Origin of the sequence: Sporosarcina sp. GW1-11, from assembly GCF_033088395.1 — a bacterium.
Lineage (GTDB): Bacteria > Bacillota > Bacilli > Bacillales_A > Planococcaceae > Sporosarcina.
In genome coordinates, this window is sequence record NZ_JAPMIW010000011.1 from 1 (window position 1) to 94332 (window position 94332).

The following is a 94332-nucleotide window of genomic DNA, read 5'->3' on the forward strand; positions in this document are numbered from 1 at the left end:
AACAAGTGCTATAGGTTAATCCTTTTCCTGTCTTTTTATAGGCATCATTCCATTTAGATAGAAAATGATTAAATACAAAGCGGCTGCATCCAATGGTTTTGGCAATTAAAACTTCTTGTTCTTTGTTTGGATAGATCCGAAACTTATAGGCCTTGTTGACCAACATTGCTTTCACCTCATTTCATACGGGAATGTATGTTCCCATTCTATCATTACAGAAACTGCTTTGTCTACAGACAACCGATATTCATCTCCCTCTTATCATTGGGCTCTGCCCTTCACATGATTGAAGAGGGAGTCTTCTGTCAGAAAATGATAAATGTATAAAGCAAACACTTCGTGGAATTTTTCAAGGAGTGTTTGCTTTTCTGCGTTTGAAAATGTAAGTATATTAGACTCTTCGGAAGCGGACGCCTATGTGCATAGTTTTTTCATATATTCTTGCTATACTATCCTTGAAAACACAATAGTAAAGGGGATATTAAGATGAGCATACAAATGAAGGCCACTGCCTTTTTAATGAGTATTCTAGTAATCAGTGGTTGCAGTAACGACGCACAGCCCGCTGATGAGATGAATCATTCTATGATGAATCATGACAGCGAGGAAATGGATCATTCTATGATGGACGGTTCATCAATGAACAATGGACATATGAGTCATGATAATGTAGTGAGATTGAATGATTCTACAGGTGAAAATGAAGTAAATATACCACCTTTGTTAGCAAGTGATACAGAAAAAGGAAGGAATTATACGATTAAGGCGCAAAAAGGGGAAGTCGAAATATTTGATGGGATAAAGACAGCAACACTCGGATACAATGGTGATTTTTTAGGACCTGTTCTTCGATTTAAAAAAGGGGAAACGGTAACAATCAAAACGATTAATGAACTGGATGAGATGACAACATTTCATTGGCATGGGTTGGAAGTGTCAGGTGAAGCAGATGGTGGACCGCATAAAACGCTTAGTCCAGGTGAAGAAGAGACAATAACATTTGAAGTTACACAAGAAGCGGCTACTTTATGGTTCCATCCACACCCAGAGGGAAAGACATCTGAACAAGTGTACAAAGGTCTTGCAGGACTGATATACATTGAAGATAATAATTCAACTGAATTGGAGCTTCCTAATGAGTATGGGAAAACCGACATTCCTTTGATTTTTCAAGATCGGACCTTCAATGATCAGAAGCAATTAGATTATAAAGCAGTCATGAATGACGACGGGACCATCGGTGATACGCTATTAATCAATGGTACGATAAATCCTAAGTTGAAAGTTACTAAAGAAAAAGTACGACTGCGTTTGGTTAATGGATCGAATGCAAGAAATTACACATTTAAATTAAATACAGGAGATTCATTTGTTCAAATTGCAACGGATGGTGGTTTTTTGAATGAACCCGTTACATTGAATGAAGTAACGTTGACTCCGTCTGAACGAGCAGAAATAGTAGTTGATTTTGCGCAGCTTAACACATCAAATGACTTAGCGCTAATAAATGAAGATGGGTCCACTCTTTTACCTTTTGAATTGGTAAGTCAACAAGAAAAAGTCACTAAATTAACAGAAGAACTAAATGACTTTTCAGTAACTGAAGAAGAAAGAAATATGCAAGTTACTAAACATATTGAGCTTTTTGGCATGATGGATCATGTGGAGATCAATGGAAAGAAATTTGACCCTGAAAGAATTGATTTCACCCAGAAACAAGGAGTTACCGAAGTATGGGAAATTTACAATAAGAAAGATATGATGGGCGGCATGATTCATCCATTCCACATTCACGGTACACAATTTAAGATCATCTCAAGAGATGGAGTAGAACCTGCAGCTAATGAAAAAGGTTGGAAAGACAGTATAGCTGTTCATCCGGGTGAGAAAGTGAGACTCGCAGTACAGTTTAAGCATAAAGGCGTATATATGTTCCATTGTCACATTTTAGAACATGAGGACAACGGAATGATGGGGCAAATAGAAGTAAAATAATGTGGAGTATAAAACAGTCAGTGCATCGTCTTGCGCACTGGCTGTTTTACACTTCCAATGAATAGAGGGGTTGTACAAAGTGAACTTTCTAGAATAGAATAAGTTAAAAAAGCGTCTGCTTCCTGTCATAGAAGTAGACGTTTTTCAGATATTATAACTTAAATCGCTGTATGAGTACGTTTAATTCTTCTGCTAAATTAGCTAAATCTCTTGAGTTATTAGCAACTTCCTCCATAGCACTGCTTGCTTGTTCAGAGGAAGCCGATGTTTCTTCAACGCCAGCAGCGGATTGGTGTGTAATGTCTGCGATTTCTTCGACTGCCTTATTCATCTCTTGGCTGTTTTCGGATAGAGCACGTAAATCATCTGATACAGCCCGGATCCTATCGACCATTTCGGTTACCGCGACACTGATTGTATCGAATGTTTCGCCAGTACGTTCAATTTGGTTCGTTCCTTCTTCTACTTCTTTATAACCTTCTCGCAAAGAAGTGGCTACAAAGCTGGATTCAGTTTGGATTTGCTTAACGATTTCTGTGATATTGGTTACAGAAACAGCGGACTGTTCTGCAAGGGTTCTTACTTCATCTGCCACTACAGCGAAGCCTTTACCGTGTTCTCCTGCGCGTGCTGCTTCGATTGCAGCATTTAATGCCAATAAATTCGTTTGACTCGCGATATCCTGAATGACAGAAACGAGTTCGGAAATTTGCTGTGTATGCTTGTCCAGTCCTTCTACTTTAACGACTGCATCTTGAACAATTTTATCAATCACGGTCATTTGTTCGGATGAGGAAGTCATTAGCTTGCTTCCTGTATTCGTCATTTCAAGTACTTCGTTTGACGAGCGATGAATATAATCGCCGTTTTCATTGGCGAGCATTACCTTTGAAGCGAATGTTTCCATGGCAGACGATAGAGTACTAGCGTTCATTGCTTGGGATTCTGTACCGTGGGCGAGATCTTCCATAGTAATCGTGATCTGAGCTGTTCCGGCTTTGACTTCATTTGCTGATTGAGTCAATTCTTCACTTTGTGCCGAAACTGTTTCAGCTACTTTATTAATTTCATCCAATAAATCATGCATGCTCTGGCCCATTTCATTAGTAGAACCAATTAATTGGCCGATTTCATCTCGTAACTTCGTTTCTAAAGGAGGGTTGCTTAAATCCCGACCTGCAATTTGTTTCATCCGTTCCATGACGGTACGGAGCGGTTTGGAGATAGAATTCGCAGTGAATAATGCTACCGCGACGCTTAACAGAATGACGAGAATTATGATACTAGATACGAAGATCAATGTAGAGTTACCAGTCGCTAGTAAGTTTTCTTCTATATCAATAATTTTTTTTTCCCGGTCTAGGGCTGTTTTTTCATAAGCAGCCATTAGATAGCGTGCATCGTCGTTCGATGCCAAAAGATTACGGTGCGCCACCTCTTCGTTACCCCGCTCATATTCGGCAAACACATTTTCGGTGATGTATTCTCTCCACTGAACCGTTCTCTTAATTAAATGCAATGATTCTTGTGTAGTTCCTATTCTTTTGATAGTCGCTTGATGTTTTTCACTATCTTCTATGTGTTGATTGAATAGTTCCCTATAGCTCTCTTCACCTGTCAGGATAAAACCGCGGGATGTAGCGATTAGATTGGCCATATGAAATGATAGCTGTTCATCTGCAATGAGAAGAGGTAATTCTTTTTCTAATATACCTTCAGTTGCTTCATTACTATTTTGTAAAGTAGTGAATATAAAAGCCCCTAGTAGAATAATTAGTAGTAAAACTACAGAGAATCCGGTTAATAGTTTACTACGGATACTTTTAAATCTACTTAACATTCATCACAACTCCTAGTCAAATTAATATGTATATTATAACCGCATTATACCTTTCTCCTAGTTAATAGTCTATAAGTAGTTATAAAGTCTTTGTGTTATTTAAGTAAATTTTTGTGATAAAAGTTTAAATTGATTCTTTGGAAATTATGATGAAAAGTTTAGATATATCATTATAAAAAACTAACAGAGAAGCATAGGTAAGGTAAAAGAATTTGTACTATTTTGATTATTTACCGTGAAGTTATACAAAGTAATTAAATAGTATGATACATTGGTAGTAATTGTATAATATAGTAAGTAGTATTAACTAATTTGGAGGTGCGAACAATGTTGATCGCTCATATTCGTGAAACAGATCATGTAGAACAATCCGTTCAACAACATCTAGAAGAAGTAGCAGAACTTGCTCGTTCTTATGGAGAAATTGTTGGATTAGGGGCACATGCTGAATTGTCAGGTTTTTTGCATGATATGGGGAAATTCACGTGGCATTTTACTACATATTTAAAAAATGCCGTGCTTGAAAATAAAATTGCAAGTGAAAAAATAGATCACTCTTCAGCTGGAGCAAAGTATTTGTATGAGCAGTATGGAGGAAAAGATCCCTTACAAGATTTTGTTATAGAGACAGTAGGGATGGCTGTTTTATCTCATCATTCAGGTATGCAAAACTTTATTCAACCAGATTTAAAACCATCCGACTATATTAGACGTGTAACGAATGAAGAGTTGCCCTTTTACGAAGAAGTCGTATCGAATTTTGAAAGTATTTCTGGAAATGTAGAAAAAGTGGAACAACTCATCATGGAAGCGAAAGAAGAGATGAAAAACTTTGTTCAATTAGTAACACCACTTGGGAACAATCGCCCAATCTATTTAACTCTAATGCAAAAATTAGTTTTTAGCTGCCTGATAGATGCTGATCGGACGAATACGAGGTGTTTTGAAGAAAATAGTAGTGAATCTTCAATGAGCAATCGAGAGGTATTTGAAAAAGGCTATGAGCATTTGATGGAGACAGTAACAGAGTGGCAGAAAAATAGAGAGAGAATCAATGTGCTGCGCAATGATATGTCTGAAAGCTGCGACAAAATGGCTGAGTTACCATCCGCTATTTACACACTTACTGTTCCAACGGGTGGTGGAAAAACATATGCCAGTCTTCGTTATGCGTTGAAACATGCAAAACAGTATAACAAGTCTCGAATTATTTATGTAGTCCCTTATACGACGATTCTGGAACAAAACGCAAATGAAGTAAGAAAAATCATAAAACAACCAGAAGCTGTACTCGAGCATCATGCCAATGTCATAGATGATACCGATTTAGACAATGAGACGGACTACTATGATCATCCCCACCATAAAAGTATGCAACTCGGCCGGGATAACTGGGATTATCCCATCATTTTTACTACGATGGTGCAATATTTGGATGCTTTTTATCAAAAAGGAACGAGAAAGAGCCGCCGTCTACATAATCTGACGGATGCCATTATTATTTTTGATGAAGTTCAATCTGTCCCTTATCAACATAAAGAATTATTTCATGCATCAGTAAATTTCCTTCATGCAATCGGCAATAGCAGCATTGTACTCTGTACGGCTACACAACCTGCTAATCATGCTGCGAGTAAACAAATAGAAGTTCCGCTTCTCCTGGCGAAAGAGCCAGAAATGATACCGCGTCTTGATGAAGTAGTAGATGCGTTTAAACGTGTGAATATTACCTCGAAAGTAGAACTTGAAGGTTGGGATGCGGAACGGATAGCGAAATTTACTAAAACCCTTTTGGCGGATCGTGATTCGGTATTAATCATCTTGAATACGAAGATTGCCGCAAAGAAATTGTATCAAGCGTTGGACATACTCGAAGATACTCATATTTTTCACTTGAGTACATCTATGTGTCCTATGCATCGCAAGGAAGTGCTAGAAGAGGTGAAGAGTAGGTTAGGAAAAGAGAAAGTGGTTTGTGTTAGTACACAGCTAATTGAAGCAGGTGTCGACATAAGCTTCGAATCGGTTGTTAGATCGTTAGCAGGACTAGATTCAATCGCACAAGCAGCGGGAAGATGTAATCGACATGCGGAAAGAGAACTTGGGGATGTATTTGTTATTCGTGCAAAAGATGAAAACTTATCTAGACTACCTGAAATTCGTATTGGTGCTGAAGTAACGGACAACTACATTTTAGCAAATCCCGAATTAGTAGATCGCTTACTTCACCCAAAGACAATTGAAACTTATTTTACTCACTTTCTAGCACAGGCAAAACGTGAAGTTTTAATCACTCCAGCTGGATTGGATTATGATTTACTCACATTGTTGAAAGGAACTCTTGCAGCACAACGGCCAAAGGAAACTAAGTCATCGGGGATGCTTAAAACGATTGAAAAGCACTTCGAAGCAATTCATTCGCCTACGACTGCTGTTTTGGTACCGTATGGGGATGCGGGAAAAGAGTTAATCGCTAGTTTAAACGAACAGATTCATGATTTTAAGAAATTCAACATGTTAATCAAGAAGGCACAGCAATATAGTGTGAATCTTTACTCGCACGAATTACGGATATTGAGCAATGAAGGATTGATCGAATCTTTATACGAGGACTCAATTTTTTGTTTAAAGGAGAATGCGTATGATCAAGAGTACGGTGTGGCGTTAGAAGGGCAAGCGAAATTTGGAGATTACAATTTTTGAGGAGGTGAATGACATGAGAAATCAAATCGAATTTGTTGTACATGCAAAATATGGACTATTCACAGACCCGTTGACTCGCATAGGAGGAGAAAAATTTACTTATCAAGTCCCAACCTATCAAGCATTAAAAGGAATTACAGAGTCGATCTATTGGAAACCGACCATTACATGGTATATCGACGAAGTCCGGGTGATGAATCCGATCCAGACTGAAGTAAAAGCGATGCGTCCCATTAAGTATCAAAGTGAAGCGAATGACTTAATGTATTACACCTATTTGCGTAATCCGATGTATCAAGTTCGTGCACATTTCGAATTTAACGAAAATAGACCCGATTTAGCCTACGATCGTAATGAGAACAAGCATCACAATATCGCCAAACGTTCTGTCGAAAGAGGTGGCAGGCGTGATATTTATTTAGGCACAAGAGAATGCCAAGGGTATGTCGAAGCTTGTACGTTCGGTGAAGGAATAGGGTTCTATGACAAGTATGGAGAAATCAGTTTCGGACAAATGTTTCATGGATTTACTTATCCCGATGAAGGAGACGGAAAGTCGTTTCAAGCGCGTTTGAGTCCAACGGTAATGAAAGACGGAGTTATTCACTTTAAACGGCCCGAAGAGTGTGAAGTTACACGTACAATCCACGAAGAACCGATGAAATCATTTGAAAAAGGCGTGAACTTTACTTCGGTAGAAGAAGAGTACGAGATGATCTTTGAGGAGGTGGACAGATGAGCTGGATGAAAAAACTGGCTGAAGTGTATGATTACAACGATCATCAAGTGGGCGAGTTTGAGGAACGGAGAAAGCAACGGATGACGCTATTGCCGGTGTCACATGTTATGCAAAGTGCGCAAATTGCAGTGTTATTGACGCAAGATGGTGAATTTCATAGCGCCAAGGTGATTGATAAGGAAAATGCCCGTACGATAGTTCCGGCTACACCTAACTCTGCAAATCGAAGTAATTCTAGTGCACCGCATTTCATACATGACAAGTTGGTCTATGTGGCGGGAGACTATGTGCACTACGGCGGAGATGTAAAATTTGCAGAACATCATCAGCACTATAAAAAGCAAATGAAAGAATGGTCTGAATCAGAAGCAGTCTCCAGCAAGATCCAATCTGTTTATCAGTATATATCTAAAGGACATTTGATTAAGGATTTGGTCGATGCGAAAATCCTATATCTAGATAATGGAGGAAAGTTGTTGAATAAGTGGCCAGCGACAGCTGAAGGAGAAAAGCCGGAAATTTATAAAGTAGCTCCTTCAGAAGCGTCGGCAGCATTTGTTCGTTTCGATGTTCTGCATGAAACTGCCGATGATTCAGTGATTTGGGAAGATAAGGACCTATTTGAGAACTTTATCGTTTTTTTGAATGCAACGAACGAGATGGAGAATGGCATATGTTATATCACGGGTGAGCAAACAAACTTAACAACACAGCATGGTTCACGTATTCGAAATGCAGGTGATATGTCTAAATTGATTTCCGCCAATGATGATGCTGGCTTTACTTACCGTGGACGTTTTGCCAAGCCGACCGAAGCCGTGCAAATCGGTTACGAAATATCTCAAAAAGCACATCATGCATTAAGGTGGCTAATCCAACGGCAAGGTACATATGTGGATTCTCGCTACTTTATAACATTTGGAAAAGAGCAAACAGAAATTCTTAGCCAATTCGACGGGACTAAGGAACTCTATGCTAGTTGTGGGGAAGATTTTGTAGATATCTTTGCGGAAGATATTGAAGAACAGGGTAAGCAACTTGCGGATACGGAAGAATTAGTGGCGGCGGAATTGAACAAGGCAATACAAGGGTTGCGTCACACACTAAGTAAAGAGGATCTAGAGAACGTTATCGTTATGGCACTTGATGCGGCTACCAAAGGCCGTCTTGCGATTGTTTATTATCAAGAGTTGAGCATAGATTTGTTTTTAGATGCAATTCTTCATTGGCATAATACATGCAAGTGGCTACAAACAACTAAAGATCCAGCTACAAATAAGATGAAAACTTTTATAGGCACACCATCTACTTATAGATTAGCAGAAGCGGTTTATGGGAGTAAGGGAGATAGTAGGATAAAAAAAGATTTTTACACAAGAATGCTTCCTTGCATTGTTGAAAGAAAACCGTTGCCGAATGATATTGTATCACTGATTTTCAATCGAGTGAAAAATCCATTCAGTTTTAAAAATACAATGGAGTCATGGGAAGCTACGTTACAAATTGCCTGTGCACTCATCAATAAACAATATGAAAGTGAGGGATATACGGTGGCTATTCAGGAAGAAAATAATTCAAGAGACTATTTATTTGGTCGTTTACTAGGAGTTGCTGAAGTCATGGAAAGAAGTGTGTTGAAAGAACGTGATGAGAACAGGGCGACAAATGCGACAAGATATTTCAATGCATTTTCACAGCATCCAGCCCGTACATGGATGGTCATTCGAAAACAGCTATCACCATATTTCCAACGACCTGGAAGTAGCACAGGTTATTATGCGATGCTTATGCAAAAGATTGAAGATCAATTAGCAGTGGATCAAATGACCGATGCGCCGCTGGGACCGGTATTCTTACTGGGATACAGTAGTCAGATTCAAGAGATGTATACAAAAAAGGGGGAAAAAGAACATGTCAGCATTGAAAAATAAAATTGATTTTGCAGTAGTATTTACGGTAGATAAAGCCAATCCAAATGGTGATCCACTTAACGGCAATCGCCCAAGGCAAGATTTTTATGGACATGGAGAAGTGTCGGATGTGGCAATCAAACGTAAATTAAGAAATCGTCTACAAGATGAAGGGTTACCAATCTTAGTACAGTCTGATGAAAGACGTTCGGATGAGTATCGTAGTATCAAAGACCGTGTGGAATCGGTGGAAGAGTTAAAGAAGCTGTTATCTAAAGCGAAAGCAACAGGAACTGACGAGCAAACAGCGGAAATGCTTGCATCTGAAAATTGGTATGATGTGCGTGCATTTGGACAAGTATTCGCATTTAAAGGTACAAAGATGTCTATTGGAATTCGTGGTCCAGTGTCAATCCATACAGCTACGAGTATTGAGCCTGTCGATGTAACAAGTATGCAAATCACGAAAAGTGTGAACTCGACAACTAACGAAAAAGATCCGGGCCAAAAAACATCTGACACAATGGGTATGAAGCACCGAGTAGACTTTGGTGTTTATGTGTTTTATGGCAGTATCAATCCTCAGCTTGCGGAGCGTACAGGCTTCACTTATGAAGATGCTGAAAGTTTAAAAGAAGCATTAAAGACATTATTTGCGAATGATGCTTCTTCAGCAAGGCCTGACGGAAGTATGGAAGTGAATAAAGTGTTTTGGTGGGAGCATAATTCGAAATTAGGACAATATTCTTCTGCAGCTGTGCATCGTACAGTTAAAGTGGAAAAAATGAGTGATGCTGTGAAACCAACTATAGAAAATTATCGAATTACAGCAACACCGCTAGAAGGGCTTTCCGTAGAAGAGTATGCTGGGCTATAACGAAGAAGATTATTTAATGTTGTCGGGCCTTCAACATTTTGCCTTTTGCAGACGGCAATGGGCTCTCATTCATATTGAGCAGGAGTGGGAAGAAAATGTACTGACGATTGAAGGGAATTATCTTCATGAAACAGTAGATAATCCTTATACTAGGGAAAAACGTGGGGATACATTGTATGTCAGAGCTTTACCGGTTCATTCACAGTATTTAGGGATAAGTGGTATATGCGATATGGTGGAGTTTATTCAAGATGATGAGGGGGTTCCGCTCGATAAAGAAAAAGGTTTATATCGGGCGAAACCTATTGAATATAAACGTGGAAAGCCAAAAAGTCATGATGCGGATATTCTCCAATTGACCGCACAAACGATTTGTCTGGAAGAAATGCTTAGTACGAGCATTGAAGAAGCTGCACTTTATTATCACGAGATCAAGCGTAGAGAACCTGTGATTATTACGGAAGAAATAAAGATGCGTGTGAAAGACTTAACGAAAGAAATGCATCATTATTATAAGAGACGACATACACCACGCGTAAAAACAGGGAAGCATTGTTTGCAATGTTCGCTTCGTCATCGCTGTCTTCCAGAACTAATGGAACGCGAAAAGGTATCGACTTATATGAATAGGATGTTGGCGGAATGAAACAATTGTTGAATACAGTGTATGTATCAGATCCCGAAGTCTATCTTGCGCTAAAAGGTAAAAATCTAAACTTGCTTAAAGAAAATGAATCATTGGCGCGCATCCCGTTACACAATATAGAAGCTGTTTGTACATTTGGACATCAAGGTGCAAGCCCGGCTTTGATGAAAGAGTGTATGGATCAGAATATTAGCCTAACCTTCTTTTCTAGTAGTGGTCGATTCCGTGGGCGTGTTACAGGTGAGCTAAATGGAAATGTAACACTTCGTAGAGCGCAGTATCGACTAGCGGACGATGAAGAAGAATGCGCCCGTATTGCTGGTAATATGATTATCGGAAAAATATTTAATTGCGAGCAGTTGCTGAAACGCACAATAAGAGATCATGCATTACGAGTAAATAGGGATCGTATGACAAAGGTGATTGAGCGTTTACAAGATTCTAGGAAAGCGGTAAGTGAATGTAATGATTTGGAAGCATTACGTGGAATAGAAGGTAATGCAGCAAGCGCCTACTATAGCATTTTTGAAGAATCCATCCTACAACAGAAAGATGTCTTCTTTTTCAAAGGACGTAACCGGAGGCCGCCACTTGATCCAGTCAACGCATTGTTGTCTTTTGCCTATTCCTTACTAGCAGCAGAAACAGCCTCAGCTCTTGAAGGTGTTGGACTGGATTCGTATGTTGGATTTTTACATCGTGATAGACCGGGTAGAAACTCACTAGCGTTAGACTTGATGGAAGAATTACGACCATTAATTGCAGATCGTTTCGTACTGAAAGTAATTAATCGACAACAACTACAAAGAGATGATTTTACCTTCAAAGAAAATGGCGCGGTTATTTTAACTGATGATGCAAGAAGAAACTTTTTGCAACTTTGGCAAAAAGAAAAACAACAGACAATCACTCATCCGTTTTTAAAGGAAAAAGTATCTTGGGGATTGATTCCGCATGTGCAAGCATTATTATTAGCGCGTCACTTACGCGGTGATCTTGATGCTTATCCTCCCATTTTAATAAGGTAGGTGGTGTAGAGTGCTCGTATTAGTAACTTATGACGTACAGACTCTCACAGATGGTGGTAAAAAACGTTTACGTAGAATTGCGAAAAAGTGTGAAGAGTATGGCGTGCGTGTCCAGAACTCAGTGTTTGAATGTATCGTAGACAGTACTCAATTGAGACAATTGGAAATTGAATTGGAAGAGATTATGGATCCTAAAGTAGATAGCTTACGTTATTATCGTCTGGGTAATAATCATGATTCAAAAGTGAGACATGTTGGTGCGAAACAAGCTCTTAAAGTAGAGGATCCTTTAATTTTCTAATGTGCGAACCTCAAGTTCACATGAAAACCCAGGGAGGTTCGCGCATGATTTGAACTGAATTTTATGTAATTAGGCAAAAAAATATTTGTTAAAGTGATGTATTAGAATAGAAAATACAAGATATAGACTTCAACTTTCTTTTTTATCTATATCTTGCGGTCGCTCCCTGTATAGGGGGCGTGGATTGAAATATTTCAATCATCCTTTTCTAGTTTTTAGTGTTAGTCGCTCCCTGTATAGGGGGCGTGGATTGAAATTAAATCTGCAATACGTTGCGAGTGACTAGCCACCGTCGCTCCCTGTATAGGGGGCGTGGATTGAAATGCGGATAAAAAACTCATCTATATGCAGGCGTTTGTCGCTCCCTGTATAGGGGGCGTGGATTGAAATGGTAGGTTGCCCAATATCAAAATCTCACATTTATAGTCGCTCCCTGTATAGGGGGCGTGGATTGAAATATACTTGCAGATCCAACGCATGATTGAAGATGGCGTCGCTCCCTGTATAGGGGGCGTGGATTGAAATGCCATACGCAAATAATCCCGCTCTAACCTCGTAGTGTCGCTCCCTGTATAGGGGGCGTGGATTGAAATTCCGTAATAGCCGTCTGCGACTACGTCATAACCCGTCGCTCCCTGTATAGGGGGCGTGGATTGAAATGGTGGTGGTATAGGTAACCAAATACTAGAGGGCGGTCGCTCCCTGTATAGGGGGCGTGGATTGAAATACCTCCAGGAGTTCGGGGTTAGCGTGGATATTACCGTCGCTCCCTGTATAGGGGGCGTGGATTGAAATAATTTAAAGACGCAGAAAGAATCAAAACTGAAAGTCGCTCCCTGTATAGGGGGCGTGGATTGAAATCTCTGTATCAAATTCAATTTCATCATCATAGTTGTCGCTCCCTGTATAGGGGGCGTGGATTGAAATATACGCTAAATCACCAATAAAAGAAGAAATATCACGTCGCTCCCTGTATAGGGGGCGTGGATTGAAATGTCCAACTTCAATGATTCATCTACACTGATAGGAACGTCGCTCCCTGTATAGGGGGCGTGGATTGAAATCGTATGCGAAAAACTCTACTTGGTCAGTCAATCGGGTCGCTCCCTGTATAGGGGGCGTGGATTGAAATTTTTCTCTGCCAAATCTAACGGATCGCCCTCATCGTCGCTCCCTGTATAGGGGGCGTGGATTGAAATTGTCCTCGTCCAAGAATCAACAGTAACCTCTTTACCGTCGCTCCCTGTATAGGGGGCGTGGATTGAAATCATTACTGGAGAAAGATCACTAGCATCAACTAGAGTCGCTCCCTGTATAGGGGGCGTGGATTGAAATTCCACTTAATGCTGCACTAACAACCGTAGCACCTGTCGCTCCCTGTATAGGGGGCGTGGATTGAAATTAATTCCGACAAAGATACATAAAAATTACCGTCAGTGTCGCTCCCTGTATAGGGGGCGTGGATTGAAATGTTTTATTAAAGAGTGTAAATCGGTTGACGAATGTCGCTCCCTGTATAGGGGGCGTGGATTGAAATTGTTGAGTGGTCTACCATTTTAGATGACACAAACGCGTCGCTCCCTGTATAGGGGGCGTGGATTGAAATTATTTTAAAAGAGCCGTATCTAATTAAAGAAACCGTCGCTCCCTGTATAGGGGGCGTGGATTGAAATAGTTTATGTAGGTGACGAATTGCAAATCATCGGTGTCGCTCCCTGTATAGGGGGCGTGGATTGAAATTTGGCTTTCTATCTTTCAGGTGACTCTATTTGCGTCGCTCCCTGTATAGGGGGCGTGGATTGAAATTCATGAGGACTACTAAAGCTAATATAAAACGCCGGTCGCTCCCTGTATAGGGGGCGTGGATTGAAATACAATTTAATAACGTCATTTACATGCCAGATAAAGTCGCTCCCTGTATAGGGGGCGTGGATTGAAATAAGAATCTGCTCTTTTGTAATACCTTTGTTGTAGTCGCTCCCTGTATAGGGGGCGTGGATTGAAATTTTGATGTGATGCACGTTTTCTAACTTGTGATACCGTGTCGCTCCCTGTATAGGGGGCGTGGATTGAAATATTTTCTGTATTACGATTTATGGATATTTGTATTGTCGCTCCCTGTATAGGGGGCGTGGATTGAAATGTCTAAATCTTCTATTTTAGAAAACATTATTTCAGTCGCTCCCTGTATAGGGGGCGTGGATTGAAATATTTCTTTTCCTGCTAGTCTAGTAAACGTGAGGGCGTCGCTCCCTGTATAGGGGGCGTGGATTGAAATGAAGAAAATACACAGCAAGGAGAAACACTATGAATGTCGCTCCCTGTATAGGGGGCGTGGATTGAAATCAATTGATTGTTTTTATTATGGCTTTAATTTCGTCGTCGCTCCCTGTATAGGGGGCGTGAATTGAAAGTAGTTATCCAAGATGTGAATAAAAATGTATTCGTTGCGGTATATGATGTAGCAGAAATTAGTCGGGGGACTTTGGTTGGGGTAGTCACTTTAGTAGCATGTTGTAAAATAAAAGCCGGACGAAAAAACATTACTCTTGATCATCCAGCTTAGATGTAGCACGTTCGTCTAAATACCTATACAATGTAGACTTGCTTATTCCAGTTTCTTCTTTAATCTCATAAAGTGAATAATGTTTACTATCATACATAGTAAATGCGCGTTGAAGATTATCATCAGAGATTCGTGGGCGACCGATCAACTTGCCTTGCTGTTTAGCAGCTTGGAGAGAAAAAGTTGAAGAATGACTAAAAAAAGTAGATTGTAATTCAGTGAAATACTCTACATTTTTCAAAAGTGTAGATGATAGAATAGTTTTGTTCGTTAGCTGTTCGTCGATAAAATGTATCGTCATTTGATCGCGCTCTGCTAAGCGTAAAATATCTAATAACTGTTGCAAAGAATCAGCTAACACTTCAATATTTTGGATGAATAGTTCATCGCCTGGCTGAGCAATCATAAGCAAGTTTTCTAGTTCAATTCTTTTTTTAGCTAGTCCATGTGTCTCTCTATAAATCTTGTCTACCTCACTTGTAAGCAATTGCTTTTTGCTTTGCTGGTCTTCTACAGTTGGCCGAATATATCCATACTTCATTATTTTGCCTCCTCTTTCCCAAAACTATTCACTTATGGGACGATAAATGATAAGCTATTGACATTCTAACATTAGGTTGAGTGATTTAACATCATGAGAGGGGAACTATATGCATACTTTACAACAGCAATGGTTCGGTAATGTGCGGGCGGATTTATTGGCGGGTATTGTCGTTGGTCTAGCGCTTATTCCAGAAGCACTAGCATTTGCGTTTATCGTCGGTGTAGACCCGCGTGTGGCGCTTTATGCTTCATTTACCATTGCGGTCATTACTTCATTTGTAGGCGGGCGACCTGGGCTGATATCTGCTGCGACGGGCGCAATGGCTTTAGTGCTTGTTAGTCTGATGGCGGATCATGGCTTACAATACGTGCTCGCTGCTACCGTTTTAACCGGTATTATTCAATTCATTTTAGGTGGATTTGGAGTCGCAAATTTAATGCGATTTATCCCGAATTCGGTCATGCTAGGGTTCGTTAATGCACTTGGAATTATGATCTTTATGACGCAACTGCCGTATTTGGTTGGCTCTGGCGTGATGACGTATATATTTGCAGGGGCTACATTAGTCTTAGTGTATGCGGTTCCGCGGTTTTTCACTGCGATTCCCGCACCGTTGATTGCTATTGTTGTGATGACGACGATTGCTTTATTTAGCGGGGTGAAGTTGCAGTCGATTGGTGATTTAGGTACGATGCCGAATTCATTGCCGACGTTTTTCTTACCGGATATTCCATTGAATTTCGAGACGTTGAAAATCATTTTACCGTATTCATTAGCGCTGGCGATTGTTGGTTTATTGGAGTCGTTGCTAACTTCGCAAGTATTGGATGATATGACGGATACATCGAGTAATAAAAATCGGGAAGCGCGTGGACAAGGGATTGCCAACTTCATCACGGGATTTTTCGGTGGAATGGCAGGTTGTGCGTTGATCGGTCAATCGGTGATTAATATCAAATCAGGCGGGCGGGGACGATTGTCTACATTGACAGCTGGTGTGTTCTTAATGTTTTTGATCATTGTTTTGGGCGATGTAGTTGTCAAAATCCCGATGCCGGTTCTAGCAGGTGTTATGGTTATGGTAGCGATGACGACTTTTAACTGGGGATCATTTAAGTTTTTAAAGTCTGCACCACGGTCGGAATCTGTAGTTATGTTGATTACCGTTGCCATTATTTTATATACACATAACTTAGCAATTGGTGTCGTCATTGGTGTTATTTTAAGTGCGCTATTCTTCGTTGCGAAAATTTCACGTGTCAACGTTACAAATGAAGCAGGAGTTTATAAAATAAAAGGACCTTTATTTTTTGCTTCCACGACAAAATTTATTCAATCATTTGATCAAGTAACTGGCAGAGAAGTTATAATCGATTTCGAGGATAGTCAGCTATGGGACGAGTCTGCAGTAGGGGCGATACTCAAAGTAAAGCAAAAGCTTGAGGAAAAGGGTGTGGACGTAACCATATGCGGACTTAATTCTTCAAGTGAACAATTATATGAAAAGTTACTGTGAGGGAGTGAATGGTATGAAGATTGCTGTTGCGATAGATGGATCAGAAAACGCCTTGCGTGCTGCCAAACATGCAATCATGCTGGCGGAATATTTGCCGAAAGCACAATTGGAAATTATTTATGTGCAGGATTACAGTAAAGCGAAAGACGAACGACTATTGACGCAGAGTCCTGAAAGTTTGTCGCTAAAACGTGAGCAGAAGATGCATCCAATTTTGGCTTTGGCGCGTGAATCGGCAGTCGATGCAAAAGTTGTCACGCTTAAAGGCAACCCGAGCCAGGAAATTATCAAGTATGTAAACGATAAGAAAATTGATAAACTTGTCATCGGTAGTCGTGGTCTGAATACGTTTCAGGAAATGGTTCTTGGTAGTGTCAGCCATAAAGTGATGAAGCATGTGAATTGTCCTGTGACAGTTGTAAAATAACAAAAGGTATCTGCACAATAGCTGTGCAGATACCTTTTTGCTAGGATGCTCACTCATCACGATCTTAAGTCGATAGTTCTTCGATGCGTTGCTATTTATCAGTTGATAAATTAGAAAATGTTTGCTTCGGTATAGCAAACCCTCCACTCGATATAGTGATTGACACATTATTATATATAATAGAAATGATATAGAAATCTAGTAAGAATTGAGGAGTCCGTAGCATGTTGAAAATTCTAAAAAACTTATCGGTTTATAAATGGCTAATCGCTATTATATTCGCTCTCGTCTTCCTCCAATCGATGTCAGAATTATTTTTGCCTACGTTGATGGCAGATATTATTGATAATGGTGTAGTCGTCGGAAACATTCCGTACATATGGAAAATTGGTGGCGTGATGCTCGGCGTTTCCTTACTAAGTGCGTTAGCGTCCGTTGGGGTAAGTTATTATTCATCGAAAGCAGCGATGGGGCTCGGTCGGGATATTCGTAGAAAAGTCTTTACCCATGTCGAAAACTTTTCATTGCAAGACTTTGACAAAGTAGGAACAGCATCACTTATTACGCGCACGACGAACGATATTACGCAAATTCAACAAGTCGTCATTATGATGTTACGAATGGTGCTTAGTGCGCCGATTATGTTTGTTGGTGGATTGATCATGGCGTTATCAAAAGACCTCAAATTATCACTCGTCATCATAGCTGCGATGCCGGTGCTAGTCGGTTTAATCTTCTTCGTTTTCAAGAAGGGGATGCCGCTCTTCAAAGCGGTGCAGAAAAAGATCGACCGTTTAAACTTAGTGCTTCGTGAAAATGTAACAGGCATTCGCGTCGTTCGTGCGTTTAATCGCGAGAAAGAAGAGCAAGTTCGTTTGCGTCAAGCGAGTGAAGAGTTAAAAGATGTCTCGATTAAAGTGAATAAGATTATGGCGTTTTTAATGCCTGTCATGATGTTAGTAATGAATTTAACAGTTGTCGGCATTATTTGGTTTGGTGGCATGCGTATTGATAGTGGCGCAATGCAAATAGGAGATCTTATGGCCTATATTCAGTATGTCATGCTTATTATGTTCTCTCTTTTGATGGCTTCGGTAATGTTCATCATGATTCCACGTGCATCTGTGTCAGCGAATCGTATTAATGAAGTACTAGAAATGCAACCGACGTTCTTAGATGAAGGAACGCAAAAAGCTGATAAGGAACGCGGTACACTAGCATTTGAAAATGTCTCGTTCAGTTATCCAGGTGCGGAAGAGCAAGCACTAACGGATATTAGTTTTACAGCAACAATTGGCCAAACGACTGCAATTATCGGCGGTACAGGGTCGGGCAAAACGACATTGATTAATTTAATTCCCCGACTGTATGAAGCAAATGAAGGTGTGATTCGCATCAACGGGGTGGATAGTAAACAGTCTTCACAAGAAGAAATTCGTTCGAAAATCGGCTTCGTTCCGCAGAAAGCGCTGTTGTTTTCTGGGACGATTACAGAAAATATTCGCTACGGCTTACCAGATGCGACGCAAAGTGAAGTAGAACATGCGGCTAAGGTTGCACAGGCAGCAAGCTTTATCGAGAAGATGGAAAATGGTTATGAATCCACTATTACACAAGGTGGTTCGAATTTATCGGGCGGACAGAAACAACGTCTATCGATTGCGCGTGCGCTCGTAAGAAAACCGGATATTTATGTTTTTGACGATAGTTTTTCTGCTCTTGATTATAAAACCGATGCCCAACTGCGCGCCGCTTTACAGGAAGAAACACAGGATGCAGCGGTCATTATCGTGGCGCAGCGTGTAGCTTCTGTCATGGATGCGGATCAAATCATTGTCCTCGAAGATGGCCGCATTGTTGGGATTGGAAGACACGAAGAACTTCTCGAGACGAATGCAGTGTACCAAGAAATCGTCGAATCACAGCTTTCAGAGGAGGATATCGCATGAGTGAAGACAAAAATCGTCCTTCTCCAAGTGGAGGTCACGGCGGCCACGGACCAGGTGGCGGAAATATGATGATGGCGGGTCAAAAAGCGAAGGATTTTAAAGGAACTTTCCGCAGACTTCTTGGTTATTTGAAACCCCATCGCGCGAAGTTGGTTGCAGTCTTCATTGCTGCTATATTAAGTACAGTTTTCATGGTACTTGGCCCTAAAATTATGGGGAATGCGATTACTGAATTGTTTGAAGGGGCGTATGGTAAATTCAACGGCGTTCCGGATGCAGCGATGTCATTGCAAAGCTTTTATTACTGCTTGGTGGTTTGTATATCGTCAGCAGTCTTTTCAGTTATGTACAGCAATTTATTATGGCGAGCGTGTCCCAACAGACAGTCTTTGATTTGCGTGAAGCCGTCAATTATAAGCTGGAGAAGTTGCCACTGAAATATTATGACGGCCATCCAGTTGGGGATATGCTCAGTCGCATGACCAATGATATCGATACGATTGGGAGTACGTTACAGCAAACGATTACCCAATTCATCACATCTGTCGTAACGATTATCGGTATTCTTGCGATGATGTTGTGGATAAGCCCGGTGCTGACAATTATTGCGCTCGTGACGTTGCCGTTATCTATTTTTGTTATCCGTCCATTTTTGAAACGTTCTCAAAAACATTTTGCGGCGCAACAACGAACGCTTGGAAATTTGAATGGTCACATTGAAGAGATGTACACTGGCCATCAAGTTGTGAAAGTGTTTGGTCATGAGAAAAAGGCGATTGCTGAATTTGAAGAAGTCAATGAACAGCTATATGATGCAGGGCGTCGTGCACAATTTATTTCGGGAATTATTATGCCGATGATGATGTTGATTGGGAATTTAAGTTATGTATTGATTTGTGTAATTGGAGGTATTTTGGTTACACAACGTGCGATTTCAATCGGAGATATTCAAGCGTTTATTACGTATATGAAACAATTTACTCAGCCGATATCTCAAACGGCGAATATCGCAAATATTATTCAGTCTACAATAGCGGCAGCAGAACGTGTCTTTGAGTTGCTGGATGAGGAAGAAGAAATTAAAGAAGTGACAACTGTTAGTTTGAAACAAGCGAAAGGTGAAGTTGTTTTCGAACATGTAGACTTCGGTTATGGCGAAGATTTATTAATCAAAGATATGAATGTTCACGTAGAACCAGGTCAGACAGTTGCGATTGTTGGGCCAACGGGAGCAGGGAAGACGACGATTATCAACTTGCTTATGCGTTTCTATGAGCTCAATGGCGGCACGATTACAATCGATGGTCTTGACACGCGTAAGATGTCGCGTGAAGATTTGCGGACTACTTTCGGTATGGTACTTCAAGATACATGGCTATTCAATGGTACGATCAAAGACAATATTGCTTATGGCAACAAGAATGCGACAGATGAGCAAATCATCGAAGCTGCGCAAGTTACGCGCGCAGACCAATTCATTCGCACACTGCCAGAAGGCTATGATACCGTCTTAAACGAAGATGCATCGAACGTTTCGCAAGGTCAGAAACAGCTGATTACAATCGCTCGTGCAGTAATTGCCAATCCATCCATTATGATTTTGGATGAAGCAACATCGAGTGTCGATACACGTACAGAATTGCTAATCCAGCAAGCGATGAATCATTTGATGAAAGGCAGAACTAGCTTCGTCATTGCCCACCGTCTATCGACCATCCAAGGTGCGGACTTGATATTGGTGATGGATCAAGGGGAAGTTATTGAGCAAGGTACACATGAAGAATTGCTTGAGCAGGAAGGTTTCTATGCAGATTTGTATTATAGCCAGTTGTCCGAAAAGCCGGCTATGTAATTTAATTGCGGTAGCTCCCTTTAATAGGGCTACCGCTTTTTGCGCTCATAGAACGTGTCCCCGCGCTCATAGAAAGTAGCCCCTCGCTCATAGAACGTGTCCCCGCGCTCATAGAACGTGTCCCCGCGCTCATAAAATATGGCTTCGCGCTCATAAAACGTGTCCCCGCGCTCATAGAATATGGCTTCGCGCTCATAAAACGTGTCCCCGCGCTCATAGAACGTGTCCCCGCGCTCATAGAATATGGCTTCGCGCTCATAGAACGTGCCCCCGCGCTCATAGAATACCCCCCATGCTCATAGAATACCCCCCACGCTCATAGAACATGCCCTCGCACTTTCATTCCATGACATATTCCAATTCAGCCGAATGCATTCCCACCACCGCCTCTCTACTACTCTAACGAAGCTTAAATGGAAATAGTTTTTAAATGATAGAAATAAAAAAACATGAGAGGGAAATGATTCCCCATCATGTTTTCAAAAACCTTTAGTTAACCACTTGGTCTTCTAAATTCTTCCACAGGTGATGCGCTTCTCTTGCAATGTGTTCAAGTAAATCAGGTGGAGCAGTTGTAACCGCTGCACAGTTTTTAATCAGTTCACTTAACTCCAGTTTAAACGCTTCAAGCGCCTTCGTTTCTTTTATGACCATTTGATTGTACGTATTTAAAATGGGTGAGACTTCATTACGTGGTCTACGAATCATCGTCTTTAGTGATTGAGCTTGCAGTAAAAGATTCTCAAATTTCCTAGTCATCGCCCGTACTTGGTCATGCAGTTCATAGTTGGATGCGTCTACATAATGGGTAATGAAAATCAAATGATCGACCATTTGACGCAACCAGAAATTACTTTCGTGGATTGTAGCATCAGCAGGCGTAATATACGCATTGGATTCGATTAATTTAAAGACCTTTTGTGATTCCTCTGCTTCACGTATCATATGGTCAAGAAGAGAAGTCGGTGTAGAGATAATGACATCACAACGCAATGCTCGGTCCATCGTATGGATTAGTAAATCCTTAAATTCTTCTGTAGCCTTATCCGCTTCATCGATGATTAACCCGATATCACCTGTTTTAGACTCCGTCTTCTTAAAAATCTTGCCCATGCGATCGACCATCTGCTGATTGGCGCGTGCCAATGCTAGTTCATGGTGACTGATCTCACGGTCAAAAAACTCACCATGTTCAAAGTTATTACGTATCCAAAAGTCGATAATGCCGTACGTATCACGTTCATAGTTATCTGTATAACCAGCCATCCTAGCATTCCCCCTATGTTTTGCTCTTTTCACTCAATACCATAGTATTCAATTATGGTATTGTTTATGTACAAACAGGGTACTTAAATAGAAAGCCAACGATTTCTTGGAACCGTATATAATGAAGAAAGAGGTGTTATGAAATGAAAATCGGGATCATTGGAACGGGCAATATTGCGCAATATGTATTGGAAAGTATTAATGCGAATAAACGGATAGAAGGAGAAGTTACTTCGATATTTGGTCGCAATCAAGAAGTAGGACTACGTCTAGAATCACAATATAAAGCGAAATTCTATACGGATTTTGAAGAATTTCTTAATTCTCCTATCGATATTGTAGTAGAGGCGGCGACGATTGGTGTTGCAATTAACTATATGGAAGAGGTCTTGAAAAGTAATAGGGAGTTGATTCTTAGTAGTATTGGAGCTTTTAAAGACGTCGAGTTTTTGAAGGAAATGAAAGATGTGGCGCGTGCTTTTGGTCAGCATATTTATTTGCCATCAGGTGCGATTGGCGGATTGGATCTTCTACAATCAGCGAATGCACTTGGCGGTCTTAAAGAAGTTAGCATTACAACTAGGAAATCATATGAATCACTAGGGCTTGACCGTAAACCGGTAGAAGAATGTATTTTCGACGGAGTGGCACTCGATGCGATAGAAAAGTTCCCTAAAAACATCAATGTCGCGTTGCTTCTTTCGATTGCAGGACTTGGTGCGGATCAAACGAAAGTACGTGTCATTGCGGACCCTAAAATCAAACGAAATACACATACTATCGAAGCAATCGGTGATTTTGGGAAAATGAATTTGACGATTGAAAACGAACCGATGCCAAATAATCCGAAAACTAGTTATCTTGCGGCATTGAGTATTTTAGCAACGTTACAAAACAGAGATAAAGCCATTACTGTAGGAAGCTGATAAAAGAAAGATACTATGTTCGGAACGAATCAGGAAGATAAAGAACCGTATTTTTAAAGTGTATGCAAAACGCGCCAGTCCATTGACTGACGCGTTTTTTATCTTAATAGACTAGCTAATAGAAATGGACGAGTCGTTCTCACCTTCCCGCCACTCGAGTTCTACTTCAAATGTATGTTTATCGCCTTGTTTTTCAAGCTTAATCTCTAGTTCTACGGAAGAAGCTGGTGTCACTTCATGCGTCTGATCACCTTGGGTCAGCGTAAACGTTCCTTCCTCGCGCAACTTTTTCGCAAGCGACTCTAAAAATTCAGCAGCATTGGCTAGTGACATTTTTTCTTCATGGTCCACCAAGACGACTTTTGCGCTTCGTTTTTCATTTGCCATTTCATATCCCTCCTCTTATGTGTGATTGTAAGTTAATTATACCATATATTATCGGAATACTTAAAAATCTACTAAGTTCTACAACGGAATGAATGAAAAATATAGTAGTTCAGGAAAGATTCTAAAGTAGTGAAAAAGTATACGTGTTAGGTTACGGAAACTTATCAAAAGCAAATATATTACCACAACGAGGTTAAAATGACGGACTTTCAAGCAAACTGTTCAGTAAGACTGTGTAGTACGGGGAATCCGTTACGCGGAAGGCCGTTTTTTCCAATACAAACTGAGGGGTATACTACATGATAAATGAAAACTTACAAAGGCTAGAAGAAATTAGACGCTCACTAAATGAAAAATTTTACGAACGGGAGAGTGAAGTGGAAGGGATTTTAATTGCTCTTCTTTCTCGCCAACATTTGTTGATGATCGGACCTGCTGGAACAGCGAAATCTGCATTGTCTGTGGAGATCGCTAAAATTGTCGAAGGTACTTGCTATTTCCAATGGTTATTGACGAGATTCAGTACGCCAGAGGAAGTCTTTGGACCGTTATCGTTGAAGGACTTGGAACGAGGAGTGTACAAACGAAACACCGCAATGAAAATGCCAGAAGCTCATTTAGTATTCCTAGATGAAATCTTCAAAGCCAACTCTGCGATTCTGAATTGCTTACTGACGCTTATTAACGAACGACTTTTCTATAATGACGGCTCACCTGTCGAAGTTCCACTCATGTCCGTGATCGGTGCGTCCAATGAATATCCAGAAGAAGGGGAAGGACTAGAGGCGTTATTTGACAGGTTTCTTTTACGCTATGAGATCGACTTCATTGCGGAGGAAGCGAACTTCGTATCCATGCTGAAAGATGATGGCGAAACTGTGGAGACTCCTTCCATGCATTTGGACGACTTAGTGAAGCTACAAGAACTGACAAACAAAGTCGCAATTCCTGAAGAAGTGTACGATACACTCTCAACAATTCGAAGAGAGCTGCAAGATGAAGGGATACGGCCATCCGATCGACGCTTTAAACAATCACTCTGCGTGTTGAAGGCGAAGGCATTAATCAACCAGCGGGAAACTGTGCAAATGGATGATATCGCGATACTCGAAAATGCACTTTGGGAAACGCTAGACCAAAAAGAAGTCGTCTCCAACATTGTCCACCGACATGCGCTAGATAGCGTCGCACATACGCTATCTTCCATGGAGAACGAAGCAAATGAGATTTATGACATAGCGGTTCGTGATCAATCAACAGAAGCAGGCATGGAAGCGATAAAGAAGATTGGTGCATTAAACGCAGATTTAAATAAATTGAAAGAACGTAATTCAAGTCGTTCAACAGAAATCGACACATTACTAAGTAAGTTACATTCCATGAAGAATGAAGTGGAAAGCAGCAGATTAGATCACGCGTATTATGGAACAATCGATGGGAAAAAGAACAATAACGGTAAGCGACATGGAGTCTTTTTCAGAATGTGAGAGGGGCGGGTTTCATGAAGCGAAGCAAAATCATTAGAGATCACCGCTCCGTATTGAATACGGATGCATTTGATAAAAGAAGGTTCAAAGAGTTATTCGGGATGTCTGATGGTCTTCAGAAAGTGCGAGAAGAAGGAGAGTTACCGACAACGGAATCGCTCCTTGGTGATATATGGGCAGCTTTATACAAAATGAAGCCCCAGCTTTTAAAAGAAGTAGCTGATCGTTCATTGAAGCCGAACCGGACGATAATAAAAAAGCTTATGACCGATCAGCGCTTCGAAGAATATAGAAGGTATACGCGACTAGACGACTTGGCAGCGACTGTCTGTGCAGTAAAGTTTGGTGAAAAGATCAATGTCTGGCTCGCTGAGGTGAAGGCGGAAGACAAGGAACTGCGAGAGCGATTGGAAGCGGTACAGTCGTTGCAAGAGGAAATGCCCGTCCGACAGGCAGAAGAAATGGAGAAGGCTGAGGATGGTTTGATGCAGGAGCTTGAAAAGGCATCCGTGCAATTGAACGACAAGCTAGAGCTCACACTGGCGACGAATGGTGAACGTTTTTTACAGGCAATGGATGAAGCAGTGGAAGAAACTATTAAAGTAAAAGAGAGTGTAATTTCTTTAATGGGCGGTTCTAGCGCGGGAAAAGGGGACGCTGAACTGAAGAAAGTACCTCTCCGTGAACAATTAGCGGTAGCTGATAAAGTTGCCCAAGACCCAAAAATTCGGGAGATTGCGGATTGGGCAGGCCGTTTCAAACAAGTGGCACGCGAGAAACAAAAGTCGAAGTATGTCGATGCGATGGAATGGAGAAGCGTGATGTTAGGTAATGAAATCGAGCGACTGTTGCCGATAGAATTAAGCTTATATAGTCATGATGCGACGAAAAATGATTTTTTACGTCGCTTTGCTGAAGGTGAAACGTTGCAATATGACAAGAAAAAACGGGAAGAGCTTGGCAAAGGCCCTATCGTATGTTGTCTAGATCAATCGGGCAGTATGAAATTGCTTGATAACCAATCCAAAGGCTTTATATTAGCGTTACTGACAATTGCAAAAAAGCAGCGCAGAGACTTATGTGTGTTGCTATTTTCAACAACTATTCAACGCAATACATATGTGAAAGGAAAAATTACAGGGAATGAGTTAATCCGTTTGGCTAGAACGTATCTAGGTGGCGGAACTGATTTCACACTGTCGCTTGAAGGGGCAATGAAAGTGATTGAGCAAAGCACATTCAAACGGTCCGATGTAATTTTCGTGACGGACGGAGAAGATGAAGTAAGTGAGGAATTTCTAAAAAAGTTCCATAAAAAGAAGAAGCTAAAAGAATTCAATGTGCTAACGTTGCTAGTCGGTAATGATACGGATGTAGCTGAATCCTTTTCAGACCGCGTGTTGCACGTCACCGACTTTGATGAAGAGGGTAGTTTTACTGCTTTCGAAATTTAATCCGCAAACTTTGAAACCCTTCAACTAATGGGTTTTTCTTTTTAGTATTCATAAGAAACTCTTTTTTGGACACCCTACTACTAATGAAAACGTTCGCAGAGGTGAAGAGATGCAACTAGAAAAGTCAACTGTCTGGCAAGAAGGTTTCCTAGAAAGGTTAGAACAACGAAAGCCTTGGGACTCTTGGGAAGTATATAAAATGAGCTACAACATTGCGAAAAAACATCTGATCGATAACTTTACAGGTCTTCAATCATTGAAATATTTACCGAATGTCAAACCGCTAGCCCATCAACTAGAGGTGGCAGAGCGAGTCATCGGAGAGATGAATGGCAAAGCAATACTAGCAGATGAGGTAGGGCTTGGTAAGACGATTGAAGCAGGTTTGATCCTGAAAGAATACTTAATCCGAGGGCTGGTGAAAAAAGCGCTCATCTTAGTTCCAGCTTCTCTCGCCAATCAATGGGTAGTAGAGCTACACACGAAGTTCCATATCCCTGCGCTACTTTATAAAAAGAATTATGAACTAGATTATGTGGATGTTGTCGTTATGAGTATGGATACCGCGAAACGTAGTCCCCATAAAGAGAAAGTACTTGCGCAAGATTATGATTTAATCATTGTAGATGAAGCGCATAAATTGAAGAATCATCAAACGATTAGCTATAAGTTCGTGGAAAATTTAAAGAAAAAGTTCTGTTTATTGCTGACAGCCACACCCATTCAAAATGATATATTCGAATTATTTTATTTAGTGACGTTACTGAAACAAGGGCATCTAGGAAATTATGAAGAGTTCTCATCTGTATTTTCAACAAAGAAACGTAATGCGGAGCAAGAAGAATATTTAAAGGAATTAGTCGGTCAAGTCATGGTTAGGAATAGACGCCAAAATACTGGAATTGAATGGACGTCGCGTAAAGTGCAGGCGATTCCTGTCGAGTTTACATCTAGTGAAAAAGAGACTTATCGCTTACTGACAGAACTAAAAGAAGTCTCTCCTGTCTTTGCGGATTCATTTACAACACTTACATTGCAACGTGAAATGTGTAGTAGCCAAGATGCTGTATTCGTTACATTAAGCAAATTACTCGAGGAGTGCACAAGCCCACAAGAGAAAGAGCGTGTGAATGCAATTATGAGGCAACTGGTGCATCAGTCTACGCATTCGAAAGCAGATAAGGCAGTCGAACTTATTAAACAAGCGAATGATAAAGTCATCTTGTTCACGGAGTATCGTGCGACTCAACTCTATTTAAGTGATGTGTTATTTTCAAAAGGTATATCAAATGTCATCTTCAATGGACGATTAAGCAAAAACAGTCGAGAGTGGATCAAGCATCTGTTCCAGCAAAAAGCACAAGTATTGATTGCCACTGAATCGGGTGCTGAAGGTATCAATCTACAGTTTTGCCATCATGTAATTAATTATGACCTACCTTGGAATCCGATGAAATTGGAGCAGCGGATTGGACGGGTGCACCGTTTAGGTCAAGCGCATGATGTCCATATTTATAATTTAGCTGTTCAAGATACGATTGATGATCATATTTTAAGTGTGCTCGAAGGTAAGATTGAAACATTTGAAAAAGTAGTAGGGGAGCTGGATGATATTTTGACAGCAAGATAAGCGTTTAAGAGAAGGAGGAACTACATGCAACCGCAGGAAATAAATGAATACTTACATCATTTTTTCAGGAATAGCAATTGTGAGATCCTTACGCAACACCCACATTATATGAATGTACAGCTAACAATTGAGATGGATAAAAAGATTATGAATCGACCATTTTACTGGCGTTATGTAGAAAGTGTCGGTGAAACACCGAATCCTGCCAAGCTTATGCTCATCACTGATATTGAACAGTTGAAGGATGGGATTAAAGGAGAGGTCGTGCATATAGGTTCTCCACGACTCCATCAATTATTCCGTGTCACAAGAGAAATGGGTTCATTCGTGAAGATGCATGAGCGTGTATCAGGTGATGCGGTCTTGACGCCATGGATTGGAGTGAATATAAAAGTTTCTTATAAAAGTCATCAGACGAAAGAGTTACTGTATTCCTTAGGTATCAACTTGATGACAGGCGCTGTGTTTCAAGACTTTCAAGAAACGTTATGTACGTTAGACTTAGTAAATGAACCACCTGAACATGTTTTTCACCTTCCATTCATCATTCAACCTCAACGTGCATTTGAACGATTGGATCATGTAATCAATCAAATCATCGAAAAAGAGGATCATCAATGGGTAGATGAGGCGAAGAAAAGGTGGAGAAAAGATCAAGCGGTACTGGATTATTTTTATGAGGGCCTGGACGAGAAACCGAATAGTTATGAGATCGAAAAACAAGCAATAGCAGAACGTTTTATGCCGAAAATTACAATTGATATTATCAATGGTGGCTTGTTTTATTTACGATGAATGGAAGTGATAGCAGCGCGCCTTTAGGATTATTTCGCAGTGAAATCGGGCTGGTTCTTATTTGGAACTGAAATGTTTACGCCGATGCTTATCGTTATGGCGATCCATACCGCACTGTACTCCATATTCGGTATGTTGTCAGTGTTAAATTATAAGCGTGTTATTAAAGAAGCATTATAAAACAACAACACCCCCGATCACGTGATTGAGGGTGTTGTTTGTATACAATCAGCAGGGAATTAGTTCGTACCGATTAACTCTTTTACAATAAAAAGAGTTCTGTAACTTCCTCAGCTAGTTCCTCGGAATTTTTTTTGTCTGTCCATAATTTTGTTATAGTTAAACGTTTGATCGCACCGATCAGTGAAAAAGCGACTGTACTTAGATCAATGTAAAGTAATAGCATTCGATGTATTAGACGATCCTTTTCATATTTCGCTGATAAAGAAAGACGCCAATAAATACAATAAACTCTGAAGCTGGAATGGATAGCCATATGCCGTTCAATCCAAAGATACGTGGCAAAATTATCAAGAATAGCAACATTACGATAATTTCACGTGAAGCTGTAATCCATGTCGCCATCCGAACATTTCCGACCGACTGATAATACGTCATCATAACAAAGTTGGTACCTGTGAATAAATAAGCAATGAAGAATAGATGAATTCCTATGCTAGCCAAGTTTCGCACGCTTTGTGGGAAATCTCCGAAAATCGATACGATGGGACCTGCCGCAAATTGTCCGATAAGGAAAAAGACGGCGCCTGCCAAAACGACAGTAAAGGTCGCTTTCTTCATAGTTTCTCTTTGGCGTTTCTGATTGCGGGCTCCGTGGTAATAACTGATGAGTGGCTGAATAGCACCGCCCATCCCTAGAAATAGCATCAGCATGACACTATGTACATAATTCAAAATAGAAAAAGCTGCTACACCTTCTGTACCGGCCATTCGTTCAAAGGCGATATTGTGTGAGATTGTAAAAATAGAAATACCTAATTCGGCTAAAAAACTAGGAAATCCAATAACGATGATTGCTAGGAATAACTTTTTATTGAACGAAAAGCGAACGAGCTTTAAATTATTGTTTTTCTTGAAAAAGTGCGTGAGAAGCACGAGCATGCCCAAGAAAGAGGCGATAATTGTAGCTAGGGCAGCGCCGGACACGCCGTAGTCTAAAATGAATAAAAAAATATAGTTCAAGATGATATTCACAACAGATGTGACGATCAACCCAGCCATCGCTAAATTCGGTGCACCGTCATTTCGAACGAAGATACTAAAAGTATTTTCAACGGTAAAAATAAAACCAAATAGTAAAATGACTAATAAATAATCCGATACATAGGGAAATGTAGTTGCGTTAGCACCTAACGCATAGGCAAGTGGATTGCGGAATATAAAAGCGGTGAGTCCAATGAGTAGTGTGAATAAGAATATTGACAAAATGGCGTGCGTGAAAATGGTACGGGCTTTCTTGACATCTTTTGAACCCATCGCCATCGAATATTTCGTCGCGGATCCGATTCCTATCCATAGGGAAATCGCAAAGAAAATCGTATAAACGGGAGCCGAAATTCCGACTCCCGCTAATGCTTCAGCACCCAAACGATTACCAACCATAATTCCATCCGCGACAATATTGATAGCCATCAAGACCATACCGATTGTGGATGGAATCAAATAACGTAAAAATATACGACCCACGGGTTCTGTATCTAATAGATTTAGTTTGGATGAACTTGAACTCATTGTATAGGACTCCTTTTTAGATCAAGTTCCATGATGAGACAAGGAAATTCTCCTAGATTGTCTATTTCTCCATTTAGTTTGAAACCGAATTTTTCATAAAGATATTGTGCTTTTTTATTATCTGGGTAGATACTCAAATAAATCATATTGCATTGATAGATGCGCTCGATTCTTACTAGTAGGAGCTTAAGAAAACGACTAGCATATCCTCTTCCTTGGAAGTGGCGATCAATCATAAAGCGATCTAGCCATACTTTTCTAGTCGTTTTATCACGACCATGCATCGCGTAGCCGATTAATTCCTCACCGTCATATAGTCCAACTGATTTCCATTCTGGTTCAAACGTTGATTGTGCTAGAGAAAAAGAGTTACTTTCGATAAAGTTTTTTTGGTTGTCGTGTACAGATAAATAGGCAACATCTTGCCAATTTTCGTTCGTTACCTCACATGCGTGGAGGCTCATAATCCCATCTCGCTTTCAAATAGTTGTAAAACAGCAAAACTGATCTTGGCTTTCTAGTTTATTCATGTAGTAAAAAGCCTTATTTCCTATGCTTTCTCACTCGTTCGTTTTCTTAATGAACCCAAATAGTAGTATATCTACTATGGAATCCATTGCTTCTGTGACTGTTATGCTGTTGTCATAGAAAAATTTCCGATCCAACGTCGAATTTGTTGCGTCGATAATTAGCTTCAGCAGCAAAGACACATTCTGATCCGCAATCAATCCTTCACGAATTCCTTGTTCGATTAATCCGCGTAGTTCGTCCCATTCATTTAACGCAGCATGGACTCGTTCCCACTGAGCAGGATGAGACTTTCGCATCTGGTCAAGAATTTGCCAGTTATAAAAATCATTATATTTTGGTATGACCGTTATAACTTTTTTAATCTTTTCAATAAGGGTAAGTGATGGATCTGCAATAATCAATGCAGTTTTTTCATCGAATTCATGCAATGTAGAATCTATAATGGCATCTAAAATGTCCGTTTTTGAAGAAAAATGTTGATATAATGTACGCTTGCTGATGCCAAGTCGTCTCGCTAAATCATCCATTGTGAACTTCATACTCGTTTCATGGATTTCTTCCAGAAAAGCTTTCATAATGCGGGCTTTCATTTATCGTCCACCTATCTTTTTATAAGGAGTGAAAACTAGGAAAACAAATATAGTTTTCACTGTACCTTCTAAGTATAAAGAATTTAGATATGAAATTCAAAGACAAGCACTTAGTAGGAAGTAATTTATCTTAATTAGAAAGCTGAAAATGGACATATATGGGGTGATTTTCTAGTATACGTAAAAGAGTTATCGCTAACATGCCACTCATTGTAGCGTTTTGTGAATATACTGAAAGAAAAGTTGGGAAAAATGAAGAAAGGTAATGGAAGTGCTATGATAGAGTGAGCAACGGCTAGTAGAAGGGAATGCAGACTAGATTTGTAACTCGGATGTAGCCTATCAATAAAGGAGAGAATGTGTTATGAAAAAAGAAGAACAACAAAATTTATTCAAAGAAATTATGGGTAATTATCCAACAGGAGTCACTGTAGTGACTGCTGTCACAGAAGATGGGACGCCTGTTGGATTAACGGTCAATTCATTTGCTTCGGTTTCGTTAGACCCGATGCTCTTATTGTGGTCTATTGATCATAGAGTTTCTTCTATTAAGGCGTTTACGGAAGGCGGAAAGTTCGCAGTGCATGTGCTTGCAGGAGATCAACAAGAACTTTGCAGCACGTTTGCTAGTCGTGTAGAAGATCGTTTCTCCACATGTAAATGGGAATTATCTGATCGTGGTGTGCCAATTATTGAAGATGCATTTGGTGTATTTGAATGTAAAACGTTCCAAACGATAGAAGCGGGCGATCACACGGTTATTATTGGGGAAGTAGTAGATCTGCAAATCGACAAACAGAAAGACCCAATGCTTTATCACCGCAGAGTATTTGGATCTGTGCCGCCGGTATTTTATGGGCAGGACGATAAAGCGTAATTTAACGATACAGATAAAGCCGTTCCCATATTTGGGAACGGCTTTATTTCTACCTATTATTCTTGTATTTACTTCCGTTGCATCCAGCTTTCCAGTGAATGGATAGCAATTCCTTTGAAGTTGTCACTATGCTTGAATGTACCTTCGACTTTCCTCAAATGATTATTCATATACGTATTCTTCTTCCCGAAGAATGATAGATAATCTCCTTCTTCCGTTTTGCTAGTTTCAGCAGCAATCCGTATATCTTTTCCTACTGATCGTGCGTAGTCTACTTCACTTTGCGAAAGACTTATGATTCCGTTAGGACCCTTTGCTTTATTTCGATAAGCCATCACAATCACACTATCTGAATGATCAATGAGCCACTCGGATAATACCCCATCACCGAATGAATTAGAATAGAAGGAAGTATCAAACCAAAAGGGTATATCAATTCCGAAGTGCAGTCCCAAAAGTGCAGCTTCGCCTTCAGCGTATCGAATCGTCTGTTGATAGCTTTCAGTTATTTTTTGTACATCTGAATCCCAGCTAGGCAGTAGATATGGTTCGATATCTAAATGTATACCCGAAAATTGTGAAGATTTATCGGAAACAGATTGATACTGCTCTAGCCAGCGGAAAAAGTTTTGTGTGTACTGAAGTTTACCAGCCCAATTAGGTGCACCATCAAGGGCGTGAACTTCGATGCCGTACGCGGTCGCGCGTTGGATGAAGTGTTGGTAGACAACATCGGGTAAGTCAGTATGTACTTGTAAGTACAGCAAGGATACGTTATTCTTGTCTAAAAATCCCAGGATGTTCTCGGATTGATCTACGATTTGAGGTGTATCCCATAACCAAGTCGCTTTGGGTTGCTCTCCACGCGTGTTCAGCATAGGTTTTAGCCAGATAAAATTAGAAAAAAACAACAGGATCCCCGCGATCCAAATAAGTTTTGTTTTCTTAGACATTTACTCACCCTCTTTTAAAAATAATTTTTATTAATAGATAACAAATGGTTATTTAGGCTAGTATATATATTGTACAACATAAGAAACCTACTATACTAGTATTATTTAACTAAAGGATATTTTGTAAATTTAGTGATTTTATAGTAATATGAATAAAAGAGTGTAAATAGATATGGTGGTACCGATTGAATAAAGGAGGGAATTGATCGTGAAAAAGCTCATTGTTATTCTAATTTTAATTTTACTAGTATTGTCGCCAAGAATATATTGGTCTGTCAAAGATGAGAAAGTCCTGGACATAGCAGTGATTGATAAAACGGTGGCGAAAAAAGATTATAGAGAACACAAAGGTTTTTTCCATATACTAGATAGCAAAAAAATTGTTCGACCTGATGGTGAGTTTTATGATTTGGGCTACAATTACTATGGATTTGATCCGTATGATCAAGTAGAAATGGAGCCGTATCGTGCGCGTAAAGTTGATTTAATTTACGTCGCCGATACCTATGGGGTTTTTAGTGATGACTTGAAAAAGATCCCTGATGGTGAGCGTTCAGAGCTTATCTACGGAGGTATGGGGTTATTGGAATGGAATGAATTGATGGCAAGTAGAGACCAAAATACGACATTAATTGCTGAGTTTAATAGTTTTGCATCTCCAACTAGCGATGAAATTAGTAGCATCATGCAGAAAAATCTGGGTGTGAATTGGTCTGGGTGGATTGGTCGCCACTTTCCTGATTTATCCAATGACGAAATTCCTCATTGGTTGATTGAGGGTTATCAGCAACAAACCGGAGAGGACTGGCTATTTGTTGGTCCGGGCTTGGCGTTCGTACATACAACAGGTCAAGTCGCTGTACTTGATGGTAAAGAGAGTAAAAGACCGCCACGTTTTCAACTGACATCTGTAGGAGAAGAGAAGTTCCCTAAAGTGAAGTCTTCTTCGTATACTTATTGGTTTGATGTGATAGAGCCTGTGGGAAATACAGAAGTATTAGCGACATATGCATTTGATTTAACGGAAAAAAGCCGTAGCGTATTACAAGAACTTGGCATTCCTGAAAAATTTCCTGCTGTACTGTATCAAGAAAATAAACAGACGTATTATTTTGCGGGGGATTATGCCGATTTCGACATGCAACCACTTACTAAGTGGGAAGGTGTACACAATTTTTACAAATACTTTGCAAAAGATGTCTCGTCATTTTACTGGCTAACATATTTTCCTATGATGGAAGTGATTATAGATGAAGCGGTAGAAAGAAAGTATGGTGAACAAATTGAAAAGTAAACCTAAAAGTCGATTTTATTTGAAGGTGTTGCTGTGGTTCGTCTTTCTCAGCACGTTTGGAGTCGGAGGCGGAATACTCTTTTTGTTATTTGCAGTCGTTCCAATTGAGCAAGGTTTTACAGATCGAGGTTGGTCTCAATTTAAAATAGATAATATAATGAAATACTTTGTTCTAGGTTGGATTGTGTTTGGTTTTATTCTTTCATTTTTCTATTACTTTTTTATTGTAAAAAAGAATCATTGGCGTTTGACATTGACAATAGTTGCGTGCTCCATGGCACTTTGTGTAGTAGGACTCTATTACTTCTTGAATACGGGCAGTGGTCTTGTGCAATCCTCACAAGGTGAAGTCGTTGCAGGAGAGCGTTTCACATTTGGACCCTATCCTGAAAAAGAAGATTTAATTCAGTTGAAAGCTCAAGGCTATGATGGCGTTATTACTCTATTAAGCCCTGCATTACCAATTGAAAAACCGTTGCTTGATAAGGAGATTCGTTCTTCCGAAGATGCGGGTCTAGTGTTGCATTCATTGCCTATGTTGCCGTGGGTTGGGGATAACTCAGAGTCTATTGAGCGTATACGAGAGTTAATTAAAGAGGACGACAAAAGATACTATGTCCACTGCTACCTAGGTAGGCACCGTGTAGATGTAGTTAAGCAAGTGGTCAATGAAGAAACGGGTAATGATCTATATAAACTTCGATTTTTACAACCTACAACATTAGAAAGAGGAAGTTTATTCTATTTTCCTGAACAATCTATAGTAATGGGACCATTTCCTACAGAAGAAGAGTGGTTTACACGTGTGAAGCGTAGTGAAGTAGTAGAAGTAGTTTCTATGTTAAAAGACGATCAAGATTCTAAATGGCCGATGGAAGAGAAAAAAGTCGTTGCTGAATTACAAATGAAGTATACCTCGATGCCGGTAGCGGAACAACCTACTATAAAAGAAATACATAGAGTTGCAGAGTATATTCAATCACTGGATCATAAAGTATATGTCCATGATTTTGGCAATAGCCCAGCGCTCTCCATGCTAGAAACGTATGTAGATTGGGGTAATACGATTGTTGGAGCGCAGCCACCTGTGTTACAGTGCGGCACGAGTGAATGGATTGGACGTAAAATGTTAGTTGGTTGTCAACCGAATAAAGTAGAGCGTGACCGATTACGTTCGATGGGTATAACAGAGTTTGTTCAAATGGATGAACTTGACTTGAAAGAAAAGTATCGTCAAGTGAAAGAAGCTAAAGAGCAAAAGCGTTTAACGTATTTGGTGACAACTAAACAAAACAAACAAGTGAAGCGGTTAGCTATGGGGCTATTATATGGTTCTGAAACAAGAGGAAAAGAATTTGAAGACATTATTTTTGCTATGGGGGAAGCGAAACGCCATGAACGCAACTTGCTAGTAGGTCCGATGCTTGAACCATCGGAATATCTGTCGTTTGCTAATACATATGGAGTGGCACAGATTATCTATCTACGGTCAATTAGTACAAGTACAGACGAGGAAGTACAAGAAATAGAAGCTCTTGCCGCTGAACACCATATTTCGCTTACTGTACTTCCAATGATCAGTGAATACGAAGAGATACTCATTCCGCTACTAGATAAAGAAAGTGGTCTGAATTATATCATGGTTGAAAATTCGCTGGTTCCTGAAGTAAATGCTTATTTGAAGAAATTCTAAAAACACGACTAAAGGTAATAAATAAAGGAGTGTGATTGGTATGAAAACTGAAGTTTATAATATGGTGGATGCGTCTATTTTTTCGAACGTTTTAACTTGGCAAGTGGCCAAGTTAAGACGTTTCCAACAATTTTTCACATTAGTCTTTGTTACAAGTCCTGATAACAAAGAGTCCGCAACGGATTTATTGACGAGTCAGTTACGGGATTCGGATATAATGTTCCGTTTTCCGGACGGCCAACCCGATATTATTTTGATGGTAAATACGGGAGAAGGGGAAGCGGAAGTGTTTATAGAAAGACTAGCGAGAACAGAGGAAGTACGTTCCTATCCACTTGCCGCTGCGGTGCTGGAAATCAGAAATGGGAATACCAGTTGGAAAGAGGTAGTTAAAGTAGGATTAGATGCAGTGGAGCACGCGGTCCAAATCGAAGGGCATACAACATGTGTGAAAGACCGTACATTTAGAATATTGAGTAAGCAACAAATACGCGTTAGCATTATCGACGAGGAACCTGTGGTGACTATGGTCCTTCAGAAGTTAATGGAACGATTAACTTCTGTTCAATTGGAAGTAGATATTCGAATCTTTCATGATGGCTATACGTTCTTGGAATCGGATTGGTATAAAACTGCACATACCCATTTCGTCATTATGAATGATGTGCTACCTAAAAAAAATGGTCTTGATATTCTTTATGCATTACGCCAACGACCGAATACTCAAAAATATCATATTGTTATGATGACAAAGCGGAAAAGTGAATCGGAAATGCTATATGCTTATGAAAATGGGGTGGATGAGTACATCTTAAAGCCGTTCAATCCACGTTTATTTGAAGCGAAAATAAAAAAAATGCTTACCCGAATTTATCATGAATAGAATACTACTATTGTTGATGTTGGCTATTGTCTTGCTATTTCTAGTATTACTCTTTCTATTTCTTTTGCTTATATTTTATCGTTTGCGGCAAGTGAAAAGAAAAAAGACGATCCAGAATTACATAGAACGGTATCAAGAAAAGTGGATTAGTTATCTAGTTGATGATGAATTGTCCCCAGAACAGCTGAAACCTGCAAACGCAGTAGAAATGGAAGCTGTAGATGAATTATTTTTCAGGTTACGTTATCATTTCGACTCAGAAGAGCTTACAAAAAAGATTAATGATTATGCTAGTGAATATATGGAATCCTATTATCTCAAACAACTAACGCATCGAAATCCAAGTATTCGAATCAATGTGTTATATAAAATTTATTTATACGATTTAACATTTTTACACGATGCTATAATAAAGCAGTTGGAGAAAAAAGTTCATTCGAAAGAAGAATATCTAGTACTTTGTAAAATCGTAGCAAAGAATTTCCAAACCGATTTCGCACCTTATTATATCAATCCTAAAATACCGCTTGGTGAATTCGATTATAAAAGGCTACTAGTAGAATTGGATAAATCACAAATTGAATTGTTAGCCGAAGACTTTGATGACTTACCAGACTTGTTGAAGTTCACGATACTCGATATCGTTGGAGCAAATCACTACTTGGATTGGTTGCCGCTCATGCATCATTGTTTAGATAGTCCAATACAAGAATTACGAATTCGTGCGCTAAAGAATATTGCGTTGTTAGAAGTTGCAGATGCTTATTCCGTATATGAAAAGTTCGCAAGTTCTACTGTTTGGGAAGAACGTTTAATGGCAGCGAAGATATTTGCTTTTTCACCTCAGGAACAAGCTGAAGCTGTATTGAATCGTCTTATTACAGATTCCTCTTATGCAGTCCGTTTACAAGCTGCAAAATCAATGAAGTCGTTGAAAAATGGTCAACAAGCACTCGATTCCGTCATTACCAATTCTTCTGATGCATTTGCGGTAGATTTGGCGGAGGAAATGTTAGGAAAGGAGTAATCTGATGAATTTACCTCTTATTACTTCCTCGCTGTTTGCGTTTGTCGGATACATTTTGCTGTTTTATATGCTTGCTGTAATTTTCGTCTATACAATGATGTTGATTATTGCATTTATACGGTTAACGAAGGAAAGAAAATTGCAAAAGAATCTTACAGATGAAGAAGCGGTGGATTTTATATACACCCAGCCGGTTACAGTTATTGTTCCTGCATACAATGAACAAGTAGGTGTCTTAGGTAATATTTATTCATTGCTAGCATTAGAGTATCCGGAATTTGAAATTCTCGTGGTTAATGATGGGTCTACAGATGAAACGGAAGCATTAGTGATTAAACAATTTGATATGAAACCACTTAAGAAAGTCATTCATCAGCAACTGGATACGAAGCCAATTCAAGCGATATATCAATCTGAAATTCATCCGAATTTGCGACTAATTACGAAAGAAAATGGTGGAAAAGCGGATGCGTTAAATGCAGGAATTAATGTATCGAAATATCCATATTTCTGTTCGGTTGATGGAGATTCTATGTTGGATCGGACGTCATTACTTCGCGTGATGAAGCCAATTATGGAATCTAATAAAGAAGTAGTCGCTACGGGAGGAAATGTCCGAATTGCGAATGGTTATGACATACAAATGGGTCAGATGGTACGAGAAGGGTTACCAATTTCTAACATAATTAAGATGCAAATCGTGGAATATATGCGTGCGTTTCTTATGGGGCGTATAGCGTTAAGTCGATTCAATCTTGTTTTGATCATTTCTGGAGCTTTTAGTGTGTTCACTAAAAAATTTGTGCTGGAAGTAGGAGGGTACTCTACTAAGACTGTTGGAGAGGATATGGAACTGGTCGTGAAATTACATAAGGCGATCGGTGATTCGGATGAAAACAAAGAAATTGTATTCACCGCTGATCCAATCTGTTGGACAGAAGCACCAGATACATTAGCGGATTTGCGGACACAACGTAGACGCTGGCATCAGGGGTTGGCAGAAAGTCTTTGGTTGCATAAAACGATGGCATTTAATCCGAGATATGGATTGGTGGGGCTTGTATCTTACCCATACTTTTTACTCTTAGAACTGCTAGGCCCATTAATTGAACTAGTTGGTTATGTATATCTTATTATCTCCTTATTTATGGGCGAGGTATATATCATGTTCGCAGGATTATTAGGCCTTACGTTTCTTTTATATGGCTCATTGTTTTCTATGGCATCGGTCTTGCTTGAGGCGTGGAGTCGAAATACCTTTCCTAAGATAGAAGAACTGATTAGTCTCGTCTTGCTTTCTTTGACAGAAGTATTTTGGTATCGACCACTAACGATTATATGGAGAGTAGAAGGCATTGTGCGTGCGCTACGTGGTAAACGAGAATGGGGACAAATTAAACGTAGAGGATTATCCGAGGATAGTGAATAATAATTAAACGCCTGATGATTCGGTCGAATTACCGATTTATCAGGCGTTTATATGTTTATTTCCTAGTTTATCCGAGTCGATCATCGGCTGTAATATCAATCGGTTCGCGTTCCAAATAGTACGCGCCATAGCTATTATAACTGTCAGTATTCCAGCTAACATCAGAGCGATAGCGGAGATAGCAGTATCGACGACCCAAAATCTTCGTCAAATATTTGTGACGTTGATCCGTAATTGCGTCAACATCGTAAATAGTGATCCTCCGATACCACCCATCACGCCGTAACAGAAAATCTGTGAAATAAATCCAATAGCTGTAACAAGGAAGATAAGAATAGAACATTTTTGAAGCTTGTCTAAGTATACGTTCTAGAGTTGTTAGTAAATTACTCTATCACGCCCCTCCGTCTAGCGGACTCTGCATACGCTGCTGAACGAAAATGTAATACAGGGTCATCGCTGCATTCCAGACCATATGTAGTGACTGTCGGATCAAATACGATACTTTCTGCATTGTCGGAACGAAGGGAGGTCAATGTCAGAATACCGGCTTCAATCTTTTTGCGATCATTAGGCCATACCTTTGTTGGATCATCAATTGGATCACCAGGTTCAGCAAGTTGTGCGAGCAATCGAAACTGTACTTTTTGTTGCTCTACCTTATTGATTAATTCATTCTCCATTGAACTTCCTTCAACTTTACTATCATTTAAAGGTAGCGGAAGCCACTCAAAGCGAACAGCTTGCTTGTGCTGATCCTTATTGACAAGTATGTAAGCATGAATAGCATAATAATGAAGGGATTCAAAATTTCGTAAAGGTTCCAGTTTCTTTAAGAGTGTAGCGAAGGCTTTATAGTTTGCGTCATGTAGCAATGCATCTATTCGTTCGCTCCAAGTGCTTGCCTCTTTATCGAAAGAACGTAGTAAACGGATAAATGCTTCGGGGGTCTTGCTGATGAAAATCGGTACATTCGCCATTACTAGATTTGTATAGTTACCTTCAGGCAGTTCAAAGCGGACAGCCATTCCTTTAACAGGATTCAGTCTTTTACTAGCATCCACGCTTGGCGAACTATGTGAAAAACGTACAATTGCCGGTACATCCTGTTTTTGCAAATGCGCAGCAGTTGTCCAAGGAATCACCGCACCTGTTGGCCTGAATGTCGCATTAAAAGCCACTCCCATGGCATGAGCCCGACGTAAGTTTCCCTCTACTTGTGCTACTGATTCAATCGCATCTATTGCTTCTGAAGCGCATAGTTCATCATAATTATTTATGCGAATCACTCCTTTACCAATCAATATACCCTTTAAAAAATAAAACTAATCGATTAAAAAATAAAGAGTTGGATAAACTATAGTAGAAATCAGATGTCTAGGGAGGAATAATAAATGAAACGATTATTGATGACTACTGTATCGGTTATGGCCATTGTCCTTGCAGGATGCGGTAGCAATACGAAAGAACCGGTCGATGTTCCAACGCCCTCCGCACAAGTAGAACAGCCAGCAGACACGAATACCACTGTGGAGAGTACAACATCACAGCAAACAGATGCAACAACAGAGAAAATGAAAGCAGATATGGGCAAACTTTCATTTAAGGAAATCGATGTAGATGTTTCGTATAGTAGAGACAAAGAGTACGAAGCGGAAATTGAGCAAGACAATAATGAACCGTTCAAAGCGAAAGTGGAAGACGAATTGAACGGCGTCCACCTAAAAGGTCAAGAAGCATTCGATATTCTGTATCCGAAAATCCAACAATTGCAGTTGACGAAGGATAGCACGAAAGAAGAAACAATTGATCAAGTACTAACAGCTTTCGGTTTAGACTCAAATTACGAAAAGTTCGAAGTGGAGATTCATTTTAATGATGGAAGCAAGTTAGACGTAGAAGATCGGAAATGAAGGAAGAGGATGGAATACAAGTAAACAATCTTATGTAACAACCTAAGAAAACAAAACTTAAACCGGATGAGACCAAGTTCTTATAACTTGGTTTCGCCCGGTTTTATTGTTGGTTAGTTTCCCAACCTTTTTTAAATATAATATATCACCAAAGCTAACAGCATAAGTGCGAAGGTTGGGATCCCGGCGATGAAAAACCACGCAGGATTAGCAGAGAATGTTTCTGATGGCGGACGCATGGACTCGATCACTTCTCGCTGTCCTTTCCTAGCTAACACTTTTCGCGTACTTGTAACGAAAAAGTCGAACGCTCCTGTACGAATGATATAAATCGATCCACCGATAAATAGCAACAACGCACTGACGAAAAAAGCCGCATTGATATATCCAAGCAGTGACAATTGTCCGTAGATTAAATAAGCCGAGAGTATAATTACCAATTGAGAAATTGAAAATACAATAATATTAGATTTCATAGATATCCTTCTTTTCATAAAATAATGTCGATTTCTATTGTCTATCATACAAGACTTTTGATGAAAAGTGTTAATGCATTGAAAATACTTTGTAATTAAGATAATGAAAATGTTAGCGTTTACATCTATAAGTTTTTCTTGTATAATGAAATAGCAAGTCGATCGATTATTTTGAAGGGGAGGTTAATGATTTGAAAAGTAAAAAGTGGGCTTTGCTCATGGCACTAACGTTAGTGCTAAGCATGTTCCTAGCTGCGTGTGGTGGAAAGAAAGAAGAAGAAAAGCCAGCAGTAGATGGGGATAAAGAAGATGATCAGGCGACTGAACAAACACATGGGAAAGACGAGGCTGGAGAGCCAGATGCTGAACAAGTACTTTACTTAGCTGAATCTGCTGCAATTCCATCCGTTGACTCATCAATTGTTGAAGACGCAGTTGGGTTTAACGTACTAAACAACATTAATGAAGGTTTATATCGTTTGAACCAAGAAAACATTGCAGAACCAGCAATGGCTGCTGAAGAAGCAGATGTAAGTGAGGATGGATTAGTTTATACATTCAAACTACGTGACGCAATGTGGGCAGATGAAACACCTGTAACAGCACATGATTTCGTATATGCTTGGCAACGTGCAATCGATCCGGCAACAGGTTCGCCTTACGGACCATTCATGATGTCTGGTGTAGTTAAAAACGCAACAGAAATCTCTGAAGAAAAAATGGAAGTGTCTGAGCTTGGAGTGAAAGCTGTAGACGACAAGACGTTTGAAGTAACACTTGAGCGTCCAGTACCTTATTTCTTATCACTTATGTCATTCGGAACATTCTACCCATTGAAAGAAGAGTTCGTAAAAGCTAAAGCGGATGCGTATGCTACAAACTCTGACGGACTACTATCTAACGGTCCATTCGTTTTAACTAATTGGGATGGAACTGGCGACAGCTGGACTTTCAAGAAGAACGAGCATTATTGGGATGCAGATAACGTGAAACTTGATGAAATTCATGTAAACGTTGTAAAAGATTCTGCTACAGCAGTGAAGCTTTATAAAGACGGTAAATTGGATCGCGCAGGCGTTTCAGGTGACCTAGCAATGCAGTACCTTGAAGATCCGGAAGCAGTAATCCAGGAGGAAACATCTGTTTTCTACTTCAAGTTTAACCAAGAGCGTGACGGTGCAAAAACACCACTTGCTAACGAAAACATTCGTAAGGCAATTGCAAAAGCATTTGAAAAGCAAGATATGGCTGATGTAGTTCTAGCCAACGGTTCACTACCTGCAAACTTCATAGTACCAACAAACTTTGCATTTGATGAAAGCGGAAAAGACTTCCGTGACCTAAGCGGCGACCATCTAGTATACAACGTGGAAGAAGCACAAGAACATTGGAAAAAAGGTTTGGAAGAACTAGGAGTAGATTCACTTAACTTAGAAATCCTTGGTGGAGACACTGAACTTTCTAAGAAAATGGACGAGTACTTCAAAGCACAATTAGAAGGTAACCTAGAAGGACTTACTATCTCATTGAAAGAAGTACCTTTCGCTGTACGTCTAGAATTAGACGGTAAACAAGATTATGATATTCAAGTATCTGGATGGGGCCCTGACTTCCAAGACCCGATTTCATTCCTTGATCTATTCGTAACGGATGGAACAAACAACTTGATGTCATACTCAAATCCAGAGTATGATAAGTTAATCGCAGATTCAAAAGGTGACTTGGCTCTTAAGCCTGAAGCACGTTACGAAGCATTCGCAAAAGCTGAAAAAATCTTACTTGAAGATGATGCAGCAATTGCACCAATCTATCAACGTGGTTTGATCTTCTTGCATAAGCCACACTTCAAAGGCTTAGTGGATCATCCATTTGGAGCAGATTACAGCTTCAAGTGGGCGTATATTTCAGGTAAAAAGTAAGTCTTGAAAGTTTAATAGGGGAGAGTATATGGGGCGCTGTATTCCATATACTCTCTTTTTAGTAGCAAGCAATAGTTGGAATATTTCCAAGATACAATTTACTGGAGATAAGCCGAAAAGCTAGTAGACATTAAGATAGAAACTCCGTGGAGGTGTAACGTAACGTGGTTAAGTATATTGGAAAACGCATAGTTTATATGTTTATTACGCTAGTGTTAATTGCGACAGCTTCTTTTTTCCTTATGCAAACATTACCAGGTTCTCCAATTGCTTCGTATAGTAAATTGAATGATACACAAAAAGCGATTGTTGAAAAGAAGTATGGAATTGATAAGCCGAAGCCTGTTCAATACGCAATTTATATGAAAAACTTAGCAAAGGGAGATTTAGGAACTTCATTCGCGTTCAAAGGGAAAAGTGTTAATGACTTATTGGCTTCACGATTGAAACCTTCACTCATCTTGGGAGCGCAAGCGATGGTCTTCGGGACTCTAGTCGGGATCCTGTTAGGTATGCTTGCTGCATTGAAGCAAAATACATTCTGGGATTACGGAAGTACTTTTTTTGCGATACTAGGTATCTCTATTCCGTCCTTTGTTTTTGCGTCTTTATTGCAGTATTGGATCGCTTCTGAATGGCAACTATTACCCGTCGGTCTATGGAATGACGGTTGGAAATCAAGTGTCCTGCCATCGCTTGCACTCGCAATGGGGCCTCTTGCTTTATCTGCGCGTTTCATACGGACTGAGATGATTGAAGTATTGAGTTCTGACTATATTACATTAGCTAGAGCGAAGGGAGCAAACGGTTTTGAGATTGCATTCAAACATGCTTTCCGTAATGCGTTAATTCCATTAATCACAGTTCTTGGACCACTAGCTGCAGGTTTGGTGACGGGTTCACTTGTTGTAGAGCAAATATTTGCTATTCCTGGAATCGGGGAGCAATTCGTATCGTCAATCATGGTAAATGACCATGCGACAATTATGGGTACAACCTTATTGTTCTCAGTTTTCCTGATCGTTGTTATTTTTATCGTGGATATTTTATATGGTGTCATCGACCCACGTATCCGCTTGTCTGGAGGTAAGGGATAATGCGCAAAGAATTCGAAATAGAACAACTACCTCAAGAAGATTTTGAAAGAATAACGATTGATAGTGACAAAGCAGAACGTATTGAAAAACCAAGTTTAAGTTTTTGGCAGGATGCCTGGCTACGTCTTCGTAAAAATAAAGCAGCTATCGTAAGTGTGTTCGTTCTCGTGTTGATAGTCCTTATGGCGCTCATAGGTCCACATTTGAATGGACATGCAGGCGATGCTCAAAACTTACGACACGCTAATTTACCTCCTAAAATACCAGGTATTGAACAGATGGGAATTTTCGATGGTGTCGGTAATTTGGGTGGGAAAAAGGTAGATTTATATGAAATGAAAAAAGTAGATGAATATTATTGGTTTGGTACGGACGGACTAGGCCGTGATTTATTCACGCGTCTATGGCTCGGTACGCAAGTTTCCTTATTCATCGCATTCGTTGCGGCAGCGATCGACGTAGTCATCGGTGTTGCATATGGTCTGATCTCAGGCTATTTCGGAGGTCGAACAGACGATATTATGCAGAGAATCGTTGAAGTATTGATCGGAATCCCGACATTAGTTGTCGTAATTTTGATGATCATGATAATGAAACCGGGAATTACCGCTATCATTATCGCAATAACTATTACCGGATGGATTGGGATGTCGCGAATTGTGCGTGCTCAAACATTGAAATATAAATCACAGGAATTCGTACTCGCTTCACGTACGCTTGGTTCTAAAGACGGCAAGATTGTCACGAAGCATATATTACCAAATATGCTTGGGATTATTATCATTAACACGATGTTTACGATTCCAAACGCGATTTTCTTCGAAGCATTCCTAAGCTTTATCGGAATTGGACTTCAGCCACCAGCCGCGTCACTCGGTACATTGATAAATGATGGGTATAAAGTGATGGAGCACCAATCGTATGTCTTGTTATTCCCAGCGCTTGTCATTAGTATTTTGATGATTGCCTTTAACTTGATAGGTGATGGCTTACGCGATGCACTCGATCCGAAGATGAAAGATTAAGAGGAGGAGAGCCAGTTGACAAAAATTTTAGAAGTAAAAGACCTTGAGCTTTCCTTCCATACATTTGGTGGTGAAGTGAAAGCAATCCGTGGTGTAAACTTTGATTTGTACAAAGGAGAGACGCTCGCAATTGTTGGAGAGTCGGGATCTGGTAAATCAGTTACGACGAAATCTATCATGCGACTGCTTCCAAAATCAAGTGCGGAATATAAAAATGGTGAAATCTTATTCGAAGGAAAAGATTTGACTAAGGTTTCCGAAAAAGAGATGCAGAGGATCCGTGGGAAAGATATTTCAATGATTTTCCAAGATCCGATGACTTCATTGAATCCAACGATGACGATCGGTAAACAGATCATGGAGCCAATCTTGAAGCACCAGAAAGTAAGCAAATCAGAAGCGCGTCAGAAAACGATTGAGTTATTGAAACTAGTTGGTATACCGAATGCAGATAGTCGCTATAAAATGTATCCACACCAATTTTCAGGTGGTCAGCGTCAGCGTATCGTTATCGCGATTGCACTGGCATGTAATCCGAAGATTTTGATTGCGGATGAGCCAACGACAGCACTTGACGTTACAATCCAAGCACAGATTCTCGAACTTATGAAAGAGATTCAGAAGAAAATTGATACATCAATTATTTTTATCACGCATGATCTAGGGGTTGTCGCGAATGTGGCCGATCGTGTAGCGGTCATGTACGGAGGGAAAATTGTGGAGATTGGTACAGTAGATGAAATCTTCTATAATCCACAGCACCCGTACACATGGGGATTGTTGAGCTCGATGCCTTCGATGGATTTGGCAGATCAAAAATTATATGCGATTCCTGGTACACCACCAGATTTATTGAACCCGCCAGTAGGAGATGCATTCGCATTACGTAGTGAATATGCGTTGAAAATCGATATGGAACGCCAGCCACCATTTTTCAAGGTGAGCGATACGCATTATGCGGCAACATGGTTATTGCATCCGCAAGCACCACAAGTTGAACCGCCTGCTGTAATTATTGAGCGGATGAAAACATTCCCAGGTAGCCGATACTATGTCGAAAAAACTGGAGGTACTATGTGATGGCGGATCAATTAATTGAAGTACGAAATCTCAAGCAATATTTCAATGCGGGTAAGTCTTCCGAAGTACGTGCGATCGATGATATTAGTTTTTCCATTAAGCGTGGGGAAACGTTCGGTTTAGTTGGGGAATCAGGTTGTGGGAAGTCTACGACAGGACGGACAATGATTCGTTTATATGACGCGACTGCTGGTCAAGTGCTATATGACGGTGTCGATGTTCATGCACCTAAAAGTAAGTCAGAAAGCCTAGCGTTGAATAGGAAAATGCAAATGATCTTCCAAGATCCCTATGCTTCGTTAAATCCACGAATGAAAGTAATGGATATTATAGCGGAAGGTCTCGACATCCATGGGTTAGTCAAAGGTAAAACGGAGCGTAAAAATCGTGTAATCGATTTGCTGGAAACTGTTGGCTTGAACCGTGAGCATGCTGAGCGTTATCCACATGAGTTCTCAGGTGGTCAGCGTCAGCGTATTGGTATCGCACGTGCACTAGCGGTAGAACCAGAATTCATCATTGCTGATGAACCGATTTCTGCACTGGATGTTTCTATTCAAGCGCAAGTAGTCAATTTGCTGAAGGATCTCCAAGAAGAAAAAGGTCTGACATATTTATTCATCGCACATGATTTGTCGATGGTTAAATATATTTCGGATCGGATTGGCGTTATGTATTTTGGGAAGCTAGTTGAAATGGCACCAGCTGATGAATTGTATCGTAATCCGATGCACGCCTATACAAAATCACTGCTGTCTGCGATTCCACTTCCAGATCCGATTTATGAACGCACGCGGGTACGAAAGCCGTATAGTCCGGACGAGCATAACTATGGACCGGATGAAAAAGTAGAATTTCGTGAAATTGCTCCTGAACACTTTGTCTTGTGTTCAGAGAAGGAATTTGTGAAGATGCAAGCAGCTTGTATAAAGTAAAACTAATGATCCTCTGACGAAATTACGTCAGAGGTTTTTTAAAAACGGTTGAAATAAAATAGTGTTTCTACCTTTATGTATTGATAGATTATTCTAATTATTTTTACAATGTGATTGGCAATATGCTACGATAGAAAGAGGAGTTGAAACGTAAGGATGTGATCTATATTAAAAAATTAACAGAGACAGTTCAAAGACAATTATTAGAAGCAATGCTTAATGGTAGTCGAGTAGGAACGTTGGTAACAGATCCTTCGCAAGAGGATAACCCTATTATTCATACGAATAAAACATTTGAAACACTGACTGGCTATACGCAACAGGAGGTATTAGGACGTAACTGTAGATTCCTTCAAGGGGAAGAAACGGATAAGTCTTCGATAATGCAAGTGAGAAGGGCCATTGCTGAAAAGGTTCCTATTACAATTGTGATGAAAAACTATAAAAAAGATGGAAAGCTATTTTGGAACCGTCTTAGTATTCGACCCATTACAATAGAGAAGGCCACTTATTTTATTGGAACACAGACTGACGTCTCCGTACAATACAGACAAATTGAGGAATTGCATACGAAAGACTCAGAAATAGAACAACTGATGCTACCTATTATGAAAATATTCAATAATTTGGCCGCGGTTTCTTTAATAGGGAAAATGAATGAAGAGCGCTTTACTCTGTTAATTATGAAATTAAGTAACTATGTCCACACACAGGCTATTGATCATGTGATGATTGATATTACAGGTTTGCATTGGCAAGAAGATACACCCATTTATCGTTTCGTTGAAATAAAAGAAGTTCTAAGGCTAATGGGTAGCCAGCTCTATATAACAGGTGTATCACCAAAGCTTGCACACGAGTTAGCGATGTCTAAAGAATACAATCAATATTTGACAACGTTTGGTAGTATTCAGCAAGCGATTCATTATATTCAAGCCAAGGAAATGTGATAAATAGTTTTTTTATGTAGTCACAGTTTGTTAGGAAGGCGAATTTTCATGAAATGGAATCAACCAAAAGTTTCGGAGCAATTAATGCTAGGTAATTTGTAAGAATTATTCAACTAGGACGATCCTTTCTGACAAAAATGTATGATAGTCGATTCGAGAATTGATGAAGAAACTGTAGAACGTGCCTATCTAACCAATGCTTTCATTAAAAACTCTAGTTTTCAGCATACTTCATTACCAGATTTGTTCATAATAAATGGGAACGGTTAAAATTCATTAGGTGTTAGCTGAAAAATGTAGAAATACAAACTTCAAAATTTAATTGTTTGACGATTTCTATTAAAGATTTAGATGGTTGTATCGTCTCTACCCGACAAGCCACTCAGTTTGCTTGGATGATGGAGTTGGATATAAGGGATGAATAAAATGGAGTGAGAGGAGATAAATGATGTTTGTACATCAAGTGTCTGCTGAGATTTCCTTGAAATTAATGCAGCAGAAAGATGCGAAAGAATTATATCATTTGGTAGATCAATCTAGAGAGCACCTTAGACAGTGGTTGCCTTGGGTGGACTCCATGACAAGTGTAGAAACCTATGGACCTATCATTACTGCCTGGCTACAGCAGTTTGCAGAAGAAGATGGTTTTCAGGCTGGAATTGTATTTAACGGCGAACTAGTTGGCATTGCTGGTTTTCATTCCGTAGATTATACGAATAAGCAAACTAGTATTGGCTATTGGTTAGCAGAATGCTATCAAGGGAATGGAATTATGACAGCCGTTGTGAAAGCACTAGTCGATTTAGCTTTCAATCAGTATGGTTTGCATAGAGTAGAGATTAAATGTGGTGTAGATAATGAAAAGAGTCGTGCTGTCCCTAAGCGTCTTGGTTTTATAGAAGAAGGCGTAATCCGTGATGGAGAATTTTTGTATGACCACTTTCATGATTTAGTCATCTACAGTATGTTGGAGGAAGATTGGAAGAAAAGTAAAAGGGATTTGGAATAAGCGTGATCAAAACGGAGTCCTCCGAAAACAGGATTCCGTTTTTTGTCTCACTTATTTAAATAATGAGGTTGAAAGGGTGAACCGTATATTGCGTATAATTACAGATATTGAAAATGGCCTAACGTATAATAAGAAATTGGAAACTGCGACGTTCGGAATGGGATGCTTCTGGGGTCCTGAAGCGCGTTTTGGAAGTTTGCCAGGTGTCATTCGGACGCGTGTTGGCTATGCTGGTGGTACGACCGAAGCGCCTACATATAAGACAATCGGATATCATACTGAGACTGTTGAAATTGATTTTGATCCTGACATCATCAGATTCGAAGAGATACTATTTCATTTTTGGCGCAATCATTATCCGAATCGTGATCAATATAAAGGGCGGCAATATTTGTCCTCTTTACGCTATCGGGATGAAAAGCAAAAGTCCATGATGGAACAAGTGAAAGCAAAGATGGAAGTAGAGCTGGGGGAGCTGATTGAGACTGAGATCACACGGCTGGATCATTTCACGCTAGCAGAAGAACGCCATCAAAAATATTATTTAAAACGCTATCCTGGCGTGCTTGAGCAATTGAAGGATTTTTATCCATTAGAAGAGTTATTATTGAACTCAACATTCGCAACTAGACTTAACGGATTTGTGAAAGGTTTCGGTACCCGCGAACAAATTGTAGCTGATATCAAAAGTTGGAATATACCCGAAATAACACGACAGCAAGTGATTGAGAAATTCTCGAACATTAAATGGTGAAACATGAAATTTTATGCTTACTTTCTTCTTGTAACTTAGTTCACTGCTTGCTATCATTGGGAAATATCAACTTAGAATGAACGTGGGAGAAATGGACATGAAAAAAGAATCCATTACATTATGGTTGCTGTTAACAAATTTGCTAATTGCATTTTTTGGCATCGGTCTCATCATACCGGTCATGCCAACGTTAATGAATGAATTACATATATCTGGGACGGGTGTCGGCTATATGGTAGCAGTATTTGCGATGGCGCAACTACTGACTTCGCCATTTGCAGGAAGATGGGTCGATACATTCGGTAGAAAAAAGATGATCGTTATAGGTTTGATCATTTTTAGTGCGTCCGAGTTTTTATTTGGTGTAGGTCAATCGTTGACTGTATTGTTCGGCTCTCGAATTTTAGGTGGTATTAGTGCAGCGTTCATCATGCCGGCTGTTACCGCATTTATCGCGGATATTACGACAATGGAAACACGTTCAAAAGCATTAGGATACATGTCTGCAGCGATTTCGACAGGATTTATTCTCGGTCCTGGGATTGGTGGGTTTTTAGCGGATTTTGGTACGCGTGTGCCATTCTTCTTCGCAGCTGGACTAGCTTTATTTGCGGCAATTTTTTCATTTATTATGCTACGGGAACCAGAGCGCTATGAGGAAGTTATAGCGGAAGATGGAAGTAAGCCAGGGTGGAAGCGCGTGTTTGCCAGCCATTACTTTATCGTATTCGTCATTATTTTCATCTTGTCATTTGGACTAGCTTCGTTCGAATCAGTATTTAGTTTGTTTGTGGATCATAAATTCGCTTTCACACCTAAAGACATTGCGATCATTATTACAGGAAGTGGAATAGTCGGTGCGCTCGCTCAAGTGTTGTTGTTTGATAAACTTTCAAGAGTGATAGGCGAGAAGCGGCTGATTTTCTTTAGTTTAATCTTTTCTGCGGCTATGGTCTTTTTGGCGACAGTTGTTAAAGGGTATTTTGCCGTACTCGCTGTAACGATTATCATCTTTGTCGGATTCGACTTAATACGGCCAGCAGCGACTTCTTATTTGTCAAAAATTGCTGGCAATGAACAAGGATTTGTTGGAGGTATGAATTCTATGTTCACGAGTATTGGTAATGTATTTGGACCCGTTATCGGCGGTGCATTATTCGACATTGATGTCGATTACCCATTTTATTTCGGTGCATTCATATTATTACTAGGCGTCATCTTAAACTATTTATGGATCAAGAAGACACCTGCATGTAAAGCAAATATATAGGAGGGATTTCGTTGACCATTATCGGCTTTGTTCGACATGGTGTGACTGCGTGGAATAAAGAAGGTCGCGTCCAAGGAAACTCTAATATTCCATTGGATGAAGAAGGAATAGCAACGGCTGAAAAGTTGGCGAGGCGTCTTGCGGCTGAAGAGTGGGATATTATTTTCACTAGCCCGATGACTCGTGCAAGACAAACAGCAGATATACTTGCGACGGAGCTACATATAGAAGTGGTAGAAGACCATCGTCTGCGTGAAAGAAGCGGTGGATTGATTGAAGGGACGACAGAGCAAGAACGTCAACAAAAGTGGGGATTGAAGTGGCGCGAATTGGATTTGCAATCCGAAACAGCAGAAAGTGTGGTGGCTAGAGGTATGGAGTTTGTAAAGGAACAAATAAAGAGAAATTCAAATCAACGGATTCTAGTTGTTAGTCATGGTAGTTTTCTGAAACGAATCATTATGGCGCTAATGGGAGATCAAAAGTATGCGATCACGATTGATAATACTTCATTGACTGTAATTGATGTAGAAACTAAAAGTTGTGCGTTATTGAATGATACGTCACACTTGGTAGGAGGACTCGATGGAAATCCAATATGAGTTAACAGAAGAAGATGTTGTAGCATTTAATTTATATCACGTGAAAAACTCCAAAGTCGGAAAGAATTCATTGCAGTGGCAACGCTTTGTATCTCCTATGATATTCTTATTGTTTGCTTACTTTTTATCTGTTTTTACGGATATGGCAAAAGGTCCTTTGTTTGTTGTTTTCGGATTGACTGCGATTGTATGGGTGCTTCTTTACCCGAAGTATTTCTATTTCCACATTACGCGGCAAGTACGTAAGATGTTGAAAGAAGGAAAAAATGATGGACTGATCGGCGAACATTCTATGAAGATGAATAAAGCTGGTATTACCGATAAAACATCAATGGGCGAGACGCAAGTACAGTGGGGTGGTATACAGCGTATGATAGAGGACACAGATTATATTTACATATTCACGAGTACAGTGAGCGCATACATCTTACCGAAGCGTCACGTATATTCTGTGGATGGTTTAAAGGCTTACGTAGAAAAACGAATTAAACTATAAAAAAAGTCAGAAGCTTCAGTAGCCCTGACTTTCTTAAATCTCTAGGACGTATTAGAATGTTTCCATCGTAGGGATCTGCGTGGAATTTCCAATCTTATATATTCGCTATGTGGTGTACCCTACTCATCATTGAGAAATTTGAATGCTTTGTTTGAAGGATCAAGGAGTACTTGATCAGTTAATCCTTCTAATGCCTCAATGAGACATACTAGTAGAACGCTTCATAGGCAGTCTCTCATTCCATGACGAGTGAACTTATCGTTTACCGGGTTTCATTTCTCGTAAGCCGATTCTCATCGCACCAATAGCGATAGTAACATTTATACTGATTGCAATTGCTATAAATAGCCACTTCACCTTTTCAGGAAGATCGAGCATGATTGCTAAAATTAAACATGTAAAACCAATCGCTAACATAAGTAAATAGAGTGACAATTTCTTAGTCAATACAAGTCCACCCTTCTTAGTTTCTACCTTTATTGTAGCATGAAAAAACAATTATTTTCGCTGTGATATGCTAATCTTCGTAACAGCACAATAGCTATTTGGATGGATTAAAACAAAAAGCGATTATTTCCGAGGAAATAATCGCTTTTTTATCTAGTACCTTCATTTTCTGCCATCAATCGAGAAAATCTGGTTCTTCGCTAACAATCTTCTCCCATAATGGCTGGAAGTTTTCCCATCCATCTGCTTCTCTACCTACTTGTTTTGCGGTACTTGCAGCAAATTCGTCAGGAATCGGGTTCACAATCCCAGCCGCTTCTGCAAGTAGCTGAACCTGACAAGAACGTTCAAGTGTGATGAACCAGAAAGCTGCCGAATCCACAGATTGTCCAACTGTTAATGGACCGTGATTTTTTAAAAACATCGCTTTATTATCGGCTAACGCTTTTGCTACTTTCACGCCTTCATCTTCTTCATAAACAACTCCTGAAAATTCATCCAATACGGAATGGTCGTTATAAAAAGCGCAAGCATCTTGTGTCAAAGGATCAATCAATCGGCCTGTCGAAGCCCATGTCTTACCGTATAAAGAGTGCAAATGAACAGAAGAAATTACGTCAGGTCTAGCTTCGTGAATAGCCGAGTGGATCATTAGTGCGGATTTATGTAGTGAGTATTTACCTTGTACCACTTCGCCATCGGGATTTACTAATACTAAATCTGATGCTTTAATCTTGCCAAAAGCAATGCCATACGGATTTACCCACATATGGTCTGTATATTCAGGATCACGATACGTTGCATGACCTGCCACACCTTCTGTAAAGCCAAAGCGAGAAAATAATCGGAATGCCCCAGCTAATCGCTGTTTATTATATTGCCTTTCTTCATCAAGACTAGTAAATGTTGGTCGCTCTAAATAATCCTTGACGTTTTCTCCGCTTACACGTTCTTCGTTGTGATTCATTAAATTTACCTCCATTTAGTTGTGTTTTGCTATTCAAGGAATAAACAATCTAATTCCCCATGATAACAAACAGGATATTATTGTCAACAAGCAACTTTACAGCATAATTGCAAAAAAGTTGCTATCCTATTTATAGATATGAATAGAGAGTATCACATAATGGTAGTTGTGGACTGGTGTTAGGAAGGGGAAACGTAAATGGTATCAGATAAGAAAATTGTGTTTTTTGATCTGGATGGCACATTAATGACCCATGATAAAACGATTTTAGAATCTACAAAGCAAGCACTGAGAGCATTGCAAGATAAAGGAATCTATACCGTCATATGCACTGGCAGAGCTCCATTGATGTTCAACTGGTTGTTAGAGGAATTATCATTTGATTCTTATATATCGATGAATGGACAACATGTTGTAGTAGAAGGGAAAGAAATTTTCTCGAACCCTATAAAACGAGAGGTACTTCAGCAACTAACAGACGTAGCTGAAAGAAATGGACACGGTCTGACTTACTCTACTTTTGAGTCATTTGTGACAAATATTGCGGCTCATCCCTTGGTGATAGACGGTACGACACGTTTGAAAATACCGTACCCTACAGTGGATCCCCGTGTTTATTTACATTCCGACGTTAACCAAGTACAAATCTATAGTACTGTGGAAGAAACAGAAGAGTATATGGACTTATTCAAGGAATATTCATTTGTTCGATGGGATGAGACTTCAGTAGATATGCTTCCAGAAGGAGCATCTAAAGCTGTAGGTATAGAAAAGGTGTTAGACTATCTGAACATACCAATTGAAAATAGCTATGCATTTGGCGATGGGCTAAATGATATGCAAATGATTCAAGCGGTTGGAATGGGGATTGCTATGGATAATGCGATATCTGAGTTAAAGGAAGTAGCGGATGTAGTTACTGCATCTTGTTCCGACGATGGAATTTTGAAAGGTTTGCTTAAAGTAGGTTTGTTAGAAGAAAAGGATATTCCTCACGTGCAGAAAAACAGGAAGTGATTTTGGCATATAATACGACAAGTTTTATTCTTGACAACTTTGTGAACGGGGCGTATATTTGAATGATATACAAAAAAAGGATTGTTTTAATATTCAATCTACCCGATAGAGTAGTTGGATACACTTCTAGAGGAGGCTTCATTTACAATGAAATTAGAAAAGCAGTGCCGAGAATCAAGGGTTGTCAGAACGAGTAGGATTTTCCCTAATGACGTCAACAATCATAATACGTTGTTTGGTGGGCGTTTAATGAGTGATATCGACCAAATTGCATCGATTTCTGCGGCACGGCACAGCAGAGCGGATTGTGTAACTGCATCCATGGATTCCGTGGATTTCTTGCACCCGATTCGACCATCTGATTCCGTTTGTTTCGAATCCTATGTGACATGGACAGGAAAGTCTTCTATGGAGATTTTCGTTAAAGTTATCGCGGAGGATTTAGCAAGTGGTGATTGTAAAATTGCGGCCACCTCTTTATTAACATTTGTTGCGTTGGATGAAAATAAGAAACCGTTAACGGTACCGCAAGTTGTTCCTGAAACGGATGAGGAAAAGTATTTGCATGAGACAGCTCCGCAACGCGCGGAAATCCGTAAAATGCGTAAGCAACAAAGTAAAGATCTAGCAACTGTTTTAACAAATAACTATCCTTGGCACGAACCTGCACCCGTGAGAGTAAATGCTTAAGTAACTCAGTCAACTTAAAACAGTTGACTGAGCTTTTTTACGTATAATATGCTGAATGAATGCACATACTACAAAAAGATAGGATGTTCTCTAGTGAGTTGACTTGGAGGATACCTATCTTTTTTATTCTACAATAATAAGAGTGAACTCTAAATCAGCTTTCAAATGATCTTCCATTAACTGACTTGCAAGTTCAGGTTGACGTTGTTCGATTGCGTCGCAAATTTTAATATGCTCGTCAATAAGAAAAGGTCTCTCATGTTGGACGACGGTTTTGCTGAATAAGTAAATGATAGACTGCATTTTATCCACAGTATCAATCATAATTGGATTTCTAGATTCTTCGACAATAAGATCGTGAAAGTCTTTGTTGGCTTTAACGATAGTTTGGGAATCGCTTGTTTTTGCTAAGTGGATACTTCTACGCAACCGACTAATGTTATTTGCGGACATATAAGTTGCAGCCATTTTTGCAGCATAGCTTTCAATAAGCATGCGCATTTGAAACATATGTCGTAAATCTTTTTCGCTAGGTTTGATTACTCTTTTTCGTTTTATCAACCCTTCTTGTTCTAAACGGCGGATGGCTTCACGTACAGGTGTCCGACTAACGCCAATTTCTTCGGCAAGCTGCACTTCCACAAGTTTCATGCCCCCCGGATAGTTGCCGGTAATAATTTGCTCTCGAATCGTTTCGTACGCTAGCAATTGTGCGCTCCGTGTAGTAATTTCCATTGGATATCCCCCCGTTCATTAGATTACAGTATACTAGATAACTTCACTGAATGCCTATTTGTATTCATTGGATATGGAATTGTATACAAGTCAGAATTGTTATTGTATACTAATTGCAAGGATTGTTATCTAAAATAAAGGAGGAAATTCCTTATGAAAATTGGTTTTATTGGTCTTGGGATTATGGGGCGACCTATGGTGTTGAATATTTTACATGCTGGATTTAATGTGAAAGCATTTGATTTAAGTGAAGAAGCTAGAAAAGTCGTAGCTGATGCGGGGGCTGTGGAAGCGCTTACTCCTGGAGAGGCCGCAGTGGATAGCGATATTGTCATTACTATGTTACCTAATGCAGCAATTGTGCGTGATGTGTTATTTGGCGCGAATGGTATTAGTAATACACTTCGACCAGGCGCAATCGTCATCGACATGAGTTCTGTATCGCCAGCGGATTCGGTTTTTTGTGCAAACGAACTTAAACAGCTAGGTATCGGTTTCATGGATGCACCGGTAAGCGGCGGAGAACCAAAGGCTATTGACGGGACACTAGCAATTATGGTTGGTGGTGAAGAGACGGATATCGAGAAGGTCCGTCCTGTTCTTCAAGCGATGGCAGCAGACGTAACGCATGTCGGTGGTCACGGTAGCGGTTCGACGACGAAATTAGCAAATCAAATTCTTGTGAATGTAACGATTGCAGCGATGTCAGAAGCAGTAGTCCTAGCATCTAAAGCAGGAGTAGATATTGAAAAAATGTATGAAGCGATACGTGGTGGACTAGCCGGTAGTGCAGTGCTGGACGCAAAAATCCCTCTTATTTTAGAACGGAATTTTAAAGCGGGTGGACGAATCGATATTAATATGAAAGATTTAACGAATGTCGTGCAAGCAGGACGAGATATTGGTGTACCCATGCCGCTAACAACAGATGTCCTAGAAATGTTCCATGCGTTGAAAGTGGACGGTAAAGTTGCGGATGATCACGTAGGTTTGATTCAGTACTATGAAAAGTTAGCTAATTTTGAAGTGCCGAAGAGGGGGAAGTGAGTTGGAAAAAAGAATCAAGAAACTGCCGGTATATGATGAAAAACTAAAGTCATTATGGGACAGGGAACGATCTGCATTCGCACAAAAAATCATTGTTTTGGATGATGATCCTACGGGTGTTCAGACAGTTCATGGTATTCCTGTTTATACGGATTGGTCTGCAGAAACCATTCAGGCTATGTTTGAGGAACCGCGTCAGCTTGTGTTCTTACTAACGAATTCTCGTGCGTTTTCTGTCGAAGAGACGACAAAGGTTCATACGCAAATTGCGGAAAGAGTCGCTGCAGCAGCGAAGCAAACGGGAAAAGAATTTTTAATGATCAGTAGAGGCGATTCAACGTTGCGTGGTCATTATCCCCTAGAGACAGAAGTGTTGAAAAATACGCTGGAGAGAAATGATGCCTACACAGTCGATGGTGAAATACTCATTCCATTTTTCAAAGAAGGTGGCAGAGAAACGATTGATGACGTGCATTATGTCATACAAAACGGTCAGTATGTCCCAGCCGGTGAAACGGAATTTGCGAAAGATCGAATGTTCGGGTACACGAAAAGTAATTTAAGAGAATATATCGCTGAGAAAACGCAAAATCAATACCCTGCAGAAAGTGTGCTATCCGTTTCGCTAGAAGAGTTACGCACGCTTGATTTTGAAACAATTGAGTGGAAATTAAATCAACTGGAAGATTTTCAGAAGTTGATTGTTAATGCGGTGACAGAAGAGGACTTACACGTGTTCACGATTGCCTTGATGCGTGTTACGGATCAAGGAAAACACTTTCTATTCCGAACAGCTGCTTCCTTTACGAAAGTGATTGGTAATATTTCCTCTAAACCATATTTGATGAAAAAAGACTTAATGCGCAATGAATCGACAGCAGGGGGATTAATTGTTGTCGGATCACATGTACAGAAAACAACGGATCAGCTGAATGCACTGAAGTCACTCGAATCAGTAGAGTTTATGGAATTTCATTGCAACTTAGTAGTAGATACAGAGAAGTTCAAGGAAGAAGTAGAACGTATCCAGCAACGAATTAATGAGAAAATCAGTGAAGGAACGACGGTTTGTGTCTTTACTTCTCGCACTCGTCTTGATCTAGGTGAAGGACGTCAAGAAGAGGAATTAGCGCTTTCGGTAAAAATATCATCTGCTGTGACGCAATTTGTAGCAAACTGTCATCCGCAACCAGCCTTCGTCATTGCAAAAGGTGGAATCACGTCGAGTGATGTAGGAACGATAGGATTAGCCGTAAAAAAAGCAGAAGTAGCGGGCCAAATCGCTCCTGGTATACCTGTATGGCAAACTGGAGAAGAAAGTCGTTTTCCTAGTATTCCATATATTATTTTCCCTGGCAACGTCGGGGAAGTCGAAACACTACGCGATGTTGTAGAAAAATTAACCAATAAAGATTGAGAGGTGTAGAGATGGTAGAAGGTAATATGCTCATCGTAATATTTTTACTATCACTCGCGGCATTATTCTTCATGATTTTGAAAATGAAGATTGAACCATTTGTTACGTTAATTATCGTAGCGATTGTTACGGCTCTAGCACTTGGTTTCCCTTTGGAAGAAATTCCGAAAGTCGTTACGACCGGTTTTGGTAATACGCTAATCGGTGTAGGGATCTTGATCGGTCTTGGTGTTATTTTCGGTCAGTTTCTCGGAGTGTCTGGGGCAATTGAGAAAATTGCAGGCGCTGTATTGCGCGTGTTTGGTATAAAACATTCAGCTGCGGGACTGTCATTAACAGGAATCGCTGTTTCTATTCCCGTCTTCTTTGATGCAGCCTTCGTCATTTTAAGTGGACTAGTGAAAAGTTTGTCGAGACGTACAGGGATTTCAATCGTAACATTCGTTACTGCACTCGGTGTCGGTTTGATTGTTTCGCATAGTATGATTGCGCCAACACCAGGTCCACTTGTCGTGGCAGAAAATACAGGCTCAGATCTAGGACTATTCATTTTGTACGGTATCATTTGTGCAATTCCCGCCGCTATGATTGGTGGCTACTTTTACGGAACGTTCATCGGTAAACGAATTCATACAACACCTGAAGAACTAGAGGAAGATATTATCGTCCCTGAGCCTGTTGCAGGACGCAAAGAAATCTCCACAGGTTTATCATTCTTCATGCTCGGGCTACCGATTATGTTGATTCTCTTAAATACAGTAACAAAGTTATGGTTAGAAGAAGGAACAGTCTCACGCATTTTAGGTTTCATCGGCGATAAAAATGTCGCACTTCTGATTAGTGTGATTGTTGCATTGATTGTATTGAAACCATATATTCACGTGCCATATAAAACGTTATATGATGAAGCGATCAATTCTGCCGGTATGATTATCCTCGTTACAGGAGCGGGTGGTGCATTCGGTGCCGTCATCAATCAAAGCGGAATCGGTGATTATTTGATTGAAACGATGCAAGGTTGGAGTATTCCAATTCTCATACTCGCATTCATCTTCTCGCAAATTTTACGTGCATCACTTGGTTCGGCGACCGTTGCGCTCGTTACGACATCCTCCATTCTTGGACCGATGGCAGGCGAACTTGGCGTATCTCCAATTTTACTAGGGCTAGCAATCTGTGCGGGAGCGATAGGCTTGTCGTTACCAAATGACTCTGGTTTCTGGGTTGTGAATAAATTCGGACGCCTGACGATTCCGCAAACGATTCAAGCGTGGTCAATTGGTGGTTTCGTCGCTGGTTTGACAGCGCTTGGTATGGTTTATTTATTGAATTTGATGAGCGGATTCTTACCTGGACTCTAATGGGTAGATCGCAAGTAGTCTTCTATCGCTAACCTTTCAGAAATCGTCTATACTAGGATGGATTGAAAGAAAAGGGGGAATCAAGTTGACACTAAAAACAATTACAGCAGAAGAGTTGTTCAAGAAAATGAAGTCTCAAGAAGAGGTCGTGCTTGTGGACGTGAGAGCCGAAGATAAATATAACGACTTCCATATTGAAGGACCAACAGTAGAAAGTATACACATACCGAAAACAGAGATTTTTAAGCTGGAAGATCATCGCGAAGAGCTTATTTCATCCATGCCAACGGATAAAGAAGTAATCATTACTTGTACGACTGGCAATTCTGCAACTAAGTGTGCGAATATCCTCGCAAATCGCGCTTGTGATGTTGTCCTTTTAGAAGGCGGCATTACCGCTTGGAAAGAATATTTGAATAGTATAGAATAAGAAAAGTCGATTGATGGAGGATTTCTGTCAATCGACTTTTTCTATGAGTAAATAATCTATAGTTTCAGCGTCTTAATCCATTGCATTAGAAATTAATTAATAAAACACTTGCAAATAGGAATGATTCCTGTTTATAATAAAGCAGACTTGTTGAAGTAGTATTTTTTTACGTATTTCTAAATAGTAATCATTACGATTTGTTGTATGGAGTTTTTAGTAGGTTGTTTTCCAATAAAGGAGTGAAATTGTTGAGTACAAAAAAAGTTCCAGTCACTGTATTGAGTGGGTATCTCGGTTCAGGTAAGACGACGTTGCTGAATCATATTTTAAGTAATAAAGAGGATTTGAAAGTCGCTGTAATAGTTAATGACATGAGCGAAGTGAATATTGATGCTTCTTTAGTAAAACAAAATGGTTTTTCCAAAACAGATGAGAAATTGGTTGAAATGCAGAATGGCTGCATTTGCTGTACACTTCGTGAAGATTTGCTAATAGAAGTGGAGAGGTTGGTGAGAGACAGTGTGATCGATTATATTGTGATTGAATCAAGCGGGATTAGTGAACCTATACCGGTTGCTCAAACATTTACATATATTGATGAGGAACTAGGAATTGATCTATCTGCGATCTGTACACTTGATACGATGGTGACAGTCTTGGATGCGAATCGCTTTTGGAACGACTACGCTTCTGGGGAAAGTCTTTTGGAACGTAAACAGGCAGTGGATGATACAGACACAAGGGGGATAGCCGATTTATTAATTGATCAAATAGAGTTTGCAGACGTTATTGTATTAAATAAAGTAGATTTAGTTGCACCGATAGATGTTCATGAGCTAAAGGCGGTAGTGCAGAAGTTTAATCCACAAGCTAAGATCATCGAAAGTGAATTTTCAAAAGTATCTTTAGATCAGGTGTTAAACACGGGGCTATTTGATTTTGAAAGATCTAGTCAAGGGGCAGGATGGTTGAAAGAATTGAATGAAGAGCATGTTCCGGAAACGGAAGAGTATGGTATTACTTCATTTGTTTATCGCCGTAATAAGCCGTTTCATCCTGAGCGATTCATGTCATGGATTGAGGAATGGCCCGTGGACGTCGTTCGAGCGAAGGGCTTTATTTGGTTAGCTACAAGGAATGACATCGTGTGCCTGTTGTCTCAAGCGGGACCTTCATTGACGTTCCAAGTAGCGGGTAATTGGATCGCGACGTATCCAGAAGCAGAACAAAATAGAATTATAGATGAAGAGCCGGAAATATTGAAGCGCTGGGATACTGTGCATGGTGATCGGTTGACAGAACTTGTCATGATTGGTATCGATATGGATCGCCAACAAGTAGAATGTGTATTAGACGAGTGTTTGCTTACAGAAGAAGAAATGACTCAGAAGTGGTCCGAGTTTGAAGATCCTTTGCCTTCATTCAATATATAATTAGGGGGAAACGAAATGAGAGTAAACATTACGCTAGTGTGTACTGAAACAGGGGATCGTAATTATATGACAACGAAGAATAAACGAACGAATCCCGAGCGCATCGAACTTATGAAATATAGTTCAAGATTGAAGAGGCATACACTGCATAAAGAGAGTAAATAAAGGAATACATGAAAATTTCCAAGTAAAAAGAGTCGATTGATGAAGGTAGCCCATCAATCGGCTCTTTTCTATTTATTATACCGAAACAATGAAAGGGCACTCTTATTATGAAGATATACAGGGCACTTTTATTGAAAAAAGTCGGAGGATTACGGTTTTAGCTGATTAAGCGAATATCTCATTTCAAGGCTCTTCGTATACTTTAATTGACACGGTAGGACACGTCGATTTTTCTCCCGAAATGCAAAGAGAGATTCAAGTGCTGGATACACCTTGAATTATGCGACAACATTTCCTTCGTTTACGAATGGTGAAGGTTCACAGAGCTTACAGTTTGGTGGTTACGATGAATGTCACGACTTACAGCACGTTATTAAGCGGTCTTTCCTGTGTCTCACATTGATTAGAATATATAATATACCTATAATTCTATTCGTAACTTTCATAGTTCTATAGAATAATTGGATGCATATGGTATGATAGTCTAAATGAAAGCGTATTCAGTTGGAAACGTAAATGGTAGGAGGAATAGTTTATGAAAATGATTCTTCAGCAAAAGCAAGAATTAAATTTAAGAATGACTACGGAACTTCGCCAAGCAATCGAGTTACTACAACTTAATACACATGATTTGGAACTATATATTAGAGAACAAGAATTAGAAAATCCTTTAATTGAACTAGAAGAACGTGAAAGCCGTGATTCATTTCAGGAAAGTGTGAAAACTTCAGTTGGGGGACAGGGGCAAGACTCTCAGGAATGGATAAAAGAACAAACGGAAAGTAAGCGAGATCAGCTAATTAAGCAGGTGAATATCAATTTCTCAGATAGTGAAACAAAACGATTATTGAAAACGTTGATTCATAATTTAGATGATAACGGATATTTATCTGAAGAAACGGTGTTGATGGATGCTTGTGAGTTGGAAAGAGGTATAGCGTTATTGCAGCAACTAGGTCCCCCTGGTATTGGTGCGCGGAATTTACGTGAGTGTTTATTACTTCAAGTTAAGCAATCGCAATCCTACCCCGACATGGCTGAGGAATTCATTGGAAACTATTTATCTTTAGTAGCTGAGCGGAAATGGTCTGAAATTGCGAAAGGGATGGATATTTCCTTGCACCAAGTAAAGGAGTTGTATGAGTATGTACTTACACTGAAACCACGCCCTTGCCCTGAACTTGTAGATTCAGAGATTGAATTTGTAACACCTGATATTATCGTTACTGAGAAGGAAGGTAACTTATCTTTTCATTTAAATGATTATGGGTTGCCAAAAATTAGTTTGCGGCAGGAATATGTCTCCCCGCTACAACGTTCGACAGAGTTATCATCATATTTGCATGAATATCATAAGAAAGCACAGTGGCTTTTGTCGAGTATTGAACAACGGCGCCAGACAATTATTCGAATGGTGACGGAATTACTAGAAAAACAGCGATTGTTTTTTCTAAATGGCCGTGAAGCGCTAGTACCGATGACATTAAAGGATATTGCGGATAGTATTGAGATGCATGAATCAACAATTAGTCGTGTAGTATCGAACAAAATCATCCAGACACCTGTGGGAACGTTCGAAATGCGTACTTTGTTCACTTCTAAGTTAGACACAGAGACAGGTGCTAGTATTTCTCAAGCGACAGTTAAATCGTTACTAAAAACATTGATTGATGAAGAAGATAAGCGAAAACCTTTATCTGATCAGAAAATTGCTGATTATTTTAGAGAAGTAAAAGGAGTGACGATATCACGAAGAACGATCAGTAAATATCGTGAAGAGCTACAAATTCCAACTTCAAATAAACGGAAAGCAATAGTGTAGATTATTAATAGATCAAAAAGCCAATCACGCCGGTCGTGATTGGCTTTCTTCTGCTTCTAGTCTCAATTGCGCACGTTTTTCCATATGCATGACTAATCGGATACTCGCTTCATAAAGTACCATCATCGGAATAAGAACAATTAATTGACTAAGAAAATCAGGTGGTGTAATCAATGCTGAAAGTACACCTAATGTCACATAAGACCACTTTCGCACTTTCTTCATCGTGTCGCCTGTCAACAAACCAATCGCAGCTAAAAACATTGCGACCATTGGCAATTCGAACAATAAACCGATCGGCATAGTCGTAAGTAATAAAAACCGTGCGTATTCCTGTGCTGAAATCATAATATCAAAATTCATCGTACCGAGTGAAATAAGGAAATTATAGCTCAGCGGATTGACGACAAAATAACCGAATGCTAATCCTCCTACAAAAAGTAAAAACATCACAGGGGAGTATAGGATTAGAAAACGACTTTCCTGCTCATTCAATCCTGGTTTGACAAATTGCCATAAAAAGTTACAGACAAAAGGCAAGGCTAAACCAAATGCTAAAGCTGCAGAGACTGACATATAGAAAGAAATGATTTCCAATGGACTTAGTACAATTAATTTATGTCCTCTCGTGACATAAGGAAACCAAAGATTAATTGTACTGAAGACACCAACGAAAAATACTAAAAAGATTATAACACTTTTTATCAACTGTTTACGTAAATCAGTTAAGTGATCTACAACCGTAGGCTCAAGCGAAGAGTCTTCTATAACAATAGAATGTACCGATTGGAGAGATTCAACAGAGTCATTTATTTGTTTTTGTTCAGGAGGTGTCATCTATTTCACCTGCTCTTTTATTTCTACTTTCTGCGCTTCGATTTTCTTTGACTCATCATCGTCATCCATAATATCTTTTGCAGATTTTTTGAATTCCGCTAATGTTTTTCCTACTGCAGAACCGACTTCAGGTAATTTGCGCGGTCCGAATAGTATTAAAATGATGACTAAGATAATAATTAGTCCTGGTACCCCAATGGCGGCTAAATTCATAGCACTTCCTCCTTTCCTTCTCTGAAAAACATAGTCCTTTTTTTATAATGTCCACTTTACACAATTTTCAAACAATCACCCGAAGTATATATTGAAATGGTAAATGGGAGGGATTTTTAATTCTACTGATTAAATTTTCTAGTATACGGACAACCTGAACGGTAAGTACATACATGCGCAGAAAGAAGTGATGAGTATGGGTGAATTAGAAAATGAAGCGCCTGCATATGTAAATCGGCTTGCCAAACAATTGGCACCTTCTACGGATGTGGTTAAAAAAACACTGAAAAGAAAAGAGCGGATTGTCCATTTGCTGTATTTGAAAAGCGTAGTAGACATGATGCAACTGCAAGAAATTATTGTTAAGCCTTTCTATGAATTATCAAAAGAACAAAACTTTGCGGATTATATAAGGTCCTTACCTTACGAAACAAACATGCCTTCAGGAGATGAAGAAGTTCTTATTGAAATAACAAAAGGGAATGTCTTTGTCATGATTGACAAGCAAATCACCTTGCTTGAGTTAAAAATGGTAGCGGCTAATGCGGTGCAGGAGGCGACGATGGAACCGACTATTCACGGCCCGCAGCTAGGCTTAAGTGAAAGTTTGGAGACGAATATTAATGTGATTCGCCAACGATATCATCAACCTTCGCTGATCATCGAGACAGTACAGTTAGAAGAAGCTTCAAATCGATCAGTCGCATTAGTTTACGATACAGATCTTGTTCGTCCTAAGTTGTTGAAAGATATAAAAAAGCGTATTCAGTCGATAGATATAAAATTAATTCAGGGGAGCTCGGATCTTCAGTATCACATGAACGAGGTGAAATATAGTTTATTTCCTACAAGCCTTCTTACGGAAAGACCGGATCGGGTTCTTCATAATATGGCAGCTGGAAAAGTTATTATTTTAGTAGACGGAAGTCCGCATGCTCTAATTACACCTACAGTATTTTTTGATTTTATGGCTTCAATGGAAGATAATTATTACTCATTTTGGGTAGTTAAATTAATTCAATTTCTTCGTTATGGTGGATTGTTTACTTGTATTATGTTGCCGGCTTTATATGTTGGTATTACTTCTTACACACCAGATGTTTTCCGAACGGAGCTTGCATTGACAGTGGCGGCAAGTCGAATCGGTGTACCGTATCCATCCTTTATCGAAGTGTTTTTTATGTTGATATTCATTGAACTTCTAACAGAAGCTAGTATGCGGTTGCCCAATACAATTAGTGCGACAGCGACTACTGTTGGTGGATTGATCTTAGGGACTGCTGCAGTAGAGGCTGCGCTAACTTCAAACATTTTGGTCATCGTTGTCTCATTAGTAGCTATTTCCACATTTGTCATACCGATTAGTGAGATGAATTATGCAGTTAGAGTTTGTCGGTTTTTCTTATTGGTCTATACAACGGTATTTGGTCTAGCAGGTTTAGTTCTTGGCATGTTGGGGCTAATTATGTATTTAGTGAATAAGGATAGCTTTGGCGAACCGTACTTACGATTGTTCGGGAAAAACCGTCAAGAAGAATTAAAGGCGGATGAACAATGAGTCGCTTTGTCTATTATTTATTAATCTCTAATATGGTAGCTAATATGATCGCTGCTGGGCCAAGGATTTTATTTAGTAAAAGTGAACAAGGTGCCATTGTGTCAATGATTATTGCGCTATTCTTTGGAGTGTTTATCAATTGGGCGCTGATTAAGTTTTTTAATGCTTTTTCAGGGGAAAGTCTTCCTGAAATTTTAGATTTATATGTAAAGAGATGGATCTCAATTCCTATTCTAGTGGTGCTTGGTTCAATCTGGTATATCGCGGGTCTGCAGACATTAATAACATATGTCGATTTACTATTACGGTTTTTAGCTCCTGAAATGTCTGTATACACAACCCTGTCTATGTTTATTGTTGTGATTAGCTTTGGTGTCATTATGAAGAGTCGTAGTATTCTATTCACACTTGAACTTGTGTTTGTCATGCTATTACCTTTTGCTATTTACTATGTAATAAAGCTTTATTTTTCACCGCAAATTAGTTGGGATTATGTAAGGCTAGCAATGTCATTTATCGATAATCCGCCAAATTACACAGTCTTTTCAACGACATTATTTTTCTTCATTGGAACGTTTGACATTATCGTGTTCAATTCCCTGTTAAAGAAGAAAATGATCTTCGGTCTGAAAGAAGCCACTTTCGTTTTCCTGTTGGGGGCGTTCACCATCTTCACAACTTATTTTATTCCTATTGGTGTATTAGGATTTGATCGAATTAAAGATTTTATTTACCCTTGGATCTTTACAAGTGATTCTATTCGAATGAAATTTGGAGTGATCGAGCGTGTCGTATTTATCTTCTTATTAATCTTCTTAGCTGTAGCGTTTTTAAGTATCATGATACATTGGCACGTCTCATTTAAGTTATTTGAAAATGTATTTCGTTTGAAAAAGTCAATGACTAATAAGGGGAAGACTATACGCACTTGTATTCTACTCGTGGCTTTTTGGGTAGTAGCATTTTTCATCACAGTAAGAGTGACGGAGTATGATTTATTTACCTATAGCTCCTATTATTTCAACCTTATGTCTGTTGTAATCGTTGGGTTGTTAAGTTTGTTATGGATGCTAAATAGGAGGGCGAAGTCATGAGAAACGCCACTATTGTAGTAAAAGTGTTGATAATCGCATTGTTACTAGGGGTTGTGTTGCTACAAACGGGTTGTGCTTTTAAAGATATAGATAAACGCATCTTTGTAGTAGCAGTTGGTATAGACCCTTCAGACAAATTTGATGAAGGTTTTAAAGTAACGCTGAAAATCGCATTACCGTTTGGTTCTATTAAAACCTCGGCAAAACCAAGCTATGCTTATATATCTGAAGAAGGAGCTTCTGTTGGCGAAGCGATTCGATTGTTGGAAACGCATGTTGATAAAGTGTTGGAACTGGGACATATGAAGACAATTGTTATTCACGAGGAACTTTTGGCAGAGCATTTGCAAGAATTTATGGACTACTTTGTTAGACGCGCTGATATTCAATTGATTGCCTACGTCGCTGCAGCTAGACCATCAGCAGAAACCATACTGAAAGTCGAGCCATCGACAGAAGCACCAGCCTCGGTCGCATTATTTAACCTCTTCGGAGACTCCGCAATTGAAAGTCCATTTATCGTTACGACGTATTTATTTCAATTACGTAGGGATCATTTGGCAAAAGGGATTAATTCCGTACTGCCATTAATCGAGACGAACGAAAATAAAGATTTGCTAATAGTGAATAATTCAGTTGTTATCTCTAGAAAGAAAGCACCGGTTATTCTCAGTATTGTGGAAACTAAATATTATGATTCACTATTAAAAGGTTCTACAGGCTTTACTTATCAAGTTGAAAATGATCAATTGAAGGTACTGTTGGATATTAGTAAAAGCAAGATGAGCTATAAAATTATTAAAAGTAAAAATCAAACGCCAAAGACAATTGAGATTCATATTAAAATGAAAGGAATTATTGGAGAGTCAAATAAAAAACTTTACTTATCCAAGTTAGATGAATACAATGACATGGCATCCAAAGAAGTGCAGAAAAAAGCATATGAATTTTTCAAAAGAATGCAAGAAGAAAGTGTAGATCCTTTCGGCTTCGGCTTGCGTTACCGTAGTACTCAATTACACCGAAGTGATGTAGAGAAAGTATGGGCGAATGCGTATCCGACTGTTGAATTTAAAGTAACGGCAGACGTCAACTTACAAAGTACAGGAACAACAGAATAATTTTGAAAAATACATTATCCTAAATCCATTAGGGTGGTGTGTATATAAATACCCTATAAGAGGGACTTTTTCAAAGTGTCCATCTTATAGGGTACAGCTTATTGAGACATTCAGTTTTTACTTCCTAAGGTTACGACGTTCTTTATTTTCCATACCGTTCGGTTGTTCACGTTTCCGATCGAAGTTGAACTCTTCCCCGAACTCCATGTTTTCAGGTTGTTCCTGACGTTGACGCTGATTTTGATTCGGTTGTTCTTGACGCTGACGATCTGCTTTTCGTTTATTCATTGTATGCACTTCCTTTTCGATTGTTAGAGGACTAGCCGTCTACACAGATAGCTTGTGCAGAATTGAGCAAACTATAACAACAAAAAAGAAACTTCACTGCGCCCAGTGAAGTTTCTTTTCGTATTAATTCAAATGAAGTGGTGGAGGGAAAATCCATCCTTTTTCTTTGTTCAAACTCAGTAGTTTCGCACCGAATGCTACTTTTTCCATATGGGCTTTGGCAAATAAGGCCGCAACATCTTCGCGCAAGCATTGACCCATCGCCAGACTACATGAAACGAGTCCTTGACCAACATTAATAGAAACGGCTCCGCTTATTTCTTGATCCATAAAGAGAACGCCCGCAGGAATGTCTTCTCGATTACATTTCGGTCTTTCTGGTAAAGCAGGTGGCGGCGTGATACCATTCGCTTTTAAAACTTTACCGAATGAAGCATTCTCAGATTTCATCGTCTTAATAGCTTGTTCTATTAATTGTTTGAGATCGGAATCACCTGCTTGATTGACAAAGGCTTCGTAGCCACTGATTAAACCGTTATTGGCCCCAATAAATGCCCAAATTGCAGTTACTTCACCATAGTGTAACGGCTCATCTTTTGAATTTCCATCTAAAATACCCAATGAAACCACTCCTTACATATTATGAACTTTCAGGAGTAGTATGGCCGTAAAGAAACCTTTTATACGATTATTTTTTATACGTTGTAACAAATGAAGGTCTTGGGAAAATATTTGGACGTTTATCAACACCGTCATCTGTGCCTCGTTTGGCGTGCGCTTTTCCATACGCCTGTGAGGACTGCCAAGCTGTAAAGGATTCCTCATCATCCCACATCGTCAAAATGACGTATGTATCAGACTCTACAGGACGTAGTACACGAATGGCCACGAAACCAGGTTCAGCCTCAATCAAACGCGCACGATTACTAAAACGTTGTTCAAAAATCTCGCGGCCATCTTCAGATACGGGTACATTATTCAACACAGCGAAACGTCCGGAAGGTAGATCACCGCTATGATCCATTACTTCATACTCGACTGCATTTTCCAAGTGTGTAGTTTCAGCCTCTTGTAACACTAAAACTTCCTCATCGTTATTCAAAAGAATCGCACGTGCTTCTTCCGGTAAGTTACCTGCATCTTCTAGTGGACCTGTCCATTTAAATAATTTCATAGTAGACACCTCATCATCTTCATTTTTAGTGATTGGTAATAGTATAACCGAGAAATGAAAATGCTTTCAATGAATAAGGAATGCGTCAATTACGTGTAAGACATAAATAAGTGGGTGAAATATTAAATTAATTACATGCAGGAGGCTAGTAAATATAAAAATTGAGATCTGAACTTGAGGGATGCTCATAGTCACTGTTGATAAGGCGCAGAAGTCTGTAGCGATGTGGCATAACTAATAAATAGACATAAAAACACCTCCCTTTATAAGGAAGGTGTTTTCTCTGTTTATGTAAGCCGTCTTTGCCGTAGTTTAGTCATAGAAAGTTTTAAACCACCACTCCTCAAAGTGGGTGTTTGCGGAAATGTTCCTGTTTGTCCGGATTGCTAAAAAGGAATCCGGCACGCCATTCCCATTTCGTAATAAACTCCCTTTTACAGCTTAAAGGTTAAAACTTAATGTACATACGAACAATACAGCTTGTAAATTAATAGTACACCCGGACGCGTAAAATTGCAAATGGAAACTTTTGTTGTGAATTGAATCTTAAACGGCAGGTGGAACGTATAGTGAAGAAACCGCAAAGGGGCGATATGCTCTATGGAAACTAATGAAAAGGCTACTGAAAATAAGGAAATAGTCACTACGAGGGAATTACAGGAAATCAGTGCGTTAAATCAAGAAGTGGAAGAATTACGTAAGGAAGTTAAGCAACTACGAGAAGATCTCGAGTTGATTGAAGTGTTCCAAAAGAAGCCTGTTGTAACTGCTGACGTCATCGGGGTTATTGGGTTTTATATTATTGCTGGACTCGTCATTATAGGAATATTTTTTTAACCGAATGGTACATAAGTGGAGGAAAAAAGCTGAGTGTTCTAAAAGTCGATGAGTGTTCAAACTCTGAATGTGATACCATAAAAGTAGTAGGTACATAGACGGGGGTGTTTTTTTTGAAAAAGGTAGTTACGGTTCAGGCGAATACAGTGGAAGAGGCAATTCAACAAGCTTTAATTATGCTAGAAGTGCCATTGGAGCAAGTACAAGTAGAAGTGCTAACGAATCCCGGTAGACGTTTAATGGGCTTGAGGAAAGCACTAGCAGAGGTAAAGGTTACTAGTGTAGATCAAGTTGGAGAACCGCCTATTGCACGAGAACTTTCTAAAATCGAAGAGTTAGCTAGTTTATTGGATGACGTAGATTTGAATGGACCACAAGCGGTTAATCGTCCAGCGAAGAAAGAAATACCGGATATGAATAATCAGAGCGATGTAAGTGCTGCACGTATACAAGAAGGAAAAATACAATTCCAGTTTAATGATAATTCATTACCGTCAATTATTCCAAATGAAAATGCTTTACTGTATGTCAATGGAGAACTGTGCACGCAACCTATATCTATCCAGCCAGAAGATCAAGTGACTCTAACGATTTGTGATGAAGTTGTTGCACCGAAGTTCACGATTCAATTAATCGAAAAAAATATGATTGCATTACTTTCATTTACACCGGGGAAACGTATAAAGCGTTCATTAGCAAATACGGCTTGGTCTCCAAGATTAGCTATTCGCGTAGACGAAGTGACTGAAGTTACGAATGATATTAAACCGCAACAGATTGTCGATGAATTGAAAGTGATGGGTGTGCAACAAGGCCTTGTATTTCCTGCAATTAAGAAAGCGACGGAAGTAGATAAGCCATATGAATTGATTGTAGCGAAAGGAACACTTCCTGTAGAAGGCACAGACGGTGATTTGGAAGTGCATGTTCGCTATGAAGCGTTTGATCCGAACAGTGAAGAAAAAGTAGATTTTCGAGAAATGAATGCAATTACGAATGTCAAAGAAGGGCAAGTTATCGCGACGCATGTTTTACCTGTTGAGGGAACTGCCGGACGAAGTTTACTAGGACATAAAATTCCGGTAAAACCAGTGCGGGATGTTATATTGCGTCTTGGTAAAAACGTGGAGCAAGTCGATCGGGATCTAGTGGCATTGATTTCAGGAAAGCCAGTGATCGTGTGGCGCGATCGATTAGTTGAAATTGAAGTGAATAGTGAATTTAACCACCCGGGAGAAGTCAGCTTAGAAAGCGGAAATATTCGATTTGAAGGAGACGTGCGGATTGGAGGAAATATCCTACCCTCAATGTTTGTAGGGGCGACGGGTAGTATTTTTGTCGGAGGATCTATAACGAAAGCAACCATTCATGCGATGAAATCTGTGATGGTACGAGGGAATGTGTTATCCTCTACGATTAGTGTCGGTAAACAGGAGGCAGCGATTAACGAACTAGCTAGATTAATCAAAGAGGTAACTCATTTACTTGTGCAGATTAAAGAAGCTGTCGATCAAATATTTATTATACGTGGACAAGGTGAAGCAGATTTGAATCCATCTGAATTAAAACGTTTAATTCAATTATTGATGGAGAAGCGCTATGCACAATTGGAAGATTTGAATAAACAATTTATCCAGAAAGTTCGATCCCAAAAAGCAACCCTAGATGAAGAATGGACAAATGTTGCAGATTCGCTGTATGACATCTTCATAAATCCAATCAATGAAGATATGCAGAATCTTGAGGAGTTTGGCCGAGTCGTAGAAGAAGCTCAAATCCTTGCGCAATTGTACGATGGCGGGAGCTCACTACAGACGAAATTATCTGTTCCATATGCCATAAATAGTACGCTTTACAGTAATGGTCATATTGAAGTTTATTCTAAGGGTGTATATCATTGCAACTTGAGTGCTGAACAGACGATTAAAATTAATGGGGTGTGTCGTGGAGGAGAAATTTCAGCACCTTTTGAAATTGTTTTACAGGAGTCAGGTTCAAAGAATCCGGTGAAGACCGTAATTCGGACGAGTGCAGAAGGTTGTATCAAAATTGGTAGGGCGTTTGCCGGTACAGAGATTTATGTAGGCATACGAAAACACGTATTTACGAAGGATGGTACGAATATTACTGCGCGTTTGAATGCAGAAGGAGAGTTAGACCTTGGATGACGGCTGGTTAAGAAATTTACACTGGTGGACCAGTAAAGTTGGAACATAAGTTGCGGGTATGAAAGAACATACAAAAGTGAAACTAGATAAATCAATAGATCCTGCGAAGTCGTCTGTAAAAACCAGCCCGTCACAAGCCGTCAACTGTTAGTCATTGAAATTACTGGAAAAATAATCATTTAAGAAAAGGTCCAAGCATTTTGCTTAGACCTTTTTAACGTGAATAAACATAACAACTCCCCACATTGCATAAACTACAAGTACATTAATAAATCAATGAAAAATATTCTCAATTACACTTGAAAAACGTTCTCAATAAGAGTATGCTAAAAGCAACGAAAGATTCGGAATCATAACTTGAAAGGTCGGGGTATACAATGTATAAAGTAGTAGTGTTGGCAATTATGGCAGGAATCGGATTCGGTGCAGCAGCAGGATTTTCTATAGGAAGCCAAGAGATGACAGGTATGTTAGCGGGCATTGCGGCACTAGCATTCATTGCAGCTCCGGCAGCAGTTGTTTGCTCAAGTAAAAAGAAAAAGTGGGAACAAGCTCATTAATCTCTTGAAAAAGGTCTGGAAATCTTATAGATTTCCAGACCTTTTGTTTACAATGTAACTTCAATTTTAGTATGCGGACCAACCGTTATCAGCTTCCATAATTACACCATTAACATAGGATGATTCGTCAGATGCTAAGAATAACGCAATGTTTGCGATTTCTTCTGTTGTACCTGGGCGGCTCATCATGTTGACTCCTCTAAGTGCTTGCTTCATGCCAAACTCATCAGGTTGTGTTAAATTATTCGTGATATTTGTTGGTACTGCCGCCGGAGCAATTGCATTACAACGAATGTTTAATGGACCATAGTGAGAAGCAACATTTTTTGTCATGCCTGCAACTGCGTGTTTAGAGGCTGTGTAGGCTAGCCCTCCACGTCCTCCAGTTACTGCGGAGATTGATGCCATATTAACAATGACACCCGCCTTTTTCTCTTCGAAAATCGATAAAGCTTTACGCGTCGCACGCATTACACCTGTTGTATTAATAGCTAATACTTTGTCCCATACGTCATCGGTAATCGTTGCTGCTGAATACATATTGTCTATAATACCTGCATTATTGACAAGAATATCGAGCGTTCCAAATTGCCCAACTGCTGTATCGATCATGTTTTGAACGTCATCTTCCGCAGTTACGTTTGTTTTTACTGCAAGTGCTTCTCCTCCAGCGGCTTTGATTGTCTTGACGGTTTCTTCTGCACCCTCCATATTCATATCCGCGATGACAACTTTTGCCCCTTCACGTGCATATAATTCTGCAATTTCACGTCCGAGTCCAGAGCCAGCACCCGTTACAACTGCTACTTTGTTTTCTAATCGTTTCAACAAAATCGCCTCCAATTTAATTCATACCTTCATATTATAGTATACAATTTAACATTAAAGTATTATGAACAATAAATTGTTTTTTTAGTATGCTGAGCGGAAATTTTAATGGAACGTCAAAAAACAGCCTAAACAGTCAGTATGAAACTGATTGTTCGGGCTGTTTTATTTTCATCCGACATTATTGAACTTTTACGCCTTCCACCGCTTCTTTTGCAGCATAAAGTGCTTGTTTAACATCAGCGATTAAATCTTCAATATCTTCAACGCCTACTGAAAAACGTAGTAGACGATCATCGACACCGCGACGATTCCGCTCTTCGATTGGAATATCCATATGTGTTTGTGTCGTTGGGTACGTGATGAAACTTTCCACTCCGCCAAGACTCTCTGCGAATGAAATAAGTTGCATATTTTCTAGGAAAGGACCAACCCATTCGCTATTTTGTACACGGAAAGATACCATACCACCGATTCCTGCATATAGCACGTCCACGATTAAAGGTTCTTCTTCCAAATAGGCAACCATCGCTTTGGCATTGGCATCATGTTGTTTCATGCGTAAGTGTAATGTTTTTAGTCCTCGGACAACGAGCCATGAATCAAGTGGTGAAAGTGTTGCGCCAATTGCGTTATGCTTCGTAAACAAACGCTCGCAAAGTTCCTCTCCTTTTGCGACAACTAGACCAGCAAGTACGTCATTATGTCCACCGATATATTTTGTTGCGCTGTGGATGACGATATCTGCACCTTCTTCAATCGGACGCTGGAAATAGGGCGTTAAAAATGTATTATCGACAACTAGCAGTAAGTTGTGCTTTTTTGCGAGCTCAGCATAGATTGAAATATTGATATTCAACATCAGTGGATTCGTAGGTGTTTCCAAGAATATCGCTTTTGTGCGCTCTGTAATTGCCTGTTCCACTTCCGTGACATCTTCAAATGATAAGTAGCGTGTCGTAATCTGATACATTTGCTCATATTGATTGAACAAACGATAAGTTCCACCATACAAATCTTCAGGCGCAAGTATTTCATCGCCTGTTTTGAACAGAGATAGAATTAGCTGAATCGCTGCCATTCCAGAGCTACAAGCAAACCCTTGATCACCGGACTCTAGATTAGCGATTCCTTCTTCTAGAACGGAGCGTGTCGGATTTTTTGTGCGTGTGTAATCGTATCCAGTAGATTTTCCAAGGCCATCATGATGATAAGCAGTTGATAAGTAAATAGGGGTATTGATCGCACCAGTTCTCTTATCTGAATTATTTCCTAATTGTACTAATCTTGTTTCTAATCCGTTGTTTGTCATCAACATTCATCCCCTTTAGAAAAATAAAAAAAGACCTCTTCATTTCGAATAGGCCCTCGAACATACAAGTTTGTTTGTCGTATTCTCATCTTCAAGGTGAGTGTTCACCCTTGGAATTAGCACCATGCCGATCCGGCTGGTTGCTGAGACATCTTTGGGCCTATCCCTCCGTCTCTCTCGATAAGAATATTCGAAATATAAGAAATACTAGTGACAAAATCATTCTATCATTCAGACATAGTAGATGCAAGCTTCTCTCCTAGATAGGAGGTTCATTTTTCGTTCAACTAAAAAATTTGCTATACTAAAAAGTAGGTTGAAAGTTGAAAGGGGACGAGCGCATTGGCTTGGGGTTATGTCGCTTTAGCAGCGCTTGTAGAGATCTTTTGGGTAGTTGGATTACGTTACTCGGAGACTTTTTTACAATGGACTGGTACGACCGTAGCAATTATTTTTAGTTTTTACTTCATCATTAAAGCGTGTGAGAAGCTCCCTTCAGGAACTGTTTATGCTGTATTTACAGGATCAGGAGCTGCTGCGATTTTAGTAGTCGATATATTCGTTTTCAAAGCGGACTTTACGTGGATCACTTTGTCATTTATCGCGTTGATTGTAATAGGGGTTGTTGGTATTAAGATGACAACGGATGAAGCAGATCAGCAAGGAGGCGATTAATCATGGCTTGGGTCTACTTGGCGATTGCCAGTCTAGGAGAGATTTTTGGTGTCATGAGTATCAATTATTATTTACAAAAGCGCTCGATGACACGATTATTTCTCATTGTGGGCATCTTTAGTTTCGGCTTTGTTTTTCTTTCCCTTGCTATGCGTGAAATTCAAATGAGTACAGCTTATGCGATTTGGACAGGCTTTGGTGCAGCGGGTGCGGTAGTAATGGGGATAATCATTTTTAAAGAATCCGCTAGCGTCAAGCGCATCTTCTTTTTATCGTTAATTATCGTAGGGGCTGTTGGTTTAAAGTTATTCGGCTGACTGAAAGGGTTTGAGGGAATTGGTGTATTGGACCAAGTTTCAATTTGTAAAATGGCAAGTAACGCTGGCGGCTACTGAACAAGGTCTGTGTTACGTAGGATTGTCTGACAGTAGCGAACAATATTTGACCGACTGGTGTTACGAGAAATTCGTTAAAGTAGAAATAGTGGAAAATGCTAGTGAATTAGCAACTTATGCAAATGAAATTGCTAAATACTTATCCGGTGTACAGACAGACTTTAAAGATATACGGATGGATCAACAGGGCACGCCATTTCAACTTGAAGTATGGAACGCGCTTCAAGAAATACCTTATGGAGACACGGTCAGTTATTCAATCATTGCTAATAAAATAGGCAAACGATCTGCTGTTCGAGCGGTCGCTTCGGCCATCGGGAAAAATCCGCTTCTCCTAGTGATTCCCTGTCATCGAGTCGTTGGAAAAGATGGAAGCTTGTCGGGGTACCGGGATGGAAAAGAAATAAAGGAACAGTTGCTTCAATTGGAAAATAGTTCAAAGATAATTGGTTGACAATGTAGAAGTCTATGCTAAACTGGAAATGTTCGACAATTCAATAATCATAACTAGGGGTGTCCAGCTAAACTGGACTGAGATGGAATGAAATGAACCGCATGCATTCCGAACTCTTTGGACCTGATCTGGCTCGTACCAGCGTGGGGAAGTTTTATCTTACAATCGACGTGCTTATTTGTGCGTTTTTGAAGACCAGGTCCATTACGATGGAACTGGTCTTTTTTTCGTCGATTCCCTCTACTTGTATGTAGTCATGGTCTACCCTCAAAAAGGAGACGATGACAAAATGAAAAAAGCAACAGAAGAAATTCAGATTCATACGTGTTTTCCGGCAAGTAAAAAAGTGTATGTGCAAGGTAGCCGTCCCGATATCCTTGTCCCAATGCGTGAAATCGCCTTATCACCGACTGTGACAGAACGAGGTGAATTTCCAAATGAACCTGTTCGAATCTATGATACAAGTGGAAAGTACACAGATGCTGAATATGAAATAAATATAAAAAAGGGACTTCCCGCGATTAAAAAAACATGGATTCTTGAGCGGAATGATGTGGAAGAATACGAAGGACGTGAAGTGAAGCCACAAGATAACGGTTTTCGTACGTCGGAACAAATGAACAATGCTCAGCAATTTCCATTGTTAAAACGCAAACCATTACGTGCGAAAAAAGGACGTAATGTAACACAAATGCACTATGCCCGACAAGGGATCATTACACCTGAGATGGAATTTATCGCAATTCGTGAAGCGGTAGACCCAGAGCTAGTTCGCGATGAAGTCGCTAGAGGACGGGCAATTATCCCTAGCAATATCAATCATCCAGAAGCGGAACCGATGATTATCGGAAGCAAGTTCCATGTTAAGATTAATGCCAATATCGGCAACTCAGCAGTGTCTTCATCAATTACTGAAGAGGTTGAGAAGATGACATGGGCTACACGTTGGGGTGCAGATAGTATTATGGATCTATCTACAGGAAAAAATATTCATACGACACGTGAATGGATTATTCGTAACTCGCCTGTACCTGTTGGAACTGTGCCGCTTTATCAAGCACTTGAAAAAGTAAATGGTCGGGTGGAAGATCTGTCCTGGGAAGTATTTCGAGATACATTAATCGAGCAAGCAGAACAAGGTGTTAGTTATTTCACGATTCATGCGGGTGTGTTATTGCGTTATATTCCTATGACCGTGAATCGTATGACGGGCATCGTGTCGCGCGGCGGTTCAATTATGGCGCAATGGTGCATGTTAAATCACAAAGAAAGTTTCCTTTATATGCATTTTGAGGAAATCTGTGAAATTATGAAACAGTACGATATTGCTTTTTCTTTAGGAGATGGTTTACGTCCGGGTTCAATTGCAGATGCCAATGACGAAGCTCAATTTGCAGAACTTGAAACGCTTGGCGAGCTGACGAAAATTGCTTGGAAGCATGATGTCCAAGTGATGGTTGAAGGGCCAGGCCACGTTCCGATGCATTTGATTAAAGAAAATATGGATAAGCAACTAGAGATATGTCAAGAAGCTCCATTCTATACATTAGGACCGTTAACGACAGATATTGCTCCTGCCTATGATCATATTACGTCTGCAATTGGGGCAGCGATGATTGGTTGGTTTGGTACGGCGATGCTTTGTTATGTGACGCCAAAAGAACACCTTGGCTTACCGAATAAAGAAGATGTTCGCGAAGGTGTCATTACGTATAAAATTGCAGCGCATGCAGCGGATTTAGCGAAAGGCCATCCGAATGCGCAAAAACGTGATGATGCTTTATCTAAAGCGCGCTTTGAATTCCGTTGGCAAGATCAATTCAATTTGAGCTTGGATCCTGAGCGTGCCATGGAATATCATGACGAAACCTTACCAGCTGAAGGAGCGAAAGTGGCTCACTTTTGTTCTATGTGCGGACCTAAATTCTGTAGTATGCGAATTTCACACGATATAAGAAAGTATGCAGATGAAAATAGCTTGGAAGAAAAGCTAGAAATTGAACAAGGTTTGCAAAGGAAAGCAAATGAATTTAAGAAATCTGGTGCGAAAATCTATCTCTGAATAAGGAGTGAGTCATATGACAACGGCGAATTCGTTAGTGTATGACATTGCTTTAACACGTCAAAATTTGCGTCAATTGGAATTGCGTTTAAAGCAGTTACAAGCTAATTGTATTCACCGATTTACAGAATCAACAACTCATCGAGAATGTAAGAAATGTAAGTTCGTTGAGAGTATTCATTACTAAGTAAACTAGAAAGAGCTAGCTAGACTTTGCTCTTTCTAGTTTTTTGTTTCAAATAAATATATAGAATGCGCATGGCAGACAATTATAGATTATAATGATTTCACAAGACAGGAGTGGACGACGACCGCGAATACAAACAAGTTAAGCCGATAAAGATTAATGAAGTAGTAGCGGTGAATCCTATACAAATGTATTTGACTACTGAGAAAACTGTACTCCCTGCTTATGGACGAACAATAGAAGTGGCTTGAATTCTTTTAAAGAGGTGAGTGAATATGAAAGTTAGTTTATTTATCACATGCTTAGTCGATATGTTTTATGCGGATGTGGGAAAAGACATGGTAGAAGTGTTAGAGCGACAAGGGTGTGAACTGTCGTTTCCTAAAGGGCAAGTATGTTGCGGTCAGCCGGCTTATAATAGCGGCTACGTAGAAAGTTCGAAGTCTGCGATGAAAAACATGATTAAGACATTTGAACATGCAGAATATGTTGTCACACCTTCAGGGTCTTGCGCAACGATGTTCAAATTGTATCCTGAAGTATTCAAGGATGATTTACAGTGGAGTGACAGAGCGCAGAAACTTGCGGATAAAACGTATGAGTTCACGCAGTTTTTAGTAGACGTGTTAGAGATCGAGAATGTAGGTGCAAAACTAACGGGAAAAGCAACCTATCATCCGTCATGCCATATGACAAGATTACTGGGTGCGAAAGAACAACCAAAGAAATTACTCGCTCAAGTCGAAGGTTTAGAAATGATTCCATTACCGAACGGTCATAATTGCTGTGGATTCGGTGGGACATTTTCTGTTAAAATGGGCGATATTTCGGAACAGATGGTAGACGAGAAAGTAAACAGTGCGATGGAAACGGAAGCGGATTATTTAATCGGAGCTGACTGCGGATGTCTCATGAATATCGGCGGTCGCGCGGAGCGAACAGACAAGTCGATTCGCGTCATGCACATAGCGCAAGTACTGAATAGCTACGAATAGAAATGGGGTGAACATTTATGTCGATGAAATTTAGCGCGAAAAACTTCAATGAGCGTACAAAGGACAATATTTCCGATGACTTTATGCGTAAAGCGGTGGCAAGTGCACAGGAGAGATTGCACGGTCGTCGACTGGATGCTGCTGAAGAACTCGGAAGCTGGGAAGAGTGGCGCTCACATGGTGAAGAAATTCGTCAGCATGTACTAGAAAACCTAGACTACTATTTATACCAACTGAGTGAAAACGTAGCGCAGCGTGGAGGTCACGTATTCTTTGCTAAAACGGCAGAAGATGCAAGCGCTTACGTTCGTGACGTCATAGTGAAAAAAGAAGGTAAGAAAGTTGTTAAATCGAAATCGATGGTGACAGAGGAAATTAATCTGAATACGGTATTAGAAGAAGCAGGTTGTGAAGTCATCGAGACAGATTTAGGAGAGTACATTCTACAAGTAGATGATCACGATCCACCATCGCATATCGTAGCTCCTGCACTTCATAAAAACCGAGAACAAATCCGTACGGTATTCGCCGAGAAACTCGATTATAAGAACACATCGGAACCTGAGGAATTGGCATTACATGCACGTGAAAAACTGAGACAGGAATTTCTTACAGCGGATATCGGTATCACTGGCTGCAACTTCGCCATCGCGGAAACAGGTTCTATTACTCTTGTAACGAATGAAGGAAATGCGCGTCTAGTATCTGCTCTGCCAAAAACGCAGATTACGGTAATGGGCATGGAACGTATCGTTCCTTCATTTGAGGAGTTTGAAGTGTTAGTCAGTTTATTGACACGCAGTGCGGTCGGACAGAAGTTGACAAGTTATGTTACGGCACTAACGGGACCGAGAGATGATGGAGATGCAGATGGACCGGAAGATTTTCATTTAGTCATTGTCGATAATGGACGCTCAGAAATTCTAGGTACTGAATTCCAATCCGTGTTGCAATGTATTCGTTGTGCAGCATGCGTCAATGTTTGTCCGGTGTATCGTCATATCGGTGGTCACTCGTATGGCTCGATTTATTCAGGGCCGATTGGTGCAGTACTATCTCCTTTACTCGGTGGTTATGATGATTTCAAAGAATTACCTTTTGCCTCCACATTATGTGGAGCTTGTACTGATGCTTGCCCAGTGAAAATTCCACTTCATGAATTACTTCATCAGCATCGACGAGTCATCGTGGAAGAGGAGGGGCGTTCGCCTATTTCAGAAAAACTTGCTATGAAAGCATTTGGAATCGGTGCTTCATCTAATCCGCTATATTCGATGGGAGCGAAAGTGGCATCTACTGCAATGAAGCCATTGACGAAAAATAACCGAATTTCAAAAGGACCCGGTCCATTAAAAGAATGGACGGACTTGCGAGAGTTTCCTGCAGTGGGCAACACGCGCTTCCGCGATTGGTTCTATGATCAGAAAGAGGGTAAATAAACATGGCAGGAACAATTCAAAACCGTGAACGTTTTCTAGCAGAAATTGCAACGCGACTAGGTAGAGAACCGAAAGTGCGAGTTGAGAAACCAGTATGGAAGCATCAACCACAACGCGCGGTACTTAAAGATGCTTCTGCAGAGGAATTACTTGATGTACTTCGTAAACAATGTCAACAGATTCATACGGATGTAGTTGAGACAACACTTTCTAATTTGCCGAATGCGCTGAACGAAACAGTCAAGTTATATGGTGGCGGGCCGTTATCGCTTTGGAGAGATCCACGCTTTGAAGAATTTGGCTTGTCTAATTTAATTGAAATGAAGTGGCCATCTGAAGAGATAGAAGTGAACAGTTGGGACGCGACACTTGGTGATGAGAATATCGAACGGGCTGAGCAAGCGAATGTTGGTATCACATTCAGTGATTTGACACTTGCGGAATCAGGTACTGTCGTATTATTCAGCAGCGCAGACAAAGGACGCTCTGTCAGTTTGCTACCGACACATTATATTGCAATCATCCCTAAAAGTACCCTCGTACCAAGAATTACACAAGCAGCTGATTTAATCCGTGAAAAACTCGACAACGGCGAACAAGTGCCTTCCTGCATCAACTTCATCACAGGTCCGAGCAACTCCGCTGACATCGAAATGAATTTAGTCATCGGTGTGCACGGTCCAGTTAAAGCAACTTATATTGTGGTGGGTGATTGCTGATATAAAGAAAGTAAAAGTGACTAGGTAAAATTAAACTCTCTATCATCACGCCTTTATCTATCTATGAGGTGCTAATAATAAAAGTTTCCTGTTTAACAGACGCAGAAGATGGTTACTTTGCGGAGAGAAAGGGGAAATAGTGTATAATGAAACCATTATTGTAGCGGAAGAAGGAGACGACTATGACCTCATTATATCGAGACGACAGCTTAGCACTACACACAGACCTTTACCAAATAAATATGGCGGAATCTTACTGGGCAGATGGGATACATGAAAGGAAAGCTGTGTTTGAAGTGTATTTTAGAAAAATCCCATTCGGCAATGGCTATGCAGTTTTTGCAGGCCTAGAGCATGTATTAAAATACTTACAGGAATTTTCATTCACTGAAAGCGACTTGACTTATTTGCGAGAAGAACTTGGATTCGCTGACGACTTCCTGGATTATTTGAAAGACGTCCGTTTTACAGGAGACGTCTATTCAATGAAGGAAGGGGAATTAGTATTTGCTAATGAACCGATTATTCGAATTGAAGCGAATCTTATTGAAGCGCAATTAATTGAAACAGCTTTACTTAATATCGTGAATTACCAGACATTGATCAGCACGAAAGCGAGCCGTATTAAACAGGTAGTGAAAGATGATATCGTCATGGAATTCGGTAGTCGTCGTGCACATGAAATGGATGCAGCGATATGGGGTGCACGCGCGGCTGTAATCGGTGGAGTAGAATCGACGAGTAATGTGCGGGCGGGTAAACGATTTGGTTTAATGGTCTCAGGCACGCATGCGCATTCATTCGTACAAGCGTATAAAGATGAATATACAGCATTCAAAGTATATGCACAGCGCCATAAAGATTGCGTATTTTTAGTGGATACGTATAACACGTTGAAAATCGGTGTGCCGACTGCGATCAAAGTAGCGAAGGAACTTGGCGATAAAATTAACTTTATCGGTGTTCGACTTGATAGTGGAGATATTGCATTCTTATCAAAAGAAACGCGCCGTATGCTCGATGAAGCAGGTTTCCCGGATGCGAAAATCGTCGTGTCCAATGACTTGGATGAATACACGATTTTGAACTTGAAAGCACAAGGGGCGCAAGTAGATATTTGGGGGATTGGAACAAAGTTAATAACGGCTTACGATCAACCAGCACTTGGGGCGGTCTACAAAATTGTCTCGATTGAAAACAGTGATGGTGAAATGGAAGATACGATTAAAATCTCCGCCAATGTAGAAAAAGTGACGACACCTGGACGCAAAAAACTGTATCGAATAATTGACTTGGAAAACGGTAAAGCTGAAGGTGACTATATTACGATGCACGATGAAGATCCAGCATCAGAAGAACGCATAAAAATGTTCCATCCTGTGCATACATTTATCTCAAAGTTTGTAACGAATTTCAAAGCGGTTAATTTGCATGAACAAGTGATTTGTAATGGAGAAGTTATTTATGAAAATCCATCGGTCTATGCTATTCGCGATTATGCACACAGCAATTTAGATTTATTGTGGGAGGAATATAAACGTTCCATGAATCCTGAAGAATATCCTGTCGATTTAAGTCAGAAATGTTGGGACAATAAAAGACGTAATATAGAAGAAGTTCATGAAATGGTAGACCAATATACAAAATGAAAAGGAGTGGGAGCGTTGACATTGCAGCAAGAAATTATCCAAACGTTACGTGCGAAGCCGGCAATCGATCCGCAGCAAGAGATCCGAACTTCCATCGACTTTTTAAAAGCTTATATGAAAAAGAACACATTTTTACAAGGAATGACACTAGGCATTTCGGGTGGACAGGATTCTACATTAGTCGGTAAGTTGGCGCAGCTAGCAATTGATGAATTGAATGAAGAAGCAGGGAAGGAAACCTATCGTTTCTATGCTATTCGCTTACCGTATGGTGTGCAATTCGATGAAGATGATTGTCAGGATGCACTGCGTTTTATCCGTCCTTCGGTAGTATACACAGTAGATATCAAGGATGCAGTCGATGCGAGTGAACGGGCGCTAAAACATGCGGGCGTATATATTACCGATTTTGATAAAGGTAATGAAAAAGCTCGTGAGCGTATGAAAGTCCAGTTTTCGGTAGCAGCTGTTCATCACGCGGTTGTTCTTGGAACTGATCATGCTGCAGAAGCTATTACAGGTTTCTATACGAAATTCGGGGATGGTGCAGCAGATCTTATGCCGATTTATCGGCTAAATAAGCGCCAAGGAAAACAACTACTGAAGGCGCTAGAGTGCCCGCCGCATCTGTACGAAAAAATCCCTACAGCTGATTTAGAAGGTAATAAACCTGCGATACCAGACGAAATTGCTTTAGGCGTAACGTATGATGAAATCGATGATTATCTAGAAGGTAAGCAAGTTTCTGATGAAGCAAGAAAGCAAATAGAAGGACATTATTTGCGTTCAGCACATAAACGACATTTGCCGATCACGGTATTTGACGACTTTTGGAAATAATGGCTGCCGGTCTTTTATACAAAAGATCGGCAGTTTTTCCGTTTGTCGGAAGAATTGGTTTCGGGTATGATAATCACATATAGATGAACGGAGAAAATAAATAGAGTAGGGGGGGAACGCCATGCATTCACAATGGATTGACAAGGTATTGACGAATATAGAGAAAGTGATTGTCGGAAAAAGGGAAATTGCGGAGTTAAGTATAACGGCATTACTCGCTGGCGGTCACGTCTTGCTGGAAGATGTACCAGGCGTTGGTAAGACGATGCTAGTTAGAGCGCTCGCAACAACGATAGGTGCACAATTTAAGCGTATACAATTCACGCCAGATTTATTGCCTTCGGATGTGTCGGGCGTCTCTGTTTACAACCCACAAACGATGCAATTTGAATTTCGACCGGGTCCTCTAATTGGTAATATCATTTTAGCAGATGAGATCAATCGTACGTCACCGAAAACACAATCCGCTTTATTAGAAGGTATGGAAGAATCGTCAATTACAGTGGATGGTACGACAATTCAGTTACCGAAACCATTTTTTGTTATGGCTACGCAAAACCCTATTGAATATGAAGGGACTTATCCATTGCCTGAAGCGCAGTTAGATCGTTTTATTTTTAAATTAAAAATGGGTTATCCGACGAAACAACAAGAGATGGATATTTTAAAGCGTGCCGAACGACAAGTACCAATTGAACAAATTCAATCAGTCCTAACGATAGATGAATTATTGGAGTTGCAGCAACAAGTCCAAAAAGTGGTCGTAGACGATACGATTATTTCGTATATAGTGGATTGCGCTGAGGCGACGCGTCAACATGAGTCAGTCTCATTAGGGGTCAGTCCTCGTGGTACATTAGCGCTTATGAAAGCTTGCCAAGCCTATGCGTTTATCCAAGAGCGCTCATTTGTTTTACCGGATGATGTGCAGTATTTAGCGCCATACGCGTTTTCACATCGACTGATTTTGCGTCCACAAGCCAAATATGAAGGAGTACAAGCTGAAGAAATTGTCCGTCAAATTTTAAGTCGCCTAGAAGTGCCAGTACGTAGGTCTTCTACTATATGAAGCGAATAGAATCAATCGGACGTATCGTAGGTGTCATTGGCATTGGAATCATGGCGTATGTCTTTGCAAAATTCCAAGGCGGATTTGTTAGTTGGTTTATTTTCTATATGATCTTCCCTTTTATTACATATTCGATGCTGTTTTATTTGTATCCATTACGCGACTTCACCGTAAAACGTCAAATAGAATCCAGTCAATTAACGAGTGGTGGACGAGTGACTGTTCGCTTGGTTGTGAAAAGGAAATGGCCATTCCCACTACTTTACACGGTCATTACAGATTGCAGACGCTTCGCGAGTAAAGAACGCACAGTACAACAAATGGTGTTACTAGGATTTCGCAGAGAGTATTCATTTACCTATACATTAACGAACGTTCAACGTGGGGAATATATATTGCCGAGCATAGAAATTGAAGTAGTAGATTTTTTTAATTGGATTCAAAAACGCAAGGTATTTGCTGTAGAGGATACATTTCTCGTCTATCCGAAGTTGACCGAGCTCGTCTATGAATCGTCTTCATTTGGAATGAATGAAGGGCAGAAAATGTCGGCCTATATGCTAGCGAGGGATGCGACGTTGCCTTCAAGTGTTAGAGAGTATGCAACGGGTGACCGATTATCTTGGATTCACTGGAAATCTTTTGCGCGTACGAATAAATTAATGACTAAAGAATTTGATGATCAACAATCCGAACAATATATGGTCTTACTCGATTGTTCGCCGGCAAGAACATTTGAGACGGTCGTAGAATTTGCGGCATCTCTTCTTGTGACTGCTCGCCAGCATCAAGCAAGTCTGACGTTATTGCTTTCTGGTCAACGACGTCTTGATATTCGCTCAACTGATCAAATGAACCAAGCGTTAGTTCATCTGGCAAAAATACAGCCTATAGAAACTTCTGTCCTATCTTTGCCTATGAAGTATACCGATAAGGAAGATCTGTTGTTAGTGATTACCGGAAATCTTCGAATGGAATTCATAGAGCAAGTGCTAGAAAGCTATCGTAGACCGTCCGCGATTATTTGTTTTGTGGCAGTCGATGAAGATACGCTTACAGAAAAATTGGAGTTAACGGTTATGCAAGTTCGGAAACTAGGTATTAGCGTCCGGCTGATTAGTCAATCGAATATTTCGTTGGCAATGAAAGAGGCGGTGAGATCTTGAAGAAGAGCCGTTTGAATTGGAAGGCCTTAGTATTCTTGTACGGATTAAGTGTGATCTTGCTTTGGGAATGGTTTATTCCCATTATGGAACTGACGGATTTCGGAAATGCATCGTTGTTTTTGATTTATATACTGCTATTTTTTATCTTGGCATTAGTTGATGTGAATTGGTGGATCAGTGCAATTTTACAAGTAGTTTATATTTTATGGGCTATTCATTATATCTACTTTGATCAACTTTTATTATCTATAGATACGATTGCTGTTATTTTAGCGGATGTGAAGCAAAATGTACTGCTCTTAGTTCAGGGGGAGCTAGGAGAGTTATCGAATTCTTTTCGCACGCTTCTGCTATTTGTATTAATTTGGATGATTGCCTATTTAATCCGGTATTGGATTGAAGTACGTAATAGTATGATGATGTTCTTTGCACTTACGGTCTTATTCGTTGCGTTACTTGATACGTTTAGTCCGTACGATGCTTCCGCTTCCATTGTTCGAATTATGATTGTCGGTCTGCTCGTCGTCGGCTATGTAACGCTTATCCATTTGACGGGTGAAGAGCAGACGTCAATTCGTCCGAAACGTTTACTCCTTTTATCACTTCCGTTGCTCCTTTTCGTATCGATTGTCGGTTTACTCGCTAAAAATGCGCCTGTTCATCCGCCGGCTTGGCCTGATCCAGTGCCATTTTTACTATCATTGGCAGGAGCAGATGGAAATGAACAAGGAGAGGGTGTTTCGAAAGCGGGATATGATCCTGATGACTCCCAGCTTGGAGGCGCCTTTGTCCAAGACCACCAGCTAGTGTTCGAGGCGGCTGTAGAGAAACGTCAATATTGGCGAATTGAGACGAAGGATACGTATACTTCGAAAGGGTGGATCCAGAAGCAAAAAGAAGAAACAGAGATTTTGCGTACGAATGAAAACTTGTGGGGTTCTGACGATGTCAAACCATCTTACGCAAGACTTCAGTTTACTGAAAAGTTGCCGTTTCTAGTGATACCCTATGGCACGAAGAAAGTTCTATACCCTGAACCACTTTCGATTATGCATGAGATCGCAGCGAATCGATTATATTTATTGATGGGCGTTCAAGAAGAATTGAAACAATATGAAGTGGAATACACCACACCCCAATATACGATGTCTGAATTGCAGAAAACGGAGATGCTTGCTTTCGAAACGGTCCCAGAAGATTTAACTAGCTATACGCAACTACCTGAGAACCTACCAGAGCGTGTGAAAGAGTTGGCTTTATCCATTACGGAAACTGAAACGACTGTCTATGATAAAATCAAAGCGCTGGAGCAATACTTTAAGAAAAGTGGATTTACATATGAAACACAGAATGTAGCGATACCGGATGAAACTCAAGATTATGTAGATCAGTTTTTATTCGATACGAAAAAGGGCTATTGTGATAATTTTTCCACGTCTATGGCGGTAATGCTTCGTTCGGCTGGAATTCCTTCGCGTTGGGTGAAAGGTTTTGCCCCAGGTGAACTGTCATACAAAGCGTCAGGGAAAAGTGTCTATCGTGTAACGAATGACGAAGCGCACTCTTGGGTAGAAGCGTACATACCGGAAATAGGTTGGATGCCGTTTGAGCCGACGATTGGTTTTACGCATCCGACAGATATCAAGTGGGATATTGCAGAACCGGTCGAAAAAGAGCAAATTGTAAAGCAGCCTGATCCGCCAAAAGTAGATAAAGTTGAACCGATTCAGAAGAAAAACAAAACGGCCCAATTAGTTAAGTTGCTAAAAGAAAAAGTCCTTTGGTTCTTTGGGCAATGGTGGTTATATGTCACATTGACTTTCTTGCTTGCTGGTGGGATTTTATTGGCCTATCGACAGAGGGGAAAATGGCTTCCAAAATGGAATGTACGCCAACTTCGTAAACGTTCGGATGGTTGGCAGAAGTTTGAGCAACAGTATAGCCAACTTTTACAGCAACTGAATCGTGCGGGGATAAAGAAAGAAGCGGGAATGACGCTGTCGCATTATGCAAAAGTAGTGGATGAAAAGTATGGGGGCGACCGTATGCGTATGTTGACGCAAGCTTATGAAAAGGGTGTTTACGGAAAAGACGATCAATCACAGGAATGGCAGAAGTTAAATGAAGTTTGGGAAGATTTAATTATTAGTACTATTTGTTGATTTTTTTACGAAGTATGCGTAAAATAAATAGCGAATCAATGCTTGATATGGCCTCGACATATCTTGCACTAAACGAACGTCAACCATTATTGTATACTGTGGTGGAAGGGGGCGCGTGGAAAGTTGACTTTCTAACGCGTCTTTTGTAGTTGAGGCATGAATCAGCACTATTAAATTGGAAGAGGTGGACCAGTTGTCAAATGCTCCTTTGTTAGTCGAACAAGAAAAAATGGTGGTACTCGATTACGGTAGTACGTATAATCAGCTCTTCACGCGAACAATCCGTGAATTTGGTGTATACAGTGAATTACATGCGCATACTACGACTGTTGAAGAATTAAAAGCAATGAATCCAGTAGGTATCGTACTTTCTGGTGGGACGGCATCTTTGGGAGATGTTACTGCATATGAGATCGATCCGGAAATATTCACGTTAGGCATTCCAGTTCTAGGTATTAGTTATGGAACGCAGTTAATCGTGAATCATTTAGGTGGTGCGATTGAAAAGACGACAGATTGCGATGGTCATACAGAAGAGATTACAGTGGATACAACATCACCATTGTTTGCAGGTCAAACAGAGAAGCAAAATGTCTACGTTGCTCACAGTGTGAATGTAACGCAATTACCAGAAGGGTTTACAGCGACTGCAAAAGACTCTGCTGGCAATATTGCAGCAATTTCAAATGATGAACAACAAATCTATGCGATTCAATTTCATCCGGAAGTGCATCATTCAGAGCATGGTAAGGAATTCTTACGCAATTTCGTTTTCGATATTTGCAAAGCAAAAGGCGATTGGACGATGGATCGTTTCATAGATATCGAAGTAGAAAAAATTCGTTCAACTGTCGGAGATCGTAAAGTTCTTTGTGCATTGAGTGGCGGAGTAGATTCTTCGGTAGTAGCGGCTTTAATCGACCGTGCAATTGGCAATCAGTTAACATGTATTTTTGTTGATCACGGCTTGCTTCGTAAAGGTGAAGTGGAAAGTGTCGTTAAGACATTCAGCGAACAGTTCAGCATGAATTTCATCAAAGTTGATGCGCGCGAACGTTTCTTGAAGAAGCTAGCAGGCGTTACAGATCCAGAACAAAAACGTAAAATCATTGGTAATGAATTCATCTATGTATTCGATGAAGAATCTGCTAAGTTAGACGGCATCCAATTTTTAGCACAAGGTACAATTTATGCAGACATCATTGAAAGTGGTACAGCTACATCTGCTACTATTAAATCACACCATAATGTCGGTGGTTTGCCAGAAGATATGGATTTCGAGCTAATCGAGCCTCTTCGCGCGTTATTTAAAGACGAAGTTCGTGCGGTAGGTGCAGAACTTGGTTTGCCTGAAGAAATCGTTAACCGCCAGCCATTCCCTGGTCCTGGTCTAGGTGTTCGTGTGCTTGGTGAAATTACAGAAGATAAGTTGGAAATCGTTCGCGATGCTGACTGGATTTTGCGTGATGAAATCGCAAAAGCAGGGCTAGACCGTTCGATTTGGCAATACTTCGCAGTTTTACCGAACATTCGCAGCGTCGGTGTTCGTAATGAACAGCGTTCGTATGATTACGCAATTGGAATTAGAGCAGTTCATTCTGTAGATGGTATGACAGCTGACTGGGCACGTATTCCTTGGGATGTACTTGAGAAGATTAGTACGCGTATTACTACTGAAGTTGATCAAGTCAACCGTGTCGTATATGATATTACAGCTAAACCACCTGGCACAATCGAGTGGGAATAAAATAATTAATTGAATATGATCGTATAACGCTAGGAATATGGCCTGGAAGTCTCTACCGAAGCACCGTAAATGTTTCGACTACGATCCGAAATAGAAGAGAATCTTCTATTGGATTGACTAGAGGCATGCGAATATCATTCGTATGCCTCTTTTTACATAATGAGAGTAAGGAAGGTCATAATGAAAAAGTATTTCGAGTTTGATAAGCTGGGTACCAATTACCGTCGCGAGATTATCGGTGGAATTACTACATTTTTGGCAATGGCTTATATTTTAGCAGTCAATCCAATTATGTTGTCTTTGGATGTAGTACCAGATTTGCCTGATTCCATGAGAATGGATAAAGGAGCCGTTTTCGTTGCTACAGCACTTTCAGCAGCAGTCGGAACGTTATTTATGGGGTTAATAGCGAAATATCCAATTGGTTTAGCACCTGGTATGGGGCTGAATGCGTTTTTCGCCTTTACTGTAGTGTTAACATACGGAATACCTTGGCAAACTGGTTTAACAGGTGTTCTATTTTCTGGATTGATTTTTATCGTTCTTTCATTAACTGGGTTGCGTGAAAAGATTATTAATGCGATACCGGCCCAATTGAAATTCGCAGTTGGAGCGGGGATAGGATTATTCATTACCTTCCTTGGATTACAGAACGCGAAGATTATTGTAGGAGACGAGAATACATTAGTAGGACTAGGTGATTTAACTGCGGGCCCTACATTACTAACGATTTTCGGCTTAGTTGTGACGGTCATTATGATGGTTCGTAAAATCAAGGGTGCTATTTTCTATGGGATGATTATGACTGCCATTTTAGGTATGGCGGTCAGTTTAATAGAAGTGCCACATAAAGTAGTAGATAAAATCCCGTCCGTTGCTCCGACATTTGGTGCGGCATTTGATGCGATCTTTAACGATCCCGCTTCATTAATGACAACTCAATTTCTTGTGATCGTTATTACATTCCTGTTTGTAGATTTCTTCGATACGGCAGGAACACTAGTAGCAGTTGCAACACAGGCGGGACTTATGAAAGAGGATCGTCTGCCACGTGCAGGTAAAGCATTACTTGCTGATTCATTGGCAACCGTAACAGGAGCTGCAATGGGAACATCGACGACGACGTCATATATTGAGTCTACAGCCGGCGTTGCTGCAGGAGCGAAAACGGGATTTGCTTCTATAGTAACGGCAGTATTATTCTTATTGGCGTTATTTTTCTCTCCGCTGCTGTTAGTCATTACACCAGCAGTGACGGCACCGGCCCTTATTATTGTAGGGGTATTGATGGTTTCTACGTTAGGCAATATAGAATGGAACCGTTTTGAAATCGCTGTTCCTGCATTCTTTACGATTATTGCTATGCCGTTGACGTATAGTATCGCTACCGGAATCGCAATTGGTTTTATCTTTTATCCAATCACAATGTTGGTTAGCGGTAGAAGAAAAGAGATTCATCCAATAATGTACGCGTTGTTTGTGATTTTCATATTGTATTTCATTTATTTAAAATAGACATATAAAACCGCTCTCCGGCCAACGGAGGAGCGGTTTTCTCTTTGTTTGTATTCGTTTGAAGAAAGAGGGGGGAGAGAAATATAGTCTTTATTTGAAAAAAGATGTTTAAAGTTGTTGACATTATTAAGTCCCTTTGGTATATTTAATAAGCAGTCGAGACAAGCACTGCAATGAACCTTGAAAACTGAACAGTAAAACGTTAACGAAATAAACGTTTGTGCATCGGCTCTGTCGGTGACATAAACAAAATGAGTATCTTAATTGATGCCAGCAAATGAAACTCGAGCTAATCGAATTTTCATTCTACTGACTGGCGAGACATTGTGGAGTGCTAGGAAGCG

88 protein-coding genes, 1 other RNA gene, 3 pseudogenes, 1 CRISPR repeat array and 3 riboswitches are annotated in these 94332 nt (G+C 40.0%); of the genes and pseudogenes, 67 read left to right on the forward strand and 25 right to left on the reverse strand.

Features of this window, described 5'->3' with window-relative positions; translation table 11 throughout:
- Nucleotides 1-166, reverse strand: a 166-nt coding sequence (locus ORD22_RS08470) for a helix-turn-helix domain-containing protein (RefSeq protein ID WP_317645610.1), incomplete at its 3' end; no start/stop codon positions are given.
- 320 nt (nt 167-486) lie between these two features.
- Between ORD22_RS08470 and ORD22_RS08475 the strand changes: the two genes are divergently transcribed.
- Entirely contained in the window at nt 487-1995 is a 1509-nt protein-coding gene (locus tag ORD22_RS08475; RefSeq protein WP_317645506.1) for a multicopper oxidase family protein, read from the forward strand.
- 151 nt (nt 1996-2146) lie between these two features.
- Here the strand turns inward: ORD22_RS08475 and ORD22_RS08480 are convergent, their stop codons facing one another.
- On the reverse strand, nt 2147-3835 hold the full coding sequence (locus ORD22_RS08480) for a methyl-accepting chemotaxis protein (protein WP_317645508.1): 1689 nt from the start codon (nt 3833-3835) through the stop codon (nt 2147-2149).
- A gap of 327 nt (nt 3836-4162) precedes the next feature.
- Between ORD22_RS08480 and cas3 the strand changes: the two genes are divergently transcribed.
- Genes cas3 through cas2 form a run of 7 tightly spaced genes read left to right on the forward strand, consistent with a single transcriptional unit; the run spans nt 4163 to nt 12039 of the window.
- On the forward strand, nt 4163-6538 hold the full coding sequence (gene cas3 / locus ORD22_RS08485; RefSeq protein ID WP_317645509.1) for a CRISPR-associated helicase Cas3': 2376 nt from the start codon (nt 4163-4165) through the stop codon (nt 6536-6538).
- Nucleotides 6539-6551: 13 nt separating this feature from the next.
- Nucleotides 6552-7277 carry a type I-C CRISPR-associated protein Cas5c gene (gene cas5c, locus ORD22_RS08490; protein ID WP_317645510.1) on the forward strand — a complete coding sequence of 242 codons (726 nt, stop codon included), beginning with the start codon at nt 6552-6554 and terminating at the stop codon, nt 7275-7277.
- Entirely contained in the window at nt 7274-9208 is a 1935-nt protein-coding gene (cas8c, locus tag ORD22_RS08495) for a type I-C CRISPR-associated protein Cas8c/Csd1 (protein ID WP_317645511.1), read from the forward strand. Before cas5c ends, cas8c begins: the two co-directional genes overlap by 4 nt.
- On the forward strand, nt 9189-10064 hold the full coding sequence (gene cas7c, locus ORD22_RS08500; protein ID WP_317645512.1) for a type I-C CRISPR-associated protein Cas7/Csd2: 876 nt from the start codon (nt 9189-9191) through the stop codon (nt 10062-10064). The genes cas8c and cas7c overlap by 20 nt, the downstream gene beginning before the upstream one ends.
- Nucleotides 10051-10710 carry a CRISPR-associated protein Cas4 gene (cas4, locus tag ORD22_RS08505; protein ID WP_317645513.1) on the forward strand — a complete coding sequence of 220 codons (660 nt, stop codon included), beginning with the start codon at nt 10051-10053 and terminating at the stop codon, nt 10708-10710. The genes cas7c and cas4 overlap by 14 nt, the downstream gene beginning before the upstream one ends.
- Nucleotides 10707-11738: a type I-C CRISPR-associated endonuclease Cas1c gene (gene cas1c / locus ORD22_RS08510; RefSeq protein WP_317645514.1), complete on the forward strand. Its 1032-nt coding sequence runs from the start codon at nt 10707-10709 to the stop codon at nt 11736-11738. Before cas4 ends, cas1c begins: the two co-directional genes overlap by 4 nt.
- A gap of 10 nt (nt 11739-11748) precedes the next feature.
- Nucleotides 11749-12039: a CRISPR-associated endonuclease Cas2 gene (gene cas2, locus ORD22_RS08515; protein ID WP_317645515.1), complete on the forward strand. Its 291-nt coding sequence runs from the start codon at nt 11749-11751 to the stop codon at nt 12037-12039.
- 158 nt (nt 12040-12197) lie between these two features.
- A CRISPR array of direct repeats spans nt 12198-14453; the repeat unit is 33 nt; unit sequence GTCGCTCCCTGTATAGGGGGCGTGGATTGAAAT.
- A gap of 129 nt (nt 14454-14582) precedes the next feature.
- On the opposite strand, the gene ORD22_RS08520 is transcribed toward cas2, so the two are convergent.
- Nucleotides 14583-15146, reverse strand: a complete 564-nt coding sequence (locus tag ORD22_RS08520; RefSeq protein WP_317645516.1) for a recombinase family protein — start codon at nt 15144-15146, stop codon at nt 14583-14585.
- 109 nt (nt 15147-15255) lie between these two features.
- On the opposite strand from ORD22_RS08520, the gene ORD22_RS08525 reads away from it, so the two are divergent.
- The 4 genes and pseudogenes from ORD22_RS08525 (at nt 15256) to ORD22_RS08540 (ending at nt 20893) form a co-directional block, all read left to right on the forward strand.
- Nucleotides 15256-16665 (forward strand): SulP family inorganic anion transporter, encoded by a 1410-nt coding sequence (locus ORD22_RS08525; protein ID WP_317645517.1) that lies wholly within the window; start codon nt 15256-15258, stop codon nt 16663-16665.
- Nucleotides 16666-16678: 13 nt separating this feature from the next.
- Nucleotides 16679-17092, forward strand: a complete 414-nt coding sequence (locus tag ORD22_RS08530) for a universal stress protein (RefSeq protein ID WP_317645518.1) — start codon at nt 16679-16681, stop codon at nt 17090-17092.
- A 224-nt stretch (nt 17093-17316) separates the two neighbouring features.
- Nucleotides 17317-19041, forward strand: a complete 1725-nt coding sequence (locus ORD22_RS08535; RefSeq protein WP_317645519.1) for an ABC transporter ATP-binding protein — start codon at nt 17317-17319, stop codon at nt 19039-19041.
- Nucleotides 19038-20893: pseudogene (locus tag ORD22_RS08540) on the forward strand (ABC transporter ATP-binding protein). The gene ORD22_RS08535 and the pseudogene ORD22_RS08540 overlap by 4 nt, the downstream one beginning before the upstream one ends.
- Nucleotide 20894: 1 nt before the next feature.
- On the opposite strand, the gene ORD22_RS08545 reads toward ORD22_RS08540, so the two are convergent.
- Nucleotides 20895-21173 (reverse strand): hypothetical protein, encoded by a 279-nt coding sequence (locus tag ORD22_RS08545; protein ID WP_317645520.1) that lies wholly within the window; start codon nt 21171-21173, stop codon nt 20895-20897.
- 209 nt (nt 21174-21382) lie between these two features.
- Nucleotides 21383-22159, reverse strand: coding sequence for a DUF2935 domain-containing protein (locus tag ORD22_RS08550; protein WP_317645521.1), 777 nt, complete (start codon nt 22157-22159; stop codon nt 21383-21385).
- Between the two features lie 143 nt (nt 22160-22302).
- Here ORD22_RS08550 and nadX point away from each other — a divergent pair, with 143 nt between their 5' ends.
- The gene (nadX, locus tag ORD22_RS08555) at nt 22303-23085 is read left to right on the forward strand and encodes an aspartate dehydrogenase (RefSeq protein ID WP_317645522.1); all 783 of its coding nucleotides are present in this window, start codon (nt 22303-22305) and stop codon (nt 23083-23085) included.
- 111 nt (nt 23086-23196) lie between these two features.
- Here nadX and ORD22_RS08560 read toward each other — a convergent pair whose 3' ends face one another.
- Nucleotides 23197-23472, reverse strand: a complete 276-nt coding sequence (locus ORD22_RS08560) for an amphi-Trp domain-containing protein (protein ID WP_317645523.1) — start codon at nt 23470-23472, stop codon at nt 23197-23199.
- Nucleotides 23473-23771: 299 nt separating this feature from the next.
- Here ORD22_RS08560 and ORD22_RS08565 point away from each other — a divergent pair, with 299 nt between their 5' ends.
- From ORD22_RS08565 to ORD22_RS08585, 5 genes are all read left to right on the forward strand, one after another.
- Nucleotides 23772-24959 (forward strand): AAA family ATPase, encoded by a 1188-nt coding sequence (locus ORD22_RS08565; protein WP_317645524.1) that lies wholly within the window; start codon nt 23772-23774, stop codon nt 24957-24959.
- A gap of 14 nt (nt 24960-24973) precedes the next feature.
- Nucleotides 24974-26413, forward strand: coding sequence for a VWA domain-containing protein (locus ORD22_RS08570; protein WP_317645525.1), 1440 nt, complete (start codon nt 24974-24976; stop codon nt 26411-26413).
- 109 nt (nt 26414-26522) lie between these two features.
- Nucleotides 26523-28043, forward strand: a complete 1521-nt coding sequence (locus ORD22_RS08575) for a DEAD/DEAH box helicase (RefSeq protein WP_317645526.1) — start codon at nt 26523-26525, stop codon at nt 28041-28043.
- 24 nt (nt 28044-28067) lie between these two features.
- Complete coding sequence (locus ORD22_RS08580) at nt 28068-28838, forward strand: YqhG family protein (protein ID WP_317645527.1); 771 nt, start codon at nt 28068-28070, stop codon at nt 28836-28838.
- 39 nt (nt 28839-28877) lie between these two features.
- Nucleotides 28878-29018 (forward strand): hypothetical protein, encoded by a 141-nt coding sequence (locus ORD22_RS08585; RefSeq protein WP_317645528.1) that lies wholly within the window; start codon nt 28878-28880, stop codon nt 29016-29018.
- 234 nt (nt 29019-29252) lie between these two features.
- Here ORD22_RS08585 and ORD22_RS08590 read toward each other — a convergent pair whose 3' ends face one another.
- The 3 genes from ORD22_RS08590 to ORD22_RS08600 all read right to left on the reverse strand — a co-directional run bounded on the left by ORD22_RS08590 (nt 29253) and on the right by ORD22_RS08600 (nt 31711).
- A complete protein-coding gene (locus ORD22_RS08590) occupies nt 29253-30590 on the reverse strand; it encodes an MATE family efflux transporter (protein ID WP_317645529.1) in 1338 nt (445 codons plus the stop codon).
- Nucleotides 30587-31054: a GNAT family N-acetyltransferase gene (locus ORD22_RS08595; protein ID WP_317645530.1), complete on the reverse strand. Its 468-nt coding sequence runs from the start codon at nt 31052-31054 to the stop codon at nt 30587-30589. Before ORD22_RS08595 ends, ORD22_RS08590 begins: the two co-directional genes overlap by 4 nt.
- A 96-nt stretch (nt 31055-31150) precedes the next feature.
- Nucleotides 31151-31711: a TetR/AcrR family transcriptional regulator gene (locus ORD22_RS08600; protein ID WP_317645531.1), complete on the reverse strand. Its 561-nt coding sequence runs from the start codon at nt 31709-31711 to the stop codon at nt 31151-31153.
- A gap of 364 nt (nt 31712-32075) precedes the next feature.
- Between ORD22_RS08600 and ORD22_RS08605 the strand changes: the two genes are divergently transcribed.
- On the forward strand, nt 32076-32588 hold the full coding sequence (locus ORD22_RS08605; protein WP_317645532.1) for a flavin reductase family protein: 513 nt from the start codon (nt 32076-32078) through the stop codon (nt 32586-32588).
- 68 nt (nt 32589-32656) lie between these two features.
- Here ORD22_RS08605 and ORD22_RS08610 read toward each other — a convergent pair whose 3' ends face one another.
- The gene (locus ORD22_RS08610; RefSeq protein ID WP_317645533.1) at nt 32657-33541 is read right to left on the reverse strand and encodes an amidase; all 885 of its coding nucleotides are present in this window, start codon (nt 33539-33541) and stop codon (nt 32657-32659) included.
- A 208-nt stretch (nt 33542-33749) separates the two neighbouring features.
- On the opposite strand from ORD22_RS08610, the gene ORD22_RS08615 reads away from it, so the two are divergent.
- The 5 genes from ORD22_RS08615 to ORD22_RS08635 are packed head-to-tail and all read left to right on the forward strand — an operon-like array spanning nt 33750 to nt 39867.
- Nucleotides 33750-34835, forward strand: coding sequence for a hypothetical protein (locus ORD22_RS08615; RefSeq protein ID WP_317645535.1), 1086 nt, complete (start codon nt 33750-33752; stop codon nt 34833-34835).
- A complete protein-coding gene (locus ORD22_RS08620; RefSeq protein WP_317645536.1) occupies nt 34813-36528 on the forward strand; it encodes a hypothetical protein in 1716 nt (571 codons plus the stop codon). Before ORD22_RS08615 ends, ORD22_RS08620 begins: the two co-directional genes overlap by 23 nt.
- Nucleotides 36529-36568: 40 nt before the next feature.
- On the forward strand, nt 36569-37411 hold the full coding sequence (locus ORD22_RS08625) for a response regulator (protein ID WP_317645537.1): 843 nt from the start codon (nt 36569-36571) through the stop codon (nt 37409-37411).
- On the forward strand, nt 37404-38438 hold the full coding sequence (locus ORD22_RS08630; protein WP_317645539.1) for a HEAT repeat domain-containing protein: 1035 nt from the start codon (nt 37404-37406) through the stop codon (nt 38436-38438). Before ORD22_RS08625 ends, ORD22_RS08630 begins: the two co-directional genes overlap by 8 nt.
- Nucleotides 38439-38442: 4 nt before the next feature.
- On the forward strand, nt 38443-39867 hold the full coding sequence (locus ORD22_RS08635; protein WP_317645540.1) for a glycosyltransferase family 2 protein: 1425 nt from the start codon (nt 38443-38445) through the stop codon (nt 39865-39867).
- Nucleotides 39868-39934: 67 nt separating this feature from the next.
- Here the strand turns inward: ORD22_RS08635 and ORD22_RS08640 are convergent, their stop codons facing one another.
- From ORD22_RS08640 to ORD22_RS08650, 3 genes and pseudogenes are all read right to left on the reverse strand, one after another.
- Nucleotides 39935-40078, reverse strand: a complete 144-nt coding sequence (locus tag ORD22_RS08640) for a hypothetical protein (RefSeq protein ID WP_317645615.1) — start codon at nt 40076-40078, stop codon at nt 39935-39937.
- Nucleotides 40012-40182 (reverse strand): annotated as a pseudogene (locus ORD22_RS08645) (purine-cytosine permease family protein); the annotation flags it as partial. The pseudogene ORD22_RS08645 and the gene ORD22_RS08640, both read right to left, overlap by 67 nt.
- 71 nt (nt 40183-40253) lie before the next feature.
- A complete protein-coding gene (locus tag ORD22_RS08650; RefSeq protein WP_317645542.1) occupies nt 40254-41171 on the reverse strand; it encodes a catalase in 918 nt (305 codons plus the stop codon).
- 90 nt (nt 41172-41261) lie between these two features.
- On the opposite strand from ORD22_RS08650, the gene ORD22_RS08655 reads away from it, so the two are divergent.
- Nucleotides 41262-41780: a YusW family protein gene (locus ORD22_RS08655; RefSeq protein WP_317645543.1), complete on the forward strand. Its 519-nt coding sequence runs from the start codon at nt 41262-41264 to the stop codon at nt 41778-41780.
- A 131-nt stretch (nt 41781-41911) separates the two neighbouring features.
- Here ORD22_RS08655 and ORD22_RS08660 read toward each other — a convergent pair whose 3' ends face one another.
- Nucleotides 41912-42256, reverse strand: a complete 345-nt coding sequence (locus tag ORD22_RS08660) for a DUF3899 domain-containing protein (protein ID WP_317645545.1) — start codon at nt 42254-42256, stop codon at nt 41912-41914.
- Between the two features lie 191 nt (nt 42257-42447).
- On the opposite strand from ORD22_RS08660, the gene ORD22_RS08665 reads away from it, so the two are divergent.
- The 11 genes from ORD22_RS08665 to ORD22_RS08715 all read left to right on the forward strand — a co-directional run bounded on the left by ORD22_RS08665 (nt 42448) and on the right by ORD22_RS08715 (nt 53393).
- Nucleotides 42448-44175: a peptide ABC transporter substrate-binding protein gene (locus ORD22_RS08665; protein ID WP_317645547.1), complete on the forward strand. Its 1728-nt coding sequence runs from the start codon at nt 42448-42450 to the stop codon at nt 44173-44175.
- A gap of 164 nt (nt 44176-44339) precedes the next feature.
- Nucleotides 44340-45272 carry an oligopeptide ABC transporter permease gene (opp3b, locus tag ORD22_RS08670; RefSeq protein ID WP_317645549.1) on the forward strand — a complete coding sequence of 311 codons (933 nt, stop codon included), beginning with the start codon at nt 44340-44342 and terminating at the stop codon, nt 45270-45272.
- Nucleotides 45272-46297 (forward strand): oligopeptide ABC transporter permease, encoded by a 1026-nt coding sequence (gene opp3C / locus ORD22_RS08675; protein ID WP_317645550.1) that lies wholly within the window; start codon nt 45272-45274, stop codon nt 46295-46297. Before opp3b ends, opp3C begins: the two co-directional genes overlap by 1 nt.
- Nucleotides 46298-46312: 15 nt before the next feature.
- Nucleotides 46313-47377 (forward strand): ABC transporter ATP-binding protein, encoded by a 1065-nt coding sequence (locus tag ORD22_RS08680; RefSeq protein WP_317645551.1) that lies wholly within the window; start codon nt 46313-46315, stop codon nt 47375-47377.
- Nucleotides 47377-48312: an ABC transporter ATP-binding protein gene (locus ORD22_RS08685; RefSeq protein WP_317645552.1), complete on the forward strand. Its 936-nt coding sequence runs from the start codon at nt 47377-47379 to the stop codon at nt 48310-48312. The genes ORD22_RS08680 and ORD22_RS08685 overlap by 1 nt, the downstream gene beginning before the upstream one ends.
- Before the next feature lie 143 nt (nt 48313-48455).
- Nucleotides 48456-49262 carry a YtvA family blue-light photoreceptor gene (gene ytvA, locus ORD22_RS08690; RefSeq protein ID WP_317645553.1) on the forward strand — a complete coding sequence of 269 codons (807 nt, stop codon included), beginning with the start codon at nt 48456-48458 and terminating at the stop codon, nt 49260-49262.
- 448 nt (nt 49263-49710) lie between these two features.
- The gene (locus ORD22_RS08695) at nt 49711-50271 is read left to right on the forward strand and encodes a GNAT family N-acetyltransferase (RefSeq protein WP_317645554.1); all 561 of its coding nucleotides are present in this window, start codon (nt 49711-49713) and stop codon (nt 50269-50271) included.
- Nucleotides 50272-50347: 76 nt separating this feature from the next.
- Nucleotides 50348-51025: a peptide-methionine (S)-S-oxide reductase gene (locus ORD22_RS08700; protein ID WP_317645555.1), complete on the forward strand. Its 678-nt coding sequence runs from the start codon at nt 50348-50350 to the stop codon at nt 51023-51025.
- Between the two features lie 97 nt (nt 51026-51122).
- On the forward strand, nt 51123-52295 hold the full coding sequence (locus ORD22_RS08705; protein ID WP_317645556.1) for an MFS transporter: 1173 nt from the start codon (nt 51123-51125) through the stop codon (nt 52293-52295).
- Nucleotides 52296-52306: 11 nt separating this feature from the next.
- Nucleotides 52307-52897, forward strand: coding sequence for a histidine phosphatase family protein (locus tag ORD22_RS08710; protein ID WP_317645557.1), 591 nt, complete (start codon nt 52307-52309; stop codon nt 52895-52897).
- Nucleotides 52881-53393: a YcxB family protein gene (locus tag ORD22_RS08715; protein WP_317645558.1), complete on the forward strand. Its 513-nt coding sequence runs from the start codon at nt 52881-52883 to the stop codon at nt 53391-53393. Before ORD22_RS08710 ends, ORD22_RS08715 begins: the two co-directional genes overlap by 17 nt.
- Nucleotides 53394-53648: 255 nt before the next feature.
- Here the strand turns inward: ORD22_RS08715 and ORD22_RS08720 are convergent, their stop codons facing one another.
- On the reverse strand, nt 53649-53840 hold the full coding sequence (locus ORD22_RS08720; RefSeq protein WP_317645560.1) for a hypothetical protein: 192 nt from the start codon (nt 53838-53840) through the stop codon (nt 53649-53651).
- 175 nt (nt 53841-54015) lie between these two features.
- Nucleotides 54016-54807 carry a class II aldolase/adducin family protein gene (locus ORD22_RS08725; protein ID WP_317645561.1) on the reverse strand — a complete coding sequence of 264 codons (792 nt, stop codon included), beginning with the start codon at nt 54805-54807 and terminating at the stop codon, nt 54016-54018.
- 198 nt (nt 54808-55005) lie between these two features.
- Here ORD22_RS08725 and ORD22_RS08730 point away from each other — a divergent pair, with 198 nt between their 5' ends.
- Together ORD22_RS08730 and ORD22_RS08735 are read left to right on the forward strand one after the other, a co-directional pair.
- On the forward strand, nt 55006-55824 hold the full coding sequence (locus ORD22_RS08730; RefSeq protein WP_317645562.1) for a Cof-type HAD-IIB family hydrolase: 819 nt from the start codon (nt 55006-55008) through the stop codon (nt 55822-55824).
- 147 nt (nt 55825-55971) lie between these two features.
- A complete protein-coding gene (locus tag ORD22_RS08735) occupies nt 55972-56514 on the forward strand; it encodes an acyl-CoA thioesterase (RefSeq protein WP_317645563.1) in 543 nt (180 codons plus the stop codon).
- 123 nt (nt 56515-56637) lie between these two features.
- On the opposite strand, the gene ORD22_RS08740 is transcribed toward ORD22_RS08735, so the two are convergent.
- Nucleotides 56638-57249: a GntR family transcriptional regulator gene (locus tag ORD22_RS08740; protein WP_317645564.1), complete on the reverse strand. Its 612-nt coding sequence runs from the start codon at nt 57247-57249 to the stop codon at nt 56638-56640.
- Nucleotides 57250-57402: 153 nt separating this feature from the next.
- Here ORD22_RS08740 and garR point away from each other — a divergent pair, with 153 nt between their 5' ends.
- The 8 genes and pseudogenes from garR to rpoN all read left to right on the forward strand — a co-directional run bounded on the left by garR (nt 57403) and on the right by rpoN (nt 64924).
- Nucleotides 57403-58296, forward strand: coding sequence for a 2-hydroxy-3-oxopropionate reductase (garR, locus tag ORD22_RS08745; RefSeq protein WP_317645565.1), 894 nt, complete (start codon nt 57403-57405; stop codon nt 58294-58296).
- Nucleotide 58297: 1 nt separating this feature from the next.
- Entirely contained in the window at nt 58298-59713 is a 1416-nt protein-coding gene (locus ORD22_RS08750) for a four-carbon acid sugar kinase family protein (protein ID WP_317645566.1), read from the forward strand.
- An 11-nt stretch (nt 59714-59724) separates the two neighbouring features.
- Nucleotides 59725-61074, forward strand: a complete 1350-nt coding sequence (locus ORD22_RS08755; protein ID WP_317645567.1) for a GntP family permease — start codon at nt 59725-59727, stop codon at nt 61072-61074.
- Nucleotides 61075-61159: 85 nt separating this feature from the next.
- Nucleotides 61160-61504 carry a rhodanese-like domain-containing protein gene (locus tag ORD22_RS08760; RefSeq protein WP_317645568.1) on the forward strand — a complete coding sequence of 115 codons (345 nt, stop codon included), beginning with the start codon at nt 61160-61162 and terminating at the stop codon, nt 61502-61504.
- Nucleotides 61505-61752: 248 nt separating this feature from the next.
- Nucleotides 61753-62937 (forward strand): GTP-binding protein, encoded by a 1185-nt coding sequence (locus ORD22_RS08765; RefSeq protein ID WP_317645569.1) that lies wholly within the window; start codon nt 61753-61755, stop codon nt 62935-62937.
- Nucleotides 62938-62952: 15 nt separating this feature from the next.
- The gene (gene rpmG / locus ORD22_RS08770) at nt 62953-63102 is read left to right on the forward strand and encodes a 50S ribosomal protein L33 (RefSeq protein WP_317645570.1); all 150 of its coding nucleotides are present in this window, start codon (nt 62953-62955) and stop codon (nt 63100-63102) included.
- Between the two features lie 130 nt (nt 63103-63232).
- Nucleotides 63233-63370 (forward strand): annotated as a pseudogene (locus ORD22_RS08775) (GTP-binding protein); the annotation flags it as partial.
- 267 nt (nt 63371-63637) lie between these two features.
- On the forward strand, nt 63638-64924 hold the full coding sequence (gene rpoN / locus ORD22_RS08780) for an RNA polymerase factor sigma-54 (RefSeq protein WP_317645571.1): 1287 nt from the start codon (nt 63638-63640) through the stop codon (nt 64922-64924).
- Between the two features lie 24 nt (nt 64925-64948).
- Here rpoN and tatC read toward each other — a convergent pair whose 3' ends face one another.
- Nucleotides 64949-65761, reverse strand: coding sequence for a twin-arginine translocase subunit TatC (gene tatC, locus ORD22_RS08785; RefSeq protein WP_317645573.1), 813 nt, complete (start codon nt 65759-65761; stop codon nt 64949-64951).
- On the reverse strand, nt 65762-65974 hold the full coding sequence (tatA, locus tag ORD22_RS08790) for a twin-arginine translocase TatA/TatE family subunit (RefSeq protein WP_317645575.1): 213 nt from the start codon (nt 65972-65974) through the stop codon (nt 65762-65764).
- Nucleotides 65975-66170: 196 nt separating this feature from the next.
- Here tatA and ORD22_RS08795 point away from each other — a divergent pair, with 196 nt between their 5' ends.
- The 3 genes from ORD22_RS08795 to ORD22_RS08805 are packed head-to-tail and all read left to right on the forward strand — an operon-like array spanning nt 66171 to nt 69747.
- The gene (locus tag ORD22_RS08795; protein WP_317645576.1) at nt 66171-67532 is read left to right on the forward strand and encodes a spore germination protein; all 1362 of its coding nucleotides are present in this window, start codon (nt 66171-66173) and stop codon (nt 67530-67532) included.
- Nucleotides 67529-68626, forward strand: a complete 1098-nt coding sequence (locus ORD22_RS08800) for a GerAB/ArcD/ProY family transporter (RefSeq protein ID WP_317645577.1) — start codon at nt 67529-67531, stop codon at nt 68624-68626. Before ORD22_RS08795 ends, ORD22_RS08800 begins: the two co-directional genes overlap by 4 nt.
- Nucleotides 68623-69747 carry a Ger(x)C family spore germination protein gene (locus tag ORD22_RS08805; protein WP_317645578.1) on the forward strand — a complete coding sequence of 375 codons (1125 nt, stop codon included), beginning with the start codon at nt 68623-68625 and terminating at the stop codon, nt 69745-69747. Before ORD22_RS08800 ends, ORD22_RS08805 begins: the two co-directional genes overlap by 4 nt.
- A 117-nt stretch (nt 69748-69864) precedes the next feature.
- On the opposite strand, the gene ORD22_RS08810 is transcribed toward ORD22_RS08805, so the two are convergent.
- The 4 genes from ORD22_RS08810 to ssrS form a co-directional block, all read right to left on the reverse strand.
- Nucleotides 69865-70035 (reverse strand): hypothetical protein, encoded by a 171-nt coding sequence (locus ORD22_RS08810; protein WP_317645579.1) that lies wholly within the window; start codon nt 70033-70035, stop codon nt 69865-69867.
- A gap of 123 nt (nt 70036-70158) precedes the next feature.
- Nucleotides 70159-70656, reverse strand: a complete 498-nt coding sequence (locus tag ORD22_RS08815) for a DUF3231 family protein (protein WP_317645580.1) — start codon at nt 70654-70656, stop codon at nt 70159-70161.
- 67 nt (nt 70657-70723) lie between these two features.
- Nucleotides 70724-71209 carry an antibiotic biosynthesis monooxygenase family protein gene (locus tag ORD22_RS08820; protein ID WP_317645581.1) on the reverse strand — a complete coding sequence of 162 codons (486 nt, stop codon included), beginning with the start codon at nt 71207-71209 and terminating at the stop codon, nt 70724-70726.
- Nucleotides 71210-71498: 289 nt separating this feature from the next.
- Nucleotides 71499-71694, reverse strand: a non-coding RNA gene (gene ssrS / locus ORD22_RS08825) — 6S RNA.
- 115 nt (nt 71695-71809) lie between these two features.
- On the opposite strand from ssrS, the gene ORD22_RS08830 reads away from it, so the two are divergent.
- The 3 genes from ORD22_RS08830 to ORD22_RS08840 all read left to right on the forward strand — a co-directional run bounded on the left by ORD22_RS08830 (nt 71810) and on the right by ORD22_RS08840 (nt 74774).
- Nucleotides 71810-72046 (forward strand): hypothetical protein, encoded by a 237-nt coding sequence (locus ORD22_RS08830; RefSeq protein ID WP_317645582.1) that lies wholly within the window; start codon nt 71810-71812, stop codon nt 72044-72046.
- A 113-nt stretch (nt 72047-72159) separates the two neighbouring features.
- Nucleotides 72160-74214, forward strand: coding sequence for a FapA family protein (locus ORD22_RS08835; protein WP_317645583.1), 2055 nt, complete (start codon nt 72160-72162; stop codon nt 74212-74214).
- Between the two features lie 377 nt (nt 74215-74591).
- On the forward strand, nt 74592-74774 hold the full coding sequence (locus ORD22_RS08840; RefSeq protein ID WP_317645584.1) for a hypothetical protein: 183 nt from the start codon (nt 74592-74594) through the stop codon (nt 74772-74774).
- A gap of 66 nt (nt 74775-74840) precedes the next feature.
- Here the strand turns inward: ORD22_RS08840 and ORD22_RS08845 are convergent, their stop codons facing one another.
- Nucleotides 74841-75602: a glucose 1-dehydrogenase gene (locus ORD22_RS08845; RefSeq protein ID WP_317645585.1), complete on the reverse strand. Its 762-nt coding sequence runs from the start codon at nt 75600-75602 to the stop codon at nt 74841-74843.
- A gap of 181 nt (nt 75603-75783) precedes the next feature.
- Nucleotides 75784-76914, reverse strand: coding sequence for a methionine biosynthesis PLP-dependent protein (locus ORD22_RS08850; RefSeq protein ID WP_317645586.1), 1131 nt, complete (start codon nt 76912-76914; stop codon nt 75784-75786).
- An 82-nt stretch (nt 76915-76996) separates the two neighbouring features.
- Nucleotides 76997-77101: riboswitch (SAM riboswitch) on the reverse strand.
- Between the two features lie 155 nt (nt 77102-77256).
- Here ORD22_RS08850 and ORD22_RS08855 point away from each other — a divergent pair.
- From ORD22_RS08855 to ORD22_RS08925, 15 genes are all read left to right on the forward strand, one after another.
- Nucleotides 77257-77589: a DMT family transporter gene (locus ORD22_RS08855; protein ID WP_317645588.1), complete on the forward strand. Its 333-nt coding sequence runs from the start codon at nt 77257-77259 to the stop codon at nt 77587-77589.
- A 2-nt stretch (nt 77590-77591) separates the two neighbouring features.
- Entirely contained in the window at nt 77592-77906 is a 315-nt protein-coding gene (locus ORD22_RS08860; RefSeq protein WP_317645590.1) for a DMT family transporter, read from the forward strand.
- Between the two features lie 22 nt (nt 77907-77928).
- Entirely contained in the window at nt 77929-78438 is a 510-nt protein-coding gene (locus tag ORD22_RS08865) for a methylated-DNA--[protein]-cysteine S-methyltransferase (protein WP_317645592.1), read from the forward strand.
- Nucleotides 78439-78483: 45 nt separating this feature from the next.
- A riboswitch (TPP riboswitch) is annotated at nt 78484-78605 on the forward strand.
- A 122-nt stretch (nt 78606-78727) separates the two neighbouring features.
- Nucleotides 78728-80500 carry a phosphomethylpyrimidine synthase ThiC gene (gene thiC / locus ORD22_RS08870; protein ID WP_317645594.1) on the forward strand — a complete coding sequence of 591 codons (1773 nt, stop codon included), beginning with the start codon at nt 78728-78730 and terminating at the stop codon, nt 80498-80500.
- Nucleotides 80501-80516: 16 nt separating this feature from the next.
- Nucleotides 80517-80687, forward strand: a complete 171-nt coding sequence (locus ORD22_RS08875) for a hypothetical protein (RefSeq protein WP_317645595.1) — start codon at nt 80517-80519, stop codon at nt 80685-80687.
- A 275-nt stretch (nt 80688-80962) separates the two neighbouring features.
- The gene (locus ORD22_RS08880) at nt 80963-81682 is read left to right on the forward strand and encodes a (Fe-S)-binding protein (RefSeq protein ID WP_317645596.1); all 720 of its coding nucleotides are present in this window, start codon (nt 80963-80965) and stop codon (nt 81680-81682) included.
- Nucleotides 81683-81699: 17 nt separating this feature from the next.
- A complete protein-coding gene (locus tag ORD22_RS08885) occupies nt 81700-83121 on the forward strand; it encodes a LutB/LldF family L-lactate oxidation iron-sulfur protein (protein ID WP_317645598.1) in 1422 nt (473 codons plus the stop codon).
- 2 nt (nt 83122-83123) lie between these two features.
- Nucleotides 83124-83840: a LutC/YkgG family protein gene (locus tag ORD22_RS08890; protein WP_317645601.1), complete on the forward strand. Its 717-nt coding sequence runs from the start codon at nt 83124-83126 to the stop codon at nt 83838-83840.
- Nucleotides 83841-84022: 182 nt separating this feature from the next.
- On the forward strand, nt 84023-85489 hold the full coding sequence (locus tag ORD22_RS08895; protein ID WP_317645603.1) for a nicotinate phosphoribosyltransferase: 1467 nt from the start codon (nt 84023-84025) through the stop codon (nt 85487-85489).
- Between the two features lie 15 nt (nt 85490-85504).
- Nucleotides 85505-86329 (forward strand): ammonia-dependent NAD(+) synthetase, encoded by an 825-nt coding sequence (nadE, locus tag ORD22_RS08900; RefSeq protein ID WP_317645605.1) that lies wholly within the window; start codon nt 85505-85507, stop codon nt 86327-86329.
- Between the two features lie 121 nt (nt 86330-86450).
- Nucleotides 86451-87398, forward strand: a complete 948-nt coding sequence (locus ORD22_RS08905) for an AAA family ATPase (RefSeq protein ID WP_317645606.1) — start codon at nt 86451-86453, stop codon at nt 87396-87398.
- Complete coding sequence (locus tag ORD22_RS08910; RefSeq protein ID WP_317645607.1) at nt 87395-88564, forward strand: DUF58 domain-containing protein; 1170 nt, start codon at nt 87395-87397, stop codon at nt 88562-88564. The genes ORD22_RS08905 and ORD22_RS08910 overlap by 4 nt, the downstream gene beginning before the upstream one ends.
- Nucleotides 88561-90726 carry a transglutaminase TgpA family protein gene (locus ORD22_RS08915; protein ID WP_317645608.1) on the forward strand — a complete coding sequence of 722 codons (2166 nt, stop codon included), beginning with the start codon at nt 88561-88563 and terminating at the stop codon, nt 90724-90726. Before ORD22_RS08910 ends, ORD22_RS08915 begins: the two co-directional genes overlap by 4 nt.
- 229 nt (nt 90727-90955) lie before the next feature.
- Nucleotides 90956-92473, forward strand: coding sequence for a glutamine-hydrolyzing GMP synthase (guaA, locus tag ORD22_RS08920; protein ID WP_317645613.1), 1518 nt, complete (start codon nt 90956-90958; stop codon nt 92471-92473).
- A riboswitch (purine riboswitch) is annotated at nt 92473-92574 on the forward strand. (Overlaps the previous gene by 1 nt.)
- A gap of 79 nt (nt 92575-92653) precedes the next feature.
- Entirely contained in the window at nt 92654-93988 is a 1335-nt protein-coding gene (locus ORD22_RS08925; protein WP_317645609.1) for an NCS2 family permease, read from the forward strand.
- The last annotated feature ends 344 nt before the right edge of the window (nt 93989-94332 follow it).

Bases quoted from the DNA above. Each gene is read 5' to 3' on its own strand.
- ORD22_RS08530 (WP_317645518.1), top strand. From the start codon at position 16,679: ATGAAGATTGCTGTTGCGATAGATGGATCAGAAAACGCCTTGCGTGCT.
- ORD22_RS08595 (WP_317645530.1), bottom strand. From the start codon at position 31,054: ATGAGCCTCCACGCATGTGAGGTAACGAACGAAAATTGGCAAGATGTT.
- ORD22_RS08480 (WP_317645508.1), bottom strand. From the start codon at position 3,835: ATGTTAAGTAGATTTAAAAGTATCCGTAGTAAACTATTAACCGGATTC.
- ORD22_RS08685 (WP_317645552.1), top strand. From the start codon at position 47,377: ATGGCGGATCAATTAATTGAAGTACGAAATCTCAAGCAATATTTCAAT.
- ORD22_RS08520 (WP_317645516.1), bottom strand. From the start codon at position 15,146: ATGAAGTATGGATATATTCGGCCAACTGTAGAAGACCAGCAAAGCAAA.
- ORD22_RS08655 (WP_317645543.1), top strand. From the start codon at position 41,262: ATGAAACGATTATTGATGACTACTGTATCGGTTATGGCCATTGTCCTT.
- ORD22_RS08535 (WP_317645519.1), top strand. From the start codon at position 17,317: ATGTTGAAAATTCTAAAAAACTTATCGGTTTATAAATGGCTAATCGCT.
- ORD22_RS08620 (WP_317645536.1), top strand. From the start codon at position 34,813: ATGGTGAACAAATTGAAAAGTAAACCTAAAAGTCGATTTTATTTGAAG.
- rpmG (WP_317645570.1), top strand. From the start codon at position 62,953: ATGAGAGTAAACATTACGCTAGTGTGTACTGAAACAGGGGATCGTAAT.
- ORD22_RS08525 (WP_317645517.1), top strand. From the start codon at position 15,256: ATGCATACTTTACAACAGCAATGGTTCGGTAATGTGCGGGCGGATTTA.
- ORD22_RS08805 (WP_317645578.1), top strand. From the start codon at position 68,623: ATGAGAAACGCCACTATTGTAGTAAAAGTGTTGATAATCGCATTGTTA.
- nadX (WP_317645522.1), top strand. From the start codon at position 22,303: ATGAAAATCGGGATCATTGGAACGGGCAATATTGCGCAATATGTATTG.
- ORD22_RS08735 (WP_317645563.1), top strand. From the start codon at position 55,972: ATGAAATTAGAAAAGCAGTGCCGAGAATCAAGGGTTGTCAGAACGAGT.
- ORD22_RS08605 (WP_317645532.1), top strand. From the start codon at position 32,076: ATGAAAAAAGAAGAACAACAAAATTTATTCAAAGAAATTATGGGTAAT.
- ORD22_RS08475 (WP_317645506.1), top strand. From the start codon at position 487: ATGAGCATACAAATGAAGGCCACTGCCTTTTTAATGAGTATTCTAGTA.
- guaA (WP_317645613.1), top strand. From the start codon at position 90,956: ATGGTGGTACTCGATTACGGTAGTACGTATAATCAGCTCTTCACGCGA.
- cas1c (WP_317645514.1), top strand. From the start codon at position 10,707: ATGAAACAATTGTTGAATACAGTGTATGTATCAGATCCCGAAGTCTAT.
- ORD22_RS08925 (WP_317645609.1), top strand. From the start codon at position 92,654: ATGAAAAAGTATTTCGAGTTTGATAAGCTGGGTACCAATTACCGTCGC.
- cas8c (WP_317645511.1), top strand. From the start codon at position 7,274: ATGAGCTGGATGAAAAAACTGGCTGAAGTGTATGATTACAACGATCAT.
- ORD22_RS08860 (WP_317645590.1), top strand. From the start codon at position 77,592: ATGGCTTGGGTCTACTTGGCGATTGCCAGTCTAGGAGAGATTTTTGGT.
- ORD22_RS08850 (WP_317645586.1), bottom strand. From the start codon at position 76,914: ATGACAAACAACGGATTAGAAACAAGATTAGTACAATTAGGAAATAAT.
- ORD22_RS08695 (WP_317645554.1), top strand. From the start codon at position 49,711: ATGTTTGTACATCAAGTGTCTGCTGAGATTTCCTTGAAATTAATGCAG.
- ORD22_RS08820 (WP_317645581.1), bottom strand. From the start codon at position 71,209: ATGAAATTATTTAAATGGACAGGTCCACTAGAAGATGCAGGTAACTTA.
- cas4 (WP_317645513.1), top strand. From the start codon at position 10,051: ATGCTGGGCTATAACGAAGAAGATTATTTAATGTTGTCGGGCCTTCAA.
- ORD22_RS08800 (WP_317645577.1), top strand. From the start codon at position 67,529: ATGAGTCGCTTTGTCTATTATTTATTAATCTCTAATATGGTAGCTAAT.
- ORD22_RS08810 (WP_317645579.1), bottom strand. From the start codon at position 70,035: ATGAATAAACGAAAAGCAGATCGTCAGCGTCAAGAACAACCGAATCAA.
- ORD22_RS08890 (WP_317645601.1), top strand. From the start codon at position 83,124: ATGGCAGGAACAATTCAAAACCGTGAACGTTTTCTAGCAGAAATTGCA.
- ORD22_RS08895 (WP_317645603.1), top strand. From the start codon at position 84,023: ATGACCTCATTATATCGAGACGACAGCTTAGCACTACACACAGACCTT.
- ORD22_RS08630 (WP_317645539.1), top strand. From the start codon at position 37,404: ATGAATAGAATACTACTATTGTTGATGTTGGCTATTGTCTTGCTATTT.
- tatC (WP_317645573.1), bottom strand. From the start codon at position 65,761: ATGACACCTCCTGAACAAAAACAAATAAATGACTCTGTTGAATCTCTC.
- rpoN (WP_317645571.1), top strand. From the start codon at position 63,638: ATGAAAATGATTCTTCAGCAAAAGCAAGAATTAAATTTAAGAATGACT.
- ORD22_RS08705 (WP_317645556.1), top strand. From the start codon at position 51,123: ATGAAAAAAGAATCCATTACATTATGGTTGCTGTTAACAAATTTGCTA.
- ORD22_RS08570 (WP_317645525.1), top strand. From the start codon at position 24,974: ATGAAGCGAAGCAAAATCATTAGAGATCACCGCTCCGTATTGAATACG.
- ORD22_RS08725 (WP_317645561.1), bottom strand. From the start codon at position 54,807: ATGAATCACAACGAAGAACGTGTAAGCGGAGAAAACGTCAAGGATTAT.
- ORD22_RS08560 (WP_317645523.1), bottom strand. From the start codon at position 23,472: ATGGCAAATGAAAAACGAAGCGCAAAAGTCGTCTTGGTGGACCATGAA.
- ORD22_RS08580 (WP_317645527.1), top strand. From the start codon at position 28,068: ATGCAACCGCAGGAAATAAATGAATACTTACATCATTTTTTCAGGAAT.
- ORD22_RS08755 (WP_317645567.1), top strand. From the start codon at position 59,725: ATGGTAGAAGGTAATATGCTCATCGTAATATTTTTACTATCACTCGCG.
- ORD22_RS08875 (WP_317645595.1), top strand. From the start codon at position 80,517: ATGACAACGGCGAATTCGTTAGTGTATGACATTGCTTTAACACGTCAA.
- ORD22_RS08625 (WP_317645537.1), top strand. From the start codon at position 36,569: ATGAAAACTGAAGTTTATAATATGGTGGATGCGTCTATTTTTTCGAAC.
- ORD22_RS08660 (WP_317645545.1), bottom strand. From the start codon at position 42,256: ATGAAATCTAATATTATTGTATTTTCAATTTCTCAATTGGTAATTATA.
- ORD22_RS08550 (WP_317645521.1), bottom strand. From the start codon at position 22,159: ATGGCTGGTTATACAGATAACTATGAACGTGATACGTACGGCATTATC.
- ORD22_RS08740 (WP_317645564.1), bottom strand. From the start codon at position 57,249: ATGGAAATTACTACACGGAGCGCACAATTGCTAGCGTACGAAACGATT.
- cas7c (WP_317645512.1), top strand. From the start codon at position 9,189: ATGTCAGCATTGAAAAATAAAATTGATTTTGCAGTAGTATTTACGGTA.
- ORD22_RS08880 (WP_317645596.1), top strand. From the start codon at position 80,963: ATGAAAGTTAGTTTATTTATCACATGCTTAGTCGATATGTTTTATGCG.
- ORD22_RS08565 (WP_317645524.1), top strand. From the start codon at position 23,772: ATGATAAATGAAAACTTACAAAGGCTAGAAGAAATTAGACGCTCACTA.
- garR (WP_317645565.1), top strand. From the start codon at position 57,403: ATGAAAATTGGTTTTATTGGTCTTGGGATTATGGGGCGACCTATGGTG.
- ORD22_RS08635 (WP_317645540.1), top strand. From the start codon at position 38,443: ATGAATTTACCTCTTATTACTTCCTCGCTGTTTGCGTTTGTCGGATAC.
- ORD22_RS08545 (WP_317645520.1), bottom strand. From the start codon at position 21,173: ATGAGCGCGGGGGCACGTTCTATGAGCGCGAAGCCATATTCTATGAGC.
- ORD22_RS08910 (WP_317645607.1), top strand. From the start codon at position 87,395: ATGAAGCGAATAGAATCAATCGGACGTATCGTAGGTGTCATTGGCATT.
- ORD22_RS08905 (WP_317645606.1), top strand. From the start codon at position 86,451: ATGCATTCACAATGGATTGACAAGGTATTGACGAATATAGAGAAAGTG.
- ORD22_RS08610 (WP_317645533.1), bottom strand. From the start codon at position 33,541: ATGTCTAAGAAAACAAAACTTATTTGGATCGCGGGGATCCTGTTGTTT.
- cas5c (WP_317645510.1), top strand. From the start codon at position 6,552: ATGAGAAATCAAATCGAATTTGTTGTACATGCAAAATATGGACTATTC.
- cas3 (WP_317645509.1), top strand. From the start codon at position 4,163: ATGTTGATCGCTCATATTCGTGAAACAGATCATGTAGAACAATCCGTT.
- ORD22_RS08600 (WP_317645531.1), bottom strand. From the start codon at position 31,711: ATGAAAGCCCGCATTATGAAAGCTTTTCTGGAAGAAATCCATGAAACG.
- ORD22_RS08575 (WP_317645526.1), top strand. From the start codon at position 26,523: ATGCAACTAGAAAAGTCAACTGTCTGGCAAGAAGGTTTCCTAGAAAGG.
- opp3C (WP_317645550.1), top strand. From the start codon at position 45,272: ATGCGCAAAGAATTCGAAATAGAACAACTACCTCAAGAAGATTTTGAA.
- ORD22_RS08885 (WP_317645598.1), top strand. From the start codon at position 81,700: ATGTCGATGAAATTTAGCGCGAAAAACTTCAATGAGCGTACAAAGGAC.
- ORD22_RS08590 (WP_317645529.1), bottom strand. From the start codon at position 30,590: ATGAGTTCAAGTTCATCCAAACTAAATCTATTAGATACAGAACCCGTG.
- ORD22_RS08715 (WP_317645558.1), top strand. From the start codon at position 52,881: ATGGAAATCCAATATGAGTTAACAGAAGAAGATGTTGTAGCATTTAAT.
- thiC (WP_317645594.1), top strand. From the start codon at position 78,728: ATGAAAAAAGCAACAGAAGAAATTCAGATTCATACGTGTTTTCCGGCA.
- ORD22_RS08730 (WP_317645562.1), top strand. From the start codon at position 55,006: ATGGTATCAGATAAGAAAATTGTGTTTTTTGATCTGGATGGCACATTA.
- ORD22_RS08795 (WP_317645576.1), top strand. From the start codon at position 66,171: ATGGGTGAATTAGAAAATGAAGCGCCTGCATATGTAAATCGGCTTGCC.
- ORD22_RS08840 (WP_317645584.1), top strand. From the start codon at position 74,592: ATGTATAAAGTAGTAGTGTTGGCAATTATGGCAGGAATCGGATTCGGT.
- ORD22_RS08830 (WP_317645582.1), top strand. From the start codon at position 71,810: ATGGAAACTAATGAAAAGGCTACTGAAAATAAGGAAATAGTCACTACG.
- tatA (WP_317645575.1), bottom strand. From the start codon at position 65,974: ATGAATTTAGCCGCCATTGGGGTACCAGGACTAATTATTATCTTAGTC.